Source organism: Marinobacter sp. ATCH36 (assembly GCF_023555055.1).
GTDB lineage: Bacteria > Pseudomonadota > Gammaproteobacteria > Pseudomonadales > Oleiphilaceae > Marinobacter.
Genome location: NZ_JAMJPL010000006.1, coordinates 1 through 113,470 on the forward strand (window position 1 = coordinate 1; position 113,470 = coordinate 113,470).

Sequence of the window (113,470 nt, forward strand, 5' to 3'; positions counted from 1 at the left end):
AGTTGACCAAATAACAACCAATGACGCCAATAATTCAGGCATCGCTGGTATCCTTTAGCTTCTCACTCACACTGGTTCTTCCTGGAGCACGTCAGATCACCGGAAAACGGTGTTTCTGGATGGGCACGAACTAGGCGGCGGTGGCACTCAGGTGAGTGACCTGGACTACGAGGCGTTCCTGGCCAGTGGCGATCCCGAATTCGAATGGCAGATGCCTGCCGATGAGTGGGATGCCATTTCGCTGTGCTACACCTCCGGCACTACCGGCAACCCGAAAGGGGTGGTGTATCACCATCGCGGGGCCTATGAGAACGCCATGGGCAATCAGGCGGTGTGGTCCATGGGTATGCACCCGGTGTACCTGTGGACGCTGCCGATGTTCCACTGCAACGGCTGGTGTTTCCCCTGGACTATTACTGCCTTTGCCGGTACCCACGTGTGCCTGCGCAAGGTGGACCCGGAGAAGATTCTGAACCTGATCAGCGAGCACAAGGTCAGCCACATGTGTGGCGCGCCGATTGTGTTGAATACATTGCTGGGCGCTTCGGAGGCCCTGAAATCCAGCTTCAGCCATACCGTGCAGGCGATGACGGCTGGCGCCGCGCCCCCGGCCAAGGTAATCGAGGCCATTGAGGCGATGGGCATCCAGGTGACTCATGTTTACGGCCTCACCGAGGTGTACGGCCCGGTAACCGTGTGCGCCTGGAAATCCGAGTGGGACGACCTGCCAGTGGAAGACCGCGCCCGCATCAAGGCGCGGCAGGGGGTCCGGTATCACACCCTCGCCGGCATGATGGTGGGAGACCCCGAGAGCATGGAAGCTGTGCCCAAGGACGGCAAGACCATCGGAGAGATTTTCCTGCGTGGCAACACGGTGATGAAGGGCTATCTGAAAAATTCCAAAGCCACGTCTGAAGCCCTGCGGGGCGGCTGGTTCCACACCGGTGACCTGGCAGTGTGGCATGCGGATGGCTACGCGGAGATCAAGGACCGCCTTAAGGACATCATTATCTCCGGCGGTGAGAACATCTCCACCATCGAACTGGAGGATGTGCTCTACCGCCATCCAGATGTTCTGGAAGCGGCGGTGGTAGCAAGACCGGACGAGAAGTGGGGAGAGACTCCCTGTGCCTTTGTGACCCTCAAACCGGACGCCGGGGATGTCAGTGAGGAAGACATTATCGCCTTCTGCCGGGAAAGAGTCGCGAAGTTCAAAGTGCCGAAAACGGTGGTGTTCAGCGAACTGCCGAAAACCTCCACCGGCAAGATCCAGAAGTTCGTGCTGCGGGAAGACGCCAAGAAGCTCTGACCGCCAATTGTGAGCGTCGGGGCCTACAGCTGTTATGGTCCCGACGTGTCAATTTTTATCAAATTTCCTGCCCGGTTATGTCATGGCGCCCAGGAGGTGACTGAGACAGACTGATCCCATACCCAAATTCGAGTAGTTCACCGGTGGACCCAGGGTTGCGCCGGTGGCGTTAATATCAGGAGATAGTTATGGAATTTCAAGGTGTACCAGCCATCGTAACCGGTGGTGCCTCAGGTCTTGGTGAGGGTGCAGCACGAGCGCTGGCCGCAGCTGGCTGTAAAGTCGCGATTTTCGACCTGTCGAAAGAGAAGGGCGAAGCCGTAGCGAAAGACATTGGTGGCGTATTCATCGAGTGCGACGTGTCCTCCGCCGAAAGCGCCGAAGCCGCGGTAAAAGCAGCCCGTGACGCCCATGGCCTGTGCGGTATCGCCGTTAACTGCGCCGGTATCGCCCCGGCTGCCAAGATCCTCGGCAAGGAAGGCCCCATGCCGCTGGAGAACTTCAACAAGGTTATCCAGGTCAACCTGATTGGCACCTTCAACATCATGCGCCTGGCCGCCGCCGACATGGCCCAGCGCGAACCCAACGCCGATGGCGAACGGGGCGTGGTGATATCCACCGCATCCGTGGCTGCTTTTGAAGGCCAGATCGGCCAGGCGGCCTACAGCGCTTCCAAGGGTGGCGTTGTCGCCATGACACTGCAGTCCGCGAGGGAGCTGGCGCGGGAAGGCATCCGCGTTAACACCATCGCTCCGGGCATTTTCATGACCCCGATGATGGCCGGTATGCCCCAGGAAGTGCAGGACAGCCTGGCCGCTACCCTGCCGTTCCCCAAGCGCCTGGGCAAGGCCGAGGAATTCGGCATGCTGGTGGACCAAATGGTACGCAACCCGATCCTCAACGGCGAAGTCATCCGCCTGGACAGCGCGCTGCGCATGGCGCCCAAGTAATTGGATTTTAAGGCAGGAGACAATCATGACCAGCGTTGTTGATAAAGAAGAACTCGAGATGTTCCGGGAATCCGTCATCAAGGCCCTGGAAACCGAGGTAACCCCACACTACGAAGACTGGGAGCACTCCGGTATCGTTCCCAGGAAACTGTGGAACACCCTGGGCAACGCCGGCATGCTCTGCGTCGACGTGCCCGAAGACATGGGTGGCTGTGTCGCACCCTTCCAGTATTCCGTAGTGGTGGGTGAAGAAATGGCCCGCATGGGCTTCGGCGCGCTGTCCACCAACGTCATGGTGCACTCCGACATCGTTGCCCCTTACCTCAGCCACATCGGTAACGAAGAACAGCGCCAGTACTGGCTGCCGAAGATGGTCTCCGGCGAAGCCGTCGGCGCCATCGCCATGACCGAACCCGGCGCCGGCAGCGACCTGCAGGCCATTCGTACCAGCGCCGTGAAGGACGGGGAGGACTACATCCTCAACGGCTCGAAAACCTTCATCACCAACGGCCAACACGCCGACATGGTGATCGTCGCCGCCAAAACCGACCCCAAGGCCGGCGCCAGAGGCATCAGCCTGTTCCTGGTAGACACCTCGTTACCGGGCTACAGCAAAGGCCGCAACCTCGACAAAATCGGCCAGCACTCCGGCGACACCTCGGAACTCTTCTTCTCCGACATGCGCATCCCCGCATCGGCATTGCTGGGCGAAGAAGGCCAGGGCTTCATGTACCTGATGCGCGAACTCCCCCGCGAACGCCTCGTCATCGGAGCACTGGGAGTCGCAGCCGCACGCGGCGCATTGGACCTCACCATCACTTACGCCGGGGAACGGGAACTCTTCGGCCAGAAACTGGCCCAACTGCAGAACACCCGCTTCGAAATCGCTCGCATGGAGACCGACTGCCGCGTCAACCGCGCCTTCGTCGACGAGTGCATCAGCCTGTACGAAAAAGGCGAACTCGACGCCCCAACGGCGTCCATGGCGAAATACAGCGCCACGGAAATGCAGTGCCGGGTCGCCGACGGTTGTCTGCAGTTGTTCGGTGGCTACGGCTACACCAGCGAATACCCGATTTCGAGAGCGTTTATCGACGCGAGAGTGCAAAGAATTTACGGCGGTACGTCTGAAGTCATGAAAGAAATCATCGCAAGGTCTGTTCTAGGCAAGGCGTAAATCGAAAAGCCTAAACAGACCGGTAGATAACTCAACAGTTGGAGGCTGAGTGACGATCACCCCATCCGGGACCGTAAAAAACAGGGATGTTTTTTACGAGCCTACAGGGACGTATTAACGGCGTGTCCCGGATGGGGTGATCGTCACTCGGCCCGCCCCGAGTCAAAGAGGATATGAGAAATGAGCAACACTGAAGTGGTAATAGCAGGCTCCGCCAGAACCCCCATGGGTGGCATGATGGGCGATCTGAGCTCCGTGCGCTCCCCTGATCTGGGCGCCACCTCCATCAAGGCAGCCATCGAAAGAAGCGGCCTCCAGCCCGCCGACATCGAGGAAGTCATCATGGGCTGCGTACTGCCAGGTGGCCTCGGCCAGGCACCGGCACGCCAGGCCTCCCGCGCCTCCGGCATCCCCGACTCCAGCGGCTGCACCACCATCAACAAAATGTGCGGCTCCGGCATGCAGGCCGTCATCATGGCCCACGACCAGATCAAAGCCGGCACCAACACCATCATGATCGCCGGCGGCATGGAAAACATGAGCCAGGCCCCGTACCTGCTGCCCAAGGCGCGCGCCGGTTATCGCATGGGCCACGGCCAGATCATCGACTCCATGTTCCTCGACGGCCTCGAAGACGCCTACGAAGGCGGCCTCATGGGCGTATTCGCCCAGCGCACTGCCGACAAGTACGATATCAGCCGTGAAGCCATGGACAACTTCGCCATCGCCTCCCTTGAGCGCTCGCTTGCCGCCATCAAGAACGGCGGATTCGCTGACGAAATCACCCCGGTGACCGTCTCCGGCCGCGGCGGCGACACCGTCGTAGACACCGACGAACAACCGGGCAAGGCCAAACCGGAGAAAATCCCCCAGCTGAAACCGGCCTTTGCCAAAGACGGCTCCGTTACCGCCGCCAACTCCAGCTCCATCAGTGATGGCGCCTCCGCCATGGTACTGGCCACCCGCGAAGAAGCTGAAAAACGCGGCCTCACACCCCAGGCCCGCATCATCGCCCACGCCACCCATGCCCGCCTGCCGGCCGAGTTCACCCTCGCGCCCATTGGTGCCATCGAAAAGGTACTGAAAAAAGCAGGCTGGAGCCGTGACGACGTGGACCTTTTTGAAATCAACGAAGCCTTTGCTGTGGTAACCCTGGCGGCCATTAATGAGCTAGGTCTGGATGCCGACAAGGTCAACGTTCATGGCGGCGCCTGCGCCCTGGGCCACCCCATTGGCTCCTCAGGCTCGCGGATTATGGTGACCCTGATCAACGCCCTGAAGCAGCGTGGCCTCAAGCGCGGTGTGGCATCCCTGTGCATCGGTGGCGGGGAAGGTACTGCCGTGGCGATCGAGCTGCTGTAAAAGAAAGCGGAGAACTACTGGTCCTGCTTACGGTAGGCCAGTGGACTGAGCCCGGTCCAGTGCTTGAAGGCACGTGAAAAGGCACCGGGCTCAGTAAATCCCAATTGCGACGAAATCTCCGACACGGTCAGATTCTGCCGCGTGAGCATGATCACTGCCTGGTCCCGCCGCAGGTTGTCCTTGATCTTCTGGTAAGAACTTCCTTCCGCCTTCAGTTTCCGTGACAGGGTATAGGCTGTCATGTGTAGCTCTTCGGCCATCTGCTCCTGAGTGGGTAATCGCTCGTCCTCAACATTCTCCAGAATCTGTCTTACCCGGGTGGTCAGGCTGTCGTCCTCATCAGTCCAGATCAACAGATTTCGGGGTGACTGTTCGATAAACGCATCTAGCTCTTCCGGTGTGCGGGTGACAGGCATATCCAGATAGTTGTGGCTGAAGAACAGGCTGTTGCGGGCGCGGTTGAAATGGCACCGGCAAGGGAAAACAAACCGGTACTCGTCGAAGTGCCCCGGCAATGCATGCTGGAAAGTGGCGTTGCTGAGCACGATTTTGCGGCCAATCAGCCAGCCTACCAGGCGATGCCACACCAGCAACAGCCACTCCACCAGGAAATTGTCCGGGTCCAGCTCCGGGTGGCGATGGGTGATGCTCAGCTCCACCTCCTCGCCGCTGGTATCCAGATCGATCACAATGTCATCGGAAAACAGCCGGTAACAGCGAATGCTCTGGCGGATAACCTCCTCCAGGTTGGTACTGTGTACCACCAGTGACCCCATCAAGTGGAAATGCCCGACTCGGCAGGGCTTTGTGGTGCGGCCCATGAATTCGTCATCCAGCTTGCCCCATACCAGCCGGAAAAGACGTATGAACTGCTCGGTGGGTACCCGCGCCCGGGGAGGGTGGATGAACTCCGGGTCAATGCCGTTTTTGCGTAGCAATTCATCGGAATAGCCCCCCGCCTGGTCCAGGCCGTAAAGGACGGCCCTGGCGTAGTGGGATGAGAAGGTGAGGTTCTTCATCGGGCGTTCATCTCGGGTGGGGCTGCCGGCTGCAAAATCTTACAATTTCGGACGTTCCAACATGTTATTGTCGGCGTCATATACTTTTCGCAAAGTTCCAGACAGGTTACAAGGTTATGGCCGAGGGCACCAAACACCCCCAGAAACTGTTGCTGTTTTATCTGACAAGCCATAGGCCCTTTGGGCTGGGTACTCTGAAAATCCGCGAGATCATGCCGTTTGTTCCGTTGACCAAACTGCCTCACAGCCATTCGGCGGTGGTCGGCACCATGAGTTTTCGCGGCTCGGCGGTACCGGTGATCGACATGGCCGCGGCGATTGGTTCCCAGCCGCTGACGGTGGAAGAGCGCAAGACAGCCTCTATTATCATCACCGATATCCAGCGCAGGGAAATCGGCTTTCTGGTGCGCAGCGTTCGCAAAATTGTAGAGACGGACTGGAAGGATGTAATGCCTCCCCCCAAAAGCCTTGGCGACCGCGCTTTCATAACTGGGCTGGTGACTATTGAGGATCAGATTGTCCAGTTGCTGGACGTCGAACTGTTGCTGGCGCGGGTGTATCCGGAGTCCGTCAATCCGTCCGAGGTGGTCCTGACCGACGTTCAGCGCGAGACTCTGAAAGGCCTGAATATCCTGCTGGTGGACGATTCCCAGGTGGCACGCAAACAGCTTTCCGATGCCCTGGACGCCAAGGACGTTACCTATTTTGTGACCACCAATGGCCAGGATGCGTTGGACCTGATGAACAACGCCAACAACGATGGCAAACCCATTGATATCCTGGTGAGTGACATTGAAATGCCCGGGCTGGATGGTTATGAGCTGACCTTCAACGTGCGGGACAGCAGTTCCCTCAAACAGCCCTACATCATTCTTCACACCTCGTTGAACAGCGAAATGAGCGTGAGCTACGCCAGACAGGTGGGCGCCGATGAGGCTCTGACAAAGTTTGATGCGGAAGAGTTGTTGCACGCGATATTGCGCGGAGCGGAGCGGGACTGAGCTTATTGGTCAAGCGCGGCCTGTTTCCACACGCGCCAGAAATTCTCCGATATGCTCGAATGCCGCTTCCGCTTCCGGTAATAGTGGCGTGAACAGGTGCCACACATGAACCATGTCGGGCCAGGTTTTTATTTCCACCGGTGATCCGGCAGCCCTCGCTTTCTCCACATACCGCCGGGCGTTTTCCGCCAGCAATTCCGATTCACTGACGTGAATAAGGGTCGGTGGAAGGTTGTGCAGTCTTCCTCGCAGGGGGGATGCAATCGGGCTGGTGGGTAATACCCGCAGGCCCAGAACCGTTCCCCACCACAACAAGGGCACGGGTACCCGCGACAGTTTCTTGACCGTTGGCCCCAGCATGGGATCGGTTTTCAGATTGGCGCGCTTGCCCAGCGACGTGAGCATCAGCTCGGTAGAAGGCGATAACGCGATAGCGGCATCCGGTTGTGGCAGGCCATGGTCCCGTACCCAGGCAATCAGCCCCAGGGTATGGCTGCCGCCGGCGGAGTCCCCGGCAACTACAAGGAAATCTGCCGGTTCTGTTCCGTCCGGGCCGTTCTCGAGTATCCAGCGGTAGGCCGTTCGGCAGTCGATAATCCCGTCCAGGTAGCGATTTTCCGGCATTAACCGGTAATCAACGGCGAAGACAGAGGCACGGGTCAGCCGGGACAAGCGGTCGGTGATGGCGCGATGGCTTTTGGGGCTGCCGGCGATCCAGGAGCCGCCGTGGATGTAAAGAATCCGGCGGTTGGTTTGTGCGCCGGGCGCAATCACCCACTCGCCTTTTGGGGCTCCGTTTTCAGGCCGGCGGATTTGCGAGACCAGTTCCAGATCATCGCTCATTCCATCCATGTATTGCCGCAACGCTTTTACTCGAGCGCGCCCCCGGAGACGGTCAGTTGCGGTGTGCATGCCCTGGACCTTCTCAAGCACTTGTTGGTGCGCTTCGCTCTGTTGCAGGCGCGTGGCCGTCTCGCTTTCATTTCGGCCACCGGATTTGCGGCGCAGCAGATACACTGCAACGGCAATAAGCATCACCGCAGCCAGGCCAAACCACATCATTACAAACCAGGCGATTCCGAAAATCATGGGCAGTCCGTGCGTGATTTTATGGAGAGTGGCTTGCGAAGATGCTGACAAACCTGCTCTATTAGCTTACCGGAACGATATCATGGCTTGACTGTCTGTGCTCATCACTTTGAAATCACTGTGCAGGCCATAGCAGAAGCCCGGACCCCGGGTAAAACGGTCTGGTCATCGCTATACTGTATACCCGGTTCAGCGGATTGATTGCGCTGGCCGCGTCCTGTCTGCACGGTCTAATCCATTAATGGGAGCCTCATGAGTCTTTCCCCTGACACCCTCACGGCAATAAAAGAATTGATCCCGGCCGCGCGGGTCTATGACGACCCGCTGTCGACACTGGCCTACGGCACTGATGCCAGCTTCTATCGGCTGATTCCGGGCGTCGTGGTGAAGGTGGAAAGCGAGGATGAAGTCGTCGGGGTACTGAAGATCGCCCGGCGCTTTGCGGCTCCCGTCACCTTCCGTGCCGCAGGTACCAGCCTTTCTGGCCAGGCCATCAGCGACTCCATCCTGCTGGTACTGGGTGATCAGTGGAGAGATCACGAGATTCGTAATGAAGGTCGCCAGATCCGTCTGCAGCCGGGAATCATTGGTGCCCAGGCTAATGCCTGGCTGGCGCCATACGGCTATAAGATCGGCCCTGACCCCGCGTCCATCAATGCCTGCAAAATCGGTGGCATTGTTGCCAATAACGCCAGTGGCATGTGCTGCGGCACTGCCCAGAATACCTATCATACTCTCGCCAGTATGCGCCTTGTGCTGGCGGATGGGGCAGTGGTGGATACCGAAGACTTCGCCAGTGTGAAAGTCTTCCGGTCCAGCCACGCCGGGCTACTTGCGGAACTGGAAAAGCTGGCGGCTGAGACGCGGGCAAACACCGAGCTGGCGGACCGTATCCGCCACAAGTATCGGCTGAAAAACACCACCGGCCTGTCACTCAATGCCCTGGTGGACTACAGCGACCCAATGGATATTCTCACCCACCTGATGGTGGGTTCTGAGGGCACCCTGGGGTTTGTAAGCTCGGTGACCTATAACACGGTGCCGGATTATCCCAATAAGGCCACGGCACTGCTGGTTTTCACTAATGCAGACAGTTGCTGTCGCGCGGCGGCCCTTCTGCGGTCACAGCCGGTAGATGCCGTAGAGCTGCTGGACCGGCGAAGTCTGCGCTCCGTTCAGGACAAGCCCGGTCTTCCGGGATGGATACATGGATTGTCGGATAACGCCTGCGCCCTGTTGATTGAAACAAGAGCTCCGGACCAGGCCGTGTTGAAAGAGCAACTGGTAAAGATCAAGGCCGCTCTGGCGGACTTCCCGGTTGAGGAAAAGGTGGATTTCACCACTGACCCCAAGGTGTCGGATCTGTTGTGGGCCATCCGCAAGGGTACTTTCCCGGCCGTAGGTGCGGTGCGCCCAACCGGTACCACGGTCATTATCGAAGACGTTACCTTCCCGCTTGACCAGCTGGCCGAGGGCGTCAAGCGACTGCAGTCGCTGTTTGTGAAACACGGCTATGACGACGCCATTATTTTTGGCCATGCCCTGGAAGGCAATCTTCACTTTGTGTTTCCCCAGGGGTTTGATGACCCTGCCGAGGTGGCGCGCTACGACGCCTTCATGAAAGATGTCTCGCAACTGGTGGCGGTTGAGTTCGGCGGTTCTCTCAAGGCCGAACACGGTACCGGTCGCAATATGGCACCTTTTGTGGAGCTGGAGTGGGGGCACGACGCCTGGGAGCTGATGTGGAAGATCAAGGGCCTGCTGGACCCGGACAACCTGCTGAATCCGGATGTGGTTCTTTCCAGGGATCCGGACATCCACCTCAAGAACCTGAAGCCGTTGCCCGCCGCCGACCCATTGGTGGACAAGTGCATCGAGTGTGGGTTCTGCGAGCCGGTATGTCCCTCGGAAGGGCTGACCTTGTCGCCGCGCCAGCGCATTGTGATCTGGCGTGATATCCAGGCGAAGAAGCGGGCCGGGGAGGATACCTCCGAACTGGAAGCGGCCTACCAGTACCACGGCATAGATACCTGTGCGGCCACCGGCTTGTGCGCCCAGCGATGCCCGGTGGATATCAACACTGGCGACCTGGTGCGCAAGTTGCGGGCACAGAAAACGGGCCACCACGGCACAGCCAATTGGGTGGCGGGGCATTTTCCGACTGTGTTGCGGGGCACGCGGTTCGTGCTTGCCATGGCCTCTGGCGCGGAAAAACTCCTCGGCGCTCCGAGGCTGGCAAAGCTGAGTGCAGGGATGAGTAAAATTTCGGGGCAGCGACTGCCACAATGGGATCCGGCCATGCCACAGCCCATCCGTTTTGTTCCGCCGGTACCGACGGCGGATAGTGGCGCACCAAGGGTGGTATACCTGCCCGCCTGCGTCTCCCGTGTGATGGGGCCGGCCATTACTGACGCTGAGCAAACAACATTGCAGGACAAAACCCGCCAATTACTGAAGAAGGGCGGTTACCAGGTGGTTCATCCCCAGGGGCTGGATGCGCTTTGTTGTGGCCAGCCTTTCGCCTCCAAGGGTTACCCGGAACAGGCAGATCGCAAGAAATCCGAGCTATTGGATGCGTTGCTCGCCGCTACGCGTAATGGCAAGGATCCGGTGTATTGCGATACCAGCCCGTGCACGTTGCAGATTCAGGAAGCGGCGCGCGAGCTGGGCCTTGACCTGTACGATCCGGTGAAATTTATCCGCGAGAAGCTGGTTGATCGTCTGGTGTTTAAGCCCGAAGAGACACCCATCGCCATTCACGTTACCTGCAGTACGCAGCATCTTGGTGAGTCCCAGGGGTTGATCGATATCGCCCGACGCTGCAGCACCAATGTGGTGATTCCGGAGGATATTCACTGCTGCGCTTTTGCCGGCGACAAAGGGTTCAATGTGCCGGAGCTGAACAACCATGCACTGCGCACGCTGCCGCGCCAGATAGAAGGTTGCACTGAGGGGATCTCCACCAGCCGTACCTGCGAGATCGGCCTGAGCCGGCACGGCGGGATTGATTACCACGGGCTTGTTTACCTGGTAGACCGGGTGACACAAGCCGCGACTCAATGATCCGGCTTATCGACCAGCCGGGCGCGTACACGGGGCAGGTGCTCGGGGTATTGCTCCTGGATAAAGGTAATGAGGCCCTCGCGGATAGCGCAGCGGAGGTTCCAGAGCGCCGAGGAGTCTATGGCACTCATGAACAGGCGGACCTGGATGGTGGTCTCTCCGGCGTCTGTGACCTGTACGGTACTGATGTTCCCGTTCCATTCCGGTGATTGTTGCAGCAGTCTGTTGAATTCTGTTCGTATCGGCTCAACTGGCATGCCGTAGTCAACATTGATGAATACCGTCCCGGCCAGCTCGGTGTCGTTTCTGGTCCAGTTCTGGAACGGGTTCTCGATAAACCATTGCAGCGGCACAACCAGCCGCCTCAGGTCCCATACTCTCAGAACAACGTAGGTGGCGGTTACTTCCTCCACCCAGCACCACTCGCCTTGTACATAAAGAACGTCATCAATGCGAAAAGGCTGGGTCAGCGCGATCTGCATCCCCGCAAGCAGGTTGCCGAGCACTGGCTTGGCCGCGAAGCCCAGAATGATGCCGCCGATACCCGCTGACGCCAGCAGGCCGCTGCCGAGGTGACGAACCGGTTCGAAGGTGACCAGTGCAGCGCCCATGCCCACGATGACAATAAGAATATTCAGTACCCTCACCAGAAAACGTGTCTGCGTTTCTACCTTGCGGGCACGCTTCCACTGGCCTTCCAAGACCGGGTTCAAAGAGACGATGACATCTCCGATGGCAGAGGTGCAGCGCACCAGGGCCCAGGTGACAGCGACAATCAACAGCAGCGTGGCGGCGTGTTGAAAGGTGGCCAGAAATGGCAAGTCAGGAGAAGCAGCCTCCAGAATCCCGTTCAGAACCAGCAGGGCCAGAACAACGCCTAAAGCTGGAGCCGAGGCATCAAAAAAAAGGCGCGGAACGGTCCTGCTGCGGGTCAGTCGCTGAATAATGGCCAGCACACCTTTAAAAACCAGCAAGGTGACAACCACCGATAGCAGGGCGGTCAGTCCAGGATAAAGCCAGCCCTGGAGGCCGGTCTGGAGCGCGTTGAAAATGGCAGAATCAGTCATGGGTTATCGATTTTGAATCAGCAGGTGAGCCAGTGTGCGGTTCCATTCAGTGTAAACTGCTTTTGTGCAGCGTGATATGGTTGCCGTGTTCTCCTCGGCTAAGAGAAATTCTATGAAAGTGATGCTACTGGGCGCCACCGGCCTGACCGGCGGTAAAGTCCTGGAGCGGTTGCTGGCGAATGACCGTGTGTCTTCGGTTGTCGCGCCGGTGCGCCGCGAAATTGCACTGACTCATGAAAAACTTGAGCAGCACGAGATGGATTTTGACAGGATTCGTGAACACGGCGAACTGTTCGCGGTGGATGTCATCATCTGTTGTCTTGGCACCACTATCAAGAAAGCCGGTTCCCCGGAACAATTCCGCAAGGTGGATTATGGTTATCCGCTGAAAGCGGCGGAGCTGGGCCGGGCAAACGGCGTGAAAGCATTTATCCTGATGTCCGCCATCGCCGCTTCGTCTTCATCCAAGGTATTTTACAATCGGGTAAAAGGCGACCTGGAGGAGAGCGTAAAAGCCTTGGGCTTTCCGTTGCTGTCCATTTATCAACCCAGCCTGCTTCTGGGCGAAAGGGACGAGAGCCGGACCGCTGAAGCGCTCGGTATGAAAGCCATGCCCCTGGTTAACCGGGCGCTGATCGGCCCGCTGGAGCGGTTTCGTGCGATTGAAGCGGATATCGTGGCCGGGGCGATGGTGAACGAAGTGTGTGGTTTGTCACTTGATCAGGATTCCGGGCCGGATGTCCGGGTGCATGAGTACCCGGACATTGTGGCGTTGGCGAAGGCCTGAGCACTCACCCGAAGATGTCTTACAGTTCTCTTCTCGCCTTGCGGCAAACTTGCAGTGCCTTCAGGGCATCCACCTTCAGTGGGAGCCTGAGTGCCCACTGAATATCCGTCCTCTCAAACCCGATATCTGACAGTATCTGATCATCCTCATCCAGCAACGGTACAAACAGCCGCCGAAAATGATGTCGTCGACGAAAGATCTTGAGCCAGAACTCGAGTGTTGCCATGAAGGCGAGCGGTGGTGTTGCTGGCATGTACAGCTCCAGTTCTGGTGGATTCGCCGGGGAATCCGGTAGCAGTTCCGGGCGACGGAATTCCTGTTGGTTGGACATCTTGAGGGTCTCCTGGTCGACGATGGGCGTGTTCCAAGCATGCAACTTCACCTTTGATCAAACAAACGAAAAGATTTAACATCTGAGTTAAGAAAAACTGAAAGGTAAAAAGATGGACGGTTCAAGACCTGTGATCACCCGTGAGGCTATCCCCCTGCTGGATACCGACGTTTTGAGAACCTTCGTGGCGATTGCTGAAAGCGGAAGTTTTACCCGGGCTGCCAAGCAGGTCTTCCGCACGCCTTCGGCTCTGAGCATGCAGATAAAGCGGCTCGAGGAAATCCTCGGGCATGTTCTGTTTGTCCGTGAAGCCCGCCACGTTCGCCTGACCCCCGAGGGTGAGATGTTGCTGGGCTACGGGCGGCGTCTGTTGCGGTTGAATGAGGAAGCCATGCAGCAATTCCTGAGGCCCACCCTGGAAGGCAGGGTAGGTTTCGGTACGTCAGATGATGTGGGTAGCCGTATTCTGCCCAGGGTGCTTGCACAGTTTGCACGGTCTTATCCGGCTGTCCAGGTAGACGTAGTGGTTGGCTCAAGCCAGCAGAATCTGGTGCGCCTGGACGCTGGCGAACTGGATATGGTGCTGGTAACGATCGGTAATGAGGGTCAGGAATGGCGGGGAGAAGTCGTACACACGGAGCCACTGGTGTGGACGGGGCGCGAGGGAGGTATAGCGGCCAATCGTTCACCCTTGCCAGTGTCCCTCGCTAACCATGGCTGTGCCTGGCGTCGAATGGCCCTGAATGCATTGGATGAAGCCCATATGCCCTATCGCATCGCCTATACCTGCGATAACTCCTCCGGCCAGGAGGCAGCTATGCTGGCGGATCTTGCAGTCGCACCTTTCCCCATCAGTCTCGTGCAGCCACCATTGCGAAAACTCGACAGGGAGGGGCTGCCGGCCCTTGCGAATTACCAGATCGCACTGGTGCGCGGCGGCAGCAATCCGGTTAACGATGCATTGGCGGGTCATGTGAAAGAGGCGTTTGCTGATTTGAGATGAGGGGCCTGTCAGCAGCGCAATATTCACAACAATCTGACAGTTCGGATCAGTCGCAGTAGTCGATTTTTAAAATTTTCTTGAATATTTCGAGCGCTCGTTCTATTTTTGGATGACGGAGGTCGAAATATGAACAATCCCAATAACACGAACTCTGGCAATAACAACTGGTCTCTCCGCCTTGACGGCAAGACTGCATTGGTCACCGGCGCCGCTGGCGGACTGGGTCATAGCTTTACCCGATGCCTGCTGGAGGCCGGTGCTACGGTCATTGCCAGTGGCCGCCGCCGCGAGGCGCTGGAGTCCCACAGAGACGAGTTTCCCGAACATGCCGATCGGATCCATGTTGTAACCATGGATGTGACCGATGAAGCCAGCGTCACTGAAGCCTTCGATACCATGGCCGACGACATCGCGGTCCCGGATGTAGTGGTTTCCAACGCTGGCGTGGCAACCAGCAAGAAGGCACTGGACCTCAAGGGTTCGGACTGGGACCGGGTGATTGATACCAATCTCAAGGGCTGCTGGCTGGTTGCCAATGAGGCGGCACGTCGCCTCTCTGCAATCAACCGGGGCGGCAGCATCATCATGATTTCTTCCATTCTTGGCCATCGCGTTGCTGGCAATGTGGCGCCTTATGCTGCCGCGAAGGCCGGGGTCGAGCAGCTGACCCGTGCCCTTGCGTTGGAATGGGCCCGTTATGGTATTCGCGTCAATGCGCTGGCACCGGGTTACATCGAAACCGACCTGAATCGCGATTTCTTCGCCAGTGAACCCGGTCAGAAAATGATCCGCCGGATTCCCCAGCGCCGTCTGGGTCAGGCTGATGACCTGAGCGGCCCCTTGATGCTTCTGGCTTCAGGACTTTCCGACTACATGACTGGCAGCACCCTCGTGGTGGATGGCGGTCATCTTCAATCTTCGCTGTAAGGAGCGGGCTGTGGACTTTAATCTGAACCCCAAGAACGAGTCATACCGAAAACATATACGGGACTTCGTGGAGCAGGAGCTGTTGCCGCTGGAGCAAAATCCGGACGCCTATGATGAACACGAAAATATTGCGCCCGACCATCTTGAGAAGATGCGTGCCAAGGCAAAACAGCAGGGCCTGTGGTGTTTGCAGATTCCCGAGCACCTGGGGGGAAAGGGCCTCGATATCTCTGGTATGGCGGCCTGCTACGAAGAGATGAATCGTTCGATTTTCGGTCCCGTGGTGTTCAATTCCGCGGCACCGGACGACGGCAACATGATGGTATTGGCGAAGGTGGCGACTGAAGCCCAGCAGGAGCGTTGGCTCAAGCCCATCGTGGAAGGCAGGGTAAGGTCATCGTTTGCCATGACTGAACCTGCCCCCGGGTGCGGCTCGGACCCCGGCATGATGCAGACCACCGCCACGCGCAAGGGGGATCGGTGGGTCATCGATGGCCACAAGCACTACATTACCGGTGCTGGTGAAGCCTCCCACTTCATTCTGATTGCCCGCACTTCCGACGACACCCGCAAGGGCCTGTCCGCCTTCCTGTTCCACAAGGATGACCCGGGCTGGGAGATCATCCGTCGGATTCCGATCATGGGGCCGGAGGAGCACGGCGGCCATTGCGAACTCCGCTTCGATGGCCTGGAAATTCCCGACGAGAACCGGCTTATGGAGGTTGGAGACGGCCTGAAGCTCACCCAGATTCGTCTCGGTACGGCCCGCCTGACCCATTGCATGCGCTGGCTTGGCCTTGCCCGCCGCTCCCTGGAGATTGCCACCGAGTACGTCGATAACCGCGAGTCGTTCGGCCAGACCCTGGCTCAGCGTGAAGGCGTGCAGTGGCTGCTGGGCGAGGCTGCGATGGAGATTCAGATCGGCCGTCTGCTGACCATGCACGCTGCCTGGAAACTGGATCAGGGAGACTTCGCCCGCAAGGAAGTGTCCATGGCCAAGGTTGCAGTGGCCGACACCCTGCATAAGGCGGTGGATACGGCCATTCAGCTGTGCGGTGCGAGGGGTTATTCCAAGGATACACCGTTGGAATGGATCTACCGATATGCTCGCCAGGCGCGGTTGGTGGACGGTGCCTCGGAAATTCACAAGATGGTGTTCTCGAAGACTCTGCTGGCGGAGCGCACGGACTTCTGGCACTGGGGAGTGAAGGCCTGATGTCTGCGCTCGCCGACACCTTCAGCACGTTCATTGCCGGGCAAAGTGGTGCCAGGAGTGCTCGGGTTATCGATTTCGACAAGCTCTCCGGGGGCGCGATTCAAGACAACTTCGGGTTGACCCTGGAGCTGGAGGGCGGCACCCGGCCGGGGATTCAGGAATTCGTGGTCCGCCAGGACGCCCCTTCGGGGGTCGCTGAGAGCCTGTCCAGGCCCCAGGAATTCCGGGTGCTCGAAGCCGCATTCAAAGCCGGGGTTACGACTCCGGAGCCGCTGTGGCTGTGCGAAGACACCGAAATCAGCGGGCAGGTATTTTACGTCATGACCCGGGCAGCGGGGAGCGCTTCTCCGCGCAAGCTGGTCAAGGCGGATTTCACTGAAGAGCAGCGCCGGAATATTGTGCGCCGGCTGGGTGCTGAGCTCGCCAGATTGCACACCGTAAAACCACCGCAGGAGTCACTGCAGTTCCTCGCGCTTCCCGATTCGGACAATCCGGCCCTAAGCAGGGTTGCGCTGTATCGCCGCTATCTGGAAGAAATCGGTGAACCCCATCCGGTCCTGGAGTGGGCGCTGAACTGGCTTGAAGACCACGCGCCGGAACCAGGCCCGACGGTGCTTTGCCACTGTGACTTCCGGACCGGTAATTACATGATGGACGATGATCAGCTGACTGCCGTTCTCGACTGGGAGTTCGCCGCCTGGAGTGATCCCTGTGAGGATCTGGGCTGGCTCTGTTGCCGCAGCTGGCGGTTCGGTCGTGATGACCGGGAAGCTGGTGGCATCGGTGACAAGCAGGATTTGCTGGACGGCTACCGGGAAGTCAGCGGCGTCGGGCTTGACCCGGCTGCGGTCAGTTACTGGGAAGTCATGGCTCTGGTGCGCTGGGCCATGATCGCGCTGCAACAGGCGGGACGACATATGTCCGGTGAACAGCGTTCCCTGGAGCTGGCTCTGACTGGCCGCATGGTGGCCCAGATGGAGATCGATTTGCTGAATCAGATTGAGGAACTGGAGGACGGGCGATGATTAATCAACCGGAAAGCCGGGATCTTCTCACCGAGGCTCGCCAGGTACTTCTGGATTCGGTAGCCCCGGAACTGGCGGGAGAGCGCAAATACCAGGCATTGATGATCGCCAATGCCATGGGTATGGCAATACGGGAGCTTGAACAGCGCGAGCAGGGCGAGCCCGAAGAAACCGATCAGACCGTACGTGCCTTCCTGGCGGAACGCTCGCTCGCTGTCACCTCTGAGGAGGCTGAGCCAGCCCTTGCCCGGGTCATTCGGGAGCGTGGTCTGGATGGAGCCGACCCGGCCCTTCGCGCAGTGCTCCGGAGGCTCACGGAAGCACGGTTGCGCATCAACAACCCCGGCTATCTGAAACCGTAAACCATGGATAGAACCATGAATAAGTACAGCAATCTCGACAAGACGGCCGCCAACTTCTCCGCGTTGACGCCGCTGAGCCTGCTCCAGCGTTCAGCGCAGGTCTACCCTGACAAGCGGGCGGTCATCGATGACGACCGCACGCTGTCGTACCGGCAGTTTTATCGGCGTTGTTGTCAAATGAGCGACGCACTTCACCGCCGCGGCATTAACCCCGGCGATACCGTGGCTATCCTGTGCCCGAATAGCCACGAGATGCTCGAGTCGCACTATGCCGTTCCCATGACCGGTGCGGTGCTCAATGCGGTCAATATCCGCCTGGATGCCGCAACGCTGTCCTTCATCCTTGCACACGGCGAAGCCCGGGTGCTGTTCTACGATACCGAGTGGGAAAACCAGGTCAGGGCCGCGATAGCTGAGCTTGAAATACCTCCGTTGCTGATTGCGATCGAACGCAAAGCAGGGGCGAGCAAGGGTCTTGCCGATCTGGACTACGAGAGTCTGTTGAAAGAAGGAGACCCGGAGGCTTCCTGGCAACGGCCCACCGATGAATGGGAAGCCATCAGCCTGAATTACACATCCGGTACCACCGGCAACCCCAAGGGCGTGGTCTACCACCATCGCGGCGCCTACCTGGCGGCGATGACCAACGCCATGGTTTTCAACATGACCGCCGAGACTGTCTACCTGTGGACCCTGCCAATGTTCCACTGCAACGGCTGGGCCTATACCTGGGCTATTACCGCAGTGGGCGGCACTCATGTCTGCCTGCGGGAGGTGGATGCTCTTGAAATCTACCGCCGGATCGAAGACTACGGTGTGACCCACATGTGTGGTGCTCCAGTGGTAATGAACATGATGCTGGAGGAGCTCGGGCGTGAGGGGCTGACGCTTTCTCGCCCCGCTCACTTTGCGCTGGGGGGTGCAGCTCCACCCAGCAGTGTTATCCGAAAGGCAGAGGAGATCGGCTTCCAGGTTACCCACCTGTATGGCCTGACCGAGACATTCGGCCCTTCCACACTGTGCGTGCCCCAGCCGGAATGGCACCAGCTTCCGCTGGAAGAGCGGGCGTTGAAAATGTCCCGCCAGGGCGTTCCCACCCACGGTCTGGACGAGGTTGCAGTGCTGGATATGGCCAGTGGCGAACCCGTGTCCGCAGAGGGCAACGCCATGGGTGAGATCTGTATTCGTGGCAACACTGTGATGAAGGGTTACCTGAAAAACCCGGAAGCTACCGAGACGGCATTCAGCGATGGCTGGTTCCACACTGGTGACCTGGCTGTGATGCACCCGGATCACTATGTCGAAATCCGTGACCGGGCCAAGGACGTGATTATCTCCGGTGGCGAGAACATCTCCAGCCTGGAAGTGGAGGAGGTTCTCTACCGCCATCCGAAAATCTCAGAAGCGGCAGTGGTGGCAATGGCCGATGACAAATGGGGCGAAGTGCCCTGTGCATTTGTCAAACCCGTTGATGACTGCGATGAACTTACCCCCGAGGAGGTTATCGCTTTTTGTCGAGAGAATATGGCGCGCTTCAAGGCGCCGAAAAAGGTGGTGTTTGGTGAGCTGCCAAAGACGGCCACTGGCAAAATCCGCAAAAACATTCTGCGGGACTCTCTGTCCTGATGATGGGGCTGACCATGGTCAGCAGGAGGTTGTGATAGAGCGAAAATACAGTCTGAACGAGGAAAGCCTGGCCTGATATCGGGCCTGCAAGTTCCAGTGACAACAAAGACAAGAACACAGGAGCATTGACATGAAAAATGTAAGCATCAAGAATTTTCTGGTTGCGATGACGGCAGCCGCGACACTGGGTACAGCTGGAACCAGTTATGCCGAGGATCCGATCCGGATCGGGGGCATGTACATTCTTTCCGGCAGTGCGGCCACCTACGGTGAATTTGCCCAGCGGGGTATCGACCTGGCAGTGGGTGAAATCAACTCTTCCGGCGGCATTCTGGGGCGTCAGGTCGAAATGATCTACGAAGACACCCAGGGCAAGGCGTCGGTCGCTATACAGGCCGCCCGCAAACTGGCTTATTCCGAAGGCGTTGATGCCCTGGTCGGGCTGGACAGTTCAGGCGTTGCCCAGGGGCTGGTTCCTACCATACCGGCTTTACAGAAACCGCTGATCATTACTCACGCCGCCACGCCGGATGTCACAGGCAATTTGTGTAATGCCTTTACCTACCGCATCAGCGTAAACGTGGCACAGAATATGAAGGCCGCCGCTCTTGTGGCTTCAGAAACCGACGCCACCAACTGGACCACCATCGGTCCGGACTATGCCTTCGGCCATCAATCCTGGGAGTTCTTTGGTAACTATCTCAAGGATATCAAGCCGGATGTGAATCTGATGTCGGAGACCAACTTCCCGCGCTTCGGCGCCGAGGATTTCACCCCCTTCATTGACCGAGTCATGGATTCTGACGCCGAGGGTGTTCTGATCTCCGTCTGGGGTGGTGACCTGGTGAACTTTATTCGCCAGGCCAACAACCGCGGATTCTTCGAAAAGGACCTGGAGGTTATGTTCACCGTCGGTGCTGCGACTGAAGTCCTGACGGCCCTGGGCGACGAAATGCCTGAGGGCGTGCATCTGTCCACCCGTTACTGGTACGAAGCCTATGACAACGACATGAACGCCCGCTTCGTGAAGGCTTACCTTGATGCCTACGGCAACCCACCCAGCTATAACGCACAGGGTGCCTACGCCGCGATTTATGCCTACAAGCAGGCGATGGAAGCAGCGGGTACCACTGATGGCCCTGCGGTTGCCAAGGCTCTCAGCGGCATGACCATGGAATCCCAGAACGGCACGGTTACCTTCCGCAAAGGCGATAACCAGGCCATGGTCAGCCCCAACTGGGGAGTTTCCGGCCCTATGCATCCGGAGCACGGCATCCGCACGTTGACCAACCTGCAGATCTTTGACGGCGAAGAAGTAGCCCGCACCATCGAGGAAACCGGTTGCAAGCTTTGACCTGACGGTTGTTTTTTATGCTTGCCGTGGCGCCTTTCGGGGCGCCACGAAACCGGCCTAACCTAATTGAGGTAATCCATGTCTGGCATCGGAGCGGCGTTGCTGAATAGTCTCGATATCGGGCTGCTGCTGTTCATCATCGCAGTGGGCCTGAATATCATATTCGGTGTGCTTAACATTATTAACTTTGCCCACGGGGCACTCTACATGCTGGGGGCCTACCTGGCCTTCACCCTTATCAACCTGGCGGGTATGCCTTTCTGGGCGGCCCTGCTGCTGGCGCCAATAGGCGTCGTCATTCTGGCGGTAATCATCGACCGGGTCCTGTTGCGCTTCATCTATTCCCGGGATGTGGCAGACAGCCTGCTACTGACCTTCGCCATCCTGCTGATGATCAACGAGAGTGTGCGGATGATCTGGGGTAGTGGCATTCATGTGGTACAGCCACCGGATCTGCTTTCCGGTTCGGTGCAACTGCTGGGCAGTTCCGTTGCCACCTACAGCCTGTTTGTAATTGTTATTGGCCTGCTGTTGCTTGCGGGTCTCTGGTACCTGTTCAACCGCACCCGCATCGGCCGCATCATGCGCGCAGCGGCACTGGACCGGGACATGGCCGAGGCGCTTTGCATCAACACCCGTCTGGTGGTCACCGGTGTTTTTGCCTTTGGTGCCTGGCTGGCCGCCGTTGGCGGTGTGATGGCGGCGCCCATGCGTGCGCTGGATCCAGGCATGGGCGACAAGATCATTATCGAGTCGTTCATTGTGGTGGTGATCGGGGGTCTGGGCAGTTTCCCGGGTGCCTTGATCGGCGCCCTTATCCTGGGACTGATTCACGGGTTTGGCGGACGTTACCTGCCGGAAGTGAACATGCTATTGCCGTTCGTGGGTATGGCTCTGGTTCTGTTGTTCAAACCACATGGCATTATGGGTAAAGGGGCTAACGCATGAAGACCAAAGTTCTTATGGCCATTCTGGCTGCGGTGATTGCGGGGCTGATTGCGGTGCCCTGGATTGCTTCCTATTTCTATGTGTTTATCTTTACCGAAATCCTGATCCTGGGCCTGTTCGCCGCCAGCTTCAACCTGATCTTTGGCTACACCGGCATGCTGAGCTTCGGGCATGCGGCCTTCTTCGGTATCGGTGCTTACGCCATGGCCCTGATACTTATCCACCTGGAGTGGCCGTTCCTGGTCAGTCTGCTGGTTTCCATGGGTGCGTCTGCGCTACTGGCACTGGTGATTGGCTTCCTGAGCGTACGGCTCAATGAGGTGTACTTTGCCATGCTCACCCTGGCTTTTGGCATGATGGTTTTTGCCATCGCCTATCAGTGGCGCTCGGTGACCAACGGCAGTGACGGCCTTGCCGGGTTTACCCTGGGGTCTTTCGGGCTCGGCCTTGATCTGACCCTGGCCAATCCGTCGGTCTATTACCATGTGGTGCTGGGTATCGTGGCAATTGCCTCGATCGTGCTTTACCTGATCTGTCGCAGTTCTTTTGGTATGACGCTCAAGGCCATTCGACAAAATCCCGAGCGGGTATCCTTTGCCGGGCTGAACGTACGAACCTACCGTCTGGTGGCTTTCGTCATCGGGGGTACTTTCGCTGGCCTGACCGGCGGTCTGATCGCACCGTTTCTGCGGGTGGCGAGCCCGGAACTTCTGCACTGGTCCATGTCTGCCGAACCGATACTGATGGCGATCCTCGGCGGTACCGGGTACTTCCTGGGTCCGTTCATCGGGGCTGCGGCGTTTGTATTGCTGGAAACCGTGATCACCACCTATACCCAGGCCTGGATGCTGGTTCTGGGTATCATCCTGGCGGTGATGGTGATCTTCTTCCGCAAGGGGCTGCTGGGCACCGTCATTGACTGGTGGATGGAGGTGAAGAAATGAGCAATCCGGTCCTTACCATTGCTAACCTGACCAAGAGATTTGGCGGAGTCACCGCGGTCTCCGACATCAATCTGGAAGTCATGCCCAAGGAAACCATCGCCATTATCGGTCCTAATGGTGCCGGCAAGACCACCTTCTACAATATGGTGTCCGGGCGGATGCGGCCAACTGAAGGCAATATCGTGCTGGACGGCAAGGATATCACCGGCCTGCCACCCCACAAGATCAGCCGGCTGGGCGTATCCCGGTCCTTTCAGATCAATAACATATTTCCGGAAATGACCGTGCAGGAGAACGTGGAAGTGGTTCTGTCGGCCTATCATGGCCACAGCCGCAGGCTGTTCAACATTGCTTCCCGCAATACCGAAATCCAGCAGGAAGCGGTCGAGTTTCTGAAGCGCCTGGGGATTGAAGACCTGAAGGGGCAGCGTGCCGAAGTCATCAGCTACGGCGACAAGCGATTGCTGGAAATCGCCATGGTGCTGGCGACACAACCCAAGCTGGTCCTGCTGGATGAACCCACCGCCGGCATGACCCCGGATGAAACCCGGCGAACCACCCGGCTGATCAAGAAGCTTGCGGATAGTGGCGACTACACATTCATGATCACCGAGCACGATATGGACGTGGTCTTCAACCTGGCGGACCGGATTCTGGTCATGCACCGTGGTGAAAAGCTTTTTGCGGGTTCACCCGAGGAAGTGAAGAATAATCCGGAAGTTCGTACCGCCTACCTGGGTGAGGAAGACGATGAGGCAGTCGAGGAGGCCAACCAATGATTCTTGATGTTCGCAATATCCAGACGTTCTACGGCGAGAGCCAGGCGTTGCAGGGTGTTACCCTTCAGCTTGAAGCTGGCGAGACGGTTTGCATACTCGGCCGCAACGGCGCGGGAAAGAGCACCACTCTGAAAAGTATTATGGGCCTGACCCCTCCGCGGTCCGGAGAGGTGATCTATGACGGCAAGCCGGTGCAGGGCTGGCCAGCCCACCGGATTGCTCGCGCCGGCATCGGTTATGTGCCGGAAGATCGCCGTATATTTCCCGGGCTGACAGTGCGGGACAATCTGGATGTGGCCGCCTATCAACGCAAAGGCAGTACTGCCCGCTGGACGGTTGATGGCATCCTCGATAAATACGAGATGCTGGGTGAGCGGGCGGATCAGGACGGTGCCACCCTGTCAGGTGGCCAGCAACAGATGCTGGCGGTAGCGCGCTCGCTGATGATTCAGCCCAGGCTACTGCTGCTGGACGAGCCCAATGAAGGCCTGGCCCCGGTCATCGTGCAGCAGATTGGTGAGCTGATTGATGATCTGAGCCAGACCACAACCATCCTGTTTACCGACCAGAGCGTGCGATTTGCTCTCAAGCATGCCCAGCGGGCCTATATCCTCGAGAAGGGCCAGGTGGTGCACGAGGCGACCAGTGATGAGTTGCGGGCTGACCAGGCTACCCAGGACCGATTCCTGTCAGTGGCATAACCTGGCGTATAATCCCCGCCGCAGGAGCAGAGGGGCGTGGTAGCTATGATCAAGAATTACGAAGCATTCCGTGGTGAACTGAGCATGTCCAAGGAGGATGTGATTCGTGATGTTTACCGTCAGAACAAGGAACGAATCAGCATCAAGAAGGAGGCGACGGCGGTCAAGAACCTGACCCGTATCATTGATTCGACCCTGCGCCTGGCCAACTTCAAGGGTTTCCATGCCATGACGCTGAGGGATCTGTGCGCGGATTCCGGATTAAGTATGGGTGGGCTCTATGCCTACATTCGCAACAAGGACGACCTGATTCACCTGATTCAGAGCCACGGGTTCATTATCACGCGCCGGACGCTGCTCCATTACACTGGGGAGGTCCGGGATGTGCGTGATCGTTTGTTCGCCGCGATCAAGGCGCATCTTTATCTGAGTGAGCTGATGCGGGCCTGGTTCTACTTTTCCTACATGGAAGCGAAAAGCCTGCCGACTGAAGAAAAGCGAGATGCGGTTGCCATCGAGCTGGAGATCGAAGAGATCTTCCTGGCAGTCATTGAAGACGGCATCGAAGCCGGGGTTTACCGCTCAAGAAACGCGCGTCTTGTGGCCTCAATGATCAAAGCCCTGTTGCAGGACTGGTACCTGAAACGCAGGAAATACCGCGATCAGAATGTTGCCGTTGACGACTACGCTGTGTTTGTCAGGGATGTGATTGAAAGCTATTTACTCTGAGGGTGTGGACGCCCTCCTGTGAGGACTGTGATGACTATCAGGTTGACGAATTCTGAACTTTTGCGCGAAAGCGCCTACATTAACGGCGAATGGGTCCAGGCGAGCTCGGGCAACCGGCTTGCGGTGACGAATCCGGCCAATGGTGAACATCTGGCTAATGTGCCGGATATGAATGCTGAAGATGCCCGTCAGGCCATTCGGGCGGCCGAAGCGGCGTGGCCGGATTGGCGTGCCCGCCCAGCCAAAGAGCGGGCAGGTATTATGCGCCGGTGGTTCGACCTGGTGATGCAACATCAGGAAGATCTGGCCCGGCTGATGACTGCAGAGCAGGGCAAGCCGCTGGCTGAAGCCCGGGGTGAGGTGGGCTACGGTGCCAGCTTTATCGAGTGGTTTGCCGAGGAAGCCAAGCGGGCGTATGGCGACGTTATCCCGGGCCATGGCCGGGATAAGCGTATTGTAGTGATCAAGCAGCCCATAGGGGTGGTGGCGGCGATCACACCCTGGAACTTCCCGGTGGCCATGATCACCCGCAAAGTTGCCCCGGCCCTCGCCGCCGGCTGCCCAGTGGTGGTGAAACCGGCGGAGGATACGCCTCTGTGCGCTCTCGCTCTCGCGGTGCTGGCGGAGGAGGCGGGTATTCCCCCGGGTATTGTCAATATCATTACCTGCTCGAAGGCCCGGGCGCCAGAGGTGGGTGAAGAGTTGACCACCAACCCGATCGTTCGCAAGGTTTCGTTTACGGGTTCCACACCGGTCGGCAAACTGCTGATGCGCCAGGCCAGCGGCACGGTCAAAAAGGTGAGTCTGGAATTGGGTGGCAATGCCCCGTTTATCGTGTTTGACGACGCCGATCTCGATGCCGCCGTGGCCGGACTGATGGCTTCCAAGTACCGCAATACCGGGCAGACCTGCGTCTGCGCCAACCGTGTCTACGTTCAGTCCGGTGTGTATGACCAATTTGTTGAAAAGCTGAAAGAAGCGGTCGGTAAACTGGTAGTGGGCGCCGGTCTCGAAGGTGACACCCACCAGGGCCCGCTGATCAACCAGGCAGCCCTGGACAAGGTCACACGGCATATCGCCGATGCCACCGGTAAGGGCGCCAAGGTGGCGTTGGGGGGCAGCACACACGCGCTAGGTGGCACCTTCTTCGAGCCGACCATTCTTACCGATGTTACTCAGGACATGCTGGTGGCCAGTGAGGAGACCTTCGGGCCGGTAGCGCCGTTGTTCCGGTTTGATACCGAAGAGCAGGCGATTGCTATGGCCAATGACTCGGAATTTGGTTTGGCGGCGTACTTCTACAGCAACGACATCCGGCGTATCTGGCACGTGGCTGAGGCCCTGGAAACTGGCATGATCGGTATCAACGATGGGATCATTTCCACAGAAGCGGCTCCGTTTGGCGGCGTCAAGGAAAGCGGCCTTGGCCGGGAAGGTTCCCGGTATGGCCTGGATGAGTTCATGGAGATCAAATATCTATGTCTCGGTGGCATGCGCTAACCTCCCGCTAACAAGGACAACCTGATGTCAGGCACCCTGTCACACCTGCGTGTTCTCGATCTTTCCAGAGTCCTTGCCGGCCCCTGGGCCGGTCAGATGCTGGGAGATCTGGGTGCGGAAATTATCAAGATCGAGCGCCCGGGAAGTGGTGACGACACCCGTTCCTGGGGGCCGCCCTATTTCCAGGGGGCTGACGGTAGTGTCGAGCTTTCTGCCTACTTTCTGACTGCCAACCGAAACAAACAGTCCCTGGCGGTGGATATTTCTCATCCGGAGGGCCAGCAGCTGATCCGCAAACTGGTGGCCGAATCCGATGTAGTGCTGGAAAATTTCAAAGTGGGTTGCCTCAAAAAATATGGCCTGGATTATGACAGTCTGAAACGAATCAATCCGAAACTCATCTACTGTTCAATTACCGGGTTTGGCCAGGATGGCCCCTACGCGAATCGCCCCGGTTATGATTTCCTGATCCAGGCCATGGGCGGGTTGATGAGTATCACCGGGCAGCCGGAGGGCGATCCTGGTGCCGGGCCGATGAAGGTCGGTGTGGCACTGACGGACATCATGACCGGGCTTTATGCCACCATTGGTGTACTTGCTGCCCTCAGCCACCGGGACCGGACGGGAGAGGGGCAGTATGTGGAGGCTGCCCTGCTGGATGTGCAGGTGGCCTGCCTGGCCAACCAGGCAATGAATTATCTGACCACGGGTACAGCCCCGGCCAGGATGGGGAATGCTCATCCCAACATCGTTCCTTACCAGGATTTCCCTACTGCAGACGGTGATATGGTGCTGACAGTGGGCAATGATCAGCAGTTTGCCCGGCTCTGTGACGTACTCGGGCATGCAGAGTGGGCTGCCGATGAGCGCTTTGTGACAAACCGTGCCCGAGTGGCCAATCGCGGGGAGCTGATTCCGAAACTCAGGCAGGCTACGGTGATGCGGTCCACCGCTGAATGGCTGGAGGTTCTGGAGCGGGCAGGGGTGCCTTGCGGGCCAGTAAACACCCTGGATCAGGTATTTGACGACCCTCAGGTTCTGGCTCGAGGTATGCGACAGACTGTTCCCCATCCTTACCTGGGGGAGGTGCCAACCGTCGGCAATCCGATCAAGCTTAAACTGACACCTGTAACCTATCGCACGGCCCCGCCATTGTTGGGGCAACAGTCAGCCCCGATTCTCCGGCGCCTGGCTGGATTGTCCTCTGCGGAGATTGAGGATCTCAGAGATCGTGGTGTTATCTCTTGACCTAAGTTTTCTATAATTGGGTTAAAGGCGAGCTGGAGAGGTTTCGCGCTATTGAAGTGTATTCCGTGGCGCAAGGCCTGGGTGGCAGCCGTTGCCAGGAGGTTACATGTTTCACGACGCGTTACTGAAGCTCGTGCCTCTTGTTTTGCTGACTACCCTGGCGGTCGGTTTGCCGGATTATGCGGTGGCGGTGGAAGTCGCACGTGTATCCCGTCAAGGCCCGGACGAGATTCATGCCACGGTCTTGGTTCCGGCCCCGGTAGGTCGGGTACTGACGTTTCTCGAGGAACCTTGCCATTTACGACGATGGGTGCCAAAACTGGGTTCGCTGAGAATTCTGGCAAGGCCGCGCGAGAACCAGACTCTGGTGTATATGGCGACGGATTTTTCCTGGCCGATGCCCCCTCGCGACAGTGTCACTCTGTTTACCCGTCGCCAAGGCCCGCCGATAACTCTGGATATGCAATCTCGGCCAAATGCCCTGCCAGAGATGCCCGGCACCAGCGGGTACAGGGTTTTCCCTTCTTGCGCACCTCACGATTTCTGGCCAGTTTCGATGCGGGTGAGTTGTCAGAAGTAGCCTACCAGCGCTGGCTGATGCACCAGAATCACAAGGCTGTAGAAGGCCTGATGTTGGAATGGAAACGCCTGCCAGCGGCCACCCAGGGTCGGCTGAGCCATTACTGGCCGGGCAGCAGGGCAGAGGTGAAACGTGCGCTGGTTGATTGTGGTAAGGCACTTGTAGGACGTCAGGCTGAGTTACCCCGGTTAACTGGCTTAACTCCCGAAGACCAGTATCACACCTGGAAACGTTGGGTTGGCCTTTACCCTCTGACGGCCCTGCCTTTCTATCTGGGGGTTGTCAGCGAGCACGGGTACCTCCAGAAAAAACAGCGCGAGTTTGCCAATACCGGCCCTGAGACAATCGGGCAATGGGCGCATTATGGCCGGCAGAGGCCTTCCCTCTCGCCTGACGAGGCATTGGCTTTGCTGCGTCGGCAGGCGCTTGATGAGCTGGGCATACCGCTGCTGTCTCCTGCTACTGAGTACCAGCTGCTTGATGCTTTTATGCCAGCGCTGGCGGTCAGGCATGGGGCTAGCGGCCTGGCCGCCAATGATCGCCCACTGCGACTGATAGCCGACGCTTCCGGAGCCATTCTGCGGGATATAAGCCAACCCGCCATATATACCGATATCAGTTATGGGCGGTTTCAGGAGGAGATAACGATACAACTGAATTACAGTGTCTGGTTTGCGGAGCGCCGGGCTGATCAGTGGCTGGATATACTTGCTGGCCAGTTCGACGGAATTACCTGGCGGGTTCATCTGTCGTCATCGGGGTCGGTTCTGGGCTATGACAAGATGCATCAGTGCGGGTGCTGGTATCAGTTTTTTCCCGCGGGTGGCTTCAGGTCTCAGCCAGCGTTGCCGGTTACTCAGGAGCCTTTCAATATCGGGAGAACGCTGGATCCAGAGTTTCAACATACCTTGTGGCTGGAATCCAATACGCATCACTTGCTGGGTGTGCAACCTGCTGGAATACCGCAGTCCGTAAAGCCGTTAAAGGTATTGCCCTACACACGATTAAGAGCGCTAGCCAGCCCGGATGGGCGTTATTATAGTCCTTTTAACGCACAGGGGCTGGTTCCGGAGTCCCGGCGGCTGGAACGCTTCGTATTCTGGCCAACGGCCATTCCCAGCCCCGGCGCCATGCGTATCCACGGCACCCATGCCATTGCGTTCATCGGACAGCGACATTTTGATAACCCCCGAATACTTGACGAGTTGGGGGTGGTCTCAGAATTGTGACGTGTGGTTCAATAACCCTTAAAGCGCGGTTTCCGCTTGGCCAGGAATGCGGACACCCCTTCGCTGAAATCAGTCGTCCTGGTCATTGCCAGGAAGGCCTGGCGCTCGGCTTCCAGATGCTCAGCCAGTGAATTGCCGCCGCTCGCCTGATCAACGAGCCGGCGAAAAGCACCAAATGCCTGGCCAGGCCCCTCCGCTGCCTTGGCAACCGTCGCTGTGAGTACACTTTCGAACTGTTCGTCTGGGGCCACGGTGTTAATAAGACCCCAGTCTCTGGCCTCTGGGGCTGCCAGTGTGCGGCCCAGAATCATCATTTCCGAAGCCCGACCAGCCCCAACCCTGTGGGGTAGAAACCAGCTGCCACCGCAGTCAGGAACGGCGCCGATGCCATTGTAGGCGACCAGAAATTTCGTATTCTCCTCAGCAACAATAATATCTGCCATCATTGCAAGGCTCAGCCCCGCGCCGGCAGCGACCCCTTTGACTGCAGCGATCACCGGAGCATCCATACCGCGCAACAGCAGGATGGCCGGATTGACCGCGTCCAGTATGGCGCTGATGGTACCGCCTGCCTGATCAGGAGTTCCGGCCATGCTGGCGATATCCCCACCCGCCATAAAGGCTCGCCCCGCGCCAGTCAGAACCACGCATCGTACCCCCGGTAAGGCTTTCAATTCCTGAACAGCGGCACGGAAAGCCTCTGCCAGGGGCACGTTGATCGCGTTCAAAGCTTCTGGCCTGTTGAAGGTAAGTGTTGCTACACCGGTTCCAGGGTCAAAGTGGGTGATTACCAATTGTTCTGCCATATCGGGTTTTTCTCCCGCCGCAGTGCATCTGAAGAACCTTACGCTGCGTAAGGTGGTTAGTGTCTGTCGGGTAATAGAATAGAAGAGTTTGCCTATTGTTGCCTGAATGGACTACTTTAAGTCAGGGTCGGGGCATGCCCCGATGACAAGAAAAAACAAGAATTACAATCATCTTTAGGCGTGAGTTGGGTCGAGGCAATGCGTGTCAGCGCTCCTGTCTACCCGGCGCCAAGGGTGCCGGGAGGTGAAGTGAGCGTCCTCGATATCAGTAACCTGTCTTTGTCTTTTGGTGGTGTAAAGGCCTTGCAGGATGTCAGTTTCCGCGTGCCTGAAGGAACCGTTACCACTATCATCGGCCCGAACGGCGCAGGCAAAACGTCACTTTTCAACTGCATTTCCGGTTTCTACAAGCCCCAGCAAGGCACCATCAGCTATGAGGGTCAGGTGCTCTCAAGCGGTATCAAGCCGCCTCGTCGGGCCGCTCTGGGGTTGGCCCGAACCTTCCAGAATATTGCCCTGTTCCGGGGGATGACCGTACTCGACAACATCAAGCTGGGCGCCCATGTGCACATGAAAAGCGGCCTGCTCAGTGCTCTGGCGTATTTCGGCCCGGCCCGCAGAGAGGAAATGGTGGTTCGCAAGGACGTGGAACAGCGCATCATCGATTTTCTGGAAATTGATCATATCCGTCGCCAGCCGGTGGCGAGCCTCTCCTACGGATTACAGAAGCGGGTGGAGCTGGCCCGGGCACTGGCCATGCAGCCGAAAGTGCTGATGCTGGATGAGCCAGTGGCCGGCATGAACCGGGAAGAGAAAGAAGACATGGCCCGTTTCATTCTGGATATCCGGGAGGAGTGGGGCATTACCGTGCTGATGGTGGAGCACGACATGGGCATGGTAATGGATATTTCCGACCACATTGTGGTGCTCAACTTCGGCCAGGTTATTACCGAGGGCCTGCCGTCCGATGTTCAGAAGAATCCCGAGGTGATCAAGGCTTACCTTGGCAATAGTGACATCGACAGCCTGCGCAAGAAGCTTAATCCGGAAGGGGAGGCCGCCTGATGGATTGGTTGTTCTTCGGTGAAATCAGCCTCGCCGGCCTGGCCATGGGCGGACTTTATTCGCTGATCGCCCTGGGCTTTGTGATCATCTACAAAGCGACCCGGGTGATCAATTTCGCCATTGGCGAAATCATGATGTTTGCGGCCTATCTGTTTCTGGCCTTTGCCGGCGGCATGGAACTTTCGCCCTGGATTGCCCTGCCGATGGCGGTGATCGGTGGCAGTATTCTGGGCGGAGTGATCGAGAAGACCATGATCCGGCCGATGCTGGGTGAATCTCCCATTTCGGTGGTCATGGTGACCATCGGCATCGCCAGTATCCTGGTGGGCCTGGTGGAATTCATCTGGACTGCCGACCCGCAATTACTGCCCAGTTTCCTGCCACGGGAGCCGGTCTTCATCGGCCCACTCTATCTGGCGCCGAAGATTGCCTACGGATTCCTGATTGGTGCTGCGTTGTTGATCCTTTACCTGCTCTATTTCCGCTTCTCCCGGGGTGGTGTTGCGTTGAGGGCGACGGCCTCCGACCAGGCAGCGGCCTATTCCATGGGCATCAACGTGCGCCGGGTATTCAACATGGCATGGGTGTTCGGTTCTCTGGCCGCGTCGCTGGCGGGTGTGCTGGTGGCCGCCACCGGTGGCCTCAGCCCCCAGTTCGGAATCATCGGGCTGAGTGTGCTGGTGGTGGTGATAGTCGGTGGTCTGGACAGCATTCTGGGGGCGCTGATCGCTGGCGTGTTCATTGGTTGGCTGGAGACCGTAGCCGGCGCTTATCTGGGTGGCGAGTATCGTATGCCGGCGACCTTCCTGGTGCTGGCGGTGATTCTGGTTATTCGACCCTATGGCCTTTTTGGCACCCACGAAATAGAGCGAGTGTAAGATGCGCATCGGTGACGCAAAACAGAGCTACGAGGCCGATGAGGCGATCTGGACCACGCCTACCCAAAAAATGTGGTTTGGTCTGTTCCTGCTGATTCTGCTGGTGTTTCCGTTCATGGCCGATTCCTACCTGCTTTATCTTGGCTGCCTGGTGGGTATTGCCGTGATCAGCACTACCGGCCTGAACATCCTGACCGGCTTTACCGGACTGATTTCCCTGGGGCAAGCGGGGTTCATGGGCGTTGGCGCCTATACCGTGGCCTGGCTCTCGGTTAATACCGGCCTGCCATTTCCGATAACTCTGGTGCTGGCCGGGCTGATGGCTGCCGCTGTCGGTATTCTGGTGGGCCTGCCCTCGCTGCGGGTCAAGGGGTTGTACCTGGCTATTGCCACCCTGGCGGCCAGCGTGTTCCTGCATTTCATTTTTGCCGAGTGGGAATCGGTCACCGGCGGTATGGGCGGCCTGAGCCTGGAACCGGCGCACCTGTTCGGGTGGTCGTTCCAGAGTGATTTCATGATGTATTTCATCATCGTGCCGTTGGCGGTGCTGATGGTTCTCGCCGCCGCCAATGTGTTCCGGACCCGGATTGGCAGGGCCTTCATCGCCATTCGTGATCGGGATATTTCCGCCGAGATTCTCGGTATTGATCTTTTGCGCTACAAGCTGATGTCCTTCGCACTCAGCTCATTCTATGCCGGGGTGGCCGGTGGCCTGTTCGCTTATTTTTACCGGGTAGTCACACCGGAGAGCTTTCCTCTTTCCATGTCGATTTTCTATCTCGCGGCGGTCATCGTCGGCGGTATGGGTAATATTCTGGGAGGCATACTTGGTGCGGCCTTCATGACTCTGGTTCCGGAAGCTCTGAAATTGCTGACTGCGGCCCTGACGCCGTTTTACCCCAATGCCCCCGTGTTCATGTCGCCGATGCTGGAGATTATTTTCGGCGCCCTGATTGTAGGCTTTCTGATTTTCGAACCCCATGGCCTCGCGGAAATATGGCATCGCATTCGCCGTTTTTTCCGCCTGTGGCCATTCCAGAATTAACGGTTTTTGCAACACCAACAACAAGAAGCTGCAAGGAGAAGAACCATGTTCAGAAACGTTCTTAAGAAAGGTCGTCGGCTCGCCGGGCTCGGCAGCCTGGTTGCTGCCTTAACAGTAGCCGCCCCAACCATGGCCCAGGACAAGGAGCCCATCGTCTTCGGTGGCTCCATACCACTGTCCGGCGTATTTGCTTTTGCCGGCATTCACATCCACGCGGGTCTGACGGATTACACCGACTGGATTAACAGCGAAGGCGGAATCAATGGCCATCCGGTGAAGTATGTGATGGAAGATACTGCCTACGAGGTGGACCGTTCGGTGGCCGCTTTCAAAAAGATTTCCGGCAGTGAATCACCGGCGACCTATTACGGTGACAGCACCGGGTTCATGAAGTCGATCGCCTCGGAGCTGAACAGCCAAGGTAATACGCTGATGAGTGGCGCGTCCTTCGCGACTGCGCTGACGGATAATGAGCAGTATCCGTATCAGTTTATCCCGGGCCCCAACTACACCCAGATGTTTGGCATCATTCTGGAATACATTGCCTCCCAGGGCGAGGGCGGAGACATGCCCACGGTCGCGTTTGTGTACAGTGATACCGAGTTTGGCAAGGACCCCATCGAGAACGGCAAGGACCGGGCCGCAGAGCTGGGTATTGAAGTGGTTGAAGATATCGTCACCAAGCCCGGTAGCGTGGATGTCTCCGCCGAGGTTCTGAAGCTGCGCCGGGTTCGTCCCGATTACGTGGTATTCCACGGCTACGTGCTGTCCCCGATCAACGAGTTCATGGTACAGATGCGCCAGATGGGCCTGGACACCCAGTTCATGGGCACCTTCTGGTCCTCGGACAAGCTGATCATCGACAAGATGGGTGCGGATGCTGACGGCTACATGGGCGTCATGCCCTATAACTACTACGACAGTGAGGAAAGCGGGCCAATGCTGGATGCGCTTCGGGCCCAGGCCGAGAAGAGCGACCCGGAAGCGGGCTACCGCCCCACGGGCTACATGCAGGGCTGGTTCAATGCCATGGTGTGGACCGAGGTGGTCAAGCGCACACTTGATGCTGGTAAGGAACTGACCGGTGACAATATGGCCGAGGCACTGGCTTCCATCGAGGACTGGGATACCGGCGGCATCATCGGTATTCCGGTTACGGTCAGGGACATGTCTTTCCCGGTGGGCCGAATCTGGCGGGTCAATGCCGAAGAAGGCCGTTATGAGCCGGTATCGGACTGGATTCACCTCGACTGAGGGGCTGTATGGAAGCCTTACTGGAAATCGATAACATCGAGGTGGTTTACAACAAGTCAGTGCAGGTCCTTCGGGGCCTGTCACTGCGGGTGCCCGAGGGCGCAATTGTGGCGCTACTCGGCTCCAACGGTGCCGGTAAATCCACCACATTGAAAAGTGTTTCCGGCCTGTTGACCCTGGAAGACGGTGAAGTGACAGCCGGAGAAGTCCGTTTCCGGGGCAAGGATGTGAAGGGTACGGCTCCCGAGAAACTGGTGCGAAATGGCTTGTTCCATGTCATGGAAGGTCGCCGTGTGTTTGAGGATCTCACCGTTGAGGAAAATCTGATTGCCGCCACCTACGCGCTGACTGGCAACAAGCCATCCCTTAGCGACAGCTATGAGACGGTCTACAACTACTTTCCGCGACTGAAGGATCGCCGCAAGCAGCTGGCGGGGTACCTGTCCGGCGGCGAACAGCAGATGTTGGCCCTGGGCCGGGCGCTGATTGCTCAACCGAAGCTTATTATGCTGGATGAACCCTCGCTGGGTCTGGCACCGTTGCTGGTGGAGGAAATTTTCACCATTGTGTCGCGAATCAACCGCGAGCAAGGCACGGCGATTTTGTTGGTGGAACAGAATGCGGCGGTTTCTCTCGCGATAGCCTCATACGGATACATCATGGAGAACGGCAAGATTGTGATCGACGGCCCTGCCGACAAGCTTACCGCCAACGAGGATGTCCGGGAATTTTATCTGGGCGTGGGCGGCAAGGAAGGCGAAGCTCGCAGTTACCGTGACATCAAGCACTACAAACGCCGTAAACGGTGGCTTTCATGACAACACCTTCCATTCCCTACCTTACGCTCGCGCAAATGTTGCGGGCCCACGCCAAAGATCGACCTGAATCGCTGGCTCTGCGCCAGAAAGACTTTGGTATCTGGCAGGCCTATTCCTGGCAGGATTACTACCAGCGTGCCCGCCACTTCGGGCTTGGGCTGCGCGCCCTGGGCCTTGAGGAAGGTGGCCATGTGGCCATCATTTCGGAGAACCGGGTTGAGTGGGTCATTGCCCAGATGGGAATCGGGATAGTCCGTGGCATCTGTGTGGGTGTGTACCCGACCAGCCCCTGGAACGAGGTGGCCTACGTTCTCGAGCACAGCGATGCGGAAATAGTGGTGTGTGAGGATCAGGAACAGACTGACAAGGTTCTTGAGGCCTGGCCCGAGCTGCCCAAGCTGAAACACAATATCGCCATCGATATGAAAGGGCTGAGTTATTATCCGCGGCCACCCTCGTCGTTCGAGGATATTGAGGCCCGGGGCCGGGAGTTTGAGAATGCGCATCCCGGACTGGTGGATGAGCTGCTGGACAGCCAGCAGATGGAAGAGACGGCCCTGATGGTCTATACCTCCGGCTCCACCGGCCGGCCGAAAGGCGCAATGATTAGCTGGGGTAACCTCCATGCGGCGGCTCCCGGCCTTATTGAACTGCTGCAGGCGGACGAGCATGGCTCCAGCCTCTCCTACCTGCCGCTATGCCATGTGGCGGAGCAGGCGGTCACCAATATCGCCCCGATGTACGCAGGCAGCACCGTCAATTTTGGCGAGAGCCTGCGGACGATTCAGGAAGATTTGCGGGAAATTGCGCCGACCTTTTTTCTCGGGGTGCCGCGGATATGGGAAAAGCTGCATTCGTCCATTTACATCAAGATCCAGGAAACTGGCCGGGTACGTCAGGCGCTGTTTAACTGGGCGATCCGGGTGTGTTCGCCGATGGCATTCAAACCCCGGGCGCAGTGGAGCCTGAAAGAAAAATGCCTGTACAGCATCAGTTACTGGCTGGTGTTGCGTTCAGTGCAGAATTTTATTGGCCTGCGCCGGTGCACCATCGCGCTGACTGGGGCGGCTCCCATATCCACAGGGATCCTTGAGTTTTTCCGAACTATCGGTATTCCCCTGGTGGAGGTATACGGTCAGACGGAAAGTAGCGGTGTTGCAACCGCCCAGCCAGTGGATGACGTGCACCTGGGAACCGTGGGTGTCGCTATTTCCGGTGTCGAAGTCAAACTCGGTGAGCAGAACGAAATCATCATGCGCGGCGGCAGCATGTTCAAGGGTTATTACAAGAACGACGAGACAACCGCCTCCACTCTGAAAGACGGTTGGCTGCACACCGGAGATGTCGGCGAATGGCGGGATGGCCAACTCAAAATTGTGGATCGACTGAAGGACATCATTATTACCGCTGGCGGCAAGAATCTCTCACCCACCGAAATTGAAAACACCATCAAGGCGAGCCCTTATATTAAAGAGTGCATCGTGATTGGCGAGGCCAGAAAGTACGTCTCCGCCCTGATCCAGATCGACTTTGACACGGTTGCCAAGTGGGCCGAGCAGGAACGGATTGCCTACACAACCTTCCGCAGCCTGACTGAGCAGCAGCGGGTTAACGAACTGATCGAGTCCGAAGTGAACAAAGGCAATGAACAGTTGCCCCAGGTGGCGCAGATCAAACGCTTCCATTTGCTCACCAAGGAACTGGATCACGATGATGATGAGGTTACTGCAACGATGAAGGTGCGTCGGAGCAAAATCTACGAAAAATATACGGACGTGATTGAGTCGCTTTACGCTTGAGCAGAGGGGCTTATCAGTCGTTTCAGTATGACCCGCTCGAGTGCTTGGGCTGATGGTGACAGTGACCGATTGGCCAGTTTGATGATGCCTATCTGGCGGATCAGTTTGGGCTCATTCAGGGGCACGAAACACAGCTTGTGATTATCCACCGGAAAAGCCAGGCGGGGCAGCGTGGTAATGCCACTGCCGGCTTCCAGCATCGCGAGCAGGGAGATCATGTTGGAGATGTAGAAGTCGTTGTTGTCCACCAGGGTGGCGGCTGCGGTATTCTTCAGAAGCCGCGAGGTGCCGTTGGTGATAAAACGCTCTTCCTTCAATTCCTGCCACTGCAGGCTTTCGCGGTTTGCAAGCCGGTGATCCCGGTGCAACACAACCCCTATGTTGTCCTCGAAAAGGTGGGTGTAGCTCAGGTGTTCGTCCTGCGCCCAGACACTGCTGATTCCCAGGTCCACCTCGCCATTGGCAACCATGCGGCAGACAAACTCGGCGTTTTCGTCGTGCAGGTTTATGTTGATGTTCGGGTATTCGGCAATGAATGCCGCGAGAAATTCTGGCATCAGGCGGCTGGCAATCGATGGCACTGTAGCCAGTGCGACTCGCCCTTGCTGGCCTTGGGCGACGTACTGTAGCTCGTTGGCAAGTCGGTCGTGTTGTTTGATCAGCTCCCGGAATCTGGGCAGGCAATACTCACCGAACGGCGTTAGCTGCCCCTTCTGGCTCTTCTCGAATAAAGGCTGCCCCAGCCGTTCCTCCAGATCCCTTATTGCCATGGACAGGGCTGGCTGGCTTCGATGCAGCAGCCGCGATGCGCTGTGGAAACTGCCTTCCTCCGACACCGCCAGTACGTAACGCAGGGGCTGAATTTTGAGTTCGAGTGCCATCATTTATTCGCTTCGATATGGTTGCCCCTAATGATAAGTAATCCTTATCAAAAATGCCAAATTTTTGATTATGCTTATGCAAAAAAGACGGCTAGGCTTTGGGTACATATTAAGGAGATTCTCATGTCACAGTCCTATGCGCTCTACATTGGTGGGGAATGGGTCAAGGGCGAACAGCCTGCCCAACCTAACCAGAATCCTTCAGACCTTAGCGATATCATCGGCTATTACGATCAGGCCAGTGCTGCCCAGGTAACCCAGGCTATTGCGGCTGCCCGGGAGGGTCAGAAAGCGTGGGCTGAAACAGGGCTTGAGGCCCGTTACGGGGCGCTGATGGCTATCGGTAATGAACTGATTGCCCGCAAGGATGAGCTCGGTGAACTGCTTTCACGGGAGGAAGGCAAACCGCTGGCGGAAGGTAAGGGTGAAGTGTATCGCTCCGGCCAGTTCTTTCATTATTACGCAGCCGAAGTGCTGCGCCAGATTGATGACCGCGTGGCCTCGGTGCGCCCCGGTGTTGAAATCGAAACCCGCCGCGAGCCGTTGGGTGTCGTTGGCGTCATCAGCCCCTGGAATTTCCCCCTGGCGACAGCTGTCTGGAAGATCGCGCCGGCCCTGGCTTTCGGCAATGCGGTGGTTTTCAAACCGGCTAATCTGGTGCCTGCAAGCGCCTCGGCACTTGCTGAAATCATCAGTCGCCAGAGTCTGCCCCCAGGTACTTTCAATCTGATCAACGGCAGTGGCAGTGAAGCAGGCGAAGCATTGATTACCAGTCCCCATGTTCAGGCCATCACCTTTACCGGGTCGCTTGGGGTTGGTCGGCGGGTGGCCGCCGCTACCGCTGCCAACCTGGTGAAGTGCCAGCTGGAAATGGGCTCCAAGAACGCTTTGATCGTACTGGACGACGCTGACCTGGACTTGGCGGTTGATGCCGCTTTCGCCGGCGCCTATTCCGGTTCCGGGCAGAAGTGCACGGCCTCCTCTCGCTTGATTGTTACCGATGCAGTGCACGACGAATTCGTGGAGAAGCTTACCGCAAAACTTGCCGCAGCGAAGGTTGGTCCGGCAATGGCGGATGGCACGGTTATCGGCCCCATTGCCAGCGAAAGCCAGCTTGCGGCTAACCGTCACTGGGTTGATGTGGCGCTGGAAGAGGGCGCCACGCTGGCGTTCGGGGGCGAGGAAGTCAACGCCGGGACTGAAGGCTATTACATGCAGCCAGTGTTGTTTACCAACACTACTAATGACATGAGCATCAACCGGGACGAAGTGTTCGGTCCGGTGGCCTGTGTGATCCGGGTTCCGGATTATGAAGCGGCACTGGCAACTCTGAACGATACCAACTATGGCCTGACCGCCGGCCTGATCACCCGCTCCCTGCATTGGGCGTCGGATTTCAAGGCTCGCGCCGAGACCGGTTGCGTCATGGTGAACCTGGCCACGGCCGGCACCGATTATCACGTGCCTTTCGGTGGTCGCAAAGAGTCCAGTTTTGGTCCACGGGAACAGGGCCAGTACGCCCGGGAGTTCTACACCGTGGTGAAAACCTGTTACACCAAGGCCTGAGGACACCGCCATGTCACAGTCTGTTCTTACCATTGATGGGCTTCAGTACTCGAACTGGTCACGGGCCATATTCGAGGAAATGCGCGAAGGCGGTGTTGATGCGGTGCATGCCACCCTGGTGTATCACGAGAACTGCCGAGAGACTCTGCTGCGCTTTGGAGAATGGCAGCGCCGTTTTGAAGCGCACGCCGATCTGATCATGCCGGTTTACCAGGCCAGCGATATCGAGTTGGCCCGGGAGAGTAATCGGGTGGGCATCTTTTTCGGTGCCCAGAACTGCTCCCCCATTGAAGATGATGTTGATCTGGTCGCCATTATGCGTCGGCTGGGGCTGCTGATCATGCAGCTCACCTACAATAACCAGAGCCTGCTGGCCTGTGGTTGCTACGAAGCGGAAGACAGCGGTATTACCCGTTTTGGCAAGCAGGTGATCCGGGAAATGAACCGTGTCGGCATGCTGATTGATATGTCCCACAGTTCAGAGCGCTCGACCCTGGATGCCATTGAGCTGTCCGAGCGGCCGGTGATTATTTCCCATGCCAACCCGGCCAGCTTTCATGCTGCGAAGCGTAATAAGTCTGATGCAGTGTTGCGTGCGGTGTCGCAAAGCGGTGGCATTCTGGGATTCTCGGTGTATCCGTTCCATCTTAAGAATGGTCCGGACTGCACCCTGGATGAGTTCTGCGGCATGGTGGCCGATACCGCAGACCTGATGGGAATAGACCATATTGGATTGGGTACAGACCTGTGCCAGGGCCAACCGGAATCGGTACTGACCTGGATGCGCAATGGTCGCTGGACCAAGGCTATGGACTATGGTGAAGGTGATCAGTCGAATGCTGGTTGGCCTGCGCCGCTGTCCTGGTTCAGCGACAACCGGCATTTCAACAATATCGCGGAAGGTTTACGCCAGAAAGGGTTCAATCAAGAGGAAGTTGGAAAAATCATGGGGCGTAACTGGCTCCGGCAATTAACCGAAGGGACGCGGCCCGAGCCAGGCGCCGTGGTCTGAGTCTCAAACCTAGCCCCAACAACAAAAACAGGTAAACGCCATGACAAACTCAGCTAGCTCTACCGCGACTCTGGAAGCGGGTGTAAGGCGCTTTGGTGACCCGATTGTATTGGGCCTGAGCATTGGTTTCATTCTATTGTTTCTCGGCCTCTCCTTGTACGACATTGAGTGGACGGCCGGGCTGATTTCCAGCGGTTTTGCCTGGACGGCCCAGACTCTGGGTTCGTTCTTTCAGCTTCTGTTGTTGCTGACCTTTCTGATTGGCATGGGTGTGGCCATCTCCCCGGCGGGCAGTGCCAAGGTTGGCAACATGAATACGCCGGAGTTGAGCACGTTCAAATGGCTGTCGATCATCATGTGCACCTTGCTGGCAGGTGGCGGTGTGTTTTTTGCCGCTGGTGAGCCGGTGTATCACTTTGTGGTGACGCCGCCGGTGTTCGATACGGAAGCGGGTACGGCGGAAGCGGTGGCGCCTGCCCTGGCGCAGTCGTTCATGCACTGGGGCTTTCTGGCTTGGGCGATTCTGGGCACGCTGTCGGCGATTGTGCTGGCTCACGCCCACTATGTGAAAGGCCAGCCGCTGCAGCCCCGAACGCTGCTGTATCCGGTATTTGGTGAAAAGGTGATGAGCGGCTGGTTTGGCGGTGTCGTCGACGCTGCGTGCGTGATCGCCGTGGTTGCCGGTACTGTGGGGCCTATCGGGTTTCTGGCCACCCAGGTCAGTTTTGGCCTGCACGAACTCTTCGGGTTTTCCCAGGGGTATGGCACGCAGCTGCTGATACTGGTGGTGTTGGCCGGGGTCTACGTGACGTCGGCGATGACCGGCATTCACCGGGGCATCCAGTTTCTGAGCCGGTTTAACGTGTTCCTGGCGCTGGCGATTGCGGCGGTTATTTTTATTTTCGGCCCGACGCTGTTTTTGACCAACGCCTACACCCAGGGTTTCGGTGAGTATATCGACTCATTTTTCTCCATGGCTACGGTGACCGCCAGTACCGCTGAAGGCTGGTGGATGCAGTGGTGGACGGTGTTCTTCTTTGCCTGGTTCCTGGGCTACGGGCCTTTGATGGCCATTTTCGTGGCCCGCATTTCCCGCGGCAGAACCGTCCGCCAGATGATTCTGGCGGTGGGGGTGATGGCGCCGGTGGCTACCACCATCTGGTTTACGTTGCTGGGTGGTTCGGGCATTTTCTACCAGCTGACCGGGGCCATCGATCTGACAGGAGCTCTCAATAACTTCCAGTTTGATGTTGCGACGCTGACCGTTGCCCAGGCGCTACCGGGTGGCACATTGATGGCGGTGGCTATTCTGCTGCTGACCACCATATTCGTCGCCACCACCGGCGATTCCATGAGCTACGCCATTGCAGTGGTCAGTGCCGGGCACGATGAACCGGAGCCAATTGTGCGGGCCTTCTGGGGTGTTGCCATGGCGCTGATGGCAGCTGTTCTCCTGAATATGGGAGCCGGGCAAATCAGCGCACTGCAGCAGTTTATTGTGATCACGGCGATTCCGGTGTCCCTGATTCTGCTACCTACGCTTTACCTCGGCCCCAAATCCGCTTACGCCATGGCCCGTGAGCAGGGCATTGTGCCACCCAGGGGTGAGGTGGCACTGGTCGGTGAGCACACCGGCTCCGCAGAATCTGTATCGGGGAAATGAAGCATGGCTACCCAACTGAATATAAACACTGAGCTGAAACTGCGACCCGCCGCCAGGGTGATGAACCTGGTGCGGCTGGGTAGCCTGCATGCCAGCCGTCTGAGTTTCTCCCGCAGCCTGGTGCGCCAGATGGCGCGGGAAGACTGGACGGTAAGCACCGTTCGAAATGATCTGGACGATCAGGGCCATGGCGTGGTGATCTATCGTCTTGAGACGCCGCACCATATCTATCATGGTGTGGTGTTTTCCCGGCATCTGGACCCGGAACAACGCTCTGACAGAGTGATTGCCGAAGCCTGGGACGTCACCTTTGCCCTGGTTGAGGGGCCGGTAGACGATATTCTGCTGGAGCAGATGGAATCCAACGTGCCATTGCAGGAAGCCGGGCGCCAGAACCCCAGGTTGCTGGTGTTGTCCCGGGCCAATAAAAGCCTGCGCAATTTCGGATATTTTGTCGAAGCCCTGGCAGAGGGGCGCCAGCCTGACCCGGCCTGGTTGACCCGCGTGGGCTACCTGTATCGCACCACTGCGGTCTACGGCAACGGCAAGTTCGGCATCGCCGACTATGCCCGTCTGCAGAAAAATCCGGATTTTAACCGGCCGTTTTCGGCGCAGATGTTTGCGGTTTATCTGCTGCGGCACTTCTCCATTCATCAGGTGGAACACCTGGCCCGGTGTCGGGCTCCGGACCAGGCGGTGGGTCTGGCCCCGGCGCTGCAACGCTATCTGGGTATTGGTAACTCCACTGGCCTAGGCATGGCGCCGTTTCTGATTAACCATCCGCAGTTGATCCAGCAATGGGTGTACTGTCGCGAACGGGCGCTGGCCTGGGCTCGTGAACAGCCCCCCACGGAAGCATCGCGGCTTCATCTGATGACGCTGTTGCGCCGCGCCCACCAGCATTTTGTGGAAACGGTGACCGAGGACGCCGAGCAAACTCGGCGAAATGCGGCCACGGTGACTTCAATTGCGGCAGTTATTGTCTGGCTGGACCAGATGCAAGCGAGCCCCGCTTTATGGGATGAGCTTCTGAACTGGGCCGACGACAACTGCTCCCTGGAGGCGCAGGAGCTGATTAACACTCTGCTGATCGAACTCTATCCGGATGTGATTGATGCCGCCGAGGACGAGTTGGCGTGTGAGGAAATACTGGAATTGCAGCCGGAAATGAAAGCGACAGCCCTGAAGCAGATGATTGAAAACCGGTTTGCCTGGGCGCTGGATTACGACCCCAAAAATCCCGACCACAAATACTGGTTTTGGTATCGCTCGGTGGAAAAGGAAGAGCCAAGGCTCGGGGTGCGCGCAGAGGAACCCGGAGCCGAAAAAGAATTGCCATTGGCCATCGGGCCACGGATTTACCGAACTTACCAATTGCTGGATGCCTTTCTGGACCGCAGCCCCCGGGGATCGGTGGTGGAATTTCTGATGGCGCACCCGGGTCAGAAGGAATGCGTGCGGCGCATCCAGACCATGGGCGCCACCCCCTATGGTGAGATTCAGGCCAATCTCTGGCATCGGGATATGAAGCCTATGCATCTGCTGCGCACCAAACTATCGTTTTTTGGTGCCAGCCGGTTCGATCCCAAGTCTGACCGTTGGGTGCGGGTAACCCTGTTTCAGGGGGCGCCGCTGTTCCGTGAACTGTTCAGTGATCACGGCGCCGATATGGCGCGGCTGGCGGCACTGGATGACTGGAGTTTCCCGGTAGAGCCGGATTCGGATTCTTTATGAAAGTTTCATTTAACGAACTGCAGGGCATGGGCCGCAAGGCCTTCATCGGTATCGGTTTCGCCGAGGGCGATGCCATTGACGCGGCAGAAATGGTCGCCTGGATGGAAGCCCACGGCCTTGGTGGTGTGGCGGCACTCAAGAAAGGGCTGGCCTATCTGCTGACCGAAGATCCTGCCGACACTCCGACCCTGGTTTATCAGGACGCCGATTTCAGTGTGCTGGACGCCCACAACCACAGCATTCTGGGCAATGCCAGCCTGGCGGTGGAACTGGGTTATGCCAGAGCCCGGGCGCGGGGGTTATCCATTACCAAGATCCGTCGCTGTCACAACCGGGTGTTGGTGATTGGCTATCTTTCCCGGTTGGCCCGACGGGGCATGAATGTCACCGCCTTCTGGCGTAACTCCCACGAACCTTTAATAGAGCAGGTGGTTGGCTTCAAGGCCGGTCATCCGGTGCCGGAGATCTGTGTTTACAGCCTGGAAGATGTTCCGGACGACGTCGAAAAAAACGATGGTATCACCCTGATTATGGCCAACCACGTTGACCTGTTGCCAAGCCTGCGTTCGGACTATGCCCTGACCAACCTGATGCGGCAGACCGAGGAAGAGCTGGAAAATCAGCGAGACCGGGCCCTGGTCGAAGGCCTGGAAGTAGACGACCAGCTATGGAAAACCCTTAAATCCCTGGCCGACCGGTTGCTGGTGGAAGCCTCCGAGGCCTCCCGCGGCGGCGCAGGGGCTGGTAAAAGCGATGATGACTGACCGGAGAGGAACGGATAATGGCAACACCTGTTATAGCGACACCTGTTATTAGTCCCATTGCAACTGAGTTGCCGAAATCAAAAGCGCCTCTCGAATGGGCCGTTACGGCCAACGGTATCCTTTTTACCGCCCAGATTCCCATTGACGCCAGTGGCCAGGTGGTCGACGGTGGCATAGAGGCACAGGCCAGGCAGACCATGGCCAACCTTAAGCACACGTTGAACTGTGCCGGACCCGGCATGGCAGGCCTGACACAGGCGCTGATCTACGTCACCGACCGAGAGCACCTTGCGACCGTTAACCGGGTTTACGCTGAGTACGTCAGCGAACCCTATCCCAATCGTGCTGCGATTATTGTCTCCGGTTTTGCCCGGCCCGAGATGCTGGTGGAGATTGTGGCCTATGGAGCGGTTTAGGGTGCGGATGACCTGACTTCACGCCCCGCCCTCCTGGCACTCACCCGTCAATCCTGGCAAGGGAAGCGGCCAGGGCTTCAACCCGCTGATTGGTCTCCGCCACCAGTTTGTCGATTTCACCAGCGGAGACACTGGACTTCCTTGCCAGCGTTCGGACTTCATCGGCCACCACCGCAAAACCACGGCCCGCTTCCCCAGCGCGGGCCGCCTCTATGGCAGCGTTCAGTGCCAGCAGATTGGTCTGGTCAGCGATCGTGTTGATGGTTGACAGTATGCCGCTGATTTTACCGCTGACCTGGAGCACAGACTTCATGGCTTCCTGGGTTTCATTGAGAGCCAGGTGCCGGTCGGTGATATCGATGCCAAAAAGTACATAACGGCGGACCTCGCCACTGAAATGCTTCAGTGCCACTATCTGGTAGTCCAGTGCCAGTGGAGGCATGCCAGCCAGTTCCACTGAATCCCGACCACTGAACTCATTCTTGCTGCGCAAAGTGCTGATATTGTCTGGTGTTAGCTTCGACCAGAGCGCCCTGGCAATTTGAGCAACCTTGTCGTTGCCGTCATATTTATCCTGAATCAGCTGGTTGGCAGACAGAAAACTGCCATCCGGGTTGAACTCCATGGTGATCATGGAGCGCTCAATGGCTGTCAGGCGCCTGGTGAAGTCGACTGTTTCCTGCTTGCTTTGGGTAATGTCTGCTTCTACTGAAATAAAGCGCTCGACGCGACCCCGCTCATCGAAGACAGGCGCGATGGAAAGCGACACCCAGTACGGCGTACCGTTTTTATGGTAGTTGAGGATTTCGGTGTAAAAGGGTTCCTGGCGATCCAGATGATAGCGGATGTCTTTGATCGTTTCCGGGTCGGTCTCCTTTCCCTGCAGCATGGGGCCGGGTTTCTGTCCACGGGCATCTTCAAGACTGTAGCCGGTGAGTTTTTCGAAACCGGCATTGATGTACTCGATCTTGCCGTTTGCATCCGTAATGATGATGCCGCTGTTAGCCTGGTCAGCGACCAGTGACAGCATCTGCATTTTTTCCCGTTTTTCCACTTCCTCGGTAACGTCTTTGATAAACGCGGTGTAGGTAATGCGCCCGTCGAATTCGATTTTACTGATCGCAGCCTGGCCCCAGAGCCAGTTGCCATCTTTGCGCTGAAAATTGAGCTCTTTATAGCTGCCAACAATCCGGTTTTCACCGGTCTCGCGGTTACGGCTGATAAAACCATCATGCCGGGACTGGATGTCCTTGGGTACCAGCATCTTCACATTGTTGCCCAGCACCTCCGAGCGGTCATAACCCCAGACCGTCTCAGCGGCTTTATTGAAAAAGGTGACATTGTTGTTTTCATCAATCGATACAACCGCGTCCATCGCCTGTTCGAGGGTCTGGTTCATCATCTCGCGGGCATAGCGTTCTTTGGCAATATCACGCACGAAGACCGTTCGTTGCTGCGAGGTTTTGTTCTGACCGAGTGATACAGAAAGCTCGGCCCAGAATACCCGGCCGTCTGAATGGGTCAGCTTCGCTTCAATCGACCGCCCTTTGTCTCCGCTCACGGAATCGAGATCGGCCATTCTGAACAGCCTTGTGCACGGTTGGCCAATAACGCTGTCTCGCGAGTATCCCCACAACTCCTCTGCTGCGACATTAAAAAATGTGACTACACCACGCTCGTTAATGGACACGATCGCATAGGGTGCGTGCTCCAGGGCATGAGCCTGCCTGGACTTCGGAAACAAGCGGGACAAGAGAAAAAGCATGACGTGTAAACCCTTTGTTGGATAGACCTGGTGCGCTGGTTACCGCAAACCTGAAGGGGGAGCTTCTTCAATAGCGCGATACGGCGTTGTTATATATCGGCCGACAGTGCCAACACTTGAGTGATCGATACGAGTGCCGCTGGTGATCAGGTTAATCGGTGAGCGTAACGAAATGTAATAGCATCCGGCCAATCATCGTGGCCCTTTCACTTCGCAGGGGTCGTTTAACTGCTCGTTATTTGACCTGATTGTGGTCGGCATGCGTATTTTTGTTACCACAATAAATCATTGGGAGATTGGCTATGCATATGGCCACTGGAGAATTGAAAACTCACAAACACGACCCGATCGCTCTGCTGGAGATAGTATCAATGGAGGGGCGCTATTATATGGCGCGGTTTTACCTGCAAGGCCAGGGTTATGTGCTTACCGGTTCCGACGATAAGCCAGTTCTGTTTTCCGGTGCATGCGCAGTTCGTGAGTACTTTCACGATTTTCAAGTGGAGGCAGTTGAAGTGATTCCGCCTACCGGCACCGACGAAATGATCGGTATGCCGGATAGCAGCTCGGAAACAATGCGGGTTCCGTTTTAACTTTTTGACACATGGAAGCATATTATCCATGCATTGATTCATAGCGCTTCCAGCCGGGGCCAGAATTCCTTTCTTAATCGGGGCCATTCCATCTTGAGCCATGGGGTGTAGTGCTCCGGGTTTTTTGCCAGCTCCAGATCCAGGGTTTCAGGTGCCATGTAACACCAACTGGCAATCTCGTTATCGTTGACCTCAACCGGTCCGTCCGAACGTGCGATATAGACCGAGCATAATTCATGCTCCGCTCCGATGTCGCCGAATGATGCGTGATAACGGAATCGATAGACAAATTCGAGCCGTACGTTGATCGACAGTTCTTCCTGCAGGCGTCGTTGTGCAGATTGCATATCGCTCTCGCCCTGACGAGGGTGGCTGCAGCAGCTGTTTGACCAAAAGAGCGGCCATAGGAGCTTTTGCGAGCTGCGTTGTTGCAGAAGCAGCTCATTACGTCGGTTAAAAACGAATATCGAAAACGCTCTGTGCAGGCGGCCACGACCTTGGTGGCACGTCAACTTGGATTCATACCCCAGTACATTGTCGTCCTCATCAACCAGGATCAGTGGTTCGTTGTCGAAGGACACAATTCTCTCGCGGTTCCGCTTCATAGTTGTTGCTCCGAGTGGGCGATGCGATTAGCAGTAGTTATTTATGTGCTCTACAGGATTTTGGATTGACTTCGTTTTGGCGCTGACTGAATTTCAAACAATTTAAATCTGTCCCGAATCCAGCTCCATCTGCTCTGCGTATTACTAACCGTTAACACTTGATGGCCATCGAGCTGTGACCACATGCGCTGGTGTTTGCTGAGGTTTCGACTCGAAGCCTGGCCGCCACCTCGTGATCTGATTTCAGAGCTTAAAGGACGATAACAATGCTAAATATCGAAACTCTATCGTTGGATCAGTACAGCTTTATCGGTAATGCCTTTTCCTTCGGTCTGGCCGTTATGGCTTCGACGACTCTCTTCTTATGGCTTATGCGCTCGTCGGTAGCGCCTGGTTATCGGATGGCAATAACCATTACTGGTTTGGTAACGGCTATTGCGGCCTATCACTACCTGCAGATCATGCTGTCTTGGGACAAGGCAGTGGACGTGGCGGGCGGCGAGCTTGCTGCAACCGGCGAGCCGTTCAATCAGGCCTACCGCTATGTGGACTGGCTGCTGACGGTGCCGCTACTGCTGGTCGAGCTTATTCTGGTCATGAAGCTTAGTCAGGAGGAAACCTGGAACAGGGCTGTCAAACTGGGTGGCGCAGCCGCGCTGATGATTGTGCTGGGTTACCCGGGTGAAGTAGCAGAGGGTGGCGGTGCACGTTTCGGATTCTGGGTTCTGTCGATGATTCCGTTCATCTACATTCTCTTCCAGCTGGTTGTGGGTCTCAAAGAGTCCATCTCAAAGCAGCCTGAAAGCGTGAAGCAGTTGATCCACTATGCGACGTATCTGGTTATTGCCTCCTGGGCGTTTTACCCGATCGTCTATTTGCTGCCACTGCTTGGCATCACTGGCGGATCCGCTATTGTCGCGGTCGAAGTGGGTTACACCATTGCAGACATCGTGGCGAAAGCAGTATTCGGTCTGGTGATATTCACCATTGCGATGCGCAAGTCGGAAGCTGAGGGCTACAAAGTCGAAGGCACCAAGGCCTCTGCGAAGTCCTGAGGTCCGTGGGTACTTTTCGCGATGGATGGCACATCAGGATGAGTGTATAGCCGCTTTACAGTTCGCGCAGTTGCTTGCGCGGGTTAGGTAGTGGTTATGATGGCCAGGGACGGCATCCATCTGCAGCGAAATCGGCAAAGAGGAATCCAACAATGACAACCTCTTGTGGATCAGTGAGCCATGGCGACCTGAGTCAGGTGCGAGAGCTCGCGCTTGTTCAAGATCTCATGGCCGATTACCTGAACCGCCTGATGCCCGGGCCTGCGAATTCTGCCGGCAATTACCAGCTGAAAACAGGTGGAAGCTTATTGAGGGCTTGTCTGGCACTGGCCAGTGGCAGAGCTTTTGGCAGCTCGAAAAATTATCGCGTAGCAGCAGCGGCTGCCTGCGAATTTATTCATAACGCATCCCTGGTTCACGATGACCTGCTTGACAGGGATGCGATCCGGCGAGGGGCGCCCAGCGTCTGGAAGCAGTACGGGGATGGCATAGCGCTCTGTACAGGCGATCTACTGCTTTGCGCCGCGTTCGGTGTTGCGGCAGATCTGGACGACCCACGCGAGTCCAGGCTACTCAGCCAGCATACCGCCTCCATGGCTGGCCGAATTATCGTCGGCCAGAGTGTGGAAATTGCCCATTCAGGGAGTCAATCGTTACCCACATTACGTGCCTACCTTGAGGCCACCACAGCGAAAACGGCACCTCTCATCGAGTTGCCACTGATAACAGGTGCAGCTGCAGGGGGGGCCGACCATGACACCCAGACCTGCATTCGGGAGTTCGCCTCCACCATTGGCCTGGCCTATCAGATCATTGACGATCTGGATGATCTGGACGCCAACCGTCAGTCGCTGCATGCTTTCCATGCATGGCACCACCATCGGCATGGTGGAAACAGTCATGCTGAAGGGCGAATAGAAAGGGCGACTCAGCATGCCATTGCTTCTCTCAAAAGGGGCAGGCGCTTGCTGGAGCAACTGGAAGGCATTGCGACAAATTCTCTCGAGCCCACCATCGGTCCGTTGTTATCGAAACTGGAGCAAAGGGCACTGGCACATCGCCTTAGTAACCAATCAACCGAAGAGCCCGACGCTTATGAACGCGTTGTCGCAGGGTAACTCGAAGCTTCAGGCTTTGGTGGTCGGCGCCGGCTTTGGCGGCCTTGCCGTGGCACTTCGCCTACTTTCCCGCGGCTACGCGGTCGACCTTTTGGAAAAGCATCCGGATCTGGGCGGCCGGGCGCGCACCTTTGAGCTTGACGGCCATAAGTTTGACGCTGGCCCAACGGTTATCACGGCGCCTTTTCTGTTCTCGGAGTTGTTCGAGCGGTTCGGAGAAAAACTGGAGGACCACGTAACCCTGCTGCCTGTGACACCTTTCTACCGCATGGAATTTGTCGATGGCAGCCATTTTGATTATGGCGATACCACCGAGGCCATCGTTTCGGAAATCGAACGGCTGTCGCCGGGGGAAGGTATTCACTACCAGAATTTTCTGGAGGCAGCGGAAGCCATGTACGAAAGAGGGTTTGTGGAACTGGCAACACGGCCCTTTACGCGGGTTACCGACATGCTGGAGGTGTTGCCGGACCTGGTTCGTCTGCGGGCAGACAGAAGCATCTATCAATTTGTATCACGCTTTTTCCAGGATGAGCGTTTGAGGAAAGCGTTCTCGGTGCCCTCGTTGCTGGTGGGCGGCAATCCATTCCGCACCTCGTCGCTCTATGCGCTTATTCATGCTCTGGAACGCAAAGGCGGCGTCTGGTACGTCCAGGGTGGCACCGGAGCTCTGATTGATGCGCTGGCCAAGCTGTTTGAACGCCATGGCGGGCGTCTGTTTACCGGGCAGTCCGTGAATCGTCTGGAAATGACAGGATTAAAAGTAAGTGCCGCCCTGACTGAACAGGGGGACCGGTTTGATGCCGATCTGCTGGTCAGTAACGCTGACCCGCTATACGTCTACGACAACTGGATCGCCCGGACGCCTCTGCAGCAACTGGCTGATAGCCATCGGGGGCGCCTCAAACAATCCATGGGGCTGTTTGTCCTCTACTTTACCACCCAACGGACATACCCGGAGATTGAGCATCACACCATCGTATTCGGAGAAACCTTCCGGGAGATTCTCACCCGGATTTTCGATCAGCACGAAGTGCCGGATGATTTGAGTCTTTATTTGCATCGCCCGGGTGCAACAGATCCTTCCATGGCGCCGGACACCGGGGACGCTTTCTACGTTCTGGCGCCTGTGCCGAATCTTCAGGGCAACCAGAACTGGGAGCAGCTGGCGCCGATTCTGGAACAACGAATTATCGAAATTCTTGCCCGGCGACTGATGCCGGACCTGCCGCAACAGGTGCGTGCAAAGCGCAGCATTTCGCCGGTCTATTTCGAGAGCGAGCTCAACAGCCCTTATGGCAGTGGATTTTCCATCGCCCCCACACTGACCCAGTCTGCGGGATTGCGATTCCATAACCAGTCCCCCCGCTATCCGAATCTTTTCTTCGTCGGGGCAGGGGTTCATCCGGGTGCCGGTGTGCCCGGTGTGGTCTGCTCCGCCGGCGTGGTGGAAAGGCTGGTAGATCGGGCCTTTACTGCGACGAACGTGTCCTTTAACGAGCCTGATGATGTCCAGATGAGCGGTGCCAAATGAAGTTGTCGACTGTGGATCCGGAACAGGGAGTACTAAGCACGGAGGTACTTCGCCGTCATGGCCGCAGTTTTTATTGGGCCGGGCAGTTGCTCAGTGGCGAGCAGTTGTCGAGTGCTGCCAGCCTCTATAGCCTTTGTCGCGGCATTGATGACCTTGCAGATGACGCACTGACGGATTCGGATAAGGCGTTGGCCCGGCTGACCCTATCGAAACTGGACCGGGCACTGGCAGAGCATTGTCCGCCGCAAGGAGATCTGAGGGCTGTTTACCGGCAGGCCCAGCAACTGCTGTCAAAGGAGCCATTGGCCCTGGGGGCCCTGCGGGACATGATTGGGACGGTACAGCAGGATCTACAACCGGTGCGCGTATCCAGCCATCGTGAACTGCTGCAGTACGCCTATGGTGTAGCTGGCACCGTCGGCGTCATGATGACCTGCCTGCTGGGAGCGCGTGAGCGAAACCGGGCCTTGCCCCATGCGATCGATCTTGGCATTGCCATGCAACTGACGAACATTGCGAGGGATGTTCTTGAAGATGCGCAACTGGGCCGGGTTTATCTGCCGTCTGATGGCGCTGCCGGCCCCCTTGAACCGGCAGCCCTTGTAGCACGCGATACAGAGTCCCGGCATCAGGCCTGGTGGGGCGTGTGCGAGTTGCTCACACTCGCAGAGAGCTACTACAGCAGCGGGTGGCAAGGCCTGGTCTTTCTGCCGATTCGCGCCCGGCTCGCCATAGCAGTTGCTGCACAGGTCTACCGGGAAATTGGCAGGCAGATTCTGCGGCAGGGCGAGCAGGTTTACTGGCAGCGCCGCAGTGTGGTGAGTCGCGGGCTCAAACTGTGGGTTACCGTGAAAGCACTGGCGCGGCTGATGAGTGGGTCTACGAATCACCGTCAGATTGACCACGATTCCAGCCTGCACCGTGGCCTGAGTACCTGCCTTATCCATTGCCAACAACGGTTCTGACCGATGGCCACCGAGCAAGAATTCGATTGTGATCTGGTGATCATTGGCGCGGGACTGACCGGCCTGAGCCTGGCCTGTTGGCTACTGGACTTGTCCAGGCAAACAAACCAGACGTTGCCCAGGGTATGCCTGCTGGAACCACGCATTGAATACCACAATGACCGCACCTGGTGTTTCTGGGACAGAGAGTCTCATCCGTTTCGAGAATTGATCACCCATCGGTGGCCTCACTGGCAGGTGAGCAAGGGCGCGCGCATTGTATCGCAATCGAGCAACCAGACACCTTATGCAATGTTGCCGGCTGGCGAGGTATACCGGCACGCGTTGGCCTGTATTGAGTCCTGCCATGCGTTCAGCCTGCGGCAAGGGGTCACTGTGCTGGAAGCCAAAGAGTCTGCCGACAGCGTTCTGGTATCAACGACAGCCGGACAGTGGCGAACCCGAGCGGTTATCGACACACGCCCGCCGGAGTCGTCTTGTTTGAATCAGTCCCTGGGCTTTTGGCAAGTGTTTACCGGATACGAGATCCATCGTCCAGGACACGGCTATGATGAACACATGGCCAGGCTGATGGATTTTCAGCCCTGCGAGAGGCACGTCTGTTTCGTGTACCTTCTGCCCCTGGATGCGGATAACATGCTCGTGGAGTGGACCGAATTCCATCCGGGCGTGGAACTGCCGGACTGTCGCGCCCGTCTGGACGCCTGGCTCGATGAGCAGAACATCGGAGACTATACGGTGAAGCGATTAGAATCCGCCGCACTGCCGATGTTTCCGATCACCCGGTCCCGAGATCCTGGACGGGTGATCAAGGCAGGCGTTGGCGCCGGTTGGATGCGTGCAGCAACGGGCTATCACTTTGCCACCTGCCAGCGCAGCAGTGCTGAATTGGCTCGTCAGATTCTTGATGCCACAGCCAGCGGGCGTTGGCATTTGCAACCGCTGCAGGCTCGCACGCATTGGCTGGACTGGATGGACAGGGTTTTTCTCAGAGCGCTGCGACAACATCCTGAGGCGGCGCCTGACTGGTTTCTGGATCTTTTTGCCGCCACCACCGCTGAGCAGATGGCGCGATTTATGAGTGATCAACCAGGCTGGCGGGACGCAGTGTCGGTGGCAAAAGCCTTGCCAACGGGGCCTTTTTTGCGGGCGACGGTGTTATGACCCTCGATCGATCTGAAACAGTTGGCGGTAATCTCTATCGAAGCTCCCGGGGGACCTGGCATCAGTGGTTTGTGCTTGCCACATCGCTAATCGCTGTAATGGTTGCCATCACGCTGCCCCACATGTCCCTGGAGCAACAGTTCTGGATCATCCTTTTACCGGTAGCCTTGTTCGGCTTGTCCCACGGCGGCGCTGACCCGCTCATTCTGAGGCAACTCGTGGCTGAGCGCCCCCGCGCCCTGGCCCTGGCTTTTATTCTGTATATCTGCGCATCCCTGGCGTTTATCAGCCTGATCTGGTTTTTTCCGGTATGGGCGCTTGTCGTATTTCTGGCATTGTCGATCTGGCATTTCGGATTTACCGATCTGGCCTATCTCAGCCCGTCAGGTAATGCTGTTTTGCTCTGGCTGAGTGGCAGTCTGCCTTTGCTGGGTCCGGTTCTGGGGCATCCCCAACAGACCAGTGAGCTGTTTGCGTGGCTGATAGGCCGTGAGGCTGGTGAGGTTCTGCCGGCACTGACGGTGGCTGGCCCGATCGCGGCGGCACTATGGTTGGCCGGATTCGGATTTCTGGTTGCTCGTCACCACCGCTATATCGGGCTCCGGGTATTGGCCGAGCTCGTGCTAGTCGGCGCGGTTGTGTTTTTATTGCCACCCTTGCTGGCGTTTACCTTTTATTTCTGTCTCATTCACAGTGTTCGCCATTTTCTGGCTGTTGCAGACAATCAGCTTGTTAAAACCGACATTAGACAGGTGGTTGGCTTTCTGGTGAAAAATTCCGCTCCTGCAACGATAATCGCTATCGGGCTCGCGCTGGCTACATGGGGTGCTGTTGTCGTCTGGAATCCCGCTTCCAGTCTGCTGGTTGAAGCGGTGAGAGTGATGTTCTGGGGGTTGGCGGCGCTGACCGTTCCCCATGCCTTTGTCGTCAAATGGTTTTGGGATCGAAGTCACGGTGCTCTGTAGGCGGGGGTTCTTATTGATTCTTTTCCCGATTCAGTTCATACACCGCCATATTAACGGCAGATGCCAGGTTCAGGGATTCAATGGCGGCAGCACCGGGGATCGTGAACCGGTGGGCACCAAGCCTCGTCAGCGCCCCGGTGGGTACGCCACGGGCTTCGTTGCCGAAGAGGTAGCAGTCATGATGCTGGAAATCGGGGCTGGTAATGGTATCGCCACCGATATCCAGGCAGGCAATGCGAGGGTAACGGCCCGTTAGTGTATCCAGACTTACCTCGGTCTCCACGGGTACATGGAAGATCGCCCCCATGCTGGAACGCACCACTTTCGGGTTGTAGGGATCAACACTGCCGGGGCTTAGCAGGCAGCGAAAGCCGCCGAACCAGGCCAGGGTGCGCAGAATGGTGCCGAGGTTGCCTGGGTCCTGAACCTCATGCAGGTATACGGCTTTTTCCCCTTCTGCGGAGGCGTCACCGGCAGTCGAAGGCAGTGGCACAAGTGCGAGTATGCCTTGTGGGGTTTTGGTGTCGGCCAGTTGAACCATCTGGCGATCGCTGACCAGATGTTGCGGCCAGGGGCCGGGCCAGTTTTCATAGGCACTGGTGACGAACAGTTCCGCCTGCTGCCAGTGCGGATTGCCGGCAGCGGCCTTTTCCAGTTCCAGCACCAGGTGTTCTCCCTCCACCAGGAACTTTCCCAGTGCCTGGCGGTATTTTTTCTGGTGAAGCTTCCTGATGTCGTCCAGCTTCACTGTGTGGTGCTCGCCTGAGTTGCCGATGCGGCTTCGATGTCCGCCAATATAGCTTTAGCGACGGCCTCCGCAACCTTGATGCCGTCCACCCCGGCTGACAATATGCCGCCGGCGTATCCGGCACCTTCCCCGGCGGGATACAGGCCTCGGGTATTCAGGCTTTGCAGGCTCTCGCGGTCGCGGGTCAGGCGCACCGGGGACGAGGTGCGGGTTTCCACGCCGGTAAGCAGCGCATCCGCCCGGTCAAAGCCCCGGATCTGTCGCCCGAACGCCGGCAGGGCTTCGCGGATAGCTTCAATGGCGTAGTCAGGCAAAGCAGACGCAAGATCGCCCAGGCGAATGCCGGGCTGATAAGAGGGTTCTACTTTGCCCAGTTTTTCCGAGGGTTTGCCGGCAATGAAATCCCCCACCAGCTGCGCAGGCGCACAGTAGTCGCTGCCACCCAGAACATAGGCTGTGGCTTCCAGCTGCTCTTGCAGTTCCACCCCTGCGAGGGCGTCGCCGGGGTAATCCTGCTCAGGGTGGATGCTTACGACAATGCCGGAGTTGGCATTACGTTCGTTGCGGGAATACTGGCTCATGCCGTTGGTGACCACCCGCCCCGGCTCGGAGGTTGCAGCCACCACGGTACCGCCCGGGCACATGCAGAAGCTGTATACCGCGCGGCCGTTGCTGGCGTGATGTACCAGCTTGTAGTCGGCCGCACCCAGCGCGGGGTGGCCGGCGTAGTTACCCAGCCGGGCATGGTCGATCAGGCTCTGCGGGTGCTCGACACGGAAACCGATGGCAAAGGGTTTGGCCTCAAGGAAAACACCTCGATGGTGCAGCATACGAAAGGTTTCCCGTGCGCTGTGGCCCAGCGCCATCACGACATAACGGCTCATCAGCCTTTCACCACTGGCCAGCTCCACACCCTGAACCCGGCCATTGTCTGTCAGCAGGTCGGTAACCTTCTGCTCGAAACGGATTTCGCCTCCCAGGCTGATGATTTCCTCGCGCATGCGAGAGACCACACCCGTCAGGCGAAAGGTGCCGATGTGGGGCTTGCTGACAAACAGAATTTCTTCCGGTGCGCCCGCTTTGACGAATTCCGCCATGACCTTGCGACCGTAGAATTTCGGGTCCTTGATCTGGCTATAGAGCTTGCCGTCGGAGAACAGGCCGGCACCGCCTTCGCCGAACTGGACGTTGGATTCCGGTGATAACCGCTTTTTGCGCCATAGGGCCCAGGTGTCTTTGGTGCGGCGGCGAACATCCTTACCTCGTTCCAGCACAATGGGTCGAAATCCCATCTGTGCCAGCAGCAGGGCCGCAAACAATCCGCAGGGCCCCAGCCCCACAACGATCGGGCGCTCCGTCAGCCCGGCAGGGGCCTGGGCAACCGGGTAGTAGGCCGTGTCCGGTGCTGGACGAATATGGGTGTCATCGGCAAACCGTTCCAGCACCGCTGCTTCATCCTGAACGGCCAGGTCAATTATGTAGACGAACTTGATCTCGCTGTTCTTTTTGCGGGCATCGTAGCTGCGCTTGAACACGGTGAAGTGCAGCAGTTCCGCATCACGGAGCTGCAGGCGCTGCAGAATAGCCGCTCGCAGGGCTTCCTCCGGGTGATCAAGGGGTAACGCCAGTTCGGTAACGCGAATCATGATGCTTCCTGGCCGCCGGCTCATGGCCGGACGGTTTGCGGTTTTAAAAGTGTGCCCATTGTACTGCTGCACAGGAGGCTTGTCAGGCGAGAGGCTGCTTTTGCGGGGGGGGTATGGGGCGGCGTACAATGCGCTTTTTCCCTCAGTGAACAGAAGGCAACCCCATGGCCCGTTCCAAAAGCAGTAACCGCTGGCTTGAAGAGCACGTCAACGATCCCTTTGTGAAACAGGCGCAGCTGGATGGCTATCGCTCCCGCGCCAGTTACAAGCTGTTGGGGATTAACGACAAGGATCGCCTGATCCAGCCCAACATGCTGGTGGTGGATCTGGGATCTGCACCGGGGGGCTGGTCCCAGGTGGCTGCCAAACTGGTTGGCCACAAGGGGCGTGTGGTGGCTTCGGATATCCTGCCCATGGACCCCATCGCCGGGGTTGAATTTATCCAGGGGGATTTCACCGAACAAACGGTGTATGACGAAATCATGAACACCCTGGAAGGCGCCCGTGCAGACGTGGTTATCTCCGACATGGCACCGAACATCAGCGGAGTGAATGTGGCGGATCAGGCTGCATCCATGTACCTGGTGGAACTGGCACTGGACATGGCCTGCGAGGTACTGAAACCGAAAGGCAGTTTTGTGGCCAAGGTATTCCACGGCGAAGGCTATGACGAGTATGTCAAAGCTGCGCGTGAGTCCTTCGACAAGGTGGTGATACGCAAACCAGACTCTTCACGGGCGCGATCCCGGGAAGTGTACCTGGTGGGGAAGGGCTTCCGGGGCCCCCGCTCCTAAACAAAAAAGCGTGGGGCCCGGAAGTTATTCGCGATGCGGCCGGCTCAGGGATTCGTGCCGGTTGCCTCTATTTCGCAGTTGAGGATTCGTACTCGCGAATCATGCCAGACAATTGATCTTTGAGATTGAGGCGCTGTTTCTTGAGGTCCTCCAGGTGCTCGTCAGAGGTGTTCTCTGCGCCCCCTTCGAAATGGTGAACGGAATGATCTACCTCGTGGTATTCCTCAAAAAGCTTTGCGAAATGGTTGTTGCTCGTTTTCAGCTGATGAATGGCTTCTTTTGATTCGGGAAACTCGTGAATAAGGTCGTGTTTTTCCAGCGACATAAAGACAATCTCTGTGATTGGGTGGATTTAAGCGGTTCAGTATTGACCATTCAGGCTACTCGGATTTTGATGCTCGTCAATATCCACTCCCGCGGATATAAGCCCTCCACACCGTTATTTGCCAATACCCACTGCCAGAGCTGGATATCGCGAGCATTGAAGGCACCAGCACAGGACAGCAAATAATAGAACCACTGATTCAGTCAGCGGTTCCTAACGAAGCACGAGCAGCGTCAATCGCGTATGTTTCAGCAGCGTGGAGGTGGTGCTGCCTACCAGCATGTGCCGCAAGCGGGAGTGACCGTAAGCACCCATGACCATCAGGTCGATGTCGTTTTCCTTGGCGTAAGCAGTGAGAGTAGCGTCCACGAAGGTTTCCGCTGCCAGATGGGTTTTTACATCGACGTTGGCATTTTCCAGCGTGGTTTCGGCCCAGGTAAGCTGCTCCCTGTGCTCATCGGTTTCCGCTCCCACCAGCACAACATGGCATTCCAGATGATGGAACATGGGGCTGCTGGCGATGGTGTTGATGGCTCGCACCATGGTGTCACTGCCATCAAAGGCCAATAAAGCTTTTGTCGGCGCTGTGAACTCGCGGCCTACAATAAGGGTCGGGCGCGGATTGGTGCGGATCATCTGTTCCAGATGGCTGCCAAGGCTTTCCTCAGTGGCGGACTCGCCCCGCTTCCCGACCACCAGTACCCGCAAGTCGTCCTGCAAACCGGCCAGTGTCTCCATCAGGTTTCCACGTACAAGCTTGCGACGGGCGTCGGGCACACCGGCGTTGCTGGCTTCTCCGGCTGCAAAGTCAAGCAGCAGTTCTCCCCGTTCCCGGTTCAGCGCCACACGCTGTTGGTCAAGCGCGGACAAGCGGGTCAGCATGCTGTCGGATTTGCTCGGTGCGTCTTGCTGCTGGTTATCTTCCGCGGCTTCCATTACATGCAACAGAGTAAGCGGCGCGCCCAGTGTTTTGCTGGTCCAGCTTGCGGCGTCTGCCACCGCCTGTGCGTAGTCTGAACCGTCAAAACAGGCAATTACCTGATTGTTCATAATAATCTCCTCGTCCCGGCTCAGGTTCCTGAGTGACCGGATTGGTGGCCACGCTGGTCCGTCAGGGACTCAATACGTGCGTTCAGTTCCTCTACCACGCGGCTTAGCTTTGCCACCTGGTCATCGTCTTGCGGAAGGCCAGGTTGTTGCAGTGAGTCCAGCCTTTTAGCCAGCGAATCGATGGAGTCTTTCAGGTCGGTCTGCTGATCACTGATCTCGGTAATCAGGCGCTTGGTGTTACTGCGGGTCAGCCATCCTTTGATGCCAGTAAAGTGCAGGAAGCGCTCTGACAACAGCATGGCAGCCACGAATACCAGTGCCACCGCCATCATGGTGTAGGAGAAGTAGACTGTGCCGTCGCCAAAGGTGCGGGATACAAAACCGAGTAGCACCGGAGACAGGAACTGCCCGGTATAAATGGCACTGACCAGCAGCGCAGTTGCAGTTGAGGTTGCGGTACCGGTGGTAATGCGGGTTGCGCTGTCAAAAATCACCGGTACGGTGCTGCCATAGCCGAAACCGAGGATCAGTACACCCAGCCCGAGGCTGAACAGCGATTCGTGGACAAAGGCAATCAACACGAAGCCAATGGCCATAAAACTGACCTGAAACGGCACAAAGAAGCTTTTGAATTTGCGCCGGAAAAACGCCAGGCTCAAACCGCCCAGGAAACCACCCACCGAACAGGTTGCGATGATGATGCCATTGGTGATGGTATTGGTTACATCCAGCTCTTTCAGGAACAGCGCCATGTTGGAGGGGATGCCAAAAAACACTACGAACGTGAGCACCATGTAGAACGCCAGCAACCATACCCTGGGGTCAAGACGGTTGTTGACGGACTCTTTTACATAGGGCGCCGGCTTCTTGTTTGGAATCAGGAACAAAACGATAAAGAAGATGATGGCACCCATGCCGTAGGACATGAATGAATACTGCCAGCCCTGAGTTGCCAGGAAGCCGGAAACCACAATAGCAATGATACCACCCAGATTGGTGGCAGCACTTTGCAGCCCGAGGGTTGCGGTACGCTCTTCGCCCACGTAGTTATCGGAAATCAGGGTGATGGAAATCGGAATCATCAGGCCCACGGAGATGCCCAGCACGGCACGGGTCGCCAGCATGAACCAGATATCCGGGGACAATGCTCCGCCAACACCACCAATCAGGTAGAGCACCAGGGAGACAAGCAAAATTCTTTTCTTGGAGTAGTAACGGACCAGGTAGCCGGAAACGAAAGCAAATGGCACAACCATACCGGCGTGCAGGGAAGTCAGAACGTTAATCTGCAGAGGCGTTGCCTCCGGGAAAGCGGCGGCGATAGACGCCACGGCGGGGGCTATCATGGCCCCTGCCATCACGGTGATCAGCGACACCGAGAGAATTGCGTATTTAAGCACTGAGTCTGTCTCCAGTATTTCAGTTAGTGAAAAACGATGAAGTACAGAAAAAGATAAGACCGGACAGGCGGGAGTATCGTTTCTGGCGAGTAGCTGGGGGCAACGAACGGGGCCGTGTGCAGAGCACATGGAAAAGTGCGGTGAAACCAAAAAAACCGAGAAAGGGGACAGGCTTGTTGTTTTTGGAAGACACCTGCCGGTGATTCCGGCAATAAGGCGAGCGGAATTATACAGACCAGGAAGATAATGGCAACCGGATCACCCCGGCGCCACAAAAGCCGTAGCCTTCCCGACCGTTGTCAGGGTGAGCTGGTGCATGGCCCGGGTACACCCCACATAGAGCAGGTTCCGGTCCATGTCAGTGTAGTAGTTGGCTTCGGTAACCTCCGGCAGTATAACGTGATCAAACTCCAGGCCTTTGGCCAGGTGAGCCGTGCAGACGATCACGCCCGGTGCAAAGCTCTGGCTGTCTTCACTGAGCAGTTGTAACCTTTCGCTTTCGCCTTCCAGTGCTTTATGCATTCGCCGGGCCTGCTTCTGGGTCTTGCAGATAATACCCAGGGTGTTAAAGCGGGAGTTCTCAAACTCTGCAATCCGGGCCTTGATGGTATCGATTTCCTTTTTGCGGGAACCGAAGCTGAGCACTTCCGGTTCCTCGCCGTGGCGCTCGATGATTTCCAGATCCGGGTTCGGGGAAATGCGCTGGGCAAAGCGGGCAATCTCGTAGCTGGAGCGATAACTCTTGTTCAGGGTCACGCAGGTCGCATCCCGAAACGCCGTGCGGATATCGTCGGTCGCCGACGAGCTGTAGGGGTTTACCGACTGGTAGGCATCGCCAAGGATGGTTTTCTTGCAGGAAAACAGGCGGGCCATTACCGCGTACTGTACCGGCGTGTAATCCTGCATCTCATCGATCAGCAAGTGCTTCACGTTGCGATAGGGTGAACGGATGCCCTCAAGCCGCATTTTCAGGTAGATCAGAGGGAACACATCAGCGTATTCCAGTTTGCTGCCTTTGGCAGGCCTGAACATCTCTGGCTGCCCCGCCCACTCGAAGAAACGCTTGTAGGTTTCCCGGAGCGTGGATTGTTTGACCATGCCCTTGATCGCAGCCTTCAATTCCTTTCGTTGCTCGGGCATCAAATCGTAGTTGTACTGGATGCCAATCTTCTGCTCCATCTCCCTGGCCACCTGATTTATCCGGGCCGTGGTATCCAGGTTGCGGTGCTTGCGGAAAGTCTCTTCCAGAAGCCAGCCAGGCACCAGGCGGCGGGCAATCCACAGGTCTTCGGTGACAAAGCGGTTTTTCTCCACTTCGTCGGCATACCGCCCGAGTTGCTTCAGAAAGTCCGGGCTGGCCTTGTAGCGCAGCCGGCGTTTGACCTCATCGTCGTTCTTTTCAAGAATCTCCGCAGTCTGTTCAAAAAAGGTCTGGAACTGGTACTGGTCCTTCAGCAGCTCCTTGGCCAGGGTTTCCATGCCAATTTCATTGACGGTTTCTTCGCCCAGTTCCGGCAGAACGTTGGAGATGTAATCCGCAAATACACGGTTGGGCGAGATGATAAGGATGTCTTCGGAAGTCAGTGTGTCTTTGAAGCGGTACAGTAAAAACGCGATGCGGTGCAGCGCAATGGAGGTTTTACCGGAGCCGGCCACACCCTGAATGATCAGGGTCTTGGCCTGGTCATTACGGATAATTGCGTTCTGGTCCCGCTGGATGGTAGCCACGATGTTCTTCATGCCATCGTCTGTGGCGCGGCCGAGCTCGTCCTGCAGCACGTCGTCCACCACGTTTACGGCACTGTCGATCATCAGCTCAATCTGGCCATTACGGATGCGGAACTGGCGTTTCAGCTGGATATCACCGCTGACTGTGCCGTCCGGCGCTTCGAACCTGGCCGGGCCGGTCTCGTAATCGTAGAACATCGAGGCGATGGGTGCGCGCCAGTCGAACACCACGTGTTCCTTGTCGAACTCATCGTAGAAATGGTGCACACCGATGTAGACGGGCCGGGCCTGGCGTTCATCTTCTGCCTGAAAGTCGAAGCGCCCGAAATAGGGCGACTGCCGCAGTTTGAGCATCCGCTTGCGCTGGTCGTAAACGAATTCGCCGGTGGTCACCGCCTGCTGGATGGAGTCCCTCGACGCAATCTTCTCGATGTGGTCCATCTCGTCACGGTTGTTCCAGAGGTATTCCTTCTGCGACTGGATGTCTTCCTGATAAGCCTGAAGGCGGTCATCGGCCTCTTTAAGCGCGCGCTCGAGGCGAGACTGAACCGATTTCAGTTGACGCGCTTCTTCCTGTTTCGCGCTGGAAGGTTCACCGTTGGTGTTGCTCATGGTAATCAGTGTCTCCGTTCCGGCATGAAGTTCCGGTTTTACATCAGCTCCCGCGAGATCTTCTCCAGCATGAATGTTTCCCGCTGAATTGACTGGCCCATGGTTTTCTCCTGACGGCCCATCACCTTGCGGTTATGGCTCATCGCCTCGGAAACGGAAATCCAGACGGGCTTCATGCCGTTAGCAATCTCATAGCTTTCCATCCGCACATCGGCGAGCTCCGGGGCTACATCACACGTGAAGAAGTGGGAAGTCATGTGCATCAGGTCGTATTCTGGTTTCCAGTGCGGGCGGTATTCCTCGATGAAACCGTAGTGATCTTTCACCTGCACATCGCGAGCGCCGGTTTCTTCTTCGAGCTCACGCTTCAGCGCAATGGTAATTTCCTCGCCTTCATCAATACCGCCACCGGGCAGGCTGAAATCGTTATAGCGCTCGGTAAACAGCAACAGAATCTTATCCTTCCGAAGTACAATACCGCGCGCCGCATGGCGCCTGAGTGTGCGGCCTTCTCGGGTAGTCAGGTCGGGGTGGATTAATTCCTGGAGCAGTTTCATGGCAGAATTCCGGTAAGCTGGTTAAAAAAGAACCGCGATTCTACCGGTGGAGGAAAGAAATTGCACCGCCCGGGCGGAAAACTTGCCCCGGGCGGTTGATGGCCATTATCACGCGTCTTTTGGGTAAGGCCTCAGGCCAAGCAGTATCTCGGCCTTCTCGGTGAGAGGTTGATCCAGCAGTTGCTGATCGGTATACGCTGCCAGCTGCTCACGAAGCAGCGCATAGACCGCTTCGCGATCCTGGCTGGTGTCGAGCTCAACGCATTTGCCTTTACCCTTGAAGAGTTCCACCGTGGGCAGAGTCTCGGCTTTGAAGGTATCGAATCTTAGCTTCATGGCCTCGACGTTGTCATCCGCCCGGCCGGAATAGCGTGCGCGGCCAAGAATGCGCTGCTCAAGGACTTCAAACGGGCACTCGAAGTACAGCATGGTGGGGAGTTCCGCTTCGCGACCGAAGACCTCGTACCATGCCTCCAGGTTGGACAGCGAACGGGGGAAGCCATCAATCAGGAAGTTGCGCTTTCCGGTAGTGCGGGTGGTCCGCTCCATGGCATCTTTCAGCAGGCGCACTACGATTTCATTGGGGACCAGCTTGCCGGCGGCAATGTACTCCTTGATGATTTCCGTCGTCGGGCCACCGGCTTCCTGCTCTGCACGCAACAGGTCACCCGTGGACAGGTGCGTCCAGCCCAGCTGGATTTCCGCCAGTTCGCACATGGTGCCCTTGCCAGCGCCTGGGCCACCGAGGACGAAAACCACATTCGGCTCCGGGCAGGGCTTTCTGGGATCGACGTAGAAAATCTCGACTTTGGGAGCCGGCGCAATGCCCATTTTGTAGACGTTCCACTCGCGATCCGTGGGCGGCAGCTCGTCGTCACAAGTCAATTCGTAAGCGAGGTGACCATCAAGGCGGCAGATGCGCCAGGATTTATAGCTGTTCGAGTAGGAAATGGCGGGACTTCTCGCGCATTGTCCATCGGCCCGGTCCCAGGCCATTTTGCCGTTCCAGTAACCGGGGCTGGACACAACGCCGGATTCAGACTTCGTGGGTGGTGCTTCTGACGGTACATAAAGGCCGTCGACCTCGGGTAAGCCAGATCCGGATACTTCGATAAACAGGGTGTTCGGTTCAGATTGTATTGTTTCGGTCATGTGTACTCTCATGTTCGTTAAACGACTTATGAGGGAGCGTTTGCCTGCAAAAGCGACCTCGACGAATTGGCGTCGGTGGGGGAGGGATTGTACCAGAATAGAGCGGTGGCTTCTCCTGATGTGGCTTCAAGTATGATAATTGCATGGATGATACCGACACTTTATCAAAACGCGCTGTTTGCTCAGCGCTTTCCCTGAGGAAGCTCCATGGCGGGTTATTTGCGAGTATCGGTCGGACAGCATTCGGATGCCGGCGTCAAACCGAGCAATCAGGATTTTCATGGCGTGCATATCCCCGAGGGGGCGGAACTTGAATCCAAGGGCATTGCCATGGCGCTTGCCGACGGGATCAGCTCCAGCGATGTGGCCCACATTGCCAGTGAGACCGCCGTTAAAAGTTTCCTTGAAGACTATTTCTGTACCTCCGCTGCGTGGTCGGTGAAGAAGTCGGGCAACCAGGTCATCAACGCAACGAACGCCTGGCTGCATTCTCATACCAATAATAGCTGGGCGCGTTACGATAAAGATCGCGGGTATGTCTGCACCTTCACCGCGCTGGTGATCAAATCCACACGGGCTCATTTCTTTCATGTGGGTGACTCCCGGGCCTATCGGGTACAGGGGCGCTCCCTGGAACAGCTGACCCGTGATCACCGCCACTGGACCTCGCCTGACAAAAGCTATCTCGGGCGGGCTCTCGGTGTGGATGACCGGGTTGAGATTGACTATCACACGTTGCCTGTGGCTGCAGGCGATACCTATGTGTTGGTGACGGACGGCATCTACGAAACGCTGAGCCCCACAGAGATAACGGCTGCTATTGCCGATCACACGGATGATCTGGATGCGGCTGCACGCAGCATCGTAAAAGCGGCCTACGATCAGGGCAGTGATGATAACCTGACCATTCAGATACTGCGTGTTGATCAGGTGCCCCAGCCCAAACTTCATGAGCTGCACCAGCATGTGGCGGAACTGCCGTTCCCGCCAACTCTGGGAGCGCGCAGCCTGATCGACGGTTTTGAAATTGTCCGCGAACTGCACATGAGCAGTCGCAGTTACATTTATCTGGCCCTGGATACCACAACAGGTGCGCCCGTGGTTCTCAAAGTGCCGGCCATTGATGTCCGTGAAGATCCGGTTGCCCTGGAACAGTTCCTGGCTGAGGAGTGGGTTGCGCGCCGTGTTGACAGCCCCTATGTGCTTCAGGCCCGCGAGCGCTCACACCCCCAGAATTATCTCTATGTGGTGACCGAGTATATCGAAGGCCGGAGCCTGACTCAGTGGATGCGCGACAACCCTCGCGCCAGCTTTGCCAGGGTGAGACAGCTTGTGGAGCAGATGGGCAAAGGCCTGCGTGCGTTACACCGACAGGACATGATTCATCAGGACCTGCGACCTCAGAATGTGATGATCGACAGCGTCGGCACTGCCAAGCTGATCGATTTTGGCGCGGTAAGGGTTGCGGGCATTAGCGAGAGCATCGGGGCCGGCGATGAGCCAATTCTTGGTACCCAACAATACTCGGCGCCAGAATATTTTATGGGCGAGGGTGGCTCGGTTCGCTCGGACGTTTTTTCTCTGGGAGTTATCACCTACCAGATGCTCACAGGGCGCCTGCCATACGGCCCCGAGGCTTCCCAGGTTCAAACCCGGGCTGATCTGAATCGCCTTAAATACGGCCCGGTTTACCACTACAACCGAAGCTGTCCGGTCTGGATCGACGGGGTGTTGCGCAAGGCTTTGCACCCATATGCTGACAGGCGTTACGCCGAGGTCTCAGAGTTTATCCATGATCTTTACCACCCCAGGCGCGAGTTTGTGAATGCAGTAAGGCCGCCCCTGCTCGAACGCAATCCGGTCGTTTTCTGGAAAGGCGTTTCCTTCCTTCTGGCGGTTGTTCTGGTTGGGCAACTGGTCCTGCAATACCGGTGACCAAAAAAATGATGCCGGGCTTTTTGCCCGGCATCTGTCTGTTCGAACCTGCTCAGCCTCTTTTTCAGGAAAAGGTTTTCTTCGCCTGAGTGCGAACGTGGGTGGTGTACAGAACCAGGCCGACCAGAGTCAGACCGCCCACCAGGTTGCCCAGAACCGTCGGGATCTCATTCCACACGATGTACTGGTACAGGGTGAATTCGCCACCCATCATCAGCCCGATCGGGAACAGGAACATGTTCACAACGGAATGCTCGAAACCGAGATAGAAGAACACAATGATCGGCATCCACATAGCCATGATTTTGCCGGAAACGTGGGTGGATATGGTGGCACCGACCACACCCATGGAAACCATCCAGTTGCAGAACATGCCGCGCAGGAAAAGCACCAGCCAGCCTGCGGCACCGGCATCCTGATAACCTACGGTCCGGCTTTCGCCGACTTCCATCATCTTCTGCCCCACCGCGTTGATCGCCTCGGAGCCACCCATGGAGAAATTCAGATAGCCAAAAACGGCAATGAAAAGCGCGCCGCCAAGATTGCCGAGCCCGACCAGGCCCCAGCACTTCAGCATTCGGGGCACGGTGACGCCCGGGCGCTTATCCAGCAAGGCCAAAGGCACGAGCGTGAAGACCCCGGTGAGCAGGTCGTAACCCATCAGATAAAGCATGCAAAAGCCGACCGGGAACAGCAGTGATCCTAACAGGAAGGAACCGGTCTGAACCGCGATGGTGACGGCGAAGATCACTGCCAGCGCAAGCGTTGCACCTGCCATGAAGGCGCGAATCAGGGTATCTCGCGTACCCATATAAATCTTGGCTTCGCCGGCATCCACAAGTTTGGTGACAAACTCGTTGGGTTGAAGATAAGACATATTGATAATCCTCTAGAAGGAAAAAGACGATGAAAACTATTGATCAGTCGTTGAAGCCGCCCCGGGGAAACGGCGGCCCGCATAGCCCTTACCAGCGTTTGAAAGGAAGAAATTTGCCATCCATGGTAACCACAACGCGGTCGCCCTTGGGGTCTTCCACTTTCTCCACATACATTTTGTAATCGATGGCACTCATGATGCCGTCGCCGAATTTTTCGTGGATCAGTTCCTTCACGCTGGGGCCGTAGATCATGGTTGCTTCGTAGAGGCGATAGATAAGGGGGTCCTGGGGAACACTGTCGCCCCAGTGTTTGGAGGGGCAGGTCTGTAGCGCCTCCGCGACGTCTTTTTCGAGGCCGAGCGTGGAGCACAGAGCCTTGGTCTGGTCCTCAAGCATGGTGTTCATGCCAAAGCAGCAGGATGTGGTCCACACCGGGGACATACCGATTGCCTCGGCAATCTGCTCCCAGGTCAGTCCTTTTTCATTTTTCGCTTTCAGAATGGCAGCGGTCATCAGTTCATGATTCATAAAACGCTCCTCAGTGTGTTGTGCGTCATTGTGGTTTCGGTGCGCCGTTATGGTGCAAGAAACAGCGCTAGGCCTTGCCTGCTGGCAGACGCATTGAGTTCGTATCTGTCACACATCAGAAGTGCAGTTACCGTGCCAGATGACTCTTATTTCCGTTCAGCGCGATAAAACAGATAGTTAGAAATTTTTAAATGCGTCGGCCGACTACGAAAAATCGTGATTTACGAAATCCTGTAGTTCCGGGCTACGACATTACGTAGTTGGCATACTCCTTGAGTCCCCATCCATGGCATGTATAGAACCTGGTTGGTGAGACGATGAACGCGAAACTTGAATTTCCATACGCGGGCAAATGGCTGGATGCCCTGCCTGAACCTGCGCTGGTGATGGACCCAGTTCAGGACCGAATTCTGGAGATCAATGAACGGCTGCTGAACCTGCTGGGATGGCCGACCCATCATCGGCTTGAAACCACTCGCGTAACGGAACTGTTTGGTGGTCAGGTGCCGCAACTGATTGTCCTCACCGATGAGGCTCTGGCCTGTGGGCAGGCCTGGAGCCGGAGTCTGACGGTGGCAAGGACCGACGACACAGTGATCCACCTTGAGTTATCACTGGCTCGGGTTGACGATGCTCAAGGGGAGCCCAGGATTCTCGTGCTTTTGCGGGATCTGGAGACTTTGCGGGAGCGCCGTGAACGTCACGAGATCAACACCTACCATCATGGCGGATTGTTGCACTGGCAGCGTATTGAGACCCTGTTCCGCGACATTGAACGCGAAAACCACATGATTCTGGAAGCCGTGGGAGAGGGGATTTACGGGCTTGATGCTGAGGGGCGGGTGACGTTTATCAATTCCGCCGCCGAGCGCATGTTGGGGTGGTCAAAAGATGAGATGCTGGGCCGGATGATGCATTCGACAATTCATCATTCCCACAGCAATGGTGAGGCTCACAAGCTTGAGGACTGCCCAATTTACAAAGCGTTCAAGGATGGCGCCGTTCACCGTGTCAGCGATGGCTGCTTCTGGCACCGCGACGGCTTTGGTTTTGCGGTTGAATATACCAGTACCCCCATTGTCGATAACGGACAGCTTGTGGGAGCGGTCGTGGTGTTTCGGGATACCAGTCAGCGTCGGAAGGCAGAAGATGATCTGAAGGCCGCACTTACGGAAGTGAAATCCCTCAAGCACCGGCTGGAAATGGAGAACGCCTATCTGCAGGAGGAGCTGATTGCCGAGCAGAATGCCCATGAGATTGTTGGCAAAAGCGAGGCGGTGAAATCGCAATTGCGCCGGATTGAACTGGTTGGCCCTACCGATGCCAATGTTCTGATAACCGGTGAGTCGGGTACCGGCAAGGAGTTGATTGCCCGCGCCATTCATAACACCAGTAAACGTTCCCAACGGCCCCTGATCCGTGTCAATTGTGCGGCGATCCCGGCGGAGCTGTTTGAGAGTGAATTCTTCGGCCATATCCGGGGCGCTTTTACGGGGGCTGTGAATGATCGGGTCGGTCGGTTTGAGCTGGCTCATGGTGGCACCCTTTTTCTGGATGAGGTCGGAGAGATTCCGCTGCCGCTTCAGGGCAAATTGTTGCGAGTTCTGCAGGAGCAGAACTTCGAGCGCATTGGCGATACCGAAACCCGCCATGTTGATGTAAGAGTAATTGCAGCCACCAACCGGGACTTGCGTGCGGAAATCAATGCGGGCCGTTTCCGGGAAGATCTCTATTTCCGTCTGAATGTGTTTCCTATCGAATCGGTTCCCTTGCGGGAGCGCCCCGAAGATATTCCGCCCCTGGCCCAGCTATTTCTCAAGCACGCCTGTCGGAAGTTCCATCGCCAGGGCCTGGAGCTGAGCTTCGCTAACGTAGAGAGCCTGCAACAGTACAGTTGGCCGGGCAATGTCCGGGAGCTGGAAAATGTCATCGAAAGGCAGGTGATTGTGGGCGAAGGGGGAAAACTGAGGTTTGATTTACCTCGCGATAACACTGGGCCAGGTGCAGGAATTGTGGCAAGGCAAAGCGACTTTACCGTGAAACCCCTCACGGAGGCTGAAAAGCGTCAGCAGGACCGTGAGAATATGGTAGCGGCCCTGCGCCAGTGTAAAGGTAAAATTTTCGGTGATGATGGTGCGGCAGCGCTTCTTGGAATCAAACCCACGACCCTGGCTTCCCGGTTAAAGCGTCACGGGGTTGAGTCGGGTCGGTTTCGGTGACGGCGCAAAAGAATGAGGGATGGTTAAGCAAGTTCGGTTGTGATTTAAAACGGTGTGCGCTGGCCAGAGTCAATGGTAGTGTTATGGAACTGCAGTAATAACACACATCGCGACAAGGAGGTTGTCAGCGATATGAACTGGCTTCTTGTTCTTCACATCGTTGCGTTGTTGTTCTGGGCTGCCCTGCTTGTGTACCTGCCGGCGTTACTTGCAGGAACCGTTTATACGGCGTCTGCCTCGGCTGCCGATACCGAGGACACTCTTTCGGCCCGTGAAGGGCTTCCCCGCCTACTCTTCACTCATGTTGCAACCCCAGTCGCCCTGCTTTCCATTATCGCCGGTACGCTGGTATTCGTTGTCCATCATAATATTGGTATCTGGTTGATCATCAAACTGACACTGGTGACGTTGCTGGTATTCAATCATACCTTGCTGGGATTGCTGATTCTGCGGGCTGAGGCTGGCAATGGTAAACCGGTACGCGGGTGGTGTCTGGCGTCCGCCGTGGTTACGTGCCTTTTAATAGCTGTTGTGCTCTGGGTAGTGCTCGCAAAACCCGGGTTTGAGGGCACTTCATGAGAACTGACGAGCAAACCAGGCTTGCCACCTGCTCACGGATGTTCGCGACGCTCAGTCATCTTGTCAGGGGAAACGCCAACAGCGTAATCGTATACCAACTCGCCGCCCAACAAACTGGTAACCGTGATCAACAGACCGGCCAGCAACGAGAGGTAAAGTCCCCAGGGCAGAATCAGCAGCTCTGGTTCACCCACCCTGAGGAACCAGTTAAGCGTCGCGACGGAAAGCAGCATCACGGCCAGCACTGCGTGACACCACGCGGTAATCAGCCGACGGATCTGTTCCACGATGATAAGATCCAACAGTCCTACCGAACCGGAAACCCAGCCCCCAACCACGCCGACACCTGCAAGCCAGACACCAGCGCGCGCCCAGAAGAAATCCCCGGTCAGTACGTAGCCGATGTCTGTGGCGATGAGCAACAGCAGGGCAGCCACCGGGAAGTGGATCAGCATGGGATGAATCGGGTGACCCAAAATCGACATGCGACTGACAATCTGTCCCTTGGCCATAATCATCCCTTAACTATTCCGGCACAAAACAGCGGCGCCCGACGAGCGGAAATAAAAAGAGTAGCAGCCTTCACTGGCCTTGGCACCTGCGGATTACTGACCGGGTGTGAAGGGGCGTTCTCAATACTCTCGCCAGTAGGCCCTAGCGCCCATTCCGCTGCCTGGTTGTGGTGGGGCATGTTGGGCTGGTTCTCGCTTGTGCTGGTGGCGGTTATCATGCTTTGGCTTTATGCCATCAGACGTTCGCCCGGGGCCACCTCGGAAGCCCGTGCCAGGCAGGTGCAGAAGCGCTGGATTATCTGGGGCGGCCTGGTACTGCCGATAACCAGTATGGCGGTGATTCTGGCATTTGGCATTCCCGCCGGTCACCGGATGCTGCCCTTGCCGCTTGATGAAGGCGAAGTCCTGAGAATAAACGTGACAGCGCACCAGTGGTGGTGGGAAGTGTACTATCCCGAGTCGGACATCACCCTGAAAGATGAGTTACACATCCCCGCCGGTGTGCCCCTTGACCTGCACCTCACCAGCGCTGACGTCATCCATTCGTTCTGGGTGCCAAGACTGGGTGGCAAGTTGGATATGCTGCCCGGTCGCACCAATGTACTGAGACTGCACGCCGACGAGCCCGGCACCTACCGGGGCCAGTGTGCGGAGTTTTGCGGAACACAGCATGCCCACATGAAGTTTACGGTTACCGCTCACAGCCCTGAGGATTACCAAACCTGGCTTAGGCAGGAGGCTAGCGATGAGTAACCTGCCAGATCAGGCCAACTGCGAACGAGAGGAACGGCTGGAGCATGTCTGGGCCAACTTGCCCGGTTGGGGGGCTCTGGCGGCGGTCAACCACACCTCGGTAGGGCTCCGGTTCATGGCCACCGGCATGGTGTTTTTTCTGATCGGTGGCGTGTTGGCAATGTTGATTCGCACCCAACTCGCGCTGCCTGAACAGGAGATCATCGGAGCCAGCGTTTACAACCAGATTTTCACCATGCACGGCACGGTAATGATGTTCCTGTTTGCCATTCCAGTGCTGGAAGGAGCGGCCATGTACCTCGTGCCTAAGATGCTTGGCACGCGGGATCTGGTCTTCCCCCGGTTGAGCGCCCTAGGTTACTACTGTTACCTGTTTGGCGGGGTGATTATCCTGTCCAGTCTGGTGTTTGAGATCGCACCTGACGCCGGCTGGTTTATGTATACGCCTTTGAGTAGCCACACCTATTCGCCGGGGCCGGGTTCGGATTTCTGGTTGCTGGGCATCACCTTTGTGGAAATTTCCGCGATTTCTGCCGGCGTGGAACTTGTGGTGTCTATCCTGCGTACCCGGGCTAACGGCATGTCCCTCAACAAGATGCCGATTTTCTGCTGGTACATTCTGGCGATGGCTCTGATGATCGTGTTTGGTTTTCCGCCGCTGATTCTGGGCAGTGTGTTGCTGGAGCTGGAACGCGCGGCAGGCTTTGTCTTTTTTGAAACCGTCGGCGGTGGTGATCCACTGCTGTGGCAACATCTGTTCTGGTTGTTCGGGCACCCGGAGGTATACATTATCTTCCTGCCGGCGGCGGGGATCGTTTCCACGCTGATTCCGGTGTTCGCCCGCCATCCGCTGGTGGGGTACCGCTGGATTGTGCTGGGCATAATAACCATGGGCTTCATCAGCTTTGGCCTGTGGGTCCATCACATGTTTACCGTGGGTATCCCGCAAATGGCCCAGGCGTTCTTCTCGGTCGCCAGTATGTTGGTCGCGATTCCCACGGCTATCCAGATTTTCGCCTGGCTGGCGACACTGTGGCAGGGCAAGGTGGTATATCACCTGCCGATGCTCTGGATTATCGGGTTTCTGGTGGTGTTCGTGTGTGGCGGACTGACCGGGGTGATGCTGGCACTGGTGCCATTCAACTGGCAGGTGCACGATACCCATTTTGTGGTGGCCCACATGCATTACGTACTGGTAGGGGGCATGCTGTTTCCGCTGATCGCCGGTTTTTATTACTGGTTGCCTCATGTTTCTGGCCGCATGCCCTCCGATAAAATGGGCCGCTGGGGGTTCTGGCTGTTTTTCGGGGGCTTCAATGTCACGTTCCTGCTAATGCATCTCACCGGGCTGTTGGGTATGCCCCGGCGGATCTACACTTACGAAGCTGGGCTGGGGTGGGACTGGCTGAACCTGGTGTCCTCCATTGGTGGCTTCATTATGGCCATCGGTGTGGCAGTCATTATTGTTGATATCGTGCTGCATTTCCGCTTTGGTCGTCGTGCGGAACAGAACCCCTGGTGTGCGGATACCCTGGAATGGGCCATCCCGATGCCGGTGAATGCCTATAACTTTTCCAGCCTGCCGAATATCACGACCCGTCACCCGATGTGGGAGAACCCTGAGCTTATAGAAAGCATTGCAGCCGGTGAGCACGGGCTGGCGGAAGTGCAGAACGTGCGGCGGGATATATACGGCTCGGATGCCGTCACCGGAAAGGTTCGGGAAGTGGTGCACCTACCCACCAACTCCTGGCTGCCTCTGTTGACGGCTGTGGTGCTGGCGGTGGTGTGTATCAGCCTTCTAATCAAGGCGTATCCCGTTGCTTTGGCAGCAGCGTTACTGGCGCTTGTGCTGGTGTTGCGTTGGGGCTGGGATAACTGTGCACATCCCAGGGCTGCGCCGGTGCGCGAGGACGATCCGGTGGACCCACCGTTGCATTCCCGTACCTGTGACGGCCCCGGGCTATGGGGCATGGTGGTGAGCCTGATGGCCAACGGCACACTCTACGTTTCCCTGTTGTTTGGCTGGTTTTATCTCTGGACTGCTGCGCCTCAGTGGTCGAGTCCCGAACAGGGTCGGGTGGCATTGATTCCCATGGCGATGAGCGGGGTGCTGCTGTCTCTGGCAGTGATGATCTACCGCAATGCCGTCGCCGGGCTGCGCAAAGGTCAGGCTGACGGCCTGACTCTGAAGCTTTGGGCGGCGGCAGCCCTCGGGTTGGTCCACTGGTGCGTATTGATCTGGATACTGCAGACCTCTGAGTTGCAGCCCACTGAGTTGGCTCACGATGCTGTATTGATGGTGGCGCTCTACTATTTGCTGCTTCATAGCGGGCTTGCGGTGATTTTCACGATATTACAGGCTCTGCGGGTGAAACTGGGTTATGTCGGCCCTGAGCTGCCTTATGAGCCGGTCGTGATTCAGCCGTTCTGGGTGTATACCTTCGGCGTTTTCTGGCTCAGTTTTGCTGCCTTCCTGCTGTTGCCGATGGCATGGGGTGCATGATGAAACCCTCTCCGTTTCATCCGTTGAACCTGGTGTTGGGGCTGATTATCTGGGCACTGTGGTTTGTGCTGCTTTATGGCGGGCTGTCGGTGGGCTGCGCGTTCGCGCCGCCGGGGGCTGAAGCGGGTGCCTGGACCTGGATAAACGCTGTTTCCCTGGCTCTGGCGTTATTTGTGTCGGGCTATTTACTGGTGTGTGCCTATGGTTGCTGGAAGGCTTCGCCACCGTCCCATGCTGTCGAAGTTGAGCCCATCAAGACCTTTACCAGCAAAACGTCTGCTGCGGTTTATCTGGTATCGGCGCTTGCCTCGCTTGCACTGGGGCTGCCCGGAATCCTGCTGCCGCCATGTGTTTGAGTAGTCGCAGTAAGCTGTTGCTTATTATTGTTCTGCTTGGCCTGGCGACGCCGGTTTTCGGTCATAGTCCAATTAGCAGTGGAGGCGCGGAGCAGTTCACCGCGCTGCTCGGCATGGTTATGTTCGGGATGGTCTGGTTAACCTATCTGCTCGGCGCACGGCGGGTAACGCCCCATGGGCTGCAAGCCCTGGGCTTTCATAGCACCATGGTTATCGGCTTTGTCGCCCTTTGGGGACCCCTCGACCATTGGGCGGAAAGCAGCGCTGCAGCGCATATGGTCCAGCACATGATGTTCATGGTGGTGATTGCGCCTTTGTGGGTGTTATCTCGGCCTTTACCTCAACTCGCGTCGGGTAGCGGAAGGGTGCTCGCTCCGGTGTGGCAACCTATGCTCAAGCTGGTTCAGCATCCGGTTTACATGGCTTACCTTCACGGTGTGATGGTCTGGCTCTGGCATATTCCCCGGTTTTACATATTGGCACTGGAGAATCCCTGGTGGCACCTGGTGGAGCATGGGTGTTTCCTGATCACCGCAGGCCTGTTCTGGTGGGCGGTATTGAAAAGCACCCAGCGCACGGTGGGCTGGGCCTTATTTGCACTGCTTTTTACCCTGATGCATACCGGCTTCCTGGGGGCGATGCTCACGTTCGCTCAAAGCCCTCTCTATGGAGCCGGTCGCAGCTTGCAGGATCAGCAACTGGCAGGATTAATTATGTGGGTATTGGGGGCTATACCGTACCTGCTTGCCGCCGGTTTGGTAGGGTGGCGAGGGTACTGGCAAATGCAACGTCGATGGGGCGGCTGACCGCCGGTGGACTCGAACAGCGGCATAGCCTCTTTCGATTCCACCGTGGCTCAAGATGAGCTTACCCGACGCCTACTATCGAACCTCAATTATGCCAAACGGACCCGGTAACGAAGAACGCCAGCCTCCTCTTCACGTACCCATTCGATCTTGTGACCGGTCAGCTCACAGAATACCTGCAGATCTCGACGGCCGCTGGGGTCATCGGCGAGGAACTCAACCTGCGTTCCGCTGGGTAAATTCTGAATGCGTTTCTTGAAACGCAATATCGGGAGTGGGCACACCAGACCGATGGCATCGATCTGGTATACTTCTGCCTGATCAGTCAAGGCGCACACTCTCAGTGCTGGTCTGCTCGGCTGAGGACCAGCCGAACTCATTCAGAACGACCGGTGCGAGAGCGGCGATCACCAAGGCGGCGAGAAATCCGGAAATCATGACTTTCACGATGATCCTCCTTTGCCCTGTCTGGCCTGAACCTCTTCTACCCACAGGTCGTGGTGTTGGCGGGCCCACTCCAGATCTACCTGTCCGTTACCCATGGCATCAAAGGCACCTTCCATCCCGACCGAACCGATGTAGATGTGAGCGATGATGGCCAGCATCATCAGGAACGCTATAATCGAATGCCAGAGGTTGGCGTACTGCATCTCTTCGTGCGGCGCCAAGGCTGTCGGGAAATCGGTTCCCAGGATGCTGTTCATGACCTCAAAGGTCGAAGCAAACATGGGCATCTCAAACGGAAACAGCAGCGACAGGCCTGACAGGGATACTGAAAAGCCCAGCACCATCACAGTCCAGAAGATGATCTTCTGGCCAGCGTTAAATTTCTTTGATGAGGGATGGGACTTGGTAAAGATGCCACCTCCCGCCTTGAGCCACTGCCAATCCAGCTTGTTGGGGATGTTGTGCGCCACCCACATGCAGAACGTCATCACCAGGCCCAGCATAAAAGCCCACGCAATGTTGTTGTGAATCCATTTGGCACCAACAGCCAGGGTAGAAAAGGCCTCATGCCCGATCACAGGGATCAGGAAGCTTCGCCCCATGAGGGTGACCAGCCCCGTCAGTGCTAACGCGACGAATGAGCCGGCCAATAACCAGTGGCCAAACCGTTCGATGGCCTTGAATCGTTCAATCTTGGTGCCGGAAGGACCACCGTCGATCATGATTTTGCCGCGAACAAAGTAGAACACCACGAGCAAGGCTATGAATCCGAGGATCGCTCCGCCGCCATAAGTGATGATGGGGCCTTCCCGTAGTTTGTACCAGGGCATGCCGCCATCCTGGATCAGCACATCGGCCGCGGGGCCTCGGGCCTGGGTTTTGATGTCAGCTTCGTTATAACGAACGCCGCGCCAGGTATCGGCGTCAGAGACTCCGCCCCGGGTTCCCAGTTGTTCGGTGATTGCAGCAGCATCGGAAGGATCCCCCAGGTTTTCAGAGCGGAAGCTGTCATCCACTTCCAGCTGTTTCTGACGGGCCATGATGTCTTCCAGGGTTTGAGCGCCCCCGGTGGCAGTCCGGTCAACCTCTGAGGCTTCTTGCGCAAAGCCAGGATTGACTATCAGCGTCGCCAGTACAAAAACGGCGGCACCCAATGTTTCGAATTTCATGAAAGCACTCCAACGGAACCAACAAAAAGAATTCGTTGCCAGAATCAGTTCCGGGGCCCTGAGGCCCCGGAATACAACAGCCTGATTTATGCTCCCTTCTTCTCGTAGGCTGTGCCCCATCCCCATGCACCGGAACCGAATCCACGGTTCACTACGCGCTGGCGATAGATGTCCGCCACCTCGTTGCCATCACCGGCCAAAAGGGCTTTGGTCGAGCACATTTCCGCACAGATTGGCAATTTGCCCTCCGCAATACGGTTGCGCCCGTACTTGGAAAACTCGGTCGTTGAGTTGTCTTCTTCAGGACCACCTGCACAAAACGTGCATTTGTCCATCTTGCCACGGCTGCCAAAGTTGCCCGCTTGCGGGAACTGGGGCGCGCCGAAGGGGCAAGCATAAAAACAATAGCCACAACCGATGCACAGATCCTTGGAGTGCAGCACCACACCGTCTTCCGTCTGGTAGAAGCAATCCACTGGGCAGACGGCCATACAGGGCGCGTCTGAACAGTGCATGCAAGCTACCGAGATTGAACGTTCGCCGGGTTTTCCATCTTCGATGGTGACGACGCGTCGACGGTTGATGCCCCAGGGGACTTCGTGCTCATTCTTGCAGGCCGTTACGCAGGCATTGCATTCGATGCAGCGCTCGGCATCGCAAAGGAACTTTGCGCGTGCTTTTCCTTCCAGTGCCATGTTATGTACCTCTTATTATGCTGGCGAAATCGAACACAGGGTGCACTTGGTCTCTTGCATCTGCGTGACCGAGTCGTACCCGTATGTCTGAACGGTGTTAGTGGATTCGCCCAGGACATAAGGATCAGCGCCCTTGGGGTACTTGTGCCGCAGATCCTTGCCTTCCAGATGTCCGCCGAAGTGGAACGGCATGAAAGCAACGCCCTCGCCGACCCGCTCGGTGACCATCGCCTTCACCTTGATGCGCGCGCCTTCCGGGCCAGAAACCCAGACGTCGTTGCCGTCGCGAATGTTCATATTGTTCGCGTCGCGCGGATTCACCTCGATGAACATGTCCTGCTGTAGTTCCGCCAGCCAGGGGTTTGAACGTGTCTCGTCACCACCACCTTCGTATTCCACCAGTCGGCCGGAGGTCAGAATGATGGGGAAGTCGTTGCTGAAGTCCTTCTGTTGGATTGATTCATAAAGGGTCGGGACACGCCAGAATGTTTTGTCAGCATAGGTCGGGTAGTCTTCGACCAGGTCGCGACGATTCGTGTAAAGCGGCTCGCGGTGTAGTGGCACCGGATCCGGGAAGTTCCAGACAATGGCGCGGGCTTTGGCGTTACCAAAGGGCGCGCACTCGTGCTTGATAGCTACACGCTGGATACCGCCTGACAGGTCGGTCTTCCAGTTGGTCTCGGGGCCTGCAACAGCATCAATGGAGGCTCGCTCATCTTCCGTAAGATCGCCGTCCCAGCCCAGATCCATCAGCATCTGCATGGTGAACTCCGGGTAGCCGTCCTTGATCTCGGAGTCCTTAGAGTAGACGCCGTCAGCGAGCAGGTTCACGCCGTCACGCTCAACACCGAAACGAGCGCGGAAGGTGAGACCACCCTTGGACACCGGGAGCGACATATCGTAAAGGTTCGGTGTTCCTGGGTGGTTCATCTCGGGCGTGCCCCAGCATGGCCATGGCATACCATAGATATCACCATCGCAGGGACCGCCCACTGCACGCAGTGTGGTCTTGTCGAAGTGGTGCTGGTTCGCCATGTGCTTTTTCAGGCGCTCGGGTGACTGGCCGGTGTAGCCGATGGTCCACATGCCGCGGTTGAACTCACGGGTGATGTCCTCAATCACCGGCTCGTTGCCTTCAATGGCAATGTTGCGGAACATGCGGTCAGTGAAGCCAAACTTGTCGGCAAACAGTTTCATGATTTCGTGATCGACCTTCGAGTCGAACAACGGCTCGACGACCTTCTCACGCCACTGCAACGAGCGGTTGGAAGCGGTGACAGAACCTGAAGTTTCGAACTGTGTGGTCGCCGGTAGCAGGTAAGCACCCTCTTTGCGATCGTGCAGCACTGCTGAAACGGTGGGGAAGGGATCCACTACGACCAGCAGGTCCAGCTTCTCCATGGCTTCCTTCATTTCCAGCATACGGGTCTGCGAGTTGGGCGCATGGCCCCACAGCACCATTGCTCGGGTGTTGTCGGGCTGCTCCAGATTTTCCTTGGCTTCAAGAACGCCGTCGATCCAGCGAGACACCGGAATGCCTTTCTCATTCATCATGGCTCGGCTCTTGCCGTCTTTGTCCCACGTGGCGAACCGACCTTTCAACCAATCCAGGTCCTCTTCCCAGACCCGTGCCCAGTGAGCCCAGGAGCCTGCAGCCAGACCATAGTAGCCGGGCAGGGTGTCGGCCAGCACGCCCAGATCGGTAGCGCCCTGAACGTTATCGTGACCGCGGAAGATGTTGGTGCCGCCACCGGAAACACCCATGTTGCCCAGCGCTAACTGCAGCACACAGTAGGCACGAGTGTTGTTGTTGCCGTTGGTGTGCTGGGTGCCACCCATACACCAGATGACCGTGCCCGGGCGGTTATTGGCCAGGGTACGGGCAACCCGCTCAAGTTGCGCGCCGGGAGTACCGGTGACACGCTCGACTTCTTCGGGGTTCCAACGCTTCACCTCTTCACGGATGTCTTCCAGGCCATACACCCGGGTGCGGATGAACTCTTTGTCTTCCCAGCCGTTCTCAAAGATGTGCCACAGGATGCCCCAGATCAGCGCAACGTCTGAACCGGGCCGGAAGCGTACAAACTCATCAGCATGAGCCGCCGTGCGCGTGAAACGCGGGTCGCAAACAATGAGTGGCGCGTTGTTTTCTTCCTTGGCTTTCAGGATGTGCAGCAGGGATACCGGGTGGGCTTCCGCAGGGTTACCCCCGATCAGGAAGATAGCCTTGGAGTTGTGGATGTCGTTGTAGGAGTTTGTCATCGCACCGTAGCCCCAGGTATTGGCTACGCCGGCTACCGTCGTTGAGTGACAGATACGGGCCTGGTGATCGACGTTATTAGTGCCCCAGTAGGCCGCAAATTTACGGAAAAGGTAGGACTGCTCGTTGTTGAACTTGGCGCTTCCCAGCCAGTAGACCGAGTCCGGACCGCTTTCGTCGCGGATCTGTAGCATCTTGTCGCCGATCTCGTTGATCGCCTGGTCCCAGGGGATCTTCTGCCACTGACCGTTGACCATTTTCATGGGGTACTTGAGACGGCGCTCGCCATGAGCATGTTCGCGTACCGAAGCGCCTTTGGCGCAGTGTGCTCCAAGGTTGAATGGGCTATCCCAACCCGGTTCCTGCCCGATCCAGGTGCCATTCTGGACTTCAGCCTCGACGGTGCACCCTACCGAGCAGTGGGTACACACTGACTTTTTGCGAACGACGTCGCCACCCCCGGTTGACGGGGTTGCGGCCTCGACGCGACCAGACGTCAGTGACAGAGCCGCCAGACCACCCACCGTGACACCGGAGGCGGCCAAAAAACCACGACGATCCATGGTTTTCGCAGCGAGGGATGAAAGTAAAGATCCAGCACGGGAGCCTTTCGCTACCCCGTTGGTTTTCTTCCTTAACATGTCAAATACCTCTCTCTTATTATTCTCGTTTTGCGGGAGGTGCAATCATCCAAGAGCCTTTCGCAACCTTGAATGATTCACACGTCCTTAAAAGCGAGCCGACTCAAAATATTTACGTGTGTGCTCAGTGTCACGCAGACCACGGCTTTTGGGAGCGTCTTTGACGACATTGGCTGCGGCGTTCGGTGCAGCTGCAACGGCCACGGCAGCGGGTACTGCGGTTGCTGCCATTCGCAGGAAGTTGCGACGGCTGTTTTCACGCTTTTGGTGTTCCATAGGAAACCTCCACCTGAGTTAAGGGATCGGACAGATCCCGCTTATTGGATTGAAAACGCATCCGCTTCCACGGCCATGAAAGCCCGGCCCAGCGATCCCACAGGGGCATAGAAAACGGAAGCTTGCGCCTTCTCCAGATCGGTAAAAAACAACGCCGCCCACTTTGCAAGGTGAGCGTCAAAAAAAGCTTTTTGCGAGGGCAGATCACTGTCACATACGAATTCGCCGGTAATGATGCCCGCCATGATTTCGCACAGCGTGCCGATATGATCTTCAGGTTCCTTAACATCGGAACGGGCTTTGATGCCTCTGGCCATCAGGTCGCTGCGCAGGTTCGCCAGGGGCTTCTCGTTCAGAAAACCGGTCAGGTAATAACTGGCGTAGGGCAGGAGTTCACCACGGCCAACGCCAATAAACAGATTGTTGAACTCCCGCTCTGCGTCATGGGGCGCGGTGCGTTCTGCAAGCGCTGCCAGATTTCTGGAGGCGGATCCTAAAGGCGTGTCATCTCCCTGCAGGGATGACAATCCGCGAAGCAGGTCATTCGAAGGTGGGCCGCCAAGCAGGACGCCCAGCAACTGATACATCTGGGCACGGGCGCGATCTTCATTGGTGATCGAGCGCGGGCACTGAACTTCAGCAGTGTTAGCCAATTTTTCTCTCTCAGTTTTTTGTTTAATTTTTAATCATTAAATTTATAGCCCCGTTTTCACTCGGGCGCAACATTGGTTCTGTCTACTGACTCAATAGTCAAAACGCATTCGCGGGCGGTAGCGGGGTGTCGGTTCCAGCTCATTTTCCGCAACCAAGGGATCTGAATGACGGGAAGTGTTTAAGGAATCATCAGCGATTTCAGGCTGCGATGTCTCAATGGCTTCGGCAGGTGCAATCGCCTCGGAAGCTTCAGCCTGCTGCTCGACTTGCTCTTCGACTTTTTCATCGCGCCTGGCAGTTTTATCGAATAAACCCTGGCCTACCTTGTAAAGGGTCTTTACGCCCTTGGTTGCCGTAGCGGCGTCAGTGAAATCCTCGTCGTAGTCATTGAGGCCGTCCAGTACCGCCAGTACCGGGTTCGATTTCCAGAGCGCGCGGAGGGCCTTACGTCGCAAAAGTTCAGGAATTTCTTTGCGCATGAAACCGGTAATGTCGGTACCCAGTTCGATGGTGTCCGGATCGGGCAAACTGTACTTTTCCAGCACTTCGTGCTCAGTCAAAGCCTGATTAATAGAGAGTTCTTGCTCTTCAGGCGGTGATTCGGGTTCAACCGATGGAGTAGGGGCAGGCTCAGATGGCTTGCTGGCTTCTGCTTTTTTACGCGACCAACGCTGTAACCGAGACTCACTCATCATTGCACCCTCGGCTTTTTGATGTTGGCGGGGGCGCGAAAGACATCGCTCTCTTGCCGGATACGCGGATCGCCTTTAGCGTCTTCCGTACCATCGACGCGGATCTCATCACGACGGCGCTTCTTGAAGGGTTCTTCGATGTAGTGCATATCGACAAACTCCTTGATCCAGGCCGCCAAAGACTCGGGAATCGGCACGGGCTCGACGATACTCTCACCGCTGTCCAGGGCATCCAGCGCCTCGTGGGCACTGGCGGTAACGGTGCTGACAACCCACCCCGATGGAGACTGGCTGTTTTCATCTTTGTCCATTACAACCCAGACGGAGGGTACGGTCATGTTCAGGGATACGAGATAGCCCTCTACGTCGGCGCGAAATAGTTCCATTCCCACAGTGCCTGCGTGGTAATCGACCACTTCGCCTTCGCGGACGAGCTCCTTCCAGAACGCCTCCGGGGCGCCCGGTATAACCGCTACAGGCTTCCAGGTGGCGTGCGCCCAACGGGTCACGCCAGGCGACCGGCGAACGACAGCGCCGACTTTTAACTCTCGTTTCCAACTATCTGTGCGACTGCTCATGGCAATTCTCTTTTGTTATCTCTTCAAGCTAGCAGGAGCGCAAAAATTATCCAATTATCCGATTGTCCAAATACAAAGCGCTGTGGCATGCTCGAAATGTGTCACTGACACGTGTACGTATAACAACAACGAAAAGAGTCAAATCCTGATGACGGCACACAAAACCCTACTGTTATGCACCTGCGATAAAACCCAGTCCTTTGATCCCAAGGCGCTGCAGACGGCTGCGGGCGCCGGGCAGGTGGTTGAAGTGGACCAACTGTGCGGCGCCGATATGAGAACGGCGGCCGAGCACTTCAGTGGTAGTGACGAGTTGCTCATTGCCTGTGGCCAGCAGGCCGCCCTGTTCGAGCGTTTAGGCGAAGACGTAGAGGCCGAGACCGGGCAATCCGCTCCGATGAGTGCTATCGACATACGGGATCGCGCTGGCTGGAGCTCACCGGGTGCAAACCCCAGGCGCCTGCATGCCAAACAAGCGGCCCTGATCGCCGCGGCGCAGCTACCGGCTCCGATGGCACCCGCGAAATCAATCCAGTCCAGCGGAGTGTGTTGCATTGTCGGGCCTACCGAGCAGGCCGTCAGGATGGCTGAGCTGGTACAGGACGAACTCGGCGTCACTTGTATCGTTAATGACGCGGGGCTCGTACAGCTGCCCTCCGCCAGTTATGACGTCGCCAGAGGTCGATTGACGGCTGCCGCTGGCGCGCTGGGCAATTTCAAGCTGGAATTTGCCCAGTTGCAGACGCTGAACCCCGCTGGCCGTGGCGACCTGGGTTATGGTGAAGTTAAAGCCACCGCCCGTAGTGAGTGCGACGTGTTTATCGACCTGCGTGGCGGCGCGCCAGCGTTTCCCAGTTATCAAAAGCGCAACGGCTATTTCTGGGCCGATCCGAACAAAACCGGAGAGTTGGAGCGTATTGCCCTGACTGCCAGAGAGCGGGTAGGTGAGTTCGAGAAAACCGTCTATTTCAGGTTGGAAGAATCGTTGTGTGCGCACTCGCGGGCGAACAAAACTGGCTGTACCCGTTGCCTGGACGTCTGCCCCACCGAGGCGATCTTTTCGTTCGGAGATCACATCCAGATCGACTCCGACATTTGCGCCGGCTGCGGATCCTGTGCGGCGGTCTGCCCGACTTCAGCGGTGACCATGAACGAATCGCCCTTCGAGGCGCTGACCAAAGCCGTCGACGTCATGGCGAGGGTGTACCGGGAGCATGCCAACGAAGCCCCGCGCCTGGTTTTTCATACCCTGGGCGCCGGTGCGGACGCCATTACCTATCTGGCACGATATCATGACGGGCTGGCAGACGATCTGATCCCGATGGGGCTGGAACATACCGATCGTATCGGCCATGCCGAGATTCTGGCCGCGTTGGGAGCGGGTTACGCCGAAGTGCTTATATTGGCAGATAGTGAGGCAGACCGCCGAGCGGTTGCCGCGGAAGTCGAGCTTGCCCAGGCCATGCTGACAGGCACCCACAACTCTCCCAGCCGGATCCGTGTGGTTGCTGCCGAGGAACTCTGCGACGCTGGAGACAACGCCGGGCGAGTGAGTGAGCCGGTTTTACTGGTTGGCGGGCGCCGTGATATTACGCGGGTAACCGTCGGCGCGATGGCTGAGAAGGTCGACGCACCGATTCCATTGCCGGTCGGCGCACCTTACGGCGCGATCGAGATCGATTCCGACAAATGCACGCTCTGTTTGGCCTGCGTATCCTTGTGCCCCACCGGTGCCCTTGGTGACCATCCGGACCGGCCAGAGGTTCAGTTCACGGAAAACGCCTGCGTTCAATGCGGTATCTGCCAGAGCACCTGCCCGGAGACAGCCATTACTCTGAAACCCCAGTTGGATCTGTCGAAAGAGGCGCTAAGTGCACGGGCATTGCACGGCGAGGAGCCGTTCGAATGCATCAAATGTGGCACGCCGTTTGGCGTCGCCAGCACCATTAACCGCATCGTCGAAAAACTGGAAAATCAGCACTGGATGTATAAGAACGCTGATAATGTTCAGCTCATCAAGATGTGTGACGATTGTAGGGTGAAATCGCAATTCCATGGTGACAAAGCTCCCATGGCAGGGGGAGAGCGCCCCCGGGTTCGCACCAGTGATGACTATCTGGACAGCTAAATACAGCAGGACAAAAAATGGTTGAATACACCGAAGTAGGCAAACCGAACCTGATCGGAACTGACGCGCCCCGGCCCCAGGACAAGAACCCGAGGGGCGTTGATCGCATCATTGCCATTGCCTCGGGCAAGGGCGGCGTTGGCAAGTCCACAGTGTCGTCCAATCTGGCCGTTGCGCTGGCGTCGAAAGGCCTCAAGGTCGGTCTGTTGGACGCTGACGTCTACGGTCCCAGCCAGCCCCGTATGATGGGGGTGTCGGGCCGTCCATCCAGCCCCGATGGAAGTACCATCCTGCCCCTGCGCAATCACGGCGTGACCCTGATGTCCCTCGGGCTGATGACTCCGGATGATGAAGCCATCGTCTGGCGCGGGCCCATGCTGATGGGCGCCCTCCAGCAAATGATGAACCAGGTCGACTGGGGCAGGCTGGACGTGCTTTTGGTGGATCTTCCCCCGGGCACCGGTGATGTCCAGATGACCCTGAGCCAGAAATTTTTTGTAGCGGGTGCCATTGTGGTTTCGACACCTCAGGACATTGCGCTGATGGACGCGCGCAAAGGCATCGATATGTTCAACCGGATGGACGTGCCGTTAATGGGCGTGATCGAAAACATGGCGTCGTTCGTGTGCGATGGCTGCGGTAAAGAACATCATCCTTTTGGATCCGGTGGCGCTCGCGCGGAGGCACAAAAAATTGGCGCCCCCTTCCTGGGCGAGATTCCGCTGGACCTGGATATCCGTATCGGTTCGGATGGTGGCGTCCCGATTGTGGTGTCAAAGCCGGAGAGCCCGCAGGCACAGGCCTTCCAGCGCATCGCCGATGAGATTGTGGCCTCTGACGCCTACGCCCGGGCCATCCAATGATCGAGTCACCCCAGTTTCCGCCGTTACTTACGGGAGAAATGGTGCCCAGGCACACGGATCCCTTTGATAAAGCCGTCAGCCGGGCCATCGCAGGTGTGGATTCCGGCACTATATTTTACTCCGAGGCGGGCGACAACTTGCGTGCGGCCCTGGTACTGGCGCCGGAAACGCCCCTGGAAGAAGCCATTCTGGCGGTCTATGTTGCCCAGGTAGGCCTGGCCGAGAGCCTGGGCGCACTGGCCCCACCGGAAGTGCCGGTGCAGTTTCAATGGCCCGATCGTATCAAGGTCAACGGAGCGGTCTGTGGCGGGGTGCGCTTTGCGGCGGATGTGTCAGATCCCGGGGTGCAGCCAAACTGGCTGGTCATCGGCATTGATGTGCCTTTCAGGAACTTGAGCGACTCGCCAGGCGAAAACCCGAATCAAACCTGTCTGCACGAGGAGGGCTGCGTCAATATCACTCCCATGGCATTGCTGGAAAGCTGGTCCAAACATACCCTTCTATGGCTGACCTACTTCATGGACAGTGGGTTTGAGCGCGTACACAACGAGTGGCGGCCACGCTGCGACACCCTGGGCAAGATGATCGACCTGCCAAAGCCCGGCATCTTTGTCGGGCTGGATGAGAAAGGCCGTATGCTGTTGCGTCAGGATGACATGACCGAGACATTGAGTTTGATTGAATTCGCGGAGCACGTATGAAACTGGCCCGAACCCTGCGACTGGATGTATCCGATGAAAACGTGTTTGAAACGCCCGCACCCAGCGGAGAATGGGCCATCTCGGGTGGATTCGAGTTTTCCAACTGGACCGAAGCGGATCTGAAGGGTAAAGCCCGCCAGGCGTTCACCAATGGTTGGTACAGCATAGAGTCTGGCGGGCGCGCCAGTTTTGTGGGTGTCTGCAACATCACCGAAGCCGAATTGGAACAACTGCGCCAGTCCCTGGCGCGAACCTTTGTCGAAATATACGGCGCGCCGGATATAGACACGGCCTACCCCGTTGCCTGCGAAGAAATCGACCAGATGCGCAGCATGTGTGAGGACTTCGAGGACAACACCCTGCTGATGGTCAGCCGCACCCTGACCGAACTGGGTGTTGAGGAGACCTACCGCACCCGCGCCCCGCAGGATGCCTCGTTGGAGGCCTTTGCCGTGCATGGCAGCGTCGATTGATTCTGCGCTATAAGAATCAGAGCCCGAAACTGCCGTAGGGAATAAACCGCACGGGCGTCCCCGGCTCTATCTGCTGGGCACTCTCATTTAACTCCACCAGACCCTCGGACCAGGCCAGACCGGTCACGCGGCCTGAGCCTTCAGAGCCGAAGACCTCAACCTTTCCATCACGGACCCGGGCGCGCAACATCTCGTTGCGCCCCGGCTTCTTGTTCTTGGTGAAGTTGGCTGGCATCGCATAGGCTTGGGGTTCGAACCATTTAGCTCCCGCCAATAGCGCCATTGCCGGCGCACCAAAGCGCAGCGCACAGACCCAGGCGGCAACGGGATTGCCAGGCAACCCCACCACGGGTGTTCCCCGGAACATGGCTAACGCCAGGGGGCGACCCGGCTTGATCGCGATACGCCAGTTGCTGATGTCACCGTGGGCTTTCAGCGTTTTCGATACATGATCCTCGTCCCCCGCGGAAATACCGCCACTGGTCAGGATCAGGTCGCACTGCTCAGCGCCGCGCTCCAAGGCCGCTTTAACGTCCTCGGCACGGTCCAGTACATGGCCCAGGTCCACCAGCTCATAGCCGAGCTGCGCCACCAGGGCGCTCAGCATCGGGCGGTTCGCGTCGTAGATCTGCCAGTCGGTGACCGCTGCGCCTAGAGGTTTCACTTCGTCACCCGTGGACAGGACGCCGACGCGTAGCCGCTGGAAGACATCGACCGACTCGATACCCACACTGGCAAGAACTGAAATCTGGGTGGGCGTCAGGCGGGTGGACGCGGTGAGGATCCGGTCCTGCGCCTTGATGTCCTCACCGGCTTTGCGCAGGTTCGCTCCTGCTTTTAACGTGCCGTTCAGATGTAGTTGCCCGTCTATGACCTCGCAGTCCTCTTCCAGGGCCACCGTGTCAGTGCCAGCCGGTATGACGGCGCCGGTTAAAATCCGGATGGCATGGCCTTCGGGCACATGGCCGGTGTACGGCTCTCCGGCGGCACTCCGGCCATCAACAAGAGGCATGGAGCAGGGCACTTCAGTCAAGGGGCCGGCAAACGCATAGCCATCGACCGCGGAATTGCTGCTGGGGGGATGGGCGCGAGGCGCATAAACGTCGCTCGCCAGTATCCGGCCATTGACCTGTGACAGCGGGATGCTCCGATCCACACCCACCACTGGGTGCAAACGTGAGCGTAACCGCTCCAGGGCTTCGTCCACCGGCGTCCAGTTCACACCTGGGGGCAGGGCAAAACAGTCATTACGAAGCTCGCTCATAAAGCTCCTGTACTCAGAATAAAGTCAGCTATTCCGGGTGTATCGTTCAGATCAAAACTGGGGCCCGCAAACTCCGAAGTATAGTTCGTGGCCACGGCGATGATGGTGGGGTCGTTGGGATGCAGGGGGCCACGAGGGCACTCCTGCCTGTGCACTTCAATCTTGGGGTGTGAATGGGTTTTGAATCCCTCGACCACAACCCAGTCGCAAGGGCCCAGCCGGGCCAGCAGCTCATCGAGCGTCGGCTCTTCAGCGCCGCGCAGTTCGTGCATGATGGCAAAACGTTGCCCACCGGCCAGGATGACTTCCCGCGCGCCGGCGTCACGATGACGGTAGCTGTCGGTGCCTGGCTGGTCCACGTCCACGCCATGGTGGGCGTGTTTTATCGAGTTGACCGTTAAACCCCGGCTCGACAGCTCACCAATCAGGGCGCTGGCCAGGGTGGTTTTGCCGCAGTTTTTCCAGCCCACGATGCCGATAACATTCACTTCAGGTGCTGCTCCGCCCAGGCCAGGTCTTCCGGTGTGTTAATGTTGAAAAAGTCGTCCGGGCCAAACACCACCAGCGATTCGCCCTGGGCCTGGGTCCACTGACGGATCTTGCGCACGCCGTCGTTCAGGGCGGCACGAAGTTCATGCCGCAATGCGACCTGCCAGCGGCCAAAGGTCGGCTGGGGCAGTCGGCCGCGCTCCGGGTCAGGCGTGGCTGCCAACACTACCGGGGTCTCAAATTCGGCCAGTCGTTGTGCCAGGTCCAGAGGGAACGAGGGGGTATCCGCAGCGACGCTGATTAGCCATTCATGGCCGTGTTCGGCTGCCCAATCCATGCCCGCGAGCACGCCGGCCAGCGGGCCGGGAAAATCGGCGATGGAGTCGGCCACCACGGGCAAACCCAGATCATCAAATCGGGTCAAATCTCCATTGGCGTTCAACACCACGGCGTCAACCTGGGGTGTGATTCGATCGATCACGCGATGGATCAGTGACTGATCGCCGAGCATCAATCTTCCCTTATCACCGCCGCCCATTCTGTTTGCCTGGCCACCGGCCAGAATTACTGCGCACTCAGTCATGCTGAGCTCCCTTGCGACGCATTTTCTTGTCGTCATCCGGAACCTGCGAAAGGTCCTGATCGAACACCAGGCGGTGCTGGCCGCTGAGGCAAGTGAATTTCTTGCCCCGCATCCGCCCGATCAGTGTCAAACCGACCTGCCGGGCAATATCAACGCCCCAGGCGGTAAAGCCTGACCGGCTGATCAGGGTCGGGATGCCCATCAGTGAGGTCTTGATCACCATTTCGGAGGTCAAACGGCCCGTGGTGTAGAGAACCTTGTCGGCCGCCGGGATCCCATTCAAGTGCATCCAGCCTGCGATTTTATCGACGGCATTGTGACGCCCTACGTCCTCCATATAAGCCAGGATCTGGCGGTCCTGACAGAGCGCTGTGCCATGAATGGCGCCGGTTTCCATATACAGGCTGGGCGTGTGATTAATCTGGTACGAGAGATCGTAGAAGGTGCTGGTGTGCACGGGTGTATCTGGTAGTGACAGCCCTTCAAGCCCCGCCATCATGTCACCAAACACAGTGCCCACGGCGCAGCCGGAGGTGCGGGTTTTCTTTTCCAGCTTGTCCTCGACGTCAGTGACATCTGCTGTGCGGACCACCGCAACTTCCAGTTCTTCGTCGTAATCAATCTTCGTGACCTGATCGGTTTCTCTGAGCATACCCTGATTCAGGAGGAATCCGAGGGCGAGATACTCCGGGTGATCGCCTATGGTCATCGCCGTAACGATTTCCTGGCTGTTGAGGTAGATGGTCAAAGGGCGCTCTTCGATCACGCTGATCGACTTCGATTGACCGTTTTCATCAACGCCCTCCACCGTGCGGGACAGTCGAGGGTCGGTCGGATTCGGCAAAAGGGTTGTCATCGTCATTGTTGTTGTAGCTCTTTCAGGAACACCATTAACCCGAATGCTTACGCAAGGCGACAGGGATCAGCCTATCTGGCATTCGGGAAAAACAGCTGTTGTCCGTCCACCGTGAAATCGGCAATTGCTTGCTGGCCCTGCTCTGATACAAGCCATTTGTGCCACTGCTCAGCCAGATCCTGCTTGAGGTGTGGATGCTTTTCTTCGGAGAGTAGCAAGCTTCCGTACTGGTTGAACAGCACTTCGTCGCCTTCAAACAGCAGCGTCAGGTTCTGGCGGTTTTCAAAGGCCACCCAGGTGGCGCGGTCTGACATCACGTAGGCATCCATGGCGGCGGCAGTGTTGAGCGTTGGCCCCATGCCACTGCCGAGTTCACGGTACCAGCTGCCATTGGGTTCCACGCCAGCGTTCTCCCACAGGCGCAACTCGGCGCGATTGGTGCCACTGTCATCGCCGCGTGATGCGAAGGGTTCCTCGGCTTCTGCGATAGCCGCAAATGCTTCGGCGGCGTTTTTCGCATCTCTGACATTTGCCGGATCATCGGTCGGGCCAATCACCACAAAATCGTTGTACATAACATCGGCGCGCTCGCTGGCATAGCCGTTCTCGACAAAACGCTGCTCGCCGGCGGTGTCGTGTACCAGTAGGGTGTCGGCGTCACCGCGGCGGGCGATTTCAAACGCTTGCCCTGTGCCCACCGCCACCACTCGCACTTTGATACCGGTGGCGTTTTCGAACTGCGGCAGGATGGCATCGAACAGCCCCGAGTTTTCGGTTGAGGTGGTTGAGGCGAGGGTGATGTAGTCATCGGCGAAAGCGCTGGCCGCCAAGCCCATGCTGGTCACGCCTGCAAGTATGAGCGCGCAGGTTGTTTTCATCTCGTTGTTCTCTTGTTTTGGTTTCAAAGCAACGCTCTATTCGTCCAGTTCTCCAGCAATAAACGCTTGCGCCTCTCGGGAGACGGGGGCGGTGAAAAAGGAGTCAGCAGGGGTGTGCTCGCGCACTTTTCCGCCGGAAAGAAACAGCACATCTCCGGCGAGGCGTTTGGCCTGGTGCAGATCGTGGGTGGTCATCACGATGCGCGTTCCCCGCTGGTAAAACTCATGCACTGCGGCTTCTACGGCTTTAATCGCCACCGGGTCGAGCGCGGAGGTGGGTTCATCCAGAAACAGCACCTGGGGGGAAAGCACCCAGGCGCGCGCCAGTGCAAGGCGCTGCTGTTCGCCGCCGGAAAGCACGCGCGCGGGCGTATCGGTAGAGGCCGTGAGGCCAAAGCGTGCAAGCGCTTCACGGGCGAGCTGTTTACGTGCATTGCCCGGAGTTTTATTCACGGCCAGCGCGTGAGTGAGGTTGGCCAACGCCGAGCGGCGCAAAAGTATCGGGCTTTGGAACACCATTGCCTGGCGGGGGCGTTCCTTGCCTGACCACGACACCTGCCCCTCATTAGGCGGAAGCAAGCCGTGAGCCAGTCGCAACAAAAGGCTCTTGCCGGCACCGTTTGGCCCCATTACAAGGGTGGGGCCTGCCCCCTCCAGGGTGAATGAACATGGCCCGAACAGCTGCTTACCCTGGTGGCTGAAAGCGACGTCATCGAAGCGCAGCGCCGGTGGCGGAAAGATCGCAGGTGAGGTGGTAAGCGGTACGTTTAAAGAGGTCATCCAATCCGCCTTTTGGCCGCTTCACCCAACAGATAGGCGCCGGCATTAATCAGCATCACCAGCGCCAGCAGCACAATTCCCAGCCCCAACGCCAGGGGCAGGTCGCCCTTACTGGTTTCCAGCACAATGGCTGTGGTCATCACCCGGGTGACACCGTCAATGTTTCCGCCCACCATCATCACGGCACCCACCTCGGCGCTGGCGCGGCCAAACCCGGCAAGCAAAACGGTCAGAAGCGCAAAGCGGGCATCCCACAACAGGGTGGGCATCATGCGCGAACGCGACATACCCAGTGAGATAAACTGTTCCCGGTACTCACCCAGAAGCTCCTCTACCTTCTGTCGCGAAAGTGCGGCCAGAATCGGCAGTACCAGCACCACCTGCGCAATCACCATGGCACTCGGTGTAAACAGAAGCCCCCATTCACCCAGTGGCCCGGCGCGGGAGAGCAGCAAATAAACGGTGAGACCGGCTACCACCGGAGGCAGTCCCATCAGGGCATTGAGCGCAACAATGATTCCGCCTCGCCCGGGGAAGTGCCATAGCGCCACCGCCGCGCCCAGCGGAAACCCCAGCACAGCTGCGATCAGTACCGCCAGAAGCGAAACCTGCAGTGAAAGCGCCACAATCTGAAACAGGGTGGCGTCCAAGTTTAAGAGTAGCGATAGCGCCACATAAAACGCATTACTTTCCACAGCTGCGTCTCCTCAATATTGAGCATCGTGGCGCTTCCAACTACGCTTTGCACAGCGTGTTGAAATTCATGCAGGCTTAAACAGTCTAACGCGTACCCCCCGGCAGCAGGAGAAACCGATGCCTCTTCCCGCTTACCTCACCACGGCCGAAGCTGCCGAATATTTACGACTGAAAGAGCGAAAAGTCTATGATCTCGTCAGCCAGGGCGTGATTCCCTGTGTACGGGTGACAGGAAAACTGTTATTTCCGCGTCAGCGCATAGACCTGTGGTTGATGAACCATCTGGAAGGGGACGACGCCGCAAGCAATCCGACCCCGCCAGTTCTGGCGGGTAGCCAGGATCCGCTGCTGGAATGGGCCGTGAAGGAGAGCAGTGCAGAGCTGGCTTTGCTGTGTCAGGGAAGCGGTGATGGTGTACAACGATTAATCGACGGGCGCGCGATGCTCGCCGGTATGCATATCTGGCATGCTGAAAGTCAGCGTTACAATGACCCTGCCACGCTAGGGCTGAGCGGGATGCGCGATCTGGTGCTGATACGGTGGGCTAAACGCCAGCAGGGGCTCCTTGTAGCCTCCGAAAACCCTCATCGACTAGCTCGGCTCGAGGATATTGCCTGCCCCGGAATACGAGTCGCGCATCGCCAGCCCGATGCCGGCGTCAGTCATTTGTTGCAGAGCTTACTTGCTCGTCACCGCATCGACGCCAGGCAACTCACGTGGGCGGCGAACCCATCGCTTAGCGAGGACGACCTGGCCCTGGCCATTCGCCAGGGCGAAGCGGATATCGGTGTGGGAATCGAGGCCGCTGCACGGCGCCAGGGGCTGGCCTTTATCCCGCTCCAACAAGAGCAATTTGACCTCGCCATGCGCCGGCGTCACTACTTTGAACCGGCCCTGCAACGCTTATTGGCATTTGCCCGTTGCGAGCGCTTCGCGCAGCGTGCCGAGGCGCTGGGCGGTTACGATATCAGCGAATTGGGGCAGGTGGTATATAACGCCTGAGCGGCGCTAATATATAAGCGCATCACTGAGGACCCTGAATGCCTTCAATACAAAAAAATCTAGTGAAGGATGCCAGCGGAGCACTAGGCGATTTGGGCACCTTGCTGCCGCTGAGCCTTGGCGCTATCGGGTTGGCGGGATTGGCCCCGATACCGGTACTGCTGGGATTTGCCGCGTTTTATATCGCAACGGGGCTGTACTATCGTCTGCCGATACCGGTACAGCCCATGAAAGCGGTTGCTGCCCTGTTGCTCACAACCCAGGTGAGCGCGCAGAGCCTGGTGGCAAGTGGCGTGCTGATCGGGGTGATATTGCTGTTATTGGGGGCGACGGGCTGGATTAATCGGGCGGCACGTCTCGTCCCGGGGTCGGTTTTAAGCGGGCTCCAGCTTGGGTTGGGGTTGTTACTGGCCAGCATGAGCGTCGGGTTGATGGCCACGTCATTGCCGGTGGGGTTAATCACTTTGTCGGTGCTGTTAATAACCCTGAAGATATTCCCCAGCTGGCCAGCGGCGTTAATAGGGCTTTGTGTGGCAGTCGCAATCGGCGCATTGATCGGGGCACCGGGACCAACGCTTGATATCCCCAGTCCGGTTACGTTCTCGTTGCCTGGGCTGCCGGGCATAAACGACTGGCAACAGGGGTTTTCCAAATTAGTGTTGCCCCAGTTAGCGCTCACGTTAACCAATGCCATCTTTCTTACCGCGCTAATGACAGAGGACTACTTCGGCGAGCAATCCCGTCGCGTTTCGCCAGCCCGGCTTTCCGTGAGTACCGGGCTTGCCAACCTGTTAATGGTGCCGTTCGGCGCATTGCCTATGTGCCACGGGGCGGGTGGCTTGGCGGCGCATTACCGCTTCGGCGCCCGCACCGGCATGGCTCCTGTTCTACTGGGAACAGGCTTGCTAATGATTGCTTTGATACCGGGCGGCCTTTCATTCATTACGGCCATTCCAACGGCTGGTCTCGGGGCCTTGTTGTTGGTGGCCGCGGTCGAGCTTGGTTTGTCCAAGCGCCTCTGGACAGCGAAACCGTCTTGCTGGCCTGTCATCGCAATAACCGCACTGGTTACCTTCTGGGCCGACCCGTTCTTCGGCTTTTTGGCCGGGGTGGCTGCGGAAACATTTCGGACTGCCTGGGTGCGCAGACAAAAAATCGCCTAAAGTAAAAGTTATCACCCAGGCGACAGGGAATAACGTGGAGGGCAGCGTATGCCACAGATTCTGAAATACCCCGCAGGGTGGCGGGTACTGCATTGGATAATGGCGCTGATGGTTCTGACGTTGATACCCATTGGACTCTGGATGGCTTCACGCGCGGAAGCAGACATCTGGGGGGCGCTGACGAACACACTGTACAGTGTGCACAAAGCCATTGGCTTCAGCGTTCTGCTACTGATGATCCTGCGGATCGTAGTGAAAATCCGATTGAAGGGCCCGCCTTACCCGGATGAAATGCCACACAACTTGCAGATTGCCGCCAAGAGCGTACACCACCTGATGTATCTACTGTTGGTGGTCACACCCTTGTTTGGCTGGGCCGGTGTGACGGCGTATCCGGCTCTGACCATACTGGGCGATTTCCAGCTTCCTGGCATGCCTTTTGTGCCACAGGACGAAGACCTGGCTGCCCGCCTGTTTTATATACATGGGTGGCTTGCCATAACCCTGAGTGTACTGATCGTCGGACACATTGCGGCAGCTTTGCGACACTTGCTTCGCAAGGATGGGATTTTCAATCGGATGGTTTGAACAAAAGTGTGGGAGCGAGTTTGGGCGCCTTTTGCGCAGGTCTACTCAGTGCTTGGAGATAAAGCCATTATGGTCCTCAGAAGCGATACGCAGCCGGAACCGTGCCAAAGGAAAGTGCATCTTTATTAGCTTCAACCTGACTGGTCGTCGCCCTCAGCCTGATAGCAATCTGGATTCCAGGTGAATGCCAGCCAATCCTCGCGCCATCTCCTGGTAAATCCCGCTGCCGATATCATCGCGAAATAGCCTGCGGGCGTGAAAGGCATGGAGTTCGCCAATCACATCGGTGCCTAACTGGTTATCCCAGCCATTCGGGTTGGTGCTGCCGGTCAGTTTGTAGATCCATTTTTGTGTTGCTTCGGCGCCGGAATTCGGCCCAACGACACCCAAACCGATGCCATATCCGGTCAGGGAATCCGAACTCCAGCTCCACAGAGTGATTGAGCCGGAAAGGTAGCCAACATAAGGCAAGTCGTTATAGATCGGGCCCGTGGCTTCAATGTTTTCGGGCGTAACCATTAATTGGGTCAGGCTCACCGTCAAGGCATGATCGTTGCCCGCCTGACCGATAACGGGCAGCCAGCGCCTGTTCATGGGGTTTCCTTTTATTTAAATAATGGCTCGTTGTCAGGGCAGAGGCCCCGGAACAGGGTGTCGACCAGGCATTCCGCTTCGGCGCCCAGGTCGTAGGCGTCCGGGTTCCTGAGCCAGTCGAAGTAAATGCCCAGCATCTGGGTATGCAGCGAACGGGCGGCCTGCCTGGCGGTCAGTGACGGATGGGGTGGGTGGTTGCTGAAAAACCGCGTCAATGTATCGATAGCTTCCTGCGCCATTTCATCCTGCAGTCTCAGGCCGTGTTCCGATTCTGTGTGGTGAAACAGGATCTTGTAGACGCGGAAGTGGCGTTTATCCTCGACGAGAGTCTGAAGCGCGTAGATACACAGGTTTCTGAGCGTTTGCAGATCGCCGGTCTGTGCGTCGGCGGCGTTTTCCGTCATCTCTGCCATCGGCAGTCGAACACGCTCGAGCATGGCGTTGAAAACGTCTGATTTATTCTGGAAATGCCAGTAAACCGCGCCGCGGGTGACCTGCGCTGTGCGGGCGATTTCCTCCAGTGAGGCTCGGGCCACGCCCTTACTGAGAAAGACCTGTTCTGCCGCATCCAGTACAGCCTGGCGCGTGACTTCGGCTTCCGCCTTGGTTTTTCTGGCCATGGTGAATATCCGTCTTTGCGAGTGTAGGCCCCGCCGTTTGGTGCGTGCCGGCCCGTTTGTCTTGTGCATTATCATGCCAAAGTTTTTTGCATACATCCATGAATGAATGTATCGTTCCAGCAATTCGAACGCGTCTTACCCGAGGAGAACTCCTTCATGCCATCGCATGCTGCCCTGCTGTATTCCACAAAGCCACTCCGTAAAATCTTATTGTTGTCTTCGCTGATGGCCGGTCTGGTGGCCTGCAGCGGTGACAATTCTGAAAATGCCGGTGAGGGTGGTGGCGGTGGCGGACAGCCCGCTCCGGAGGTCATCGTGGAAACGGCTGAAACAACCGACGTGCAAGTCCGCCAGGACTACGCCGGTCGGGCTCGCGGAGCTCGGGAAGTAGAAGTCCGCGCCCGGGTTCAGGGCATCCTTGAGGAACGCCTGTATCGCGAAGGCCAGATTGTCAGTGAAGGTGACTCCCTGTTCCGCATTGACCCCAAGCCCTCGGAAGCCGCATTGCAGGGCGCAAGGGCTCAACGCCAGGTGGCTGAGGCGGATCTGCGTCAGGCTGAGCGTGAATGGAACCGTATTTCCTCGTTGTACGAGCGCAATGCAGTCAGTGAACGCGATCGTGACTCCGCACGTTCTGCTCTGGAATTGGCCCAGGCCAACCTGGCCGTTGCCGAGGCAGGCGTTACCGAGGCTGAGCTGAACGTTGGCTATACCGATGTCAGGGCCCCGGCTAACGGTGTGACCAGTCTTGAAGATTTGCCCGAGGGTAGCCTGATTGACCAGGGCACGCTGCTGACCACCATCGTGCAACAGAATCCGGTGCATGTCCGGTTTGCGCTGCCGGAGAACGATGCGGCGATACAGCGAACCGCTCGTGAGGCAATGACCGATGCCGCCAGTGCAAAAGATGTAGACGCCACGCTGATCATGGCAAACGGCGAGTTGTATGACCGCACCGGCAAGGTGGATTTCACGGCCTCCACCCTGGACCCTCGGACGGGTACCGTGTCCGCCCGGGCCGTTTTCCCCAACCCCGACAACCAGATTATCCCCGGGCAGTTTGTAAGGGTTAGGGTGCAGCTTCAGAACCTTGAGAGTGTTGTAACGGTGCCGGAAAAAGCGGTGACCGAAGGCGCAGAAGGGCCGCGGGTTTTCGTGCTTGATGATGACAGCACTGCCCGTGCACGCCCGGTCCGGCTTGGGCCTGTTGTAGATGGGCGTCAGGTCATACTGGAGGGCCTGGAAGTGGACGAAACCTTTATCACCAGTGGCCTGGTCAATCTCAGTGACGGGGCCGAGGTAAAAGCCAGGGATGAAGGCGAGGAGGCCAAGTAATGCTGCGCACCTTCATTGACCGCCCGATCTTCGCATCGGTTGTATCCATTATCATTGTTATTGCTGGCGCCATCTCGCTCCTGGGGTTGCCCGTGGAGCAGTACCCCAATGTGGTTCCGCCCCAAGTCGTGGTTGATGGCCGCTACCAGGGTGCCAGTGCCGACGTTATATCGGACAGCGTTGTGGCACCGCTGGAACAGGAAATCAACGGTGTGGATCAAATGATCTACATGGAGTCCAACAGTACGGACTCCGGCAGTTTTCGCGTCACGGTCTCGTTTGAAATCGGCACCGACCCGGACCAGGCCACTATCAATGTCAATAACCGTGTGCAGCAGGCTCTGGCGAGACTGCCTCAAACTGTTCGCGATCAGGGCCTGACGGTAGAGGCCAGGTCCACATCGATACTGCAGGTTCTGACGTTGTCGTCCCCTGACAAAAGCATGGACGTGGTGGAAATTTCCAACTACGCCCTGCTGAACGTGCTGGATGAACTGGTGCGCCTGCCAGGTATTGGTAACGCCTCCTTGTTTGGCGCTCAGGATTACTCCATGCGAGTCTGGCTGCGCCCGGACAAACTGGCCCAGTACGAGCTGACACCAGCGGATGTGGCCGCCTCGTTGCGGGCCCAGAACGCCCAGTTTGCGGCCGGCCGCATCGGCGCCGAGCCGGCGCCGGAAGGGCAGGCTTTCACTTTCAGTGTGTCGGCACCCGGACGACTGACCAGCCCGGAAGAATTTGGTGAAGTGATCCTTCGCAGTGACGAGGATGGCGCCTCGCTGCGGCTCAAGGACGTTGCCCGAATAGAGTTGGGTGCCCAGAATTATGACTTTGCCGCCGTGTATAACGGGGATGATACTGTGCCCCTTGGGGTCTACCTGCAACCAGGCGCTAACGCGCTGGATGCTGCGGACGCTGTGGCTGAAGCCATGGAGGAAATCAGCGAACGCTTCCCCGAGGGCCTTGAGTATGACGTGCCATACGACACCACCCGATTTATTGATATTTCGATCCAGGAGGTCATTACCACCTTCATTATCGCCATCCTGCTGGTTGTAGTGGTGACCTTTCTGTTCCTGCAACACTTGCGGGCAACGCTGATACCACTGGTGGCTATCCCGGTTTCCCTGATCGGCACCTTCGCCGGCATGCAGGCCATGGGGTTCTCCGTCAACCTGCTGACCTTGTTCGGGTTGATACTGGCCATCGGTGTGGTGGTGGATAACGCCATCATCATTATGGAGAACGCCGAACGGCTGATGAAAGAGGAGGGGCTCTCTGCCTACAATGCCGCTGTGGCGACCATTCAGCAGGTTTCCGGGGCGGTGATTTCATCCACACTGGTGCTGGTTGCGGTGTTTGCACCGGTTGCTTTCCTGGGCGGGCTGAGTGGCGAACTCTATCGGCAGTTTGCCATCACCATCGCCGTGTCGGTGGTGATTTCGGGTGTTGTGGCCCTGACCCTGACACCGGCCATGTGTGCACTGTTGCTGGGTGGCCAGTCTGACAAACAATGGGCGCCATTCCGCTGGTTCGATGCCGGCTTTAACCGGATAACCAACGGGTTCTGTGCGGTTGTCGACTGGCTGCTACGCCATGCCGTGGTGGGCGTCCTGTTATTTGCGGCCATGATTGGCGGGGTTGTGCTGTTGATTGATCGAATGCCCACAGGTCTGGTACCCCAGGAAGATCAGGGCTTCGTGCTTACCGCTTATTCGCTGCCTCCGGTGTCGTCCCTGAGCCGCACGTCGGATTTCCGCGACGATCTGGTTGACCGCATGATGGACGTACCCGAAGTTCGCGATGTGGTAGCGTTTTCCGGTTACGACATTATATCCAGTGCGCTGCGAACCAACAGTGGCGTTGCGTTCGTGACCCTGGAAGACTGGGCCGAACGCACCGGTGATGGTGAGGATGCCGCTAGTGTGGCGGGCAAGATCATGGGTGTTGGTGGCGCCATGCCCGAGGGGTCAGTCATGGCTTTCACGCCACCACCGATCCAGGGACTTTCGACAACTGGTGGGGTAGAGGGCTATATCCAGGCAAGGGGCGGCAGGACACCCGACGAGATCAAGGCCATTGCCGACGAGTTCACCCGGAAGGCAAACGAACGGCCTGAGCTGCAGAACGTGCGGGTGACGCTGGATACCGGAATCCCCAAGTACCGCGCCGATGTTGACCGGGAGAAGGTTTTGGCCGCGGGGGTGCCCGTTGACCAGATCTTCACCACCATGCAAAGCACCTTTGGCGGGCTCTATGTGAACGATTTCACGCTGCAGGGCCGAAACTGGCAGGTAACGCTGCAGTCGGAAGGTGAGTTTCGCAGCCATCCGGACGATCTGCGCAAGGTGTTTGTTCGGTCCGATTACGGCGAGATGATTCCCGTCAGCTCCCTGGTAGACCTTGAGCGCACCAGCGGCCCGGACATTCTCAATCGCTTTAACGTATACCCAGCGGCCAAGTTGTTGGCGGACCCGGGGCCAGGGTTTACTTCTGGCGATGCGCTCGCCGCTTTGCAGGAAGTTGGTGATGACGTGTTTGACCGCAACACGCTGCTGGGCTGGACTGGTGAAGCTTTCCAGCTTCAGGACTCCGCGGATTCCGGCGTGCTGGCGTTCGGCATGGGTCTGTTGCTGGTTCTCCTCATTCTGGCAGCACAATATGAGCGGTGGGGCTTGCCGGTAGCGGTCGCCACGGCCGTTCCGTTCGGGGTTTTTGGTGCGATCCTGGCAGCCATGCTGCGGGGTTTCCCCAACGACATCTACTTCCAGGTTGGCTTGCTGGTATTGATTGGCTTGGCGGCCAAGAACGCCATTCTGATTGTGGAATTTGCCGCCCAGAACCGTAAAACCGGCATGTCCGCAGCGGAAGCCGCCAGTGCGGCAGCCAGGCAGCGCTTCCGGGCGATCATGATGACCGCGCTGACCTTTATCGTTGGCTCCCTGCCGCTGGCGTTCAGCACCGGCGCCGGTGCTGTCAGCCGACAGGAGATCGGCACGGTGGTGGTTGGTGGCATGATCGCAGCCAGCACACTTGCGCTGTTCTTTGTGCCGCTGTTCTACAAACTGATTGAGGATTTCGGGGACTGGCGAAAGGGCTCGAAAAGCGGCTGATCATCTTTTTCAGCTATGAGCTCCACATTTGCATGGGGCTCTTCGGCTGCAGGGACATTAATAGGAAGCCGTCCGATTAAACAGTGGGCGGAGTATTTGCCGCTCGCGACCTCAGATGCTCACTACATGGATTGTGGCAAGCTCGGTCTGAAGTCCAAAAAAAAATAAATCCAGGTGCAACTTTATCTGAAGCCGGCTCGTACCCCGCTTTGGACACTCGGTTTGTGAACCGGGCGGTAAATACAATAACAAGGCAGAGCCGCACCTGGGGCGGCTCCCGCCAGGAGAAAGCAACATGCACAGAACAAAACGCTACAAGCGATTACCTCTCGCATCGGCGATGGCACTGATCATCGCGGGGACGACGCCGGTTCATGCCGGCCTGTTGGGTGGACTGCTCGGCGGCGATGGCGAAAGCGCCGGCGACGGCCAGCCTTCTGAAGTCAGTGGAGACGTCGGCTTCTTCAGTGAACCCTTCGCCGAACCCACTATTCAGGTGGATGGTGAACAGGTCGCCACCAGTGATCGTTGCATCGTCGATGCCAGTGGCTCCCTTCAGTGCAAACCTGCGGCGGGTACCATTGCCGTTCTGGGTGGCAATCGCTTCCTGTATCTCAATGCGTTAGAAGGTACCGAAAACGCTGAGCTTGCGGTTATCGCCCAGTTCGGCGAGGTCTCTGTAAATGACCAATCCCGCGTTATGACGCTGGACGAGAATGACCAGCCAAGCTGGGTAGAGCCATCTCCAAGCGACGGCGGTGCTAACCCGGACGGCAATGAAAGCACCACGCTTACCGGCGGGCTGCTCGATACGGCGAATAACACAGACGTGAACGACGGTGCGCTGTTCTGTGCCGACGTGGTGTTCCTGCCAGACGGTAAAATGATGGCGGTCGGTGGTACCGACTACTATTCCGAGCCGGGCATCGACGGTCTGCCGGTCGGTGTTGTGGAGCTGGAGGGCCTGAGGTCTTCTCGCATCTTTGATCCAGCCACCAATACCTGGTCCCAGAGTGGCGACATGGAATTCGGACGCTGGTATCCGAGCCTGGTGAGCCTGGCCAATAGCGACGTATTCGTGGCCAGCGGTGTCACCAAACTGCTGAAGCCGGTCTACCCGGAGGATCCGATCCAGTCTGGTCGTAACGTTGCACAAACCGAAACCTACAACCTCGAGACCGGCACCTGGAGCAACAACGGCCCGGCGGCACAGCGTTCATTACCTCTGTTCCCCCGCATGCACCTGTTGCCGAACGGGCACGTGTACTACAACGCCGGTGGCCAGGCATTTAACCCATTCGGGCAGGCCTACGACCAAGCCCTGTGGAATATAGTCGGAACCTACAACCCTGAGTCCAAACAATGGACTGACCTCGGCTATGCCGGCCTGCCGCTGCGGCTTAACGAGATCGGCCTGCAGGCGCTGAGCACCACGCTCAATCCCACCAACATCAATCCGGATCAGGTGGAGCGTCTTTTGGGTGATCTTGTTGGCTCGACCCTTGACGACCCGACCGCTGCCATCGGCCAGCTGCTCGAAACGCCGGTTGATGACCAGGCACTTGAGCGGGCCATCGGCTCTGGCATGCGCGGTTCGACCTTCTCGATTCAGCTTCCGCTGCGTCCGGATGCGAACGGCGGTTACCACGAGTCAGAGTTCCTGACAGCTGGTGGCGTACCAACTTATGTGACTGCAGGCAGCCCGGGTGGCTATCTACCGATTTCCTCGTCGCGCATCGATACCGTCACCACCAACGGCGATGACATGGCCTACGAGTCACGTTTAACGGGCTCGCTCAACCAGCCGCGCTGGTACGGTTCGGGCGTGATGATGCCAGATAACAGCGTCATGGTATTTTCCGGTGGAACACGCGATGGCGTGGTGGCGACGGGTCTGGAAGGTGCGATCATTCAGTCCGAACGATTCGACATCGAAACCGAGACCTGGAAGCCGATGGCTTCAGCCAACCGCGAACGGACCTACCACAACACGGCAGTGCTGATGCCTGATGGGCGGGTTCTGATCGGCGGTCACTCACCCATCAATACTGCCTATCTGTCTTTCATAAACATGGACGAACTGGGGTTTGCGGACTACGCCGGGCGTGACCCGTCATTTGAGATCTACACGCCGCCTTATGCCACGCGTGATGATCGTCCGATGATCGAGAAAGCGCCTGTCGCATTGATGACCAATGGCGGTGTTTTCGACATCAAGACAGATCGATCGGACATTGACCAGGTCTTTCTGATCCGCCGCAAAGCAACTACCCACCTGATCGACGGCGATCAGCGTACCGTAGAGTTGCCGATTGTAGACAGCAGCAGCAACAAGGTAAGGGTCAAGATGACCGGCAATCGTGCCGTTCTGCCAGAGGGCCAATACATGCTGTTCGTAAGCTATGAAGCGGATGACGGCATGCGTGTGCCTTCGGAGTCTACGCCGGTCCGCGTGCTGGCCGATCCAAATGCGACAGACAGTCCCCTCGTCCAACAGCTTGAGCCGGCGCCAGCCGAGGCCGAAAGCAGCGATGGCGGACTGATCGGCGGCCTGCTCGGCAGTGTCGGCAGCGGTGGCTCATTGCTGGACCCAATCCTTGATCTCGGTTCAGGGGCTACCAGCGCCGTGCCGACCTTGGGCCAACTTCAGGATGGAACGCCTCAGCTGATGAACGAACTCGGGGTTGCTCTCGATGGCGGCGTCTCAGTGCTGGGAGATACCATCACCAGTTTGCCAGGTGCAACTGAGGGTCTGATCGTTGACTTCACGGATCAGAGCAACGGCGGATGATGCGTTATCTCAACCATGGCCGGCCCCCGCGGGGCCGGCTTCTCGTCGCATTCTTAACCGCCACCCTGACCCTGCTGTGGGCAGCGACTGCCCACAGCCATGGTAGTGACTCGGACGGGGACAAAGGCAGCATACGTGCCGTGCTCGACCCGATCCCGCCGGCTCTGTCGCAACTGCGGGTGCAGTTGCGCAAAACGCTGGCGCCCCAGCTGCTGGTAGCAAATCCCACTGATAAGTCATTAACGATCCACGATGAAGCAGGCCGGCCCTTCCTGCGCATTGGCCCGGAACATACCGAAGGGGATCTTGGCGCGGCGGCTTTTCACCGCACCAATACACTCATGGCGCCCGGCGCAATTCCCGCCGAAGCGTCCGAAGATCCACGCTGGGCGGTGGTTGAAGCCACACCGAACTGGGGCTGGTTCGATCTGCGGCTGCGAACGGAAGTAGTCGACCTGCCCCATAAGGTGATTGACGCAGGGGAGCGTTCGCCTGTGGGTCAGTGGTCGATTCCGGTTCGACTGGGTGACACCGAAAGCCTTATCTCCGGCCACTTCGAGTATGTGCCCGCCCCAGCGGGAATCGCCCAGGCGAAGGTGGTGGATATTGGTGCCTTGAAAGGTCAGGCGCTGATACGCGCCATGCCCGGCAGCGACCGACCGGGGCTTTTCCTGTCCTATCGCGGCGACTCGTCGCTAGTGCTGATGGGCGAGCAGGACGAACCTTTCCTGCGCTTTTCATCACAAGGCGTCGAAGCCAATCGGCACAGCCCGACCTGGGCCAACGTTGCCCCTGCCGGCGCTCCCTCTTTCCTCGATAATCAGGCGGGTGCCGAAGCGCGCTGGGCAAAGGTTTCGGACGGCCAGAGTTATGGCTGGATCGAACCGCGGGCAGCTTATGCCGACAGGGTCGAAAACCCGAAACGCCCCGGTGTGGTCAAGCGCTGGCAGATACCAATACGCATCGGCGATAGCAGCAGCCGTATCGAAGGGCTAACCGAATGGCTCCCCGTAGAGTCGATTGCCGGCAAGTGATCGCTGCGACGACCTCGGGCAAGCCTGTACTGAACAGCTCGGTCAGGACGAAACCTCCTGACAAACCGGGCAGTAATACAATCGCCGGCTCGCCATCATGGTTTTGACAATGGCCGAAGCACAATCATGGCAGCGTTCCCCGTCACGGTTAAACACCGTGTGCCGGCGCTCGCCGAAGGTCCAACCTTCCCGTTTGAGCCGCTCTGCGCGCTCTGGCGAATTGGTGATGCCTTTTAATCGATAGGCCCGCTCAACCAGGGTGAATATGGCCTTGGCCAGCCGGATTTGTTGCTCTCTATCCAGATCGCGGGGGCGGGCCCAGGGAGAAATCCTGGCCGCGAACAGGATCTCGGATCGAAGATAATTGCCAATGCCTGCCACAAACCCCTGATCCAACAGCAAGCCACCGAGGTTACGCCCTCGGAAACGCGTTTTCTCGAATACAGACAACAGCTGATCAATGTTAACTGCCTGATTAAGGGGGTCCGGCCCAAGCCGGGCAAGGTAAGGCACTGTGTCCAGCTCATCCGGCCGAATCAGTTGAATGTCCGATGCGCTGTAGAGCCGGGCTGCTTTTTCCGGGCCGATAATCGCGAACCTGAGCTGTCGATTGGTCTTCGGCTCCCGGTCGGGCTTGCCGATTCGCCACTTTCCGTAAAGCTGATTATGGCTGTACACACACCAGGGGCCATCTTCATCGGATGCCTCAAAGAACACCAGTACAGCTTTGCTTCGGGCTTCCACCCGTTCGACTCTCCGCCCCCGAAGATTATTCTCAAATGCTTTCAGATGCTCAAAAGCAAAAAACACGTTTTGCGCTGTCTCACCGGCTACAGCCTTGCTGATGTCATCGACCATACGACGTATTTCCGGACCCTCGGGCATACCCTCTCTCGCTTTAAGCTACCGACTTTCCCGCACGGGGGCTGGCCTTGAGCTAATCCCTACGTTGTAAGAGGCAATTCGGAGTTGTCAGGCTGCAAAGTTTTAACGGTGGGTATCAAAGAAAGCCCTTTGCCCAACTTGATCGTAGGGTTTATCTGTCAACCGCTGATGAAGGACAGCCGAAATGGAATCTGTCGCACTTTTGTTCACCGCCGCGCTGTTTGGCGGGATGGTACTGTACTCGGCCGGATTCGCAGGGTTTTTATTCGCGGTGTTGCCGCCGGATACAGCCGGAGCTTCAATCCGACGGGCATTTCCTGTGTTTTACCTGCTGGTTATCGTAACCTCTTTGCTCGCGGCGATTTTCGTTTGGAGCAGCGATATCTGGAGCGCTGTCTGGCTGGGAGTCATTGCGATTTCAACGCTGCCAACCCGGCAGGTATTGATGCCAGCAATCAATCAGGCGAGTGATTCGGGCAACAAGACAAGGTTTGGGGTTTTACATGGTTTCTCCGTGCTGATAACCCTGGCCCACATCGTGATCAGCGGCTGGGTGCTGATCCGGTTCGTGTCATGACAAACAAATCGATTACGCCACTACATTTTCCTGGACGGGCAAGGGGCAAAGACCTGAGGTCAGTTTTCGCGATACTGGGATGGTGACGGAAATTCGGGTAGGGTTTTGAGGGTGATAACTTGTTGATTTAAGAATTAAATGGCCCGCCCGAGAGGATTCGAACCTCTGACCTCCGCCTCCGGAGGGCGGCGCTCTATCCAGCTGAGCTACGGGCGGGTGTCGTAATCAACGCGTTGGCGTCAATTTCGAGTGCGCAATCTTACGTGTGATGGATTGTTCTGTCCAGCTCTCTGGGGTTTTTGGGGTAGTAACGCTCGGGCAGCCGTTCGATATGTGGAAAGAAACGGGTGTCTTTGTAGGGCATCTTCATAAAGCCGGAAACGCCAAGGCCGGTGATCTGGTCTACGGCAGAGAGGATTTCGCCCAATAGCTGGCTGAATTCACCCTCACGGTCCGGGTCCAGCAGCCGGTAGTGGCTGTGGATCTTGAGGTGGCGGGGCAGGGCTTCGAAGATGATCATGCCGGTGTGGTGGATGTCGTTCAGGGACTCCAGTGCGGTGATGATGGTTTGCGGCAGCACCAGGAATTCTTCCGGGTCGGGGCCGTCTTCGAAGTAGGAGTGCACACGGGATTCGTCTTCTACTTCCGGGGCCGCGCTGACTTCGTAGCGCAGTTGCATGCCGGGTTCTGTTATGAAGGGCTGGTCCGGTTCGTCTCGGTCTATGTGCAGGGTGTTGCGGGCATTGAACAGGCAGCTCTTGAAGATCCCTTGGCGGTAGATGGCCTGGGCCAGGTTGACCATGTTGTTGACGGCGCGGATGAAGGCGCCCTTCAGATTGGGGTCGTGCAGGTTCAGTGAGGTGTCTATGTAGACGCCATCGGTTTCCCAGCGCACGGCGAGGCCGCCCTCGACGGGGTATCGCCCCAGCCTGCTGACGGCTGCCAGGAAGGCCTTTTCTGTTTCCCCCATGCCCTGCATGAAGTTCTTGTAGTAACGGTCCAGCTGAACGTCGTTGACGTCGTTGAGGGTTTCCGGAGCACCTTCCTGGCGCAGGAAGGATTTGCGGGAGCTGTACACCACGGTGTCTATTTCATGGTCTGAGGGCCGTGTCCACACGGGTACCAGCGGCGCAAGCGGCGGCTCTGGCAGGTCGATCATCACCGTGCGCGCCATTCTTGGCATTTCCTGCAGATAGTAATCGCCGGCCTGTCGACGGGTTTCCGGATCCGGCGACAGCATGCCGTCGAGCATGCGGGCAAACTCCATGGGCAGCCCGAGGGAGGTGGATGGAATCGCCTGATGGCCAAAACGGCACGATTGGCCGGAAGCCAGCGCATAGAGTGTTCCGGCGGCACCCTGTTCATCGAAGCGGGGGGAGGACAGACCGCCGTTCAACTGCTCTTCGCCAATAAAATAGACATCCCCCAGCCGGGCATTGGTCTGCTGCAGGTTGTCGGACATCAGTTCCATCACATTGGTGGTAAGGAACTGCTGGTTGGCGTCGAGCTGCGCGAACACTGACGAGCCCCAGTCAATCAGGGCAATGTTTTCGGTGCTGGCATCGAACACCAGGTTGGATGGTTTGATGTCACCGTGCACGATGGGGCGCCCAGAGGGGCCGTTCTCGCGGCGCAGGTTGCGAAGGATATCGGCCAGCTGGCCGGCGATGCGTATCACCACCCGTGGTTTCAGGCGGCCTTCCCGCAAGGAAACTTCTTCCAGGTTCAGGCCGGCGGCCCGTTCCATCACCAGGATGGGCTGGTTGTGGGCCCGTTGATAGGCAATCAGCCGGGGAACTCTGGGGTGGCGGACCTGTTCGAGGATGTAGGCTTCGTCCTCTAGTCGGTCCTGCAGGTGTTGGGGCAGATTGACGCGGGTGAATTTGAATACGTGTTCCGGGCCCGTGTTGTCCGGAGTCGGCAGGCGGCCTGCAAACACGAAGCCGTAGGCACCCTTGCCGATCAGTTCAATATCCCGGTAGCCCAGTTGGCGGAGCTGGGTGGTACAGAGCGCCACCCAGTCCTTGAGCTTCTTGGCATCGTCATGGCTGAGCAGGTAGACCGACTGCTCTTCGGGTATATAGAACTGCTGCAGTTGTGTCTTCTGCTCAGCCATAGGTCCTCAGCCCAGATGCAACAGCATGGATTGCGGCGATTCCAGGTAGCCTTTCCAGCGGTTGCAGAAACGGGCAATGGTGCCGCCATCGATGATGCGGTGATCGCCCGCCCAGCTCACGGTCATGATCGCCCGTTCCACCACCTGGCCGTTGGCGTCGAAGCGTGGCAGTTTCTGGGTCCGGCCCAGGGCCACAATCGCGACTTCCGGCGCGTTGATGATGGGCGAGGCGTAGGTGCCGCCGAGTGCGCCGATGTTGGAGATGGTGATGGTGCCGCCTTTCAGATCCTCCTGGCTGACGCGGCCCGAACGGGCTGCCTCGGTCAGGCGGGCGACCTCATCGGCTATGCCAAGCAGGGTAAGGCTCTCTACGCCTTTGACGTTGGGAACCATCAGCCCCGCCTTGCCATCTACCGCCATGCCGATATTGCACTGGGGCAGGTAATGGATCTCCGTAACGTCGTCGTTGACGCGGCTGTTAAGTACCGGGAATTCCTGTACCGCAAGGGCCATGGCCTTCATGACGAAGGGCATTAGTGTCAGCCGTGAGCCACTGGCTTCGGCTTCTGGTTTGAGCTGTTCCCGCAGTTTCAGCAGGTCAGTGACGTCGATGTCCTCGCTATAGATGAAGTGAGGGATCGTGGTTGCCGATACAGTCATGCTGCGAGCCATGGCGGCTTTCATACCACGGATCGGCTCGATGCGGACTTCCTGATCGCGCTCCGGCTTCCTGTGTCCACCGCCAGTTCTTGCAGGTTGGGATTCGCTGGTGTGCTCCTGGTCTGCGGGTTTATCCAGGTGAGCCAGTACATCGGCTTTAAGCACCCGGCCATCCTTGCCGGAGCCGGCGATATCTGCCAGGTTCAGCTCATGTTCCCGCACCAGCCGGCGAACAGCGGGGCTGGCGGGGATTCGCTGCCGGTTTCCCGTGGCGACCGGTTTTGCGGTTGGCGCCGGGGATTCCGGCGCTGGCCTTGATTCGGCTTTCGCCTCAGTGGGCTCGTCACGGTCGCGTGGAATAAACGCGAACAGCGGCGAGTGCACCCGGGCCATGGCCTGTTGCTGGTGATACAGTTTGGTGACGCGGCCGGCTTTGGGCGCGGTGATCTCCACCATCGCCTTGTCGGTCATCACATCCACTACCGGCTGATCTTCCTCGATCTCGTCGCCCTCGGCCACGCGCCATTCCACCACTTCGCACTCGACGATACCTTCGCCGATGTCCGGCAGGATGAAGTCTTCGGTGGCGTCGTCAGCCTCTGGTTTATTGACGCTGGCCTGCTGTTTTGTCGCAGGTGCTTCGCTGGCGGCCTCTGTGGCCGGATGCTGTGGCTCCGCAGACTGATCGTTGTCGCCACCTTCTTCCACCAGTTCGAAAAGCGGGGCATGAACCTTCGCGATGTCCCCTTCCTTGTGGTAGAGCCGGGTGACTTTGCCCCGGTAAGGCGCCGGAATTTCCACCAGGGCCTTGTCGGTCATTACCTCGGCTACCGGTTGGTCTTCTTCGATGATGTCTCCTTCTGCGACCAGCCATTTGACCAGTTCGCACTCCACGATACCTTCGCCGATATCGGGCAGTATAAAATCACTCATGATTGCTCTCCTGTCCTGATATCAACCTAGAATTCCATGCTCGACCTGATGGCTTCATGGACCTTCAGGTGATTGGGCAGGTGCTCTTTTTCCAGCACCAGCGGGAAGGGAGTGTCCATCCCGGTAACCCTTGCAATGGGGGATTCCAGGTACAGGAAGCAACGTTCCTGAATGGTTGCCGCAATTTCGCCGGCAAAACCGCCGGTCAGCGGGGCTTCATGGGTAACCACCAGGCGTCCGGTCTTGAACACCGAGTTGGCCACGGTTTCCACGTCCCAGGGCAGGATGGTTCTCAGGTCGATGACTTCACAGGAAATGCCGTCTTTCTCCGCCGCCTCGACGGCCTGTTCAACCACATCCATCTGCGCGCCCCAGCCCAGCACGGTCACGTCCGTGCCTTCCTTGAGAACTTCGGCCTCGCCCAGCGGCAGCCGGTAGTCCTCCTCCGGTACCTCGCCGACGGAGGCGCGGTAGAGCCGTTTGGGCTCAAAGAAAAGGGTCGGGTTCTGATCATGAATGGCGGCCAGCAACAGACCTTTGGCCTGATGCGGGTTGCGCGGTACCACAACTTTCAGGCCCGGCGTGTGGGCAAAATAGGCTTCCGGCGATTGCGAGTGGTAAAGCCCACCTGCAATGCCTCCGCCATAGGGGGCACGAATGGTCAGCCCGCCCACATTGAAAAGGTTGCCGGAGCGGTAGCGGAACTTGGCGGACTCGTTCACGATCTGGTCGAAGGCCGGGAAGATATAGTCGGCAAACTGAATCTCGGCTACCGGCACGGAACCCTGGGCCGCCAGACCGTTGGCAAAGCCGATAATGCCTTGCTCCACCAGTGGCGTGTTGAAGCAGCGGGCCTTGCCGTATTTCTGTTGCAGGTTGCTGGTGGCACGGAAAACGCCGCCGAACACACCCACGTCTTCACCGAAGCACAGTACCCGTTCGTTGGCGGCCATGGCGGTGTCGAGGGCGTTGTTGATGGCCTGGAGCATATTCATCTGTGTCATCTCAGGCCTCCTTCTTGGCTTGTTCCTTTGGCGTGTTCCGCACTCTTCGGGTATTCATCCGGATGCCGGCGAATATGCGCCTTGAGTTTGTCGAACTGCTCGGCCAGAACTGGCGGTACTTGGTCGTAGACATCACTGACCAGGGTGTCGAGCGCCGGTGGTGGACGTTTCTGGGCCCGCTTCATGGTTTCCAGAACCTCGCGGCGCATGTTTTCCTGAAGCTGCTTCTCGTCGTCCTCGCCCCACCACTTTTTGCGTTCGAGCCAGAGGCGCATGCGCAGGATCGGATCTTTCTCGCGCCACACGGCTTCCTCATCTTTGCTGCGGTAACCGGAGGGATCATCGGAGGACGAGTGCGCGGCCAGGCGATAACTCATGGCCTCAATCAGCACCGGACGGTTGTATTCAACGGCCAGCTTTCGCGCTTCCTGCGTAGCCTGATACATGGCCAGGATATCGTTACCATCGACCCGGATCACGTCCATCTTGTAGCCGTAGGCCCGGGGTGCCACGCCATCGGCGGCAAACTGTTCGGCGGCCGGGGTGGAGATGGCGTAACCGTTGTTGCGGCACAGGAAAATCACCGGCACACGGTGCACAGCCGCCATATTCAGGGCGGCGTGGAAGTCGCCCTCCGAGGCGGCGCCTTCGCCGAAATAGGTAATGGTGCAGTGGCCTTCGCCTGCCATTTTCTGGCCATAGGCGTAACCGGTGGCCTGGGGGATCTGGGTAGCCAGGGGCGACGAGATGGTCATGTAGTTGAGCTTGCTGGAACCATAATGCACTGGCATCTGGCGGCCCTTACCATAGTCCAGCTCGTTGCCGAACAGCTGGTTCATGAACTCGTCGATAGAGAAACCGCGATAGGCGAGGGCGCCCTGTTCCCGGTACTGCGCCATGATCATGTCGGCATCATCCAGTGCAGCGGTACTGCCAATAACCGCCGCTTCCTCGCCAGTGCACTGCATGTAGAAGCTTAAACGCCCCTGGCGCTGGGCGGCGAGCATGCGCTCATCAAGAATCCGGGTGGTGACCATCGCGCGGTATATGCGAAGGGCCTTGTCTTTATCGAGGTCAGGTGCCTTGGCGCCCTTATAAAGCGAACCGTCCTGCTTGAGCAACTTGAAGGTAGGAATACGGAATTCCGCACCATCGGTAAAAGCCGGGGAATAAACAACTCTGGATTTTGTTGTTGTCATAATCCTCTTCCTGGGGTAATGGCCTGAGGAACAAAACACCCCTTATGAGGGTGTCGATGTTTTTTTGAGTATAGCCAACCTGACAGAACCTGGTGCGGCTCCGGTCAAAATCCGCTAAAGTTTACCTTAACGTAAACTGTATGGTTCTGGTAGTCCCGGGCGAAGGAATTTTATTCGGGATAGAGGAGCTCAGGGGTAACGCTGACAACGGTCTCCTCGTTGCCAATATTCAAGGTTCCGTCCTGAACGGTGCACTGGAGGCTCATGCCGCGTTCGGAAAGGGCTGCGAGTGACTCTGTATCTTCCGGTGGCAGATTGATAATGGTGAGGTTGTTGAAGCGGGTCAGCTTGCCCTGGTGCTTTTCCCACCACGGGGGCACAGCGCGGCCGCCGTAAGTGTACAGGATTACCTGATCGGCCCGATTGCAGGCTTTACGCAGGCGGCTCTCGTCCGGCAGGCCGAGCTCGATCCACAGCTCGATTTCGTCACTCAGGCTTTTCTGCCACAGGTCGGGTTCGTCGTCGGTGCTGATGCCTTTGGTGAATTCCAGGCTGTCACTGGCGTTCAGTATAAAGGCGAGCAGGCGTATCATCATGCGCTCGTCAGTTTCTGACGGATGGCGGGCGACGGTGAGGTGATGGTCAGCGTAGTAGTGCCTGTCCATGTCAGCGATGTTAAGTGTCGCCTTGAAGATGGTTGCCTTGAGCGCCATTAGGCTTCCTGCATTGGTTTGGCTGGGGTGCTAGTGTAAATCAAATACCCAGTAGAGAAACAATAGCCATGTCGATGCTGTACGGTTTTCTGGTTCTGACGATGTACTTTATTGCCGGTGAGGCATTGAGAGTTTTGCTGTCGCT

105 protein-coding genes, 1 tRNA gene and 1 pseudogene (1 of these 107 cut by a window edge) are annotated in these 113,470 nt (G+C 57.5%); 63 read left to right on the top strand and 44 right to left on the bottom strand.

Going from position 1 to position 113,470, the window contains the following annotated elements; genetic code table 11:
- Positions 1 to 136: 136 nt before the first annotated feature.
- The 4 genes and pseudogenes from M8010_RS15950 to M8010_RS15965 all read left to right on the top strand — a co-directional run.
- Positions 137 to 1,309 (top strand): annotated as a pseudogene (locus M8010_RS15950) (AMP-binding protein); the annotation flags it as partial.
- Between the two features lie 188 nt (positions 1,310 to 1,497).
- Positions 1,498 to 2,259 (top strand): SDR family NAD(P)-dependent oxidoreductase, encoded by a 762-nt coding sequence (locus M8010_RS15955; RefSeq protein WP_250093620.1) that lies wholly within the window; start codon positions 1,498 to 1,500, stop codon positions 2,257 to 2,259.
- A 22-nt stretch (positions 2,260 to 2,281) separates the two neighbouring features.
- Positions 2,282 to 3,436 (top strand): acyl-CoA dehydrogenase family protein, encoded by a 1,155-nt coding sequence (locus tag M8010_RS15960; RefSeq protein WP_502846230.1) that lies wholly within the window; start codon positions 2,282 to 2,284, stop codon positions 3,434 to 3,436.
- A 180-nt stretch (positions 3,437 to 3,616) separates the two neighbouring features.
- Entirely contained in the window at positions 3,617 to 4,798 is a 1,182-nt protein-coding gene (locus M8010_RS15965) for a thiolase family protein (RefSeq protein ID WP_250093622.1), read from the top strand.
- A gap of 14 nt (positions 4,799 to 4,812) precedes the next feature.
- On the opposite strand, the gene M8010_RS15970 is transcribed toward M8010_RS15965, so the two are convergent.
- The gene (locus tag M8010_RS15970; protein ID WP_250093624.1) at positions 4,813 to 5,817 is read right to left on the bottom strand and encodes an AraC family transcriptional regulator; all 1,005 of its coding nucleotides are present in this window, start codon (positions 5,815 to 5,817) and stop codon (positions 4,813 to 4,815) included.
- Between the two features lie 116 nt (positions 5,818 to 5,933).
- Between M8010_RS15970 and M8010_RS15975 the strand changes: the two genes are divergently transcribed.
- Positions 5,934 to 6,818 carry a chemotaxis protein gene (locus M8010_RS15975; RefSeq protein ID WP_250093626.1) on the top strand — a complete coding sequence of 295 codons (885 nt, stop codon included), beginning with the start codon at positions 5,934 to 5,936 and terminating at the stop codon, positions 6,816 to 6,818.
- Between the two features lie 9 nt (positions 6,819 to 6,827).
- On the opposite strand, the gene M8010_RS15980 is transcribed toward M8010_RS15975, so the two are convergent.
- Positions 6,828 to 7,907: an alpha/beta hydrolase gene (locus M8010_RS15980; protein ID WP_250093627.1), complete on the bottom strand. Its 1,080-nt coding sequence runs from the start codon at positions 7,905 to 7,907 to the stop codon at positions 6,828 to 6,830.
- A gap of 252 nt (positions 7,908 to 8,159) precedes the next feature.
- Between M8010_RS15980 and M8010_RS15985 the strand changes: the two genes are divergently transcribed.
- Positions 8,160 to 10,970, top strand: a complete 2,811-nt coding sequence (locus tag M8010_RS15985) for an FAD-binding and (Fe-S)-binding domain-containing protein (protein ID WP_250093628.1) — start codon at positions 8,160 to 8,162, stop codon at positions 10,968 to 10,970.
- Here M8010_RS15985 and M8010_RS15990 read toward each other — a convergent pair.
- A complete protein-coding gene (locus M8010_RS15990) occupies positions 10,964 to 12,037 on the bottom strand; it encodes a mechanosensitive ion channel family protein (protein ID WP_250093630.1) in 1,074 nt (357 codons plus the stop codon). The two genes, M8010_RS15985 and M8010_RS15990, sit on opposite strands and share 7 nt — an antisense overlap.
- A gap of 112 nt (positions 12,038 to 12,149) precedes the next feature.
- On the opposite strand from M8010_RS15990, the gene M8010_RS15995 reads away from it, so the two are divergent.
- Positions 12,150 to 12,824, top strand: coding sequence for an NAD-dependent epimerase/dehydratase family protein (locus M8010_RS15995; RefSeq protein ID WP_250093632.1), 675 nt, complete (start codon positions 12,150 to 12,152; stop codon positions 12,822 to 12,824).
- A gap of 19 nt (positions 12,825 to 12,843) precedes the next feature.
- On the opposite strand, the gene M8010_RS16000 is transcribed toward M8010_RS15995, so the two are convergent.
- On the bottom strand, positions 12,844 to 13,155 hold the full coding sequence (locus M8010_RS16000; RefSeq protein ID WP_250093634.1) for a hypothetical protein: 312 nt from the start codon (positions 13,153 to 13,155) through the stop codon (positions 12,844 to 12,846).
- 112 nt (positions 13,156 to 13,267) lie between these two features.
- On the opposite strand from M8010_RS16000, the gene M8010_RS16005 reads away from it, so the two are divergent.
- The 16 genes from M8010_RS16005 (at position 13,268) to M8010_RS16080 (ending at position 29,326) form a co-directional block, all read left to right on the top strand.
- The gene (locus tag M8010_RS16005; protein WP_250093636.1) at positions 13,268 to 14,158 is read left to right on the top strand and encodes a LysR family transcriptional regulator; all 891 of its coding nucleotides are present in this window, start codon (positions 13,268 to 13,270) and stop codon (positions 14,156 to 14,158) included.
- A gap of 126 nt (positions 14,159 to 14,284) precedes the next feature.
- A complete protein-coding gene (locus tag M8010_RS16010) occupies positions 14,285 to 15,085 on the top strand; it encodes an SDR family NAD(P)-dependent oxidoreductase (protein WP_250093638.1) in 801 nt (266 codons plus the stop codon).
- 10 nt (positions 15,086 to 15,095) lie between these two features.
- Positions 15,096 to 16,301: an acyl-CoA dehydrogenase family protein gene (locus M8010_RS16015; protein ID WP_250093641.1), complete on the top strand. Its 1,206-nt coding sequence runs from the start codon at positions 15,096 to 15,098 to the stop codon at positions 16,299 to 16,301.
- Positions 16,301 to 17,326 carry a phosphotransferase family protein gene (locus M8010_RS16020; protein ID WP_250093643.1) on the top strand — a complete coding sequence of 342 codons (1,026 nt, stop codon included), beginning with the start codon at positions 16,301 to 16,303 and terminating at the stop codon, positions 17,324 to 17,326. The genes M8010_RS16015 and M8010_RS16020 overlap by 1 nt, the downstream gene beginning before the upstream one ends.
- The gene (locus tag M8010_RS16025; protein ID WP_250093645.1) at positions 17,323 to 17,688 is read left to right on the top strand and encodes a DUF6285 domain-containing protein; all 366 of its coding nucleotides are present in this window, start codon (positions 17,323 to 17,325) and stop codon (positions 17,686 to 17,688) included. The genes M8010_RS16020 and M8010_RS16025 overlap by 4 nt, the downstream gene beginning before the upstream one ends.
- A 15-nt stretch (positions 17,689 to 17,703) precedes the next feature.
- On the top strand, positions 17,704 to 19,314 hold the full coding sequence (locus tag M8010_RS16030) for an AMP-binding protein (RefSeq protein ID WP_250093646.1): 1,611 nt from the start codon (positions 17,704 to 17,706) through the stop codon (positions 19,312 to 19,314).
- Positions 19,315 to 19,444: 130 nt separating this feature from the next.
- Positions 19,445 to 20,668 carry an ABC transporter substrate-binding protein gene (locus M8010_RS16035; protein WP_250093648.1) on the top strand — a complete coding sequence of 408 codons (1,224 nt, stop codon included), beginning with the start codon at positions 19,445 to 19,447 and terminating at the stop codon, positions 20,666 to 20,668.
- A gap of 78 nt (positions 20,669 to 20,746) precedes the next feature.
- Complete coding sequence (locus M8010_RS16040) at positions 20,747 to 21,616, top strand: branched-chain amino acid ABC transporter permease (protein WP_250093650.1); 870 nt, start codon at positions 20,747 to 20,749, stop codon at positions 21,614 to 21,616.
- Complete coding sequence (locus M8010_RS16045) at positions 21,613 to 22,560, top strand: branched-chain amino acid ABC transporter permease (RefSeq protein ID WP_250093651.1); 948 nt, start codon at positions 21,613 to 21,615, stop codon at positions 22,558 to 22,560. Before M8010_RS16040 ends, M8010_RS16045 begins: the two co-directional genes overlap by 4 nt.
- A complete protein-coding gene (locus tag M8010_RS16050; RefSeq protein WP_250093652.1) occupies positions 22,557 to 23,339 on the top strand; it encodes an ABC transporter ATP-binding protein in 783 nt (260 codons plus the stop codon). Before M8010_RS16045 ends, M8010_RS16050 begins: the two co-directional genes overlap by 4 nt.
- Positions 23,336 to 24,040 (top strand): ABC transporter ATP-binding protein, encoded by a 705-nt coding sequence (locus M8010_RS16055; RefSeq protein WP_250093654.1) that lies wholly within the window; start codon positions 23,336 to 23,338, stop codon positions 24,038 to 24,040. Before M8010_RS16050 ends, M8010_RS16055 begins: the two co-directional genes overlap by 4 nt.
- A 45-nt stretch (positions 24,041 to 24,085) precedes the next feature.
- Entirely contained in the window at positions 24,086 to 24,769 is a 684-nt protein-coding gene (locus M8010_RS16060; RefSeq protein WP_250093655.1) for a TetR/AcrR family transcriptional regulator, read from the top strand.
- A 36-nt stretch (positions 24,770 to 24,805) separates the two neighbouring features.
- Entirely contained in the window at positions 24,806 to 26,269 is a 1,464-nt protein-coding gene (locus M8010_RS16065; RefSeq protein WP_349666117.1) for an NAD-dependent succinate-semialdehyde dehydrogenase, read from the top strand.
- 24 nt (positions 26,270 to 26,293) lie between these two features.
- Positions 26,294 to 27,517, top strand: coding sequence for a CaiB/BaiF CoA transferase family protein (locus M8010_RS16070; protein WP_250093659.1), 1,224 nt, complete (start codon positions 26,294 to 26,296; stop codon positions 27,515 to 27,517).
- Positions 27,518 to 27,623: 106 nt separating this feature from the next.
- Entirely contained in the window at positions 27,624 to 28,097 is a 474-nt protein-coding gene (locus M8010_RS16075) for an START domain-containing protein (protein WP_250093660.1), read from the top strand.
- Positions 28,043 to 29,326, top strand: coding sequence for a hypothetical protein (locus M8010_RS16080; protein ID WP_250093662.1), 1,284 nt, complete (start codon positions 28,043 to 28,045; stop codon positions 29,324 to 29,326). The genes M8010_RS16075 and M8010_RS16080 overlap by 55 nt, the downstream gene beginning before the upstream one ends.
- Positions 29,327 to 29,334: 8 nt before the next feature.
- Here the strand turns inward: M8010_RS16080 and M8010_RS16085 are convergent, their stop codons facing one another.
- Positions 29,335 to 30,132 carry an enoyl-CoA hydratase/isomerase family protein gene (locus M8010_RS16085; protein WP_250093664.1) on the bottom strand — a complete coding sequence of 266 codons (798 nt, stop codon included), beginning with the start codon at positions 30,130 to 30,132 and terminating at the stop codon, positions 29,335 to 29,337.
- 249 nt (positions 30,133 to 30,381) lie between these two features.
- Between M8010_RS16085 and M8010_RS16090 the strand changes: the two genes are divergently transcribed.
- From M8010_RS16090 to M8010_RS16115, 6 genes are read left to right on the top strand one after another with little or no spacing between them, the layout of a single operon-like run.
- Positions 30,382 to 31,197: an ABC transporter ATP-binding protein gene (locus M8010_RS16090; RefSeq protein ID WP_250093665.1), complete on the top strand. Its 816-nt coding sequence runs from the start codon at positions 30,382 to 30,384 to the stop codon at positions 31,195 to 31,197.
- Entirely contained in the window at positions 31,197 to 32,075 is an 879-nt protein-coding gene (locus tag M8010_RS16095) for a branched-chain amino acid ABC transporter permease (RefSeq protein ID WP_250093667.1), read from the top strand. The genes M8010_RS16090 and M8010_RS16095 overlap by 1 nt, the downstream gene beginning before the upstream one ends.
- Position 32,076: 1 nt before the next feature.
- Positions 32,077 to 33,120 (top strand): branched-chain amino acid ABC transporter permease, encoded by a 1,044-nt coding sequence (locus M8010_RS16100; RefSeq protein ID WP_250093669.1) that lies wholly within the window; start codon positions 32,077 to 32,079, stop codon positions 33,118 to 33,120.
- Between the two features lie 45 nt (positions 33,121 to 33,165).
- On the top strand, positions 33,166 to 34,374 hold the full coding sequence (locus M8010_RS16105; RefSeq protein WP_250093671.1) for an ABC transporter substrate-binding protein: 1,209 nt from the start codon (positions 33,166 to 33,168) through the stop codon (positions 34,372 to 34,374).
- A gap of 8 nt (positions 34,375 to 34,382) precedes the next feature.
- Positions 34,383 to 35,192 (top strand): ABC transporter ATP-binding protein, encoded by an 810-nt coding sequence (locus M8010_RS16110; protein ID WP_250093673.1) that lies wholly within the window; start codon positions 34,383 to 34,385, stop codon positions 35,190 to 35,192.
- Entirely contained in the window at positions 35,189 to 36,991 is a 1,803-nt protein-coding gene (locus tag M8010_RS16115; protein WP_250093674.1) for an AMP-dependent synthetase/ligase, read from the top strand. Before M8010_RS16110 ends, M8010_RS16115 begins: the two co-directional genes overlap by 4 nt.
- Here the strand turns inward: M8010_RS16115 and M8010_RS16120 are convergent.
- A complete protein-coding gene (locus tag M8010_RS16120; RefSeq protein WP_250093899.1) occupies positions 36,982 to 37,872 on the bottom strand; it encodes a LysR family transcriptional regulator in 891 nt (296 codons plus the stop codon). The two genes, M8010_RS16115 and M8010_RS16120, sit on opposite strands and share 10 nt — an antisense overlap.
- Before the next feature lie 123 nt (positions 37,873 to 37,995).
- Between M8010_RS16120 and M8010_RS16125 the strand changes: the two genes are divergently transcribed.
- From M8010_RS16125 to M8010_RS16150, 6 genes are read left to right on the top strand one after another with little or no spacing between them, the layout of a single operon-like run.
- Positions 37,996 to 39,438: an aldehyde dehydrogenase family protein gene (locus M8010_RS16125; protein ID WP_250093676.1), complete on the top strand. Its 1,443-nt coding sequence runs from the start codon at positions 37,996 to 37,998 to the stop codon at positions 39,436 to 39,438.
- A gap of 10 nt (positions 39,439 to 39,448) precedes the next feature.
- Complete coding sequence (locus M8010_RS16130; RefSeq protein WP_250093678.1) at positions 39,449 to 40,450, top strand: membrane dipeptidase; 1,002 nt, start codon at positions 39,449 to 39,451, stop codon at positions 40,448 to 40,450.
- Between the two features lie 40 nt (positions 40,451 to 40,490).
- Positions 40,491 to 42,113, top strand: a complete 1,623-nt coding sequence (locus M8010_RS16135; RefSeq protein WP_250093680.1) for a BCCT family transporter — start codon at positions 40,491 to 40,493, stop codon at positions 42,111 to 42,113.
- A gap of 3 nt (positions 42,114 to 42,116) precedes the next feature.
- Positions 42,117 to 43,847: a hypothetical protein gene (locus M8010_RS16140; protein WP_250093682.1), complete on the top strand. Its 1,731-nt coding sequence runs from the start codon at positions 42,117 to 42,119 to the stop codon at positions 43,845 to 43,847.
- On the top strand, positions 43,844 to 44,611 hold the full coding sequence (locus tag M8010_RS16145) for a DUF3726 domain-containing protein (protein ID WP_250093684.1): 768 nt from the start codon (positions 43,844 to 43,846) through the stop codon (positions 44,609 to 44,611). Before M8010_RS16140 ends, M8010_RS16145 begins: the two co-directional genes overlap by 4 nt.
- A gap of 17 nt (positions 44,612 to 44,628) precedes the next feature.
- Complete coding sequence (locus M8010_RS16150) at positions 44,629 to 45,027, top strand: RidA family protein (RefSeq protein WP_250093685.1); 399 nt, start codon at positions 44,629 to 44,631, stop codon at positions 45,025 to 45,027.
- 40 nt (positions 45,028 to 45,067) lie between these two features.
- Here the strand turns inward: M8010_RS16150 and M8010_RS19965 are convergent, their stop codons facing one another.
- On the bottom strand, positions 45,068 to 46,792 hold the full coding sequence (locus M8010_RS19965; RefSeq protein WP_284048169.1) for a PAS domain S-box protein: 1,725 nt from the start codon (positions 46,790 to 46,792) through the stop codon (positions 45,068 to 45,070).
- Positions 46,793 to 47,094: 302 nt separating this feature from the next.
- Between M8010_RS19965 and M8010_RS16165 the strand changes: the two genes are divergently transcribed.
- A complete protein-coding gene (locus M8010_RS16165; protein ID WP_250093687.1) occupies positions 47,095 to 47,385 on the top strand; it encodes a DUF6482 family protein in 291 nt (96 codons plus the stop codon).
- A 38-nt stretch (positions 47,386 to 47,423) separates the two neighbouring features.
- Here the strand turns inward: M8010_RS16165 and idi are convergent, their stop codons facing one another.
- Positions 47,424 to 47,990, bottom strand: a complete 567-nt coding sequence (idi, locus tag M8010_RS16170) for an isopentenyl-diphosphate delta-isomerase (RefSeq protein WP_250093688.1) — start codon at positions 47,988 to 47,990, stop codon at positions 47,424 to 47,426.
- A gap of 266 nt (positions 47,991 to 48,256) precedes the next feature.
- On the opposite strand from idi, the gene M8010_RS16175 reads away from it, so the two are divergent.
- From M8010_RS16175 to M8010_RS16200, 6 genes are all read left to right on the top strand, one after another.
- Positions 48,257 to 49,045, top strand: a complete 789-nt coding sequence (locus tag M8010_RS16175) for a bacteriorhodopsin-like (protein WP_250093690.1) — start codon at positions 48,257 to 48,259, stop codon at positions 49,043 to 49,045.
- Positions 49,046 to 49,197: 152 nt separating this feature from the next.
- Complete coding sequence (locus M8010_RS16180) at positions 49,198 to 50,163, top strand: polyprenyl synthetase family protein (RefSeq protein ID WP_250093692.1); 966 nt, start codon at positions 49,198 to 49,200, stop codon at positions 50,161 to 50,163.
- Positions 50,141 to 51,697: a phytoene desaturase family protein gene (crtI, locus tag M8010_RS16185; RefSeq protein WP_250093694.1), complete on the top strand. Its 1,557-nt coding sequence runs from the start codon at positions 50,141 to 50,143 to the stop codon at positions 51,695 to 51,697. Before M8010_RS16180 ends, crtI begins: the two co-directional genes overlap by 23 nt.
- Positions 51,694 to 52,662, top strand: coding sequence for a phytoene/squalene synthase family protein (locus M8010_RS16190; protein ID WP_250093696.1), 969 nt, complete (start codon positions 51,694 to 51,696; stop codon positions 52,660 to 52,662). The genes crtI and M8010_RS16190 overlap by 4 nt, the downstream gene beginning before the upstream one ends.
- A gap of 3 nt (positions 52,663 to 52,665) precedes the next feature.
- Positions 52,666 to 53,826, top strand: coding sequence for a lycopene cyclase family protein (locus tag M8010_RS16195; protein ID WP_250093698.1), 1,161 nt, complete (start codon positions 52,666 to 52,668; stop codon positions 53,824 to 53,826).
- Positions 53,823 to 54,791, top strand: coding sequence for a Brp/Blh family beta-carotene 15,15'-dioxygenase (locus M8010_RS16200; RefSeq protein WP_250093700.1), 969 nt, complete (start codon positions 53,823 to 53,825; stop codon positions 54,789 to 54,791). The genes M8010_RS16195 and M8010_RS16200 overlap by 4 nt, the downstream gene beginning before the upstream one ends.
- Positions 54,792 to 54,801: 10 nt before the next feature.
- Here the strand turns inward: M8010_RS16200 and M8010_RS16205 are convergent, their stop codons facing one another.
- Both M8010_RS16205 and M8010_RS16210 read right to left on the bottom strand, forming a co-directional pair.
- Positions 54,802 to 55,539 carry a TrmH family RNA methyltransferase gene (locus M8010_RS16205; protein ID WP_250093702.1) on the bottom strand — a complete coding sequence of 246 codons (738 nt, stop codon included), beginning with the start codon at positions 55,537 to 55,539 and terminating at the stop codon, positions 54,802 to 54,804.
- On the bottom strand, positions 55,536 to 57,185 hold the full coding sequence (locus tag M8010_RS16210) for an NAD(P)/FAD-dependent oxidoreductase (RefSeq protein WP_250093704.1): 1,650 nt from the start codon (positions 57,183 to 57,185) through the stop codon (positions 55,536 to 55,538). Before M8010_RS16210 ends, M8010_RS16205 begins: the two co-directional genes overlap by 4 nt.
- Before the next feature lie 164 nt (positions 57,186 to 57,349).
- Here M8010_RS16210 and rlmE point away from each other — a divergent pair, with 164 nt between their 5' ends.
- Entirely contained in the window at positions 57,350 to 57,979 is a 630-nt protein-coding gene (gene rlmE / locus M8010_RS16215) for a 23S rRNA (uridine(2552)-2'-O)-methyltransferase RlmE (RefSeq protein ID WP_250093706.1), read from the top strand.
- A gap of 67 nt (positions 57,980 to 58,046) precedes the next feature.
- Here rlmE and M8010_RS16220 read toward each other — a convergent pair whose 3' ends face one another.
- From M8010_RS16220 to M8010_RS16245, 6 genes are all read right to left on the bottom strand, one after another.
- Positions 58,047 to 58,304, bottom strand: coding sequence for an HP1242/YdcH family protein (locus M8010_RS16220; RefSeq protein ID WP_250093708.1), 258 nt, complete (start codon positions 58,302 to 58,304; stop codon positions 58,047 to 58,049).
- 213 nt (positions 58,305 to 58,517) lie between these two features.
- Positions 58,518 to 59,354 (bottom strand): universal stress protein, encoded by an 837-nt coding sequence (locus M8010_RS16225; protein WP_250093709.1) that lies wholly within the window; start codon positions 59,352 to 59,354, stop codon positions 58,518 to 58,520.
- Positions 59,355 to 59,374: 20 nt separating this feature from the next.
- A complete protein-coding gene (locus M8010_RS16230; RefSeq protein WP_250093711.1) occupies positions 59,375 to 60,754 on the bottom strand; it encodes an MFS transporter in 1,380 nt (459 codons plus the stop codon).
- 258 nt (positions 60,755 to 61,012) lie between these two features.
- On the bottom strand, positions 61,013 to 63,094 hold the full coding sequence (locus M8010_RS16235; RefSeq protein WP_250093713.1) for a HelD family protein: 2,082 nt from the start codon (positions 63,092 to 63,094) through the stop codon (positions 61,013 to 61,015).
- A 38-nt stretch (positions 63,095 to 63,132) separates the two neighbouring features.
- The gene (locus M8010_RS16240; RefSeq protein WP_250093715.1) at positions 63,133 to 63,651 is read right to left on the bottom strand and encodes an NUDIX domain-containing protein; all 519 of its coding nucleotides are present in this window, start codon (positions 63,649 to 63,651) and stop codon (positions 63,133 to 63,135) included.
- A 108-nt stretch (positions 63,652 to 63,759) separates the two neighbouring features.
- On the bottom strand, positions 63,760 to 64,803 hold the full coding sequence (locus tag M8010_RS16245; RefSeq protein WP_250093716.1) for a nucleoside monophosphate kinase: 1,044 nt from the start codon (positions 64,801 to 64,803) through the stop codon (positions 63,760 to 63,762).
- Between the two features lie 207 nt (positions 64,804 to 65,010).
- Between M8010_RS16245 and M8010_RS16250 the strand changes: the two genes are divergently transcribed.
- Entirely contained in the window at positions 65,011 to 66,738 is a 1,728-nt protein-coding gene (locus M8010_RS16250) for a bifunctional protein-serine/threonine kinase/phosphatase (RefSeq protein WP_250093718.1), read from the top strand.
- A gap of 64 nt (positions 66,739 to 66,802) precedes the next feature.
- Here M8010_RS16250 and M8010_RS16255 read toward each other — a convergent pair whose 3' ends face one another.
- Together M8010_RS16255 and cynS are read right to left on the bottom strand one after the other, a co-directional pair.
- Positions 66,803 to 67,615: a formate/nitrite transporter family protein gene (locus M8010_RS16255; protein ID WP_250093720.1), complete on the bottom strand. Its 813-nt coding sequence runs from the start codon at positions 67,613 to 67,615 to the stop codon at positions 66,803 to 66,805.
- A gap of 88 nt (positions 67,616 to 67,703) precedes the next feature.
- A complete protein-coding gene (gene cynS, locus M8010_RS16260; protein WP_250093722.1) occupies positions 67,704 to 68,144 on the bottom strand; it encodes a cyanase in 441 nt (146 codons plus the stop codon).
- 317 nt (positions 68,145 to 68,461) lie between these two features.
- Here cynS and M8010_RS16265 point away from each other — a divergent pair, with 317 nt between their 5' ends.
- Entirely contained in the window at positions 68,462 to 70,363 is a 1,902-nt protein-coding gene (locus tag M8010_RS16265; protein WP_250093724.1) for a sigma 54-interacting transcriptional regulator, read from the top strand.
- A 132-nt stretch (positions 70,364 to 70,495) separates the two neighbouring features.
- Positions 70,496 to 70,942 (top strand): CopD family protein, encoded by a 447-nt coding sequence (locus M8010_RS16270; RefSeq protein ID WP_250093726.1) that lies wholly within the window; start codon positions 70,496 to 70,498, stop codon positions 70,940 to 70,942.
- A gap of 32 nt (positions 70,943 to 70,974) precedes the next feature.
- Here the strand turns inward: M8010_RS16270 and M8010_RS16275 are convergent, their stop codons facing one another.
- Positions 70,975 to 71,460, bottom strand: coding sequence for a DUF2231 domain-containing protein (locus M8010_RS16275; RefSeq protein ID WP_250093728.1), 486 nt, complete (start codon positions 71,458 to 71,460; stop codon positions 70,975 to 70,977).
- Between the two features lie 171 nt (positions 71,461 to 71,631).
- On the opposite strand from M8010_RS16275, the gene coxB reads away from it, so the two are divergent.
- Genes coxB through M8010_RS16295 form a run of 4 tightly spaced genes read left to right on the top strand, consistent with a single transcriptional unit; the run spans position 71,632 to position 75,875 of the window.
- Positions 71,632 to 72,207 carry a cytochrome c oxidase subunit II gene (coxB, locus tag M8010_RS16280; RefSeq protein WP_250093729.1) on the top strand — a complete coding sequence of 192 codons (576 nt, stop codon included), beginning with the start codon at positions 71,632 to 71,634 and terminating at the stop codon, positions 72,205 to 72,207.
- Positions 72,200 to 74,713, top strand: a complete 2,514-nt coding sequence (ctaD, locus tag M8010_RS16285) for a cytochrome c oxidase subunit I (RefSeq protein WP_250093733.1) — start codon at positions 72,200 to 72,202, stop codon at positions 74,711 to 74,713. The genes coxB and ctaD overlap by 8 nt, the downstream gene beginning before the upstream one ends.
- On the top strand, positions 74,710 to 75,069 hold the full coding sequence (locus tag M8010_RS16290; RefSeq protein WP_250093734.1) for a hypothetical protein: 360 nt from the start codon (positions 74,710 to 74,712) through the stop codon (positions 75,067 to 75,069). Before ctaD ends, M8010_RS16290 begins: the two co-directional genes overlap by 4 nt.
- Positions 75,070 to 75,086: 17 nt before the next feature.
- Positions 75,087 to 75,875 (top strand): cytochrome c oxidase assembly protein, encoded by a 789-nt coding sequence (locus M8010_RS16295; protein ID WP_250093736.1) that lies wholly within the window; start codon positions 75,087 to 75,089, stop codon positions 75,873 to 75,875.
- Between the two features lie 89 nt (positions 75,876 to 75,964).
- Here M8010_RS16295 and M8010_RS16300 read toward each other — a convergent pair whose 3' ends face one another.
- The 9 genes from M8010_RS16300 to M8010_RS16335 form a co-directional block, all read right to left on the bottom strand.
- Positions 75,965 to 76,204, bottom strand: coding sequence for a sulfurtransferase TusA family protein (locus tag M8010_RS16300; protein ID WP_250093738.1), 240 nt, complete (start codon positions 76,202 to 76,204; stop codon positions 75,965 to 75,967).
- Complete coding sequence (locus M8010_RS19970) at positions 76,197 to 76,322, bottom strand: hypothetical protein (RefSeq protein WP_284048180.1); 126 nt, start codon at positions 76,320 to 76,322, stop codon at positions 76,197 to 76,199. Before M8010_RS19970 ends, M8010_RS16300 begins: the two co-directional genes overlap by 8 nt.
- A complete protein-coding gene (locus M8010_RS16305) occupies positions 76,319 to 77,491 on the bottom strand; it encodes a formate dehydrogenase subunit gamma (protein WP_250093740.1) in 1,173 nt (390 codons plus the stop codon). The genes M8010_RS19970 and M8010_RS16305 overlap by 4 nt, the downstream gene beginning before the upstream one ends.
- A gap of 86 nt (positions 77,492 to 77,577) precedes the next feature.
- On the bottom strand, positions 77,578 to 78,186 hold the full coding sequence (gene fdh3B, locus M8010_RS16310) for a formate dehydrogenase FDH3 subunit beta (RefSeq protein WP_250093742.1): 609 nt from the start codon (positions 78,184 to 78,186) through the stop codon (positions 77,578 to 77,580).
- Positions 78,187 to 78,201: 15 nt separating this feature from the next.
- On the bottom strand, positions 78,202 to 81,087 hold the full coding sequence (locus M8010_RS16315; RefSeq protein WP_250093744.1) for a formate dehydrogenase subunit alpha: 2,886 nt from the start codon (positions 81,085 to 81,087) through the stop codon (positions 78,202 to 78,204).
- An 87-nt stretch (positions 81,088 to 81,174) separates the two neighbouring features.
- Complete coding sequence (locus tag M8010_RS16320; RefSeq protein ID WP_250093745.1) at positions 81,175 to 81,363, bottom strand: ubiquinol-cytochrome c reductase iron-sulfur subunit N-terminal domain-containing protein; 189 nt, start codon at positions 81,361 to 81,363, stop codon at positions 81,175 to 81,177.
- A 41-nt stretch (positions 81,364 to 81,404) separates the two neighbouring features.
- Positions 81,405 to 82,016, bottom strand: coding sequence for a TorD/DmsD family molecular chaperone (locus M8010_RS16325; protein ID WP_250093746.1), 612 nt, complete (start codon positions 82,014 to 82,016; stop codon positions 81,405 to 81,407).
- 90 nt (positions 82,017 to 82,106) lie between these two features.
- The gene (locus M8010_RS16330) at positions 82,107 to 82,712 is read right to left on the bottom strand and encodes a DUF3306 domain-containing protein (RefSeq protein ID WP_250093748.1); all 606 of its coding nucleotides are present in this window, start codon (positions 82,710 to 82,712) and stop codon (positions 82,107 to 82,109) included.
- Complete coding sequence (locus tag M8010_RS16335; RefSeq protein WP_250093750.1) at positions 82,709 to 83,287, bottom strand: DUF3305 domain-containing protein; 579 nt, start codon at positions 83,285 to 83,287, stop codon at positions 82,709 to 82,711. Before M8010_RS16335 ends, M8010_RS16330 begins: the two co-directional genes overlap by 4 nt.
- Positions 83,288 to 83,435: 148 nt before the next feature.
- Between M8010_RS16335 and M8010_RS16340 the strand changes: the two genes are divergently transcribed.
- The 4 genes from M8010_RS16340 to M8010_RS16355 are packed head-to-tail and all read left to right on the top strand — an operon-like array spanning position 83,436 to position 87,452.
- Positions 83,436 to 85,415 (top strand): 4Fe-4S binding protein, encoded by a 1,980-nt coding sequence (locus M8010_RS16340; protein ID WP_250093752.1) that lies wholly within the window; start codon positions 83,436 to 83,438, stop codon positions 85,413 to 85,415.
- 17 nt (positions 85,416 to 85,432) lie between these two features.
- Positions 85,433 to 86,278, top strand: a complete 846-nt coding sequence (locus tag M8010_RS16345) for an Mrp/NBP35 family ATP-binding protein (RefSeq protein ID WP_250093755.1) — start codon at positions 85,433 to 85,435, stop codon at positions 86,276 to 86,278.
- Positions 86,275 to 86,979, top strand: coding sequence for a biotin/lipoate--protein ligase family protein (locus M8010_RS16350; protein ID WP_250093756.1), 705 nt, complete (start codon positions 86,275 to 86,277; stop codon positions 86,977 to 86,979). The genes M8010_RS16345 and M8010_RS16350 overlap by 4 nt, the downstream gene beginning before the upstream one ends.
- The gene (locus M8010_RS16355) at positions 86,976 to 87,452 is read left to right on the top strand and encodes a DUF6505 family protein (protein WP_250093757.1); all 477 of its coding nucleotides are present in this window, start codon (positions 86,976 to 86,978) and stop codon (positions 87,450 to 87,452) included. The genes M8010_RS16350 and M8010_RS16355 overlap by 4 nt, the downstream gene beginning before the upstream one ends.
- Positions 87,453 to 87,468: 16 nt before the next feature.
- Here the strand turns inward: M8010_RS16355 and M8010_RS16360 are convergent, their stop codons facing one another.
- The 7 genes from M8010_RS16360 to M8010_RS16390 form a co-directional block, all read right to left on the bottom strand.
- Positions 87,469 to 88,716, bottom strand: coding sequence for a molybdopterin-binding protein (locus M8010_RS16360; RefSeq protein ID WP_250093759.1), 1,248 nt, complete (start codon positions 88,714 to 88,716; stop codon positions 87,469 to 87,471).
- A complete protein-coding gene (mobB, locus tag M8010_RS16365) occupies positions 88,713 to 89,204 on the bottom strand; it encodes a molybdopterin-guanine dinucleotide biosynthesis protein B (protein ID WP_250093760.1) in 492 nt (163 codons plus the stop codon). Before mobB ends, M8010_RS16360 begins: the two co-directional genes overlap by 4 nt.
- The gene (gene mobA / locus M8010_RS16370; protein ID WP_250093761.1) at positions 89,201 to 89,788 is read right to left on the bottom strand and encodes a molybdenum cofactor guanylyltransferase MobA; all 588 of its coding nucleotides are present in this window, start codon (positions 89,786 to 89,788) and stop codon (positions 89,201 to 89,203) included. Before mobA ends, mobB begins: the two co-directional genes overlap by 4 nt.
- A complete protein-coding gene (locus M8010_RS16375) occupies positions 89,781 to 90,650 on the bottom strand; it encodes a formate dehydrogenase accessory sulfurtransferase FdhD (protein ID WP_250093762.1) in 870 nt (289 codons plus the stop codon). The genes mobA and M8010_RS16375 overlap by 8 nt, the downstream gene beginning before the upstream one ends.
- A gap of 65 nt (positions 90,651 to 90,715) precedes the next feature.
- Entirely contained in the window at positions 90,716 to 91,522 is an 807-nt protein-coding gene (locus M8010_RS16380) for an ABC transporter substrate-binding protein (protein WP_250093763.1), read from the bottom strand.
- 36 nt (positions 91,523 to 91,558) lie between these two features.
- The gene (locus M8010_RS16385; RefSeq protein ID WP_250093765.1) at positions 91,559 to 92,302 is read right to left on the bottom strand and encodes an ATP-binding cassette domain-containing protein; all 744 of its coding nucleotides are present in this window, start codon (positions 92,300 to 92,302) and stop codon (positions 91,559 to 91,561) included.
- Positions 92,299 to 92,997, bottom strand: coding sequence for an ABC transporter permease (locus M8010_RS16390; RefSeq protein ID WP_250093766.1), 699 nt, complete (start codon positions 92,995 to 92,997; stop codon positions 92,299 to 92,301). Before M8010_RS16390 ends, M8010_RS16385 begins: the two co-directional genes overlap by 4 nt.
- A 118-nt stretch (positions 92,998 to 93,115) precedes the next feature.
- Between M8010_RS16390 and M8010_RS16395 the strand changes: the two genes are divergently transcribed.
- The 3 genes from M8010_RS16395 to M8010_RS16405 are packed head-to-tail and all read left to right on the top strand — an operon-like array spanning position 93,116 to position 95,751.
- Complete coding sequence (locus M8010_RS16395) at positions 93,116 to 94,000, top strand: substrate-binding domain-containing protein (protein ID WP_250093767.1); 885 nt, start codon at positions 93,116 to 93,118, stop codon at positions 93,998 to 94,000.
- Positions 94,001 to 94,038: 38 nt separating this feature from the next.
- Entirely contained in the window at positions 94,039 to 95,163 is a 1,125-nt protein-coding gene (locus tag M8010_RS16400; RefSeq protein ID WP_250093769.1) for a putative sulfate/molybdate transporter, read from the top strand.
- 48 nt (positions 95,164 to 95,211) lie between these two features.
- Entirely contained in the window at positions 95,212 to 95,751 is a 540-nt protein-coding gene (locus tag M8010_RS16405) for a cytochrome b (RefSeq protein WP_250093770.1), read from the top strand.
- 153 nt (positions 95,752 to 95,904) lie between these two features.
- On the opposite strand, the gene M8010_RS16410 is transcribed toward M8010_RS16405, so the two are convergent.
- Together M8010_RS16410 and M8010_RS16415 are read right to left on the bottom strand one after the other, a co-directional pair.
- On the bottom strand, positions 95,905 to 96,345 hold the full coding sequence (locus M8010_RS16410; RefSeq protein ID WP_250093772.1) for a lipid A-modifier LpxR family protein: 441 nt from the start codon (positions 96,343 to 96,345) through the stop codon (positions 95,905 to 95,907).
- Positions 96,346 to 96,356: 11 nt separating this feature from the next.
- Positions 96,357 to 96,965 carry a TetR family transcriptional regulator gene (locus M8010_RS16415; RefSeq protein WP_250093774.1) on the bottom strand — a complete coding sequence of 203 codons (609 nt, stop codon included), beginning with the start codon at positions 96,963 to 96,965 and terminating at the stop codon, positions 96,357 to 96,359.
- A 156-nt stretch (positions 96,966 to 97,121) separates the two neighbouring features.
- Between M8010_RS16415 and M8010_RS16420 the strand changes: the two genes are divergently transcribed.
- From M8010_RS16420 to M8010_RS16435, 4 genes are all read left to right on the top strand, one after another.
- A complete protein-coding gene (locus M8010_RS16420) occupies positions 97,122 to 98,300 on the top strand; it encodes an efflux RND transporter periplasmic adaptor subunit (protein WP_250093775.1) in 1,179 nt (392 codons plus the stop codon).
- Positions 98,300 to 101,413, top strand: coding sequence for an efflux RND transporter permease subunit (locus M8010_RS16425; protein ID WP_250093777.1), 3,114 nt, complete (start codon positions 98,300 to 98,302; stop codon positions 101,411 to 101,413). The genes M8010_RS16420 and M8010_RS16425 overlap by 1 nt, the downstream gene beginning before the upstream one ends.
- A gap of 295 nt (positions 101,414 to 101,708) precedes the next feature.
- On the top strand, positions 101,709 to 104,204 hold the full coding sequence (locus M8010_RS16430) for a galactose oxidase early set domain-containing protein (protein WP_250093779.1): 2,496 nt from the start codon (positions 101,709 to 101,711) through the stop codon (positions 104,202 to 104,204).
- The gene (locus M8010_RS16435) at positions 104,201 to 105,238 is read left to right on the top strand and encodes a hypothetical protein (RefSeq protein ID WP_250093780.1); all 1,038 of its coding nucleotides are present in this window, start codon (positions 104,201 to 104,203) and stop codon (positions 105,236 to 105,238) included. Before M8010_RS16430 ends, M8010_RS16435 begins: the two co-directional genes overlap by 4 nt.
- 42 nt (positions 105,239 to 105,280) lie before the next feature.
- On the opposite strand, the gene nei is transcribed toward M8010_RS16435, so the two are convergent.
- Positions 105,281 to 106,123: an endonuclease VIII gene (gene nei / locus M8010_RS16440; RefSeq protein ID WP_250093781.1), complete on the bottom strand. Its 843-nt coding sequence runs from the start codon at positions 106,121 to 106,123 to the stop codon at positions 105,281 to 105,283.
- 202 nt (positions 106,124 to 106,325) lie between these two features.
- Between nei and M8010_RS16445 the strand changes: the two genes are divergently transcribed.
- Positions 106,326 to 106,700: a DUF4149 domain-containing protein gene (locus M8010_RS16445; protein WP_250093782.1), complete on the top strand. Its 375-nt coding sequence runs from the start codon at positions 106,326 to 106,328 to the stop codon at positions 106,698 to 106,700.
- A gap of 139 nt (positions 106,701 to 106,839) precedes the next feature.
- Here M8010_RS16445 and M8010_RS16450 read toward each other — a convergent pair.
- The 6 genes from M8010_RS16450 to M8010_RS16475 all read right to left on the bottom strand — a co-directional run bounded on the left by M8010_RS16450 (position 106,840) and on the right by M8010_RS16475 (position 113,325).
- Positions 106,840 to 106,916: transfer RNA gene (locus M8010_RS16450), tRNA-Arg, on the bottom strand.
- A 43-nt stretch (positions 106,917 to 106,959) separates the two neighbouring features.
- Positions 106,960 to 108,816 carry a protein kinase domain-containing protein gene (locus M8010_RS16455; RefSeq protein ID WP_250093784.1) on the bottom strand — a complete coding sequence of 619 codons (1,857 nt, stop codon included), beginning with the start codon at positions 108,814 to 108,816 and terminating at the stop codon, positions 106,960 to 106,962.
- A gap of 6 nt (positions 108,817 to 108,822) precedes the next feature.
- Positions 108,823 to 110,409 carry a dihydrolipoyllysine-residue acetyltransferase gene (locus M8010_RS16460; RefSeq protein WP_250093785.1) on the bottom strand — a complete coding sequence of 529 codons (1,587 nt, stop codon included), beginning with the start codon at positions 110,407 to 110,409 and terminating at the stop codon, positions 108,823 to 108,825.
- A 26-nt stretch (positions 110,410 to 110,435) separates the two neighbouring features.
- Positions 110,436 to 111,413 (bottom strand): alpha-ketoacid dehydrogenase subunit beta, encoded by a 978-nt coding sequence (locus tag M8010_RS16465; protein ID WP_250093786.1) that lies wholly within the window; start codon positions 111,411 to 111,413, stop codon positions 110,436 to 110,438.
- On the bottom strand, positions 111,410 to 112,612 hold the full coding sequence (locus M8010_RS16470) for a thiamine pyrophosphate-dependent dehydrogenase E1 component subunit alpha (protein ID WP_250093787.1): 1,203 nt from the start codon (positions 112,610 to 112,612) through the stop codon (positions 111,410 to 111,412). The genes M8010_RS16465 and M8010_RS16470 overlap by 4 nt, the downstream gene beginning before the upstream one ends.
- A gap of 170 nt (positions 112,613 to 112,782) precedes the next feature.
- A complete protein-coding gene (locus M8010_RS16475; RefSeq protein WP_250093788.1) occupies positions 112,783 to 113,325 on the bottom strand; it encodes a YaeQ family protein in 543 nt (180 codons plus the stop codon).
- Positions 113,326 to 113,393: 68 nt separating this feature from the next.
- Between M8010_RS16475 and M8010_RS16480 the strand changes: the two genes are divergently transcribed.
- Positions 113,394 to 113,470 carry the start of a CidA/LrgA family protein gene (locus M8010_RS16480; RefSeq protein ID WP_250093789.1) on the top strand. 283 nt of this gene lie beyond the right edge of the window, so 77 of the gene's 360 nt are visible here — the first part of the coding sequence; it begins with the start codon at positions 113,394 to 113,396; its stop codon lies beyond the right edge, outside the window.

What these genes read in the sequence shown, in the direction of transcription:
- M8010_RS16130 (WP_250093678.1), top strand. Translation starts at nt 39,449, where the DNA reads ATGTCACAGTCTGTTCTTACCATTGATGGGCTTCAGTACTCGAACTGG.
- M8010_RS16360 (WP_250093759.1), bottom strand. Translation starts at nt 88,716, where the DNA reads ATGAGCGAGCTTCGTAATGACTGTTTTGCCCTGCCCCCAGGTGTGAAC.
- M8010_RS15970 (WP_250093624.1), bottom strand. Translation starts at nt 5,817, where the DNA reads ATGAAGAACCTCACCTTCTCATCCCACTACGCCAGGGCCGTCCTTTAC.
- M8010_RS16340 (WP_250093752.1), top strand. Translation starts at nt 83,436, where the DNA reads ATGACGGCACACAAAACCCTACTGTTATGCACCTGCGATAAAACCCAG.
- M8010_RS16020 (WP_250093643.1), top strand. Translation starts at nt 16,301, where the DNA reads ATGTCTGCGCTCGCCGACACCTTCAGCACGTTCATTGCCGGGCAAAGT.
- M8010_RS16005 (WP_250093636.1), top strand. Translation starts at nt 13,268, where the DNA reads ATGGACGGTTCAAGACCTGTGATCACCCGTGAGGCTATCCCCCTGCTG.
- M8010_RS16200 (WP_250093700.1), top strand. Translation starts at nt 53,823, where the DNA reads ATGACCCTCGATCGATCTGAAACAGTTGGCGGTAATCTCTATCGAAGC.
- M8010_RS16240 (WP_250093715.1), bottom strand. Translation starts at nt 63,651, where the DNA reads ATGAAACTGCTCCAGGAATTAATCCACCCCGACCTGACTACCCGAGAA.
- M8010_RS16105 (WP_250093671.1), top strand. Translation starts at nt 33,166, where the DNA reads ATGTTCAGAAACGTTCTTAAGAAAGGTCGTCGGCTCGCCGGGCTCGGC.
- M8010_RS16165 (WP_250093687.1), top strand. Translation starts at nt 47,095, where the DNA reads ATGCATATGGCCACTGGAGAATTGAAAACTCACAAACACGACCCGATC.
- M8010_RS16385 (WP_250093765.1), bottom strand. Translation starts at nt 92,302, where the DNA reads ATGACCTCTTTAAACGTACCGCTTACCACCTCACCTGCGATCTTTCCG.
- M8010_RS16100 (WP_250093669.1), top strand. Translation starts at nt 32,077, where the DNA reads ATGCGCATCGGTGACGCAAAACAGAGCTACGAGGCCGATGAGGCGATC.
- idi (WP_250093688.1), bottom strand. Translation starts at nt 47,990, where the DNA reads ATGAAGCGGAACCGCGAGAGAATTGTGTCCTTCGACAACGAACCACTG.
- M8010_RS16070 (WP_250093659.1), top strand. Translation starts at nt 26,294, where the DNA reads ATGTCAGGCACCCTGTCACACCTGCGTGTTCTCGATCTTTCCAGAGTC.
- M8010_RS16085 (WP_250093664.1), bottom strand. Translation starts at nt 30,132, where the DNA reads ATGGCAGAACAATTGGTAATCACCCACTTTGACCCTGGAACCGGTGTA.
- M8010_RS16415 (WP_250093774.1), bottom strand. Translation starts at nt 96,965, where the DNA reads ATGGCCAGAAAAACCAAGGCGGAAGCCGAAGTCACGCGCCAGGCTGTA.
- M8010_RS16400 (WP_250093769.1), top strand. Translation starts at nt 94,039, where the DNA reads ATGCCTTCAATACAAAAAAATCTAGTGAAGGATGCCAGCGGAGCACTA.
- M8010_RS15980 (WP_250093627.1), bottom strand. Translation starts at nt 7,907, where the DNA reads ATGATTTTCGGAATCGCCTGGTTTGTAATGATGTGGTTTGGCCTGGCT.
- M8010_RS16290 (WP_250093734.1), top strand. Translation starts at nt 74,710, where the DNA reads ATGATGAAACCCTCTCCGTTTCATCCGTTGAACCTGGTGTTGGGGCTG.
- M8010_RS16375 (WP_250093762.1), bottom strand. Translation starts at nt 90,650, where the DNA reads ATGACGATGACAACCCTTTTGCCGAATCCGACCGACCCTCGACTGTCC.
- M8010_RS16425 (WP_250093777.1), top strand. Translation starts at nt 98,300, where the DNA reads ATGCTGCGCACCTTCATTGACCGCCCGATCTTCGCATCGGTTGTATCC.
- M8010_RS15995 (WP_250093632.1), top strand. Translation starts at nt 12,150, where the DNA reads ATGAAAGTGATGCTACTGGGCGCCACCGGCCTGACCGGCGGTAAAGTC.
- M8010_RS15975 (WP_250093626.1), top strand. Translation starts at nt 5,934, where the DNA reads ATGGCCGAGGGCACCAAACACCCCCAGAAACTGTTGCTGTTTTATCTG.
- M8010_RS16245 (WP_250093716.1), bottom strand. Translation starts at nt 64,803, where the DNA reads ATGACCGAAACAATACAATCTGAACCGAACACCCTGTTTATCGAAGTA.
- M8010_RS16345 (WP_250093755.1), top strand. Translation starts at nt 85,433, where the DNA reads ATGGTTGAATACACCGAAGTAGGCAAACCGAACCTGATCGGAACTGAC.
- M8010_RS16420 (WP_250093775.1), top strand. Translation starts at nt 97,122, where the DNA reads ATGCCATCGCATGCTGCCCTGCTGTATTCCACAAAGCCACTCCGTAAA.
- M8010_RS16040 (WP_250093650.1), top strand. Translation starts at nt 20,747, where the DNA reads ATGTCTGGCATCGGAGCGGCGTTGCTGAATAGTCTCGATATCGGGCTG.
- M8010_RS16305 (WP_250093740.1), bottom strand. Translation starts at nt 77,491, where the DNA reads ATGAAATTCGAAACATTGGGTGCCGCCGTTTTTGTACTGGCGACGCTG.
- M8010_RS16110 (WP_250093673.1), top strand. Translation starts at nt 34,383, where the DNA reads ATGGAAGCCTTACTGGAAATCGATAACATCGAGGTGGTTTACAACAAG.
- M8010_RS16145 (WP_250093684.1), top strand. Translation starts at nt 43,844, where the DNA reads ATGAAAGTTTCATTTAACGAACTGCAGGGCATGGGCCGCAAGGCCTTC.
- M8010_RS16150 (WP_250093685.1), top strand. Translation starts at nt 44,629, where the DNA reads ATGGCAACACCTGTTATAGCGACACCTGTTATTAGTCCCATTGCAACT.
- M8010_RS16030 (WP_250093646.1), top strand. Translation starts at nt 17,704, where the DNA reads ATGAATAAGTACAGCAATCTCGACAAGACGGCCGCCAACTTCTCCGCG.
- M8010_RS16175 (WP_250093690.1), top strand. Translation starts at nt 48,257, where the DNA reads ATGCTAAATATCGAAACTCTATCGTTGGATCAGTACAGCTTTATCGGT.
- M8010_RS16315 (WP_250093744.1), bottom strand. Translation starts at nt 81,087, where the DNA reads ATGTTAAGGAAGAAAACCAACGGGGTAGCGAAAGGCTCCCGTGCTGGA.
- M8010_RS16025 (WP_250093645.1), top strand. Translation starts at nt 17,323, where the DNA reads ATGATTAATCAACCGGAAAGCCGGGATCTTCTCACCGAGGCTCGCCAG.
- mobA (WP_250093761.1), bottom strand. Translation starts at nt 89,788, where the DNA reads ATGACTGAGTGCGCAGTAATTCTGGCCGGTGGCCAGGCAAACAGAATG.
- nei (WP_250093781.1), bottom strand. Translation starts at nt 106,123, where the DNA reads ATGCCCGAGGGTCCGGAAATACGTCGTATGGTCGATGACATCAGCAAG.
- M8010_RS16010 (WP_250093638.1), top strand. Translation starts at nt 14,285, where the DNA reads ATGAACAATCCCAATAACACGAACTCTGGCAATAACAACTGGTCTCTC.
- cynS (WP_250093722.1), bottom strand. Translation starts at nt 68,144, where the DNA reads ATGAATCATGAACTGATGACCGCTGCCATTCTGAAAGCGAAAAATGAA.
- M8010_RS16465 (WP_250093786.1), bottom strand. Translation starts at nt 111,413, where the DNA reads ATGACACAGATGAATATGCTCCAGGCCATCAACAACGCCCTCGACACC.
- M8010_RS16225 (WP_250093709.1), bottom strand. Translation starts at nt 59,354, where the DNA reads ATGAACAATCAGGTAATTGCCTGTTTTGACGGTTCAGACTACGCACAG.
- M8010_RS16195 (WP_250093698.1), top strand. Translation starts at nt 52,666, where the DNA reads ATGGCCACCGAGCAAGAATTCGATTGTGATCTGGTGATCATTGGCGCG.
- M8010_RS16275 (WP_250093728.1), bottom strand. Translation starts at nt 71,460, where the DNA reads ATGATTATGGCCAAGGGACAGATTGTCAGTCGCATGTCGATTTTGGGT.
- M8010_RS16255 (WP_250093720.1), bottom strand. Translation starts at nt 67,615, where the DNA reads ATGTCTTATCTTCAACCCAACGAGTTTGTCACCAAACTTGTGGATGCC.
- M8010_RS16050 (WP_250093652.1), top strand. Translation starts at nt 22,557, where the DNA reads ATGAGCAATCCGGTCCTTACCATTGCTAACCTGACCAAGAGATTTGGC.
- M8010_RS16430 (WP_250093779.1), top strand. Translation starts at nt 101,709, where the DNA reads ATGCACAGAACAAAACGCTACAAGCGATTACCTCTCGCATCGGCGATG.
- M8010_RS16125 (WP_250093676.1), top strand. Translation starts at nt 37,996, where the DNA reads ATGTCACAGTCCTATGCGCTCTACATTGGTGGGGAATGGGTCAAGGGC.
- M8010_RS16140 (WP_250093682.1), top strand. Translation starts at nt 42,117, where the DNA reads ATGGCTACCCAACTGAATATAAACACTGAGCTGAAACTGCGACCCGCC.
- M8010_RS16235 (WP_250093713.1), bottom strand. Translation starts at nt 63,094, where the DNA reads ATGAGCAACACCAACGGTGAACCTTCCAGCGCGAAACAGGAAGAAGCG.
- M8010_RS16405 (WP_250093770.1), top strand. Translation starts at nt 95,212, where the DNA reads ATGCCACAGATTCTGAAATACCCCGCAGGGTGGCGGGTACTGCATTGG.
- M8010_RS16395 (WP_250093767.1), top strand. Translation starts at nt 93,116, where the DNA reads ATGCCTCTTCCCGCTTACCTCACCACGGCCGAAGCTGCCGAATATTTA.
- M8010_RS16120 (WP_250093899.1), bottom strand. Translation starts at nt 37,872, where the DNA reads ATGGCACTCGAACTCAAAATTCAGCCCCTGCGTTACGTACTGGCGGTG.
- fdh3B (WP_250093742.1), bottom strand. Translation starts at nt 78,186, where the DNA reads ATGGCACTGGAAGGAAAAGCACGCGCAAAGTTCCTTTGCGATGCCGAG.
- M8010_RS16330 (WP_250093748.1), bottom strand. Translation starts at nt 82,712, where the DNA reads ATGATGAGTGAGTCTCGGTTACAGCGTTGGTCGCGTAAAAAAGCAGAA.
- M8010_RS16380 (WP_250093763.1), bottom strand. Translation starts at nt 91,522, where the DNA reads ATGAAAACAACCTGCGCGCTCATACTTGCAGGCGTGACCAGCATGGGC.
- coxB (WP_250093729.1), top strand. Translation starts at nt 71,632, where the DNA reads ATGTTGGGCTGGTTCTCGCTTGTGCTGGTGGCGGTTATCATGCTTTGG.
- M8010_RS16035 (WP_250093648.1), top strand. Translation starts at nt 19,445, where the DNA reads ATGAAAAATGTAAGCATCAAGAATTTTCTGGTTGCGATGACGGCAGCC.
- M8010_RS16115 (WP_250093674.1), top strand. Translation starts at nt 35,189, where the DNA reads ATGACAACACCTTCCATTCCCTACCTTACGCTCGCGCAAATGTTGCGG.
- M8010_RS16355 (WP_250093757.1), top strand. Translation starts at nt 86,976, where the DNA reads ATGAAACTGGCCCGAACCCTGCGACTGGATGTATCCGATGAAAACGTG.
- M8010_RS19965 (WP_284048169.1), bottom strand. Translation starts at nt 46,792, where the DNA reads ATGCTTTTTCTCTTGTCCCGCTTGTTTCCGAAGTCCAGGCAGGCTCAT.
- M8010_RS15965 (WP_250093622.1), top strand. Translation starts at nt 3,617, where the DNA reads ATGAGCAACACTGAAGTGGTAATAGCAGGCTCCGCCAGAACCCCCATG.
- M8010_RS15985 (WP_250093628.1), top strand. Translation starts at nt 8,160, where the DNA reads ATGAGTCTTTCCCCTGACACCCTCACGGCAATAAAAGAATTGATCCCG.
- M8010_RS16265 (WP_250093724.1), top strand. Translation starts at nt 68,462, where the DNA reads ATGAACGCGAAACTTGAATTTCCATACGCGGGCAAATGGCTGGATGCC.
- M8010_RS15990 (WP_250093630.1), bottom strand. Translation starts at nt 12,037, where the DNA reads ATGACTGATTCTGCCATTTTCAACGCGCTCCAGACCGGCCTCCAGGGC.
- M8010_RS16095 (WP_250093667.1), top strand. Translation starts at nt 31,197, where the DNA reads ATGGATTGGTTGTTCTTCGGTGAAATCAGCCTCGCCGGCCTGGCCATG.
- crtI (WP_250093694.1), top strand. Translation starts at nt 50,141, where the DNA reads ATGAACGCGTTGTCGCAGGGTAACTCGAAGCTTCAGGCTTTGGTGGTC.
- M8010_RS16045 (WP_250093651.1), top strand. Translation starts at nt 21,613, where the DNA reads ATGAAGACCAAAGTTCTTATGGCCATTCTGGCTGCGGTGATTGCGGGG.
- M8010_RS16455 (WP_250093784.1), bottom strand. Translation starts at nt 108,816, where the DNA reads ATGGCTGAGCAGAAGACACAACTGCAGCAGTTCTATATACCCGAAGAG.
- M8010_RS16220 (WP_250093708.1), bottom strand. Translation starts at nt 58,304, where the DNA reads ATGTCGCTGGAAAAACACGACCTTATTCACGAGTTTCCCGAATCAAAA.
- M8010_RS16000 (WP_250093634.1), bottom strand. Translation starts at nt 13,155, where the DNA reads ATGTCCAACCAACAGGAATTCCGTCGCCCGGAACTGCTACCGGATTCC.
- rlmE (WP_250093706.1), top strand. Translation starts at nt 57,350, where the DNA reads ATGGCCCGTTCCAAAAGCAGTAACCGCTGGCTTGAAGAGCACGTCAAC.
- M8010_RS15955 (WP_250093620.1), top strand. Translation starts at nt 1,498, where the DNA reads ATGGAATTTCAAGGTGTACCAGCCATCGTAACCGGTGGTGCCTCAGGT.
- M8010_RS16270 (WP_250093726.1), top strand. Translation starts at nt 70,496, where the DNA reads ATGAACTGGCTTCTTGTTCTTCACATCGTTGCGTTGTTGTTCTGGGCT.
- M8010_RS16320 (WP_250093745.1), bottom strand. Translation starts at nt 81,363, where the DNA reads ATGGAACACCAAAAGCGTGAAAACAGCCGTCGCAACTTCCTGCGAATG.
- M8010_RS16210 (WP_250093704.1), bottom strand. Translation starts at nt 57,185, where the DNA reads ATGATTCGCGTTACCGAACTGGCGTTACCCCTTGATCACCCGGAGGAA.
- M8010_RS16055 (WP_250093654.1), top strand. Translation starts at nt 23,336, where the DNA reads ATGATTCTTGATGTTCGCAATATCCAGACGTTCTACGGCGAGAGCCAG.
- M8010_RS16460 (WP_250093785.1), bottom strand. Translation starts at nt 110,409, where the DNA reads ATGAGTGATTTTATACTGCCCGATATCGGCGAAGGTATCGTGGAGTGC.
- M8010_RS16475 (WP_250093788.1), bottom strand. Translation starts at nt 113,325, where the DNA reads ATGGCGCTCAAGGCAACCATCTTCAAGGCGACACTTAACATCGCTGAC.
- M8010_RS16435 (WP_250093780.1), top strand. Translation starts at nt 104,201, where the DNA reads ATGATGCGTTATCTCAACCATGGCCGGCCCCCGCGGGGCCGGCTTCTC.
- M8010_RS16250 (WP_250093718.1), top strand. Translation starts at nt 65,011, where the DNA reads ATGGCGGGTTATTTGCGAGTATCGGTCGGACAGCATTCGGATGCCGGC.
- M8010_RS16470 (WP_250093787.1), bottom strand. Translation starts at nt 112,612, where the DNA reads ATGACAACAACAAAATCCAGAGTTGTTTATTCCCCGGCTTTTACCGAT.
- M8010_RS16180 (WP_250093692.1), top strand. Translation starts at nt 49,198, where the DNA reads ATGACAACCTCTTGTGGATCAGTGAGCCATGGCGACCTGAGTCAGGTG.
- M8010_RS16350 (WP_250093756.1), top strand. Translation starts at nt 86,275, where the DNA reads ATGATCGAGTCACCCCAGTTTCCGCCGTTACTTACGGGAGAAATGGTG.
- M8010_RS16075 (WP_250093660.1), top strand. Translation starts at nt 27,624, where the DNA reads ATGTTTCACGACGCGTTACTGAAGCTCGTGCCTCTTGTTTTGCTGACT.
- M8010_RS16060 (WP_250093655.1), top strand. Translation starts at nt 24,086, where the DNA reads ATGATCAAGAATTACGAAGCATTCCGTGGTGAACTGAGCATGTCCAAG.
- ctaD (WP_250093733.1), top strand. Translation starts at nt 72,200, where the DNA reads ATGAGTAACCTGCCAGATCAGGCCAACTGCGAACGAGAGGAACGGCTG.
- M8010_RS16135 (WP_250093680.1), top strand. Translation starts at nt 40,491, where the DNA reads ATGACAAACTCAGCTAGCTCTACCGCGACTCTGGAAGCGGGTGTAAGG.
- M8010_RS16335 (WP_250093750.1), bottom strand. Translation starts at nt 83,287, where the DNA reads ATGAGCAGTCGCACAGATAGTTGGAAACGAGAGTTAAAAGTCGGCGCT.
- M8010_RS16410 (WP_250093772.1), bottom strand. Translation starts at nt 96,345, where the DNA reads ATGAACAGGCGCTGGCTGCCCGTTATCGGTCAGGCGGGCAACGATCAT.
- M8010_RS16190 (WP_250093696.1), top strand. Translation starts at nt 51,694, where the DNA reads ATGAAGTTGTCGACTGTGGATCCGGAACAGGGAGTACTAAGCACGGAG.